The following is a 113,291-nucleotide window of genomic DNA, read 5'->3' as shown; positions in this document are numbered from 1 at the left end:
CCGTAGTAGACGTCGTGGTCGGCCCGAGCGAGCGGGGCGCCCAAAGCGAACCGGGCGGGCAGGTCCGGATTCGCGATGAACAGCCGTCCGAAGGCGACCACATCGGCGAGACCGGTTTCGATCAAGGACTCACCCTCGTCCCGGGAAGTCGGTTCCTCTGACCGAAGGTTCGCGACGAGCGTCCCCGGCCACAGCGGCCGCAGGTGTGACAACGGCACAGCGTCGGGAGTGTCGATGACGTGCAGGTACGCGAGCTCGTACCGGCGTAGTTCCTCTAGCAGTCGTGAGTACACCTCCTTCCAGTCGTCTTCCACGATGTCGTTCTCCGGGTTGCCCGGCGAAATCCGCAGAGCGACCCTGGCCGCGCCGATCCGCTCGGTCACAGCCGCCACCACCTCGAGCGGGAAGCGGAGCCGGGCGGCGACCGAACCGCCGTAGCGGTCCTCCCTGAGATTGGTGTTGCGGGCGAGGAACTCCTGGATGAGGTAGCCGTTGGCACCGTGGAGTTCCACGCCGTCGAATCCTGCCTCGACGGCCCGGAGTGCCGCCGCGGCGAAGTCCTGGACGACCTCGCCTATCTCTTCTTCGCCGAGCGCACGCGGCTCGACCGTGTCCGTCCAGCCGTCGGCCGAGAAGATCCGCCCGGCCTGCCGGACCGCCGACGGCGCCACCGGCGTCCGGCCCATCACGCCGGGATGACTGACCCGGCCCGCGTGCCAAAGCTGCGCGAAAATCCGGCCGCCTTCCCTGTGCACGGCTTCCGTCACCGCACACCAGGCCTCGGCCTGCCGTTTCGTCGCGAGTCCTGGAATGCCCGGACCACTCTTGCCGGTCCGGTCGACCCAGATGCCTTCGCTCACGATCAACCCGGCGCTCGCGCGCTGCGCGTAGTACTCGGCCGTCCGCGGATGCGGCACGCCTGTGACATCGTCGGCGCGCCCCCTGGTCATCGGGGCCATCGCGATGCGGTTCGGCAACTGGATCGCGGTGCCGCGGAATGCTTCGAGCAACCTCATGAACGCGAAGCTAAACCCTGACACCGGCGTCACGGTCAACCTCGATTTCCGCGGCTACTGTGGACTGATGCGGATCGGCGAACTGGCGAAGCGGACCGGGGTGAGCGTCCGCTCGTTGCGGTACTACGAAACGGAAGGCCTGCTGCGTCCCGATCGATGCGGCAACGGCTACCGGACCTTCACCGAAGACGACATCGCCAGGGTGCTGCAGATCCAGCTCTTCTATTCGGCCGGGTTGTGCAGCGGCAAGATCGCGGAACTCCTTCCCTGTGTTTCCGGGGACCACACGCATTTGGTGCCTTCGCCGGGAATGGCCGACGAACTGGAGATCGCCAAGACTCGGATCCAGAACCAGATCTCCTTGCTCACCACCTCTCTATCGGTTCTGGAGCGCGTCCTGGCCGCGGCCAAGGGGACCGGCACCGCCGAGGTACCGGTTCCTTCCCGGCCCGTCCGGCGGCACCGTGGAATCCATGTCTGACCCGGATCAGGCGTTCGGGTCGCGGCCCAGCAGCCCGAGCAGCCTGTCCTGCAAGGGCGCGTCTTCGGGTACCTTCACTTCAGGGCCGAAGACGACGATGCCGGGCCCGAAAGCGCCGGGGACCCTCATCTGTTCGGGCATCGCCTGCGCGCCGGGCCACATCCGGGCGACCTCCTCCGGATCGATCGTGTCGTCCTGACCGGTGGCACGGGCCAGATCCCAGCCGTGGAGCACCATGTCGGCGCTGACGACCTGGTCGATGTGCTGTTCGGCGGTCATCTTCCCCGCCGGTGTCTCGTGCTCGGTGGCCGCGAGCACGGGGTCGGCGAGGATGGCTTCGACATCGGCCCGAGCCGCCCGGAGTGCGCCGAGCGGATCATCCGAGAGTGCGGGCGCAGGCCCGAGATCACGTCCGAAGGGACGCAGCATCGCGGCGTGCATGTCGACGATGTGCCCGACGACATCCCTGGCGCTCCACTCTTCACAGGGCGACCTGTTCTCCCATTGCCCGGCTTCGACGGCAGCGACCTTGCTCTCGAAGGCGTCGGCCCGGGCGCGGTAGCGGTCCGCGATGGCGGTCATCGTGTTCCCGCCCTCTCCGGAGTGGCGACGACCTCGGCCAGCTTGTCGAAGCCCTCACCGACACCCCGCTCCATCCCGGATTCGAGCACTGCGTCCCGGATCCGCTCCGAGGCGTACCGCACGACCTGGGTCAGCGTGGTGACCCCGCCGTGTTCGACCAACGTCAGCGTCGCCAACGCCTGGCCTTCCGAGGCATCGCAATCCTCGTTCGTCTCGAGGGAGACGAGTCTTTCCGGACGGTCGATCTCCTGGTAGACGCCCTGCAGCAGCATCTCCGCCCCGCCGTCTTGGCGCAGCAGGTAACGCCATCCGCCGCCGACCCGCAGGTCGATCTCGCATTCGACGACCTCCCAGTCGCGCGGGCCGAACCAGCGGCGCACCAGGTCCGGTTTGGTCCACGCGTCGAACACCAACGTCCTCGGCGCGTCGAAGGACCTCGTCATGAGGATCTCGAGATCGCCGGATTTCGTCACGCTGAGAGTGCGTCCCATCGTGCTGTTCCTTTCCGCTCGTGCGGTGGTCAATCGGTCTCGTCCCGGCGCTCCGGGTGCTTCATCTCTTCGTCCAGGACGAGGTCCAGCTGAGAGAAGGTCTCGTCCCAGTGGCGGCGGTAGCCGCCGAGCCATTCGTTCGCGTTCTTCAGCGGATCGGCCACCAACCGGCAGGGGCGACGCTGGGCATCGCGCCCCCTTGCCACCAGCCCCGCCCGCTCCAGCACTTTCAGATGTTTGGAGATGGCGGGCTGGCTCATCGCGAACGGCTCGGCCAGCTCCGTCACCGTGGCCTCACCGCGGGCGAGCCGCGCGAGGATCGCGCGGCGGGTGGGGTCGGCGAGTGCCGCGAAGGTGACATCGAGCAGATCTTGTGTCACGGCCGGCCGCCTTCCGTTTCCTGAGTTCGAGCGGTTCTCACGACTTCCCATTCTCACGATCGGCGCTCATCGGCACCGCGACGGTGGATAACCTTGCGGTTTCATAACCATGTGGTAATCTACGGCGGAGCAGATCGAGTTGTCAAGGCCGAGCACCGGCTTGACGAGGGAGAACACGAAAGAGGAAGGAGGTGGGACCGAGCCGGTCTCGCACTAAAGGACATGCGAGCGCGTACGAAAGGGCAACTGGGGTTACCGTCGATACCGGCATGGACGACGAACGAAACGAGCCGATGAACTCCGGGCGACCGAAGACGACGAAGCGATGGACGGCCGTCATCCTGGGAGCCGCCACCGTTCTCCTCACCAGCGTGCAGTGCGGCACGGCGGACGACCAGGCAGGCTCGGCACAGCCGGCGGGGACGGTACCTCCGCCGAGCAGCAGTGTCGCTTCGAGCCCGTCCAGCTCCGGCAAGCCCGCACCCTCGCCGTCACCGAGGGCGGAGCAGGCGCCTGCTCCGGGCTGCGAAACCGTCGTCGCCGGGATGAGCCCCCGGCAGCGACTGGCCCAGCTGGTGGTGGTCGGCGTGAACGCAGGCGACCCGCAGGCAGCGGTGAAACTGGTGCGCGATCAGCAGGTCGGCGGGATCTTCCTCGGCGGCAACGAGACGGCCCTGTTGCAGAACGGTGCGCTGGACGAGGTCCAACGCGCAGCGAAGATCCCGGTATCGGTGGCGATCGACGAGGAAGGCGGTCGTGTTCAACGGATCGACGCCCTCGACGGCAACATGCCCAGCGCCCGGAAGATGGCCTCGACCCTGACGCCGGCGCAGGTGCGGAAGAAGGCCGCCGAGCGAGGACGGCAGATGCGGGCTCGTGGCGTCACCGTCGACTACGCGCCCGACGCCGACATCACCGACCAGCCGGACCGCGACATCGTCGGCGACCGGTCGTTCGGCTCGGATCCGGAGGTCGCGCGCAAGTACGTCCTGGCGTTCGCACAGGGCCTGCGGGACGCCGGGGTGCAGCCGGTGCTGAAGCACTTCCCCGGGCACGGACACGCCACCGGGGACTCCCACAAGGGACTGGTGCGGACGCCGCCGCTGGCCTCGCTGCGCAAGGTCGACCTGGTGCCGTACCGCGACATCGGCGAGTACGGCGAGATCGGCGTCATGGTCGGACATCTGGACGTGCCCGACCTGACCGGCGGGACACCGTCGACCCTGTCGGCGCCGGCGTACCGGCTGCTGCGGAAGGACTACGCGTTCGACGGCCCGGTGATCACGGACGATCTCGGGGCGATGAAGGCGATCACATCGCAGTACCCGTTGCAGACGGCCGTGCTCAAGGCCTTGCAGGCCGGGGCGGATCAGGCGTTGTGGTCTTCCGGCGGCAACGTCGGCACGGTGCTGGCCACGCTGGAACAAGCGCTTGCGTCCGGCGACCTCCCTGCCGCCCGGGTCGACGAGGCAGCGACCCGCGTGCTCGCGGCGAAACACGCCTGCGGCTGACCGGCCACAGCCCGCGAGGTGACCAGGCCGGCGGGTGGCGTGAAAAGCGGTCCGAAAACTCAATGAACACAATGCTGACCAGGCCCGCGTCAGGGGTGACCCTGATCACCGCCCTGCCGCCCGATCAAGGAGGATCGCGTGCCTGGTCCCACGAAGTCCCTGCGCCGTCTCGCTCTGACGGCCGCCGCCGCTGCCGGACTGAGCCTGCTCGCCGCGCCGGTGGCGTCGGCCGCACCGGTGGCGTCGGCCGCACCGGTGACGTCGGCCGCGCCGTCGCCGATCGATCATCCGGTGCGGACCACCGGCTGTCACCGTCCGTCCCCGGTGCCGGCCGGGGCGACGACACTGCGGACCGTGACGTCGGGGGGCTTGGTCCGCGAGTACACGGTGCACGTTCCGGCGCGATACCGGCCTTCGCGGCCGTACCCGCTGGTGTTGTCGTTCCATGGCCACAAACGGACGTCGAAATATCAGGAGGAGCTGTCCGGGTTTTCCGCGTATGACGCGATTTCCGTCTACCCGCAAGGACTTCCGGGTACTGACGGCGAGTCGGCGTGGACCGGCGCGCCGTATTCCGCGGCCGCTGACGACGTGCTCTTCACCAGCGATCTGCTGAACACGCTCCAGCGTGAACTGTGCGTCGACTCCCGCCGGATCTACGCGACGGGCAAGTCGAACGGCGGCGGGTTCGTCGGCGTCCTCGCCTGCCGGATGCCGGGCCGGATCGCGGCGTTCGCCCCGGTCGCCGGCGCGTTCTATCCGCAAGGCGGCGAATGCCACCCGTCGCGTCCCGCTCCGATCCTCGACTTCCACGGAACGGCCGACGCGACGATCCCTTACACCGGAAATCCCGCGAAGGGCCTGCCGACGCTGCCGGACTGGCTCGCCGCGTGGTCCGACCGGAACGGCTGCTTCCCGCGCCCGATCCAGTACTCGCCGCGGGCCGACGTCACCGTCCAGCGCTGGCTCGGTTGCTCGCTCCAGCATTACCGGGTCGAAGGCGCCGGGCATGTCTGGCCGAGCACGGCGCCGAACAACGACTCCGCCACTCCGACCGTCATCGACGCCACGCCGGTCATCTGGAACTTCATGCTCGCCCACCGGCTGCGTTAAGAACTCGTCCATTTCCTTGCCGGATCCCCGCGCCTGGCGCTACCGTCGAACTTGACCGGATGACCAGATAGGCAAATCTAGTCATGAAGTCAGAGACTGGGAGCGCACGTGGCAGAACGTCCGGACCGCACCGCCGGCCGCGCCGATCGAATCCTCGACGCGGCCGGCGTCCTGCTGTCGCGGCTGGGCTATCGCAAGGTGACCATCGAGGACATCGCGAGCCAGGCCGGCATCGGGAAGGGCACGATCTACCTGCATTGGCCCACCAAGGAAACCCTCTTCCACGCGTTGCTCCTGCGTGAATCCCTTCGAGCCGCCGAGACCATTCTCGACCGGCTGGAGGAGGATCCGGCGGAAGTCGTCCCGCATCGGTTCCAGCGGGCCGTTTTCCTGTACACCCAGCGAAACCCGTTGCTCGGCGCACTCATCACCGGCAACACCGAAATGCTGGGCAGGCTGAAGACACATCCCTTGCAGGATCAGGACGCGGTCGTGACCGATCGGTACCTGAAGACGATGACCGACCGGGGCTTGTTGCGCGACGACATCCCGAACCTGCTCTTTTCCCTCCGCGCCTCGGCGCTGGGGTTCTACCTGATGGACAGCTTCACCACCGACGGCACCGGCCTCACCTCCGAAGAGAAGGCCGACGCCCTCGCGCACATCATCCGGACGGCGTTCGAGCCGCCGGAGCCACCGTCCACGGCGGATCTGGCCGCCACCGCGGCCGAAGTGATCCAGGCGTTCCGTGAGCTGATCTCGTCCTATCGCGCCTGGATCTACCGGAAGGACGGTGCCGGGGAGCCCGCTTGATCCGAGCTCCTCCACCACGAGAAGAAGGGGGCAAGCCATGACCACGATCGCCGAAACCTGGGGCGTCCACGAAGGCCAGTTCTGGCTTCGAGGAGAATTCCCGGCCGACCCGGTCCACTTCGACGCCGAGACGGGTATGTGGAACGTCTACGGCCACGCCGAGGCGTTGGAGACCCTGAGTGATCCCAAGGTGTTCTCGTCCGACACCGCCCGGCTGATCCCCCAGGAGATCGCACCGGACAAGGACCTGTTCGTCGAGGGCAACCTGCTCCAGATGGACCCGCCGGACCACAAGAAGCTGCGCACGCTGGTGAGTCACGCCTTCACGCCGAAGGTCGTCGCGGATCTCGAACCGCGGATCGCCGCGTTGACGAACGAACTCCTCGACGCGGTCGACGGCGCGGACTCGATGGAACTGGTGACGCATCTGGCTTATCCGTTGCCGGTGATCGTCATCGCCGAACTGCTCGGCATCCCGGCGAGCGATCGCGACCTGTTCAAGGAATGGGTCGACACGATGCTGCGGAACAGCCAGCAGCGGTCGCTGATCAAGCAGACCGAGGAGGACAAGAAGGCCTCAGAGGAAACCGCGGAACAGCTGAAGAACCTGGTGAACTACCTTGCCGGGCACGTCGAGGACCGACGGCGGAACCCGCGCGAGGACCTGCTGACCAAACTCGTCGAAGCCGAAGTGGACGGCGCGAAACTCACGCAGAACGAGGTCGTCAACTTCGCGAACGTGCTGCTGCTCGCCGGGCACATCACCACCACGATGCTGCTCGGGAACACGGTGCTGTGCCTGGATTCCCATCCGGACGAGTACCGGCGCGTCCGCGAGGACCGGGCACTGCTGCCCGCCACCATCGAGGAATCGCTGCGCTTCCTCAGCCCGTTCGCCCTCGTCGCCCGTGCCACGACGACCGACGTCGAACTGGGCGGGAAGACGGTCCCCGCGGACAGCATGCTCGCCATCTGGGTCGCGGCGGCGAACCGGGATCCGCGTACGTTCAAGGACCCGGGCACCTTCGATCCGGCGAGGTCGCACAATCCGCATCTCGCCTTCGGCCGCGGGATCCATTTCTGCATCGGCGCCCCGCTCGCCAGGCTGGAAGGCAAGACGGCGCTCAACATCCTGCTGGACCGGTTCCCGGCTCTGCGTACCGATCCTGCCGTTCCGCCGTCGTTCATACCCAGCCCGAACATGACCGGGGTGAACAAGCTCCAGCTGCTGCTGAAGCCCTAGCGGTCGGCGAACCGGGAGGCGAGCGGCACCACCACTCGCGGAGTCCGCTTTCCGGCGGTGTACCGCAATTCGGTGATGTTGCCGTTCGGCACCTGGTAGGTGTCGGCGAACGTCCGGAATCCGCGCATGGCCTCGCTGTCCGGGGTGGTGATCCCGGTCAGCAGCGACCACATGACCGCTCGGATGAAGAGCCCGTGCGTGAAGACGGCGATCGGGCCGGGTTCCCGTTCTCCCAATCGCGCCAGGAAGTCCTGGGTCCGGGCGTAGAGGGCCGCGAAGGATTCCGCGCCGTTCACCGCGTGGTGGGGATCGGCCCGATCCCAGTACGCCTCGGTGTACGGCTTACGGGTGGCGGTGGTGGTGACCTGTCCATGGAGTTCGCCGAGAAAGGTGAACTCCTGGACAGGCCACTCCTCGAGCTCCGCGTTGGGGAACCGCTCGATCGTCGGCTCGGCGGTCTGCCGCGCCCGCACGAACGGCGACGTCACGATCAACCGAGGCGGTTCGGCCAGCGAATCCGCGATTTCGACGGCCTGCCGCCTGCCGAGTCCGGTCAGCGCCGAAGCCCCTGGCTCCCCGCCGGGAAGACCCGCGTTGGACTCGCTTTCCCCATGCCTGATCAGCCACACCCTTGCCACGATCGCCTCCTAGACCCCGTGTGCCAACGACGATCGCACCGAGCGGAGTTGATCGCGACTTCGAGGATGCCGTATCGCCACCGAAGTGGCGCGGTTTTCAACGGTCGAACTGTCCCGGCGCCCGTCCCTCGCCCGCGGGGCCGCGGTACGCCTGCGCGATGTCCAGCCAGTGGTCGGCCAGCGCGCCTTCGGCACGGATGTCGAGGTCCTCGCGATGACGACGCCGCGTGACGAGGAGACAGAAGTCCTCCGCGCTCCCGGTGATCCGCTGCCGCGAGTCCTCGGGTCCGAACGTCCACAACCGGCCGGACGGCGAGGTGATCTCGAACCGGAACTCCTGCTCCGGCGGGGTCAGGCCCCGCGCCTCGTAGCCGAAGTCCCGCACCCGGACGGCGAAGCCGACGAGGTACGCGAGCCGGTCCGTCCGCTCCGGCCGAACGCCCAGCGCGTCCGCGACGTCCTGCCCGTGGGCGAACAGTTCCATCATCCCGGCGCAGGCGAGGATCGCCGGCGGCAGCGGGTTGACCAGCCACGGTACGACCTGGTCCGCCGGGACCGCGGCGAGCGCCTTGATGCCGGCGTCGCGTTCGGCGCGCCAGCGGCCGAGCAGGACCTCGTTGGGGTCGCCGAGGTAGTCGTCGAGGGCCGCGTTGACGGCGGCGTCGAACCCGCGCACCATCGAGCTCTTCATGACTTCAGCGAACTTCTGCGGCTCGCCCGCGGACAGTCCGGCGATCTTGAAAATGAAAGAGAGATGGGCGATCTGGTGTTTGACCGACCAGCCCGCCGCGGGGGTCGGCAGCTCCCATCCCGCGTCGTCCAGGCCGGCCACCAGGGCGTCGACCTGTTCGCCCTCCGTGGTGAGGTCCTTGATCACGTTCCGGAAGTCAGTCACCGTGCCGTCCTCTCGCCGTTTCCACCCTTTCGAATGATGCGGGCGCGCGGGGCCGTCGTCTTCTCCTGGTGAGCCCAGTCGAATTTCGTGCTTGATTCTGGAGCCGGGTCCAAGTTCTACCCTCGTGTCATGCGAACCGAAGCGACGACGGCACTGGCGGCGCTGACCATGTCCCAGGTGACCGCCCGTGCCGGGGTGCGGCCGGACACCGTGCGCTACTACGAGCGCATCGGTCTCCTGCCCGTCCCGGCGCGGACGACCGGGGCGCATCGGCGCTACGACGAGAACGTCATCGACAGGTTGCGGTTCATCCGCGGCACTCAGCGGCTCGGGCTGACGCTGACGGAGATCGGTGACCTGCTGAGCGTGCGCGACACCGGGGTCTGCCCGTGCGAACCCGCCGAAACCATGCTGGAACGCCATCTCACCGAGATCGAAGCGGAGATGACGCGGCTCGGCGAACTGCACGCCGAACTCACTTCCATGCTGTCCGGGATGTCCGGCGCCAAATGCGCCGATCCGCTTCCCGGCGCCTGGTGCCCGCCTGACCGCGAACCCGAGGGAGGAGGTGGATGACCATGCGTAACGACGATTGTTGCGACTGCGACTGCAGCGGCACCGGCTGCTGCTGACCCGCTTCGGCGGGACCGGCCGGGCTTGACGTCACCCGGCCGGCCATCCGAGGTCAGTCTTGCGGCAGGAGCACCATCTTGCCGATCCGGTCCTTGCAGACTTCGGCCGAATAGGCCATCAGGCCGCCTGCCTGCGCGTCCCGGAACAGCCGCTGGATCGGCGAAGTGCGCAGGAAGCCCGAACCGCCGCCCGCCTTCAGCGCCAGCTGGGCGACGTCGCGGGCGATCTCGTTCGCAAGCACCTTTGCGGTCATGGTCGCGGGCATGAACTCCGGCGAGTTCTGATCCGCCAGCCACGCCATGTTCCGGGAGTACATACGCGCGGCTTCCAGGCGCGTGTGGACGTCCGCGACTTCGAACTGCAGCCATTGCATTTCGGCGAGCGGCTGCCCGGTCACCGGGATGACACGGCTTCGGGAGTGCGCGATCAGAGCGTCCTCCGCCGCGTCGGCGATCCCCAAGGACAAGAAGGCCAGGCCCGCCGCGATGTGGTTCGGGCGTTGCTCGGCCGAGGGCGGGCACCTGCGGTCTTCTCGCAGGACTGTCCCTTCGAAGGAGACGAGCTGGCTCCTGCTGGCGCGCAGTCCCATCGTGTCCCAGATGGGCACGAAGGTCATCGTTTCGTCCGGCGAGACGCCGAAGAACGTGGGCACGCCGTCGACGAGCGCGTTCACCAGGAAGTGGTCGGCGACCTCGCAACCGGAAACGAACCGCTTGGCGCCGGTGAGCCGGTGCCCACCCTCGACGGGCTCGGCGATCTGTTGCGGCATCAGGAACATGTTGCCGCCGCTCGGTTCCGACAGCGCGTTGGCGAACCGCTTGCCGTCGATGAGTTCCCCGGCGTAGAAGCGGCCCACTTCGGGAGCGGACAGCTGGACCAGCCCGACCGCGGCGCCGATGTGCATCACCCAGACGCACGCTGTCGACGAACAGGCGGCGCTGAGGATCCGGACGATCTCGCCGTAGGACCGATAGCTGAGGTCTTCACCGCCGAATTCGGCGGGCAACGTCGCCCTGTCGAGTCCGGTCGCGTGCAACGCGCGGAGGTTGGCGATGGGCAGCTCGGCCGTTTCGTCGAACTCGGCGGCACTCGCCGCGAAGTCCCTCGCCAGTTCGGTGACGGTTTCGATCCAGTGGCGTTCGTGGGCGGGCGGGGCGAACGGATGGCTCATGACCGCATCATGCCGGAATCGCGAAGGCCTCCCCGCCACCCCGAGAATGGCGAAGGAGGCCTTTCACGGTCCGGCCGTCACACTCCGGTGCAGGCGGCCATCGCGAATTCACCGGAAGCGGTCTTGGTCGAAACCACGGCGCCGTCGACGGTGATCTTGCAGGTGACGGAGCCGCCGGTCTCGCCGGTGGTCACCGTGAGCGTCCCGCCCTTGTAGACGCCCTTGTTCTCGACTTCCTTGTTCCACGGCAGCGCCGGAACCGTTTCGGTGACGGGGTTGAGGACCTCGCCGTAGATGACCTCGACGTTCGTGGCGTCACCGGTGATCTCGTAGGACACCTTCGCGGTGCGGTTGATCTCGTTGTTGACTTCGTTGACCGCCGCGTTGAACACGAAGATCCACACCACGCAGACCACGAGGCCGAGTGCGGACAAGGCGATACCGGTGATGGAGAGCCCCTTGTTGGAGGCCTTCCCGTTCTTGACGCGGATCAGCCCGATGATCGAGAAGATCAGGCCGAGGATCACCAGCGGCCACGCGATGACGCCGACGAACGGGATCGGGGAGAAGACCAGCCCCACCAGGCCGAGGACGAAGCCCGTGACGCCGATGCCGTTGCGGGGCGGCATCGGGCTGGCGGGGGCTTGCGGGGCCGGCGTGTAGGGGGTTTGCTGGGTCACGGAGGTTTTTCCTTTCCAACGGGATGAACGAGGCGGCATACAACCAGTGATCCCGAGGCGGCCGCATCGTCCTCGGCGCGCCGACCCGTTACGACGAAAGTCGTAATCCGCGCGTTTCGAAGGATCGGTTCCGCTGATGCGGGCGGCCCGGCCCGCCTGCGTACGCTCAGCGCATGGCAAGGCGTGTGCTCGGCGTGGTGCTCACCGTGGTGGCGGTCGCGGCGTGCGTGATCAGCAGCATTTTCGTCTTCAGCGCCCAGGGTTATCTTCCGGCGACGAAAGAGTTCGAACCGACTTGGTGGTCCGCGCTCGGCTTCTTCACCGGTATCGGCGCCGCGGTCATGCTCTGCTGGCGGCACAAATGGCCGGAACTCGTCCTCGCCATCGCCTTGGTGCCGCCGCTTTGTTTCCGCTCCGACGCGCTGGCCGCGTTGGTCGCCCTCGCCGCGTTGGCCGCGCGCCGCCGCGACCGTTTCCTTTGGCTCGGGTCCGTGCTCGTCTTCCTCGCCACGGCGTGGGCGTTGTTCGGTGACGCCAACCGTCATCCCGACGTGACCGTCGCGGGGCAAATCGTCGGTAAGCAGTTCTCCGCCGTGCAGGTGATGGGAACGCTGACGGTCGCCGTCGTGCTGACGGCCGTACCGCTCACCGTCGGGGTCGTGCGCGGGATGCAGGGCACCCTCGCGATCCGTGAGGCCAAGGAAGAGGAACTCCGCGCCGAAATGACCCGCCGCGCGGAACGCACCCGGATCGCGCGCGAGATGCACGACGTCCTCGGGCACCGGCTTTCCCTGCTGTCCCTGCAGGCCGGCGCGCTCGAGGTCAGCAAAGGACCCGCGACGACGGAAGCGGCGAAGACCGTCCGCACGACGGCGCGCCAGTCGCTCGAAGATCTGAGGCAGGTCATCGGTGTGCTGCGCGATGGCCAGGGATTCGGCGAAAACGGGGAGAACGGAACCCATCCGGAACCGCCACAGCCGACGCTGGCGGACATCCCCGAACTGGTCGCCAACGCCCGCCGGGCCGGCCTGGGGGTCAACGTGACGATCCTGCTGGACGACGCGGGCGGCGCGCCGGCGTTGCTCGGCACGACCGCGTACCGGATCGTCCAGGAGTCGATGACCAACATCCTGAAACACGCTCCGGGCGCGACGGCCGAGGTTTCGGTTCGCGGAGGACCGGGGAACGGGCTCACCGTCGAGGTCGTCAATCCGCTGCCCGCGACGGCTCCCGCCGGCAAGGCGCCGGGTGCGGGCTCCGGGCTGACCGGGATCGGCGAACGCGTTACGCTGATCGGCGGGACCGTCAGCACCGGGCCCACCGAAGAGCGCACATTCGCCGTCCGGGCTTGGCTACCGTGGGGACACCACTAACCTGTCCGGGTGAACCAGCGCCCACTGCGAGTGCTGCTCGTCGACGACGACCCCCTCGTGCGAACCGGCTTGTCGATGATCCTGTCGAGCGCGGGCGACATCCAGGTCGTCGCGGAAGCAGGCGACGGGGACGAGGCCGTGCCGAAGGTGACCATGCACGCTCCCGACGTCGTGCTGATGGACATCAGGATGCGGCGGATGAACGGCCTCGTCGCGACCGCCGCCGTCACCGCGCTGCCCAACCCGCCGAAGGTCCTCGTCCTGACCACGTATGACCTCGACGAGTACGTCTTCGACGCGCTCGGCGCGGGCGCCAGCGGATTCCTGCTGAAAGAGGGGTCACCGCAGGAGATCATCGACGCGGTGCGCGTGGTCGCGGCCGGCGAGGCGATGCTGTCGCCGCGGACGACGCGGAAACTCATCGGGCATTTCGTCGCGACCAGGACGAGCCCTCGCCGCCATCGTGCGCGAGCGGGACTGAAGACCCTGACCGAGCGCGAGCGGGACATCGTCACGGCCGTCGCGCAGGGCGGGACCAACGCCGAAATCGGCGCGGAACTGCACCTGAGCGAAGCGACCGTGAAGACCCACATCACCCGGATCTTCGCGAAACTCGACGCGACCAACCGGGTCCAGCTGACGATCTTCGCCTACGAAGCCGGGCTCGTCGCTCCCTGACGGTCCGTCGCGAGCAAGGCGGCCAGCACCACGACGACACCCACGATGACCAGCGGCGTCGATCCGGCGGACGACCTTTGGTGAACTGTCCGTCCGTCATCGCTTTCGGGTTTCCTCCTCCCCCGGCGGAACAGGACCCGCGGGACTACGCGAGCCCGGCGAGGACGGCGGCCGCCTCCTTCGGGTGGATGAGGAAACGGACGTGGCTGCTCACGAGCGAGCGCACGTCGGTCGGGTTGTCCGGGGTGAGCGCGTCCGCCTCCTTGATGAAGCGGTCCTGCAGCGCGAGCGGCATCGACCGGTCCTCGGTGAGCCTGAGATAGGTGCGCGGGATCCGGCCCCAGGTGGCCGCGTCGGCGCGTTCGGTCCCGGCGTCGAGGCTCTCGTCCGGCTCAAGAGTGTTGAGGTAGGCGAAGAATTCCTGCTCGGTGCCGTCTTCGAGCATCGCGGTCTTCAAGGCGGCCAGCAGCGCGGGATCGGCGGTGCGCCAGTTCATCCGGAGCGCGCCGAGCACGGCGGGATCGGCGACGACGACACCGCCGACGTCGTTGAGCGCGCTGCTCGCGTACTCGGGTCCCTGCATGTACTCGCCCACCGTCGCGTCGACGCAGCACCACGCGGAGATGTAGACGATCCGGTCGATCAGTTCCGGGACGGCGTTGCCGACCCCGGTGAGCGTGACGCCACCCCGGCTGTGCCCGACCAGGATGACCGGCCCGTACTCGGCGACCTCGCGCACGACGCCCACTACCTGCTCGACGGCCTCGGCCAGCGTCGCACCCGCCTGGTTCGACGGTGCCTTGGCCAACGCTTCGAGGTCTTGCGGCGCCTGGTAGGCGGCGTGGAAACCGGCGGCGAACCCATGTCCGGGAAGGTCGACGGCCAGCGTGCGGTGGCCGAGCAGGGCGAGTTCGCGTTGCAGCGGACCCCAGGTGAACGAGGCGCTGCTGGAACCGTGTACGAAAACGTAGGTCGGAGTCACGCTCGTATCCTGGCATCCCGGCTTTGCCCCGGTGATGATCATGAGGGGCAGATCATGGCCGCAAGCCGGATCGTCACGTTCCGAGGGCCAGGAGATGTAACGCGAGAGCCACCGTCTACGACCTAGGTCCCGCAGCACAGCGAAAGCCACTGGGGAAGGTGCGGCCACCACGCACCGCGGGAACGTTTCACATGGAGGACATCACTATGGAGATCGCAGAGCGCGCACAGGCTCTGGCTCTGAAAATCCGGAAGCACAAGGCCGACATCCAGACGGAAGAAGCCACCAAGAACGCTTTCGTGATGCCCTTCATCAGCACGGTCCTGGGGTACGACGTCTTCAACCCCGCCGAAGTCATCCCCGAATTCACGGCCGACGTCGGCACCAAAAAGGGCGAGAAGATCGACTACGCCATCGTGCACGACGGGCAAGTACAGGTACTGGTCGAAGCCAAGAAGATCAACGACCCGCTTCGCATCGAGCACGCATCCCAGCTTTTCCGGTACTTCGCTGTGACCAATGCGAGGATCGCCATCCTCACGAACGGCGAGACGTACCAGTTCTACACCGATCTGGACGCGCCGAACCGGATGGACGCGAAGCCCTTCCTGGTCTTGGACTTTTCGGATATCGACGAGACCCTCATTCCCGAACTCGCGAAGTTGAGCAAAGAGTCCTTCAACTTGGACTCGGTCATCAACGCCGCCGAGGAACTCAAGTACATCGGCCAGATCAAACGGATCCTCGCGGCCCAGTTCAAGACGCCCGAGGACGAGTGGGTGAAGTTTCTCGCCGGCCGTGTCTACGAAGGGTCCTTCACTCAACGGGTTCGCGACCAGTTCGCTCCGCTTGTCGACAAGGCGGCACGCCAGTTCCTCAACGAGCAGGTCAACGACCGGCTGAAGAGCGCGCTGGGCGGACCGGACTCCTTCGTCAGCATTTCCGCCGGTGCGCCCGAGCTTTCCGGACAAGATGTTCCTGCCGAGAACTCCCCCGCTGGGCACGCGGAAGCAAGGCCACATGACAGCAACGGGGATGTGGTCACGACCGAAGAAGAACTCGAGGGATACCGGATCGTCCGGGCCATCGTCTGCGGAGAGGTCCCTGCCGCGAGGATCGTCGCGCGTGACACGAAGACCTATTTCGGTGTGCTGCTTGACGACAACAACCGCAAGCCCATCGCTCGTCTGTGGTTCAACCGCTCAAAGAAGTACCTCGGTGTCTTCGATGAGAACAAGGTGGAGACACGTATCCCCATCGCGACAGTCGAAGAGATCTACCAGCACGCCGACCAGCTCCGGAAGACCGTGGCTCGATACCACTCTTCTGTCGGCTCCGACGGCAAAGTGGTCGAAGACGCGGAGTCGAACGTCGTGGATCCGTCACTCAGTCCGCGATGAGCACCTGGCCCGCCCCGTCGAACCGGTAGCCGACCCCGCGCACCGTCGTGATCGGCGTCAGCACGGGTTCGAGTTTCCCGCGGATCTTGCGGACGTGGACGTCCACGGTCCGCCCGTTGCCGCCGGACAGCCCCCACACTTGCGCCATCAGCGTGAGGCGGTCGAAGACGCGGTCCGGGTTCCGGCTCAGGAACAGCAGGAGGTCGAATTCCAGTCTGGTGAACTCCAGCACCTCGCCATGCAGCAGCACTCGCCGCGAATCGGGTTCGATGCGCAACGGCGGCGCGGATTCGCCGGTTCGTCGCCGTCGTCCGGCGAGTTCGATGACCTGGCCGGAATCCGCCGGGACGGTGCGTGCCGTCAGGGTCACGCCGACAGTGTCCTCAAAGGACTCAAGCAGGCGCGCGGCGATCGCGGCGGCGTGTTCGGAGTCGGTGTTCACCCGTAACGCCAGCGTCAGTTCGACGGTAGGCTCCTGGCTCAGCGCGAGCGGCTGCGTCATCTCACACCACCCGGACCGGATGCCGGACGACGGCGTCGAACAGGTAGCCCTCGGTGTTGAACGGGGTCACTTCCGGCTGGGTGACGCCGGTGATGTCCGTGGCCCGCGCCCGGAGGGTATGGGCACCGGAAACCGCGGGGCGCCAAGGGAATTCCCAGCGTTGCCAGCCCCGATCCGCCGCCGCGCCCACGAATTTCGCCTGCCGCCAGCCGTCGCCGGTGTCGACTTCCACCCGGCGGATCCGGCCGTTGCCCGACCATGACCGGCCGCGCAGCACCTGCCTGCCGCCTGCCGTGAACTCGGCGTTCCAGGGCAGTTCGAACGCGCTCTTGACCACCTGCCGGGTGACGGCCGTGCCGTCGGCCGGATAGTCCGGCCCGAGCAGCCGGTAGTACTGCGTGCTCCACGGCGACACCAGTGGCGTTTCCGAGACTTCGATACGCCCCAGCCATTTGATGGACGAGATCCCGGCCCAGGACGGCACGACGAGCCGCACCGGATGGCCGTGGTCCGGCGGGAGCGGACGCCCGTTCATCTCGTACGCCAGCAAAACGTCCTGCAACGCTTTCTCGACCGGCAGCGGTCGGCGCACCTTCCCCAGATCGACCCCGCCGGTGACGTAGCCGGCGTCCAGCCCTTCCGGCAGGACGTCCACCGCGTGCCGCGTCAATCCCGCTTTGGCCAGCACGGTGGAAAGCCGGACACCGCGCCAGCGGGCGACCCCGATCGCGCCGAGCTTCCACGCCGTGCCGGACACCGCCTGCCCTTGCTGACCGGTGAAGAAACTCCGCCCGTTGCCCGCGCATTCGATCGCGGAAGTGATCGTCTCAGAAGGTAATCGGAGCAGGTCACGGTAGGTGAATTCGACGGGCCTGTCCGCCGTCGGCGCGCCTCGCAACCCGGTTCCGAACAGCTTCAGCCGCCAGGTGCCCGCGTCGATCGATGGGGTGGCGGTGTGGTTTCGCACGAAGAACCGCTCGACCGGTGTCAGATAGCCCTGCCCGCTCAACGCCTCCCAGCGCGTCTCCGCGTTGGTGCCGTAGACCTCGAAGATCTCCGGCGGCAAGGGCTTCACGATCGGCGAGGCCGCCGACGCCGTTCCCGGCACCGTGCCGAACGCCGTCAGCGCGAGTGACCCACCGGCCGCCAGCCGAAGCAGCCCACGCCGCGATATCCCGTCACCCCGCGCCTCCCCCGCACGCCACTGGGCGAGCCGAACGCGGTCGTAGGTGGCTTCGTCGGTCAAGCCGGTTCCGGTCATGCGGGTCATTGTCGGCAACGACCGTCCGTGCCGACCAGCACGTCCACAGTGCGGACCCGGTTGCGGTCTTCGCAGGCCAAGAGCGCGTTTCCGTCCAGTTCGCGAACCTCGACGAGCCGGGGCCCGAGCACCGCGACGGCCGCGGCGTACCCGGGGCCCGCCGCGAGATCCTTGATCGCGACCTGGCCCCGCAGCCCGTCCCGTCCCTCCGCCGCCAGCAGCCTCACCCCTTCTCCCGGCGGGGAAAGGGTGAGGCTGGACAAGGGCGTTCGCAACCCTTCCCCCGTCGCCTTCACGATGGCTTCCTTCCTGGTCCAGGACGTGTAGAAAGCCGCGAACTCGTCGACACCGGGGGTGGCGGGCCGGGCCGATTCCGCGGGGGACAGCACGTACGCGGCCATCCCCCGGACGTCGACGTCGGCGCGGATCTCTTCGACGTCGACGCCGACAGCGCCGGCACTGGACACCGCGACCGCGATCCGCCTGCCCGAATGCGACACCGAGACCTCGATGTCCCCGTCGAGGACGGCAGGCTTGCCGTGCGGGAGGGCGCAGTCCGGACAGGACCGGGTGATCCGGACCCGTTCCGGCGCCACGCCGGTGTAGCCGCCCGCCGTCAGGCGAAGCAGCGCACAGCCCACGGTGAACCGGTCCCGGTCCGCCTGCCCCGCGATACCGGCGCGGCGCGCCCGTTCGACCGGGTCCAGCAGGGCCAGGTGCCGATCGGACGCCTGCGCGGTACTCGCCCACCACACGTGGCAGGTGCCCGGTGGCAGCGCGCCGGGCAGCGGCGCTGCCACCGGGGAGACGGCACCGGCCGGGGAGGTCGCGGTCACGACGCCGGCGCGCCTTCTTTCTCGGCGACCGCGCCGAGCCTGGACTCGACGAACTTGGCCACATGGTTGACCGTCCGGAAGTTGGCGATGTCGAGGTCGGCGGGGACCACGGCGACGCCGAAGGTCCGCTCGACCCACATCACCAGCTGGACGGCGAACATCGAGCTGACGCTGCTGGTGGCGAAGATGTCGTGATCGTCGGTGAGTTCGGTGTCACGGACGTTCTGCGCGATGAAAGCGCGGATGATCGAAATACGGTCCTCAGTCATTCGGCACCTGCCATAGTCCCGGCGTTGACCGGCTCGTAGGGGTAGAAACCATGGCCGCTCTTGCGACCCAGCCGACCGGCCGCGACCAGTTTGCGGAGCAGTGGAGCCGGCCGGAACTTGGGATCGTTGAAATTGTCGAGCAGCACTTCGAGGGAATAGAGAACGGTGTCCAGCCCGATGAGGTCCGCGGTCTCCAGCGGTCCCATCTGATGCCCGAGGCACTGCCGGAAAAGCCGGTCGATGTCACCCGCCGAGGCGATGTTGTCCTGGAGCAGGAGAATCGCCTCGTTGACCGACAGCATCGCGACACGGTTGGTCACGAAGCCCGAGGAATCCTCGACCACGACGCAATCCTTGCCGATGCGGCGGAAGACCTCACGGGTGAGGTCGATGGTCTCGGGCGAGGTGTGGAAACCGCGGATGACCTCGACCAGCGGTTTGAGCGGTACGGGGTTCATCAGATGGGTTCCGATGACCCGGTCGGGGCGTTCGGTCACCGACGCCACCTTGGTGATGGGGATGGCCGAGGTGTTCACCCCGAAAACGCACCGCGGCGAGCAGATCCGGTCGATCTCGCGGTACAGGGCCTGCTTCACCTCCCAGTTCTCGGTGACGTTCTCCACCACGAAATCGACATCGGCGAGTTCGTCCGCCTCGGTGGTGAAAGTGATGCGCGAGAGCACTTCCGCGGGCGTACTTCCCGCGAGCGCGCGATTGAGCATCCCGTAAAGCCTGGCGTTGTTGGCGATCTCGTCGCGTGCGCGGTCGAGGGCGGCACGGGAAATGTCCACCAGCACCACGGGCAATCCGCCCGCGGCGAACGCGTGCGCGCCGCCGATGCCCATCGTGCCGGCGCCGAGCACGCCGACGCGCCTGACCGTAGTGGTGTCCGTCATCGATCTCCCCTGGTCGCTCGAAGAAGCCTTCCGGCCCGCTGCCGCAGCGGTTCCGGCCAGTCGGCCATGTCCCATCCGTATTGGCACAGCACCGCGTAGGTCAGGCGCTCCAGCCCGAAGCCGACGCAGGCCGAATACACCACCTCGCCGTCCGGGCCCTTGATGCCGAAGGCTTCGCCGAAATGTTGTTCATGGAGGTTGAACGAGCCGACCGCGATGCTCTGCCCCTGCGGACCGACATCCAGATGCAACTCGTGCTTGAGTTCGAGCAGCCGTTGCGAAGACGCTCGTGCCGCTCCTTCGACACTGGCGAAGAACGGGTCGTTGGCGACCTCGCACCGCCCGGCGAGCCCGAGTTCGGCGACCAGTTCGATCGCCCGGTCACGGAACCGGTCCCTGGCGCTCCGGACGAACTCGGCCGAGCCGAGGAAGACCGTCTCCCTGATGGTGAAGTCCGCCAGCCGTTCCAGCGTCCGGTGGTAACGGGCCTCGTGCCGGAACGATCCACCCTTCGCCGTCACCACCATGTTCTCCCTGTCCAATGTGGACCCGGAGAACTGGTCGAAGGTGTGGTAGCACATCGTCGGCGGCAGGCACCGGTCCACCGGACCGCATTTCCCGAGGATGTGTTCACCGATCTGGGCGCGCTCGCCGACTTCCTTCGCGAAGGCGCGATAGGTGTCGACGTCGCCGTCCAGGCGGGCGGCGAACATCATGTGCTGCGGGAACGACGACAGGTAGCCACTGCGATGCAGCGCGGTGACCGGGAGCAGCGTGGGATACCGGTACTCGCGCGCGTCGAATTCGTCGTCGATGATGTGGCGCAGCAATCCGTCCAGCGTGTTCAGCGCGGTGATCGCCGGTTCGCCGAGCGCCACCTGACCCGGGCCGATCTCGTGCACCACGCCATCGGCCAGCATTCCCTCGAAGACGTCGGACAGCGGCACCCGGGTGGAGTCGGAACGCCACACCACCTTCGGCGGTGTCGGCAGCTGGGTCCGCACGTCGTTCTCGACGACGAACTCCAGCTTCCTGGAGAGCTCAGCGGCGTCCGCGGGGTCGTCGGTCGTCACCACCACGGCGACCACCTCGTTGCCGGAGAAGACCAGCTGGAAGTCGACGATGTCCTCCGACACGAAATAGACGCGGCGGCGCAACTCGTCGAGATGAGCGTCGATCAGCGGTTTTTCCAGATCGAGCCGATAGTCGTGCATTCGTCCTCCTCAGACCGACGTGGGAACACCGAGCAGGCCGGCGATGATGGACCGTTGGATTTCCGAGGTACCGCCGTAGATCGTGCCCGCCAGCACATCCCGCAGTTCCCGCTCGATGCCCAGTTCTTCGGTGTAGCCACGGGCACCGTGGATCTGCATCGCGTCCAGCGCGCTGACGCTCAGGCTTTCGCTGACATACAGCTTCAACATCGACGCCTCGTGCAGGGCGAGCCTGCCCCGCGAGCGCAGCCAGCCGACCTTGTAGAGCAACAGCCGTGCCAGCTCCAGCCGGACCCGCATGTCGGCGATCTTGTGCGACACCGCCTGGAAGGCACCGATAGCCCTGCCGAACTGCTGGCGGGTACTCGCGTATTCGACACAGCGGTCGAGCAGTCGCGCCAGCACACCGACCCCGCCGGCGAACATGAACCCGCGTTCCCACTCCATGGTGGAGGTGAACAGCTGATATCCGGCACCTTCGGCGCCGAGCCGCTGATTCTCTCCCAGCACGCAGCCGTCGAAGACGATCTCGCCCATCGGCGTACCCCGCAACCCGGCCTTGGGGATCAGTTTCGCAGAGAGGCCGGGAGTGTCCCGCTCCACCACGAAGGCCGAGATCGACCGTTGCGGTGCTTCCGTTTCACTCGTCCTCGCGAACACGATGAACAGATCGGCGCGCGGACCGTTGCTGATGAATTTCTTGGTGCCGGTCAGGACATAGCCGTCCCCGGACCGGACGGCCTTGGTGGTCAGGGAAAGCATGTCCGACCCGGTCTCCGGTTCGGACAACGCGTGCGCCCCGACCATCGAGCCGTCGCACAGGGACGGCAGCCACCGACGCCGCTGCTCTTCCGTCCCGTGATCGGCGATGTAGACCGCGCAGGCGAACACGTGGTTGTTGATCGCGAACACCAGGCCGTTGTCGGCACATCCGTAGCCGAGACCTTCGTAGGCCATGATCGCGGTGAGCGGATCGTAGCCGGAACCGCCGTACTCGCTCGCGATCGGCCAGCCGAGCACGCCGAAGTCCGCGCACAGCTTCCAGCCGTCCTCGTCGAACGTGCCTTCCCGGTCGTGTTCCGCCGCCCGCGTACCGATGTCGGTCTTGGCGAACCGGATCACCCGGTCACGAAGTTCTTGTTGTTCCGCGGTAGGCGCGAAGTCCATCCTGTTCCCCTCCCCGGTGAATACCGGCCATCCCCAGTCGGTACAAACTTCCTCCCAGCTGAATCCCTTGCGTTGCCATCACTTCGCCAGTGAAGCCTTGTCGTGTGCGGCCTGTGCCGCGTGCTCGGTCGCGCTCGCCCGCAGTTCGTCGCCGAAATCGACGACCTGGGTGCCCGCGCGCGCGTATCGCCGCTTCACCGTGCCGCCGGTGCGACGGAGTACGGTCAGGCTGTTCTGCGCGAGTTTGTGCGGTTCGAGCAGGTTCACGATCTCCATCTCGCCGGGCCGCGAGCGCTGGATTCCCGCCAGATAGCGCAGAATCGCGTCGCCCTCGGGATAGGTCATCAGGTAGTGCAGGAGCACCAGACCGCCGTCCGGGTTGATCAGGTCCCAGAAGTTGTCCACGAAGTACAGGCACTCCCACGCGTCGACCCACGCCAGGTCGATCGGCACGAGCTCCGCGGGCAGGAGGTCCGCGCACGCACGCAGGTCGGCGTTCACGACCGTCACCCGGTCTTCGAGCTCCAGCTCCCGCAGTACCGTCCGCACCCTGCCCGCGGACGATTCCTCGATGGACAGATCATCCACCGCGACGAGGGTGGGCCGATACGGCTCGAGGTAGTAGCCGGGGCGTGCCAGCGGAGGCTCTTCGTTGAGCCAGGTTTCGTCCAGCTCGCCTTCTCCGTCGAGGTGGCGCCGGGACTTGACGGCCAGCGCCTCCGACTCGGCGCGGACCAGCTCCTCGACTTCAGCGAGCGCGCCGGCCAGGAACGGCGTGGTGTAGCCCATTCCCACTTCGAGAACCCGGCGCGGGCGGACCAGGTGAACGAGCGACTTCAGCAGCGGCCCGACGGATTCCGTGCCCATTCCGGGCACCCGCAGCCGCTCGACCGCGGCACGGAACTCGACACTGTCAGTCCTTTGTGGACTCATTGCTGTTTCCCTTTCGGACGGGGTCGGCCGGGTTCGGTGAACTCGCTGTGCAGGAACAGCAACGGCGGGCGGCCGGTCAGCACGTCGAACGCGCGCACCGCGCCGATCAGGACGGCGTGATCACCCACGGGATGGATCCGATCCAGCACACAGTCGAAGTAGCCGACCCCTTCGGGCAGGATCGGGCATCCGGTGTACGGTGCCGCGCACCACGGTATGTCCACAAAGGAGCTCGCACCGGCCGGGCGTTTCGGGTCGGCGAAGGCGCGGGCGACGCCCTCTTGGCCGGCGCTGAGCATGGTCACCGCGAACACCGCCGAGGAGCTGATGTGCCGGTAGGTCCGCGAATCGTGGTTCACCGAGACCAGGACCATCAAGGGGTCGACCGAAACCGAGGTGAAGGCGTTCACGGTCATCCCGTGCGGCTGCCCGTCCACCACGGTGCTCAGGACCGTGACACCGGTCGGGAATCGGCTCGCCGTGCGGCGGAATCGTTCCCCGGTCCGGTCCAGGCCGGGAGACGGCGGGTTCACGAACCCGACGGTGCGGTCGACAGCTCCCGCACCTGGTCGAGGTGTTCGAAACCGGCGAGCACGGTGTCAGTGGGTACCCCGAAGTCGATCAGACAGGCGACTTCGTCGACCCCGGCGTCACGGAATCGCTCCACCATCTTCTGTGCTTTGCCGACCGTGCCGAGGAGCGCGCCGTCGTCGTAGTACCGGTCGAACGAGCGCCCCACCAGGAAGTCCACGTCCTCCTTGTGCAGCTTGGCCGGATCGATCTTGCGCGCGCCGTTGAGCTGGGAACCCATCAGCAGACCGAGCGAGCTGCGCAAGTAGTCGTGCAGCGGCTCACGGACCTGTTCGCGCACTTCGTCCTCGTCGTCGCCGAGGCAGGTGTGCACCATCAGCGCGACCCTCCCCGGCCATCCGTCGGCGTCTTCGCGTTCGGCGACCGCGCGGCGGTATTCGGCGATCTTCTCGGCGAGTTCGTCGAGGTCCTGACCGAGCAGGTGGGTCAGCAGGCCCGCGCCTGCTCGCCCGGCGGCACGGAAGGTCTCGGCGTTGCCCGCGCTGGTGACCCAGACCGGCAGCTCCGGCTGGACCGGCGGCGGGAAGACGCGCACCTGCTGCTCGGTGCCGACACCGTCGATTACGGACATGGCCTCGCCACGCCACAGCCTGCGCACCTGGTCCACGTACTCCACCAGGATCTGCTTGCGGTTCCGGTAGTTCTCCGGGCGCAGCGCGAAATCCACGGCGTGCCAGCCGGACGCGAAGGAAAGACCGACACGTCCGCCGGAGAGATTGTCGACCACCGACCACTCTTCGGCGATCCGCACCGGATGGTGCAGCGGCGCGACCACACTGCCGGCGCGGATTTGCACCCGCTCGGTGATCGCGGCCACCGCCGCGCCGGTCACCGCCGGGTTGGGGTAGAGACCGCCGAAGGAATGGAAATGCCGCTCCGGCGTCCATACGGCCGTGAAGCCGTTGGCGTCCGCGAACCGCGCCCCGTCCAGCAGAAGCTGATAGCGGTTGTGGTCACGTTCGCTGCTGTCGTTGGCGAAGTAGAACAGGCTGAAGTCCATTGTCACGCCCCTGTCACGGATTCGGTCGTGGATGCGGACGGCTGTCGAGTGCGCAGTGCCCACCTGGTCGCCGACGGCGCGGACACGCCCGCGACGATCATCGCCACCCCGAAGATCAGCCAGCCGAGCTGGCCGACGCCGACGATCAATCCGGTCACCAGCACGGGGGTGACCATCGTGCCGAACTGCGTCGACATGCCGAAGAACCCTTGGTACTGGCCCTGCGCGTGTTCGGGTGCGAGCCCGAAGGACAGCGACCACGAACCCGCGCTCCACAGCATCTCGCCGAAGACGTGCGCCAGCGCGCCGGCGACGAGGATGAGCACCGCCAGCCACGTCGGTTGCCCGGCCGCGAGCGCGAACAGCGCGCAGCAGGCCGCCAGCAGGAAACCCGACCGGCGCAGGGCTTTGGCCCCGCCGGGGGGCAGGTCGCTTCCTTTGCTGGTCCGCACCTGGAGAAGTACGACGGTGACCGTGTTGAGCAACAGCAACGCCGAGTACAGCCAGGCGGGCGCCTTCGTCTGCTGGATGATCCACAGCGGCAGCGCGACGGTGAGGATGACCGTGTTCATGGTGAGCACGGCATTGAGCAAGGAAATCGTCGCGTACGGCTTGTCGCGCAACACGACGAGCCGCGCGCCCTCGGACTGCGCTGGTACCGGGGGCACGGTCGGCAGCCTGAAATACGCCAAACCCGCCGAGATGACCAGCAGGCCGCCGCCGGTCAACACCGAGATGTAGGCCGTGCGGGTGTCGAAATGGAGCCCGATGCCGCCGGCCACCGCGCCGAGGGAGACCCCGAGATTGCTGATGGAACGCAGATAGGACCAGGCACGCACCCGTTCTTCCGGCCGCGTGATCCCGGCGATGAGCGCGCCCCGCGCCGCGTCCGTCGCGGATTCCGCGATCAGCACCAGACTGGTCGCCACCAGCAGGGTGACGAACCCGCCGACGAAGGCGTAGCAGCACATCAGCGCGCCTTGCAGGCACATGAACACGATCGTGGTGTTACGCGGGCCGAGGAGGTCGGCCGCCTGACCGGCGGGCACGCTCGCCGCCATCCCGAGGACCCCGCCGATCGTGAGCGCGAGCCCCACCTCACCGGCCGGGATCCCCGCGGTGCGGGTGAAGAACAGGATGCTCACCGCCATGAACACACCGTTGCCCACGGTCTTCGCCAGGTTGCTCAGGCACAGCACGCGGACCGGGCCCGGCGGGGGGATCAGCTCTCGGAGGTAGGACATCAGCGAGCGATTCCTTTCTCTGCACGGTTTCGGATGTCCATCGCTACGCCTTGACCGCGCGGCCGCCGGGCAGCAGGTCGCGCAGCCCGTTCCGGTCGATCTTGCCGTTGGCGTTGAGGGGCAAGGAATCGAAATGCTCGAAACGCCGCGGAACCATGTGGATGGGCACCTGGTCGCACAGCCAGTGCAGGAAACGCAACGGCGCCTGCGGCACGCCCGTATAGCATCCGACGAGTTCGGTTTCTTCCTCGTTCTTGATCGCGAGCACGACCGCGTCCCGGATGTCGGTATGCCGTCGCATGGCCGCCTCGATCTCGCCGAGTTCGATCCGATAGCCGCGGACCTTGACCTGGTTGTCCAACCGTCCTAAATGGACGAGATTGCCGGACTCCCACCGCACCCTGTCTCCCGTGCGGTAGTAATGCGCCTCGGTCAGCGGCCCCGTTCCGTCGTACACCGTCGTCCCGGCGTCGTCGTGGGTGAGGAACCGGCCGATGTCGTCCTGCGGGTCCAGATAGCCGTCGAAGCGCTGGGAGCCGCGGACACAAAGCTCGCCCTCCGCCGCGGGACATCCTGCCTCGTCCAGGATCACGTGGTCGAGGAAGTCGTATACGGGCCCGATCGGCACCGTGTCGTTCGTGGTGGCCGGCCACTGCTCCGGATCGTCCGGCAGCCGGAATTCGGTACAAGCGACGGTCAATTCGGTCGGGCCGTAGACGTTCTCCAGTACCGCGTCCGGCGCGACGGCCCGCCACTCCCGCGCTTGCCGGACCGTGAGCTGTTCGCCGATGAACAGGCTGTAGCGCAGCTCGCGCACCCGTCCCGCCGGGAGGTTGCCGAGGTCCGCGCTGACCGAAACCACCGACGGCACCGAGAACCAGTGCGTGATCCGGTGCTCCACCAGATAGTCCACCGGGGTCAGCAGTTCGGTGCGCCGAGGGACGATCAGCGTCGCGCCGCCACCCCAGGTGACGAAGAGATCGAAAACCGACGGGTCGAAGGTCAGGTCGAAGGCGTGCGACATCCGGCAGCCGGGCTTCACCTGATAACGCTCGATGTTGTGCGCCAGGTAAGGCGACAGATTGCGGTGCCGGATCGGCACGCCTTTGGGACGGCCGGTGGAGCCCGACGTGAACAGGACGTACGCGACGTCGTCACCGCTCGTCCGGCGCGGCCGCGGTTCGCCGGTGGGCCGGGCCGCGAGCACGTCGGCGTCGGCGGGAGTGAGCACGGTGGCGGCGAGATCGTCGTCGTCGAGCTGCGCGGAGCCCGCTTCGTCGGCCAGCACCAGGTCCACCTTCGCCAGTTCGCAGACCATGCGGTTGCGGGCCGCGGGGTACTCCGGATTGAGCGGGGTGAGGACCGAGCCGAGGTACAGGCCCGCGAGATAGCCGGCGTACGCGACCACGCTGCGGGAAGCGAGCAACGCGATCCGCTCCGGCGCACCGCCGTGCTCGGCGACGATCCGGCAGGCGAGCGCCAGCGCGCATTCGTGAAGCCGCGCGTAGGTCAGGCTGACATCCCGCACTTCGACCGCGGTCTCGTCCGGCCACCTGGCCACCGACGCGGTGAACCAGTCGTACAGCGTTTCCGGTGTGCCGTTCAGACTTCCCACAACGTCACCGCCCAGGCGGCCACCGGACTGTTGTTCAGCACCAGCACGAGATCGCCCTCGGCCAGCTCGCCGGTGGCGAGCAACCGGTCGAGGTTGAGCACGACGTCCATCGCGCCGAGGTGCCCGTACTCGGTCAGCTGCGCCAGGCACACGTCGTGGATCGGCAGTTCGAGCAGGGAGGTGTAGAAGCCGAACGCGCTCGCCGCGACGTTCTGCATCAGGGTGGTGGCGACGGCGTCCTTGCCGATCCCGGCTTCGGCGAGGACACGGTCGACGAGGCGGCTGAGCCGGAATTGGCTGTGCGTCGCCAGTTCGAAGCTGTACCTGGCCGGGTCCAGGCATTCCTCGCGCCATTCGTACCAGGGCGTCTGCTTGTAGTCCACGCGGAACAGGTCGTTGAAGGAGCCGTCGGTCTCCTGCCGATGCCCTCGCAGCACAGGACGGCCGCCCCGGACCATCGTCATCGCGTACGCCCCGTCGCCGACCACCGTGACGGGGAACCGGATCCGGTCCGCTCCGGTCGGACGGCTGGTGTGCGTGATCAGCACGCTCTCGCGGCCGGGATCGGCCACGAGCAGGTCACGCGCCAGCGCCCAGGCGGCACTGGAACCGGTGCAGCCCAGCCCGTCCACGCTGAAGGCGAACGCCGAGTCCAGTTTGTTCTCCGCCTGCACGCGGCACACGTCCGAGCCGAGCAGCACGTCCGGTGACCGCGGCCCGACCATCAGCAGGATGTCGGGGTCGACCGGATGCTCGGCCAGCAGTTCCCGGCAGGCCTGCCCGGCGAGGGCCGCCTGCGAGGTCTCGGTGAACACCCCGACGGTCCGCACACCGCATTTCTCGACGAACGCGAGCTCTTCATGGCCGAGCTGGGCGTATTCCGGCAGATCCGTGACCGCCATCCGGTCTTCGGGCAGCAGGCAGTGCATCGCGCCGATGCCGATCGCGCCGGAACCGTTGTCCGTGGTCATGAGCGCGTTCCCCTTGTCCTCACGAGATTCGCCACCAGGTCGCCCGCCGCCGCCTTGTTCTCGGCCAGGTACTCCAGCCCGCCGCGCAGCAGCTCTCCGGTCGGTTCGGAACTCAAGCCAGAGCGGCTCAGCCAGTCCTGCCAGCCCTTGGCTTCCATGTCGTCCTCGCCGAGGTTCTCCTCGCCCTCGAGTTCGTAGAGGGTCATGTTCGACAGCACCTCGTCACCCGTCGCCAGTGCCTTTTCGGCCACCCGACGCTTCCATTCCTCCGGCTCGACGGCCTCGGTCGGCAGGCCCGCTTCGGCCAGCAGCTCGAACATCTGCCGCGGGTTGATCAATTTCTCGTGGACCAGGTGATACGCGCGGCCGACCGAACCCGGGACGAACGAGAGTTCCGCGATGGCCTTGGCCACCACGTCGACGGGTGCCACCGGCCAGGCACGCTCGTCGAGCGGATGCGCGCCCACCGCGAGACCGCTGGCCAGCAGATGCCAGACCAGGTCCTTGTCGTTGCAGGCCCCCGTCGTCCGGGAGGAGACGATGACGCCCGGCCGGAACACCCGGACCCGCATACCGTCGCGCTCGGCCCGTTCCAGCAGCCGTTCGCCGACCCATTTGCTGACGCCGTACCCACCCTGCTCGGGATCCAGCGGTTGTTCCCTGGTCTCCAGGATCTTCCCGCCGGTGCCCATCGCGATCCCGGTCGCCGCGACGGTGGAGACGAAGGAGAAGTCCCGGATTCCGTTGCCCCGCATCCACGACAGCAGGTCGACCATCGGCAGCAGGTTGCTCTCGCGCAGGACCCGGTACGGCTCGGTGAAGACCACCCGGGCCGCGCAGTGCAGCACCCGGCCCACCTGCGTGGCGAGTTCGCCGTCCCGGTACTCGCGGCAGACCTTGGCGATGTCGTGGAGGTCGCCGGGCACCACGTGTACGCGGTCCGAGTCCGTTTCGGGCAGCCCCAACGCCTTCACCGCGTTGCTCAGCCGCTCCCGGCCCTCGGCCTCGTCCGCGGCCCGCACCAGGCAGTAGATCCTGCCCTCGGTCGAGGCCAGCAACTCGTGCAGCAGGAACGCGCCGAGGAAGCCGGTCGCGCCGGTCAGCAGCACATCGGTACCCGGCGCTTCCGTTTCGGACACATCGGCCAACGGCAGTTGCAGGTCGGCGTCCATCAGCTCGCCGTCTCCGTCCGCGACCTGATAGACGGCTTCGTCGCCTTGCGCGCCGAGTTTGCCCCGGACGATCCGGGCGATCCTGCGCACCGTGGTCCGGCTGCCACCCGAGCGGTGCACGTTGATGAGGACCTGGTGGCGCTGCTGGACCTTCAGTGCCATCTGCACGTACAGCAAGGAGGTCCCGCCGAGCAGGCCGAACTCGTCGTCCACGCCGATCGTGGAGACGCCGAACAGCTCACGCCACAGTTCGAGCAACTCCGCCTCGATGGATCCGGGCTCCTCCGTACCGACGTTGTCCACAGTGGACTCGGTCGTCGCGGCGGGGCGGGACCAGCTCGAAGGCGCGGCGATCGGCGGCATCCTGTCGAGAGCCCAATACCTGCGCCGGGAGAACGGATACGTCGGCAGCGTCACCCGGCGGCCTCGGCCACCGGAGATCGTCTCCCATGCCACGTCGACGCCGTGCAGCCAGGCCGCCGTGAGCGCCTCCTCGACCCGGTCCGCGAGCACGCCGGGATCGGTATCCGGTTCGAGCGGTAGGACGTGGCGGGCCGGTCCCGCTTCGCCGGTGCCGACGAGCAGCACGAACTCGTCCGCCGACGGTCGCGTGGGGACCTCCCGCACCACCTCGGGCTTGCCGGGCAACGCGGCGAGCAGCGCGCGCGGCACGTCCAGCCCTTCCGGCGCGACGACGATCGCCCGCCGCGCGGCGGTGGTGCGCACTGTGCGGGCGGCGGGCGGACGGGGCAGGCGCAGCACCGACGCCAGCGCGCCGGGGGCGGCGGTCACCACCCGGCGCTCGGTGAACGACCGCCGTCCGACCCTCAGCGTATGCGCCACGTCCGCGACGGCCTGCCCACCGGCGTCCAGCTCATCGGCGAGCCGTCCGGACAACGCGTCCAGTTCGGCGCGAGTGCGCCCGGACAGCACCAGCCGGACGACTTCGGTCTCCGGTGCCGGGGGCCGCACGGGTGCGGGCGGCGGGGCGAGCACCGCGACGGCGTTCGTGCCGCCGACGCCCATCGAGTTGACCAGCACGTGCCGGTCCCGGTCGAGGTTCGAACTCGCGCTCGCCGGCACGAAGAACGGGCTTTCGGCGAGGATGCCGGGATCCCGCGGCCGGTCGAACATCGGCTGCGGGGGAAGGTTTCCGGTGCGCACGATGTGCACCGCCTTCAGGAAACCGGCGATACCGGCGGTGGCACCGGTGTGCCCGATGTTCGCCTTCACCGAGCCGAGTCCGCAGAATCCGCTGTCGGAGGTGGTGGCCCGCAGGCCGTCGGTGAGCCCCAGCAGCTCGATGTGATCGCCGAGTGCGGTGCCCGACCCGTGCGCCTCGACGTACCTCAGCAGCCGTGCCGGCACGCCGGCCACCCGCAACGCGGCCGCGACCACGTCGGCGACCCCGGACGGGGTCGGCGCGGTGAAACCGGGCCGGTTCGAGCCCTCGTTCCCGATGGCGCTGCCGCGGACCACCGCCAGTACGGGGTCGCCGTCGGCGAGCGCGTCGGAAAGCCTGCGCAGGGCCACCACGCCGATCCCCGAGCTGAACGCGGTTCCGGTCGAAGTCGCGTCGAACGAGCGGCAGTAGCCGTCCTCGGAGGTCAGGCCGCCCGGCTGGTACCGGTATCCGGTGACCGGCTCGGCGATCGTCGTACCGCCGGCCAGCGCGATGTCGCACTCTCCGGAAAGCAAGCTCAAGGTCGCGTAATGCACCGCGTACAGCGAGGACGAACAAGCCGTTTGCACACCGACGGTCGGCCCGCGCAACCCCAGCTTGTAGCCGATCCTCGACGTCATCAGGTCCCCGAGGCCACCCAGCGTCAGCCCGAGGTCGTCGAACGCCTCGATCAGCCCGGACTCCATGGTCTTCGCCGCGAGCAACGCGGCCGAGTACCGGCTCGGCGCGCCTCCCGCGAAGATGCCGGTCACCGGGCCGTCCGCACGCGGCGGATGTCCCGCGGACTCCAGCGCCTCCCAGCAGCTTTCCAGGAGCAGCCGGTGCTGCGGGTCGATCGTCTCGGCCTCGGTTGGTGACACTCCGAAGAACTCGGCGGCGAAGTCCTCCGCTCCCGGCAGGGTCGCGGCCACCCGGACGAAGTCGGGCGCCTTCAGGTCCGCCTCGGACACACCGGACGCCCGGAGCCGGTCCTCGTCCTGTTCCCGCATGGAAACCACGCCGGCGTCGAGGTTCCGCCAGAAGCTTTCCGGGGTCCAGGCGTCGGGGAAACGGCAACCGGCGCCCACGACCGCGATATCGGTCTCGTTCGTCATGGGTCAGTCGCCCGATTCGGTCGGCTGGGTGCGGCGTGCCATGCCGAGCAACCGGCCGCGTTCGCGGCCGCCGAGCTTCGCGGGTCCGGTGGCCTCCTCGCTGCCGAGCAACGCGGCCTGTGCCCGCACCGTGCTGTGCTCGAAGAGGTCGGCCGCTCGGAGATCGCGTTCGGTCATCCCGTTGAGCTGCTCCCAGAGCAGCAGCAACAGCAGCGAGTTGCCACCGGCGTCGAAGAAGTTGACCTCCATCGGCACGGTTTCGACGGCGATGTCGAGCGCGTCCGCCCAAGCGCTTCGCACCTTGCCGACGATGTCGGGCTCCGCGATCACGGTCTCGTTCACTTCAGTTCCCCTTATCCGTTTTCGCATCCGGATCAGCCGTCAGGTTCATCGCCTTCGTCACGAGCGCGGCGAGAAGATCGGTGATGGTGTCTTCGTCGAACAGGTCGCTCAAATAGGAAGCGGACAGCAGCAGGTCGTCGCCGTGTTCGATGACGGTGAGCTCGAACTCGTACTTGACGTGCAGCGGCCGCAGCGGGAGATAACGGGCTTGGACGCCGGGAGACAGCTCGGCGGGCGACGGCACACCGTCGGCCGAAGCGAGGTACACCGGCGTCACCGGCGGCCGGTCGAGGCCGCGGTCGGGATGCACCCCCGACGCGATCGCGTCGAACGGCACATCCGCGTCGCGGTAGCAGGAAACGCTCGCCTCACGGACCCGGCCGAGCAGCTCCCGCCAAGTGGGTTCGCCGCTCGCGTCCACCCGGAGCACCAGGGTGTTGACGAACATGCCCACCGCGTTCGCGGACTCCGGCGCGTCCCGGCCGACCCAGGGGATCGCGAACAGGAAGTCCCGTTGCCCGCTCCGGTCGCCGAGGGTGCTCGCGAGCAGCGCCGCGGTCGCCATGAAGGTGGTACAGCCGAGTTCGCCGCAGATCTCCCGCAACCGGGCCGTCGGTTCTTTCCCGAGATTCACCCGGCGGGACGCGCCGAGGGTCGGCTGGGTGTTCCCCCGCGGCCGGTCGTACGGGAGCAGCACGTCGGTCGGGGCACCGTCCAGTTCGGACACTCTCGCGGCCGCCCGCTCTTCCCTCGACGCGGCGGCCGGAGAGTCTGATCCATCCACTATGGACGGATGGACGGGTGCCGGAAGGGCGGCGGGCCTGCCTTCCCGCTCGGCTCGATAGGCCTCGGCCAGCTGTTCGGACAGGATCTGCTGCGACCATCCGTCGTTGACGATGTGGTGCGCGCTGATCACGACCAGCGTCCGGTCCTTTCGCGTGATGACCTCGGCGCGTGCGAGCGGGCCCGTCGCCAGGTCGAACGCGTCCCAGCTCACCTTCGCCAGCCGGGCCTCGAGCCGGGCGTCGTCCCACCGTTCACCCCCGCTCACCATGATCTCGGGGGTCGGCGCGTCCGTGCGGTAGAAGAGCCTTCGCAGCTTCCGGTCGAGCTCGAATCGGGTGCGCAACGCGGGATGGCGGCCGAGGACCTGCTGAAGCGCCCGGCGGAGCGCGTCCTGATCGATCGCGCCCCGCAGTTCGATCACCATGGGGAGCACGTATGCCGACCGGAGCCCGGCGATCCGGTCGAGGAACCAGAATCGCTGCTGCACCGAGGTCGCCGGGTACCGGTCCGCCGGAGCCGGTGTTCCGCCGGGCCGCTCGGCCGGCGCTTCGGCACCCGCGGCGAGCAACCGGCCCAGCCCGGCGACCGTGGGCTCGGCAAGGAAGCCGGCCGGGGGCACCCAGATACCGTGGCGCCGCCGAGCCTCGGAAAGCATGTGGACCGCGAGCAGGGAATGCCCGCTGAGAGAGAAGAAGTTCGTCTCCGGAGCCAAGTCCGCGACGGTGAGCACCGGAACGGCCTTGGCCACCTTGGGCAACACGTCCACGAAGAGCTCCGCGGCCCACCGTTGCTCCTCGGTGAACCCGCCCCGCCCGACCTCGGCCGGAGGCCGCCCGGGCTCCTCCTCGGCGTCCTCCGGGTCTCGCTCCCAGCCTGCCGTCCGGGCGTCGGCATCGTCGATCCCGGCGAGCAGTTCACGCACGGTGACGCCTGGGTCGGCCACCGCCTTCGCGAGGACGGCCAGGAAATCGTCGCCGACGAACCGGCCCATGCCGCCGGGAAGGCGATCGGTCGCGAACTCGACCATGCCGGTGATCTCGTCCTGTCCCTCCTCCAGCAACAACAGGAGGTCGAACTTGGCCGTACCGGTCGGGAGCTGGACCGGCGAAGTCCACAGCTCCGGAGCGGGCGGCTTCGGCGCGGGCACGTTCTGAAGCGCGAACCCCACATCCACCAGGCCGACGCGGGCACCTTTCACCGCGGCGACCTCGGCGGTCAGCTGGTTGAAAGGGATCCGTTGGTAGGTAAGGGAACGAAAGGCCTCTTGCCGCGTCTGGGCACAGAGTTCGGCGAACGTCCAGTCCGGTTCCGACCGGCATTTCAGCGGCACGGTGTTGACGAAGAACCCGGCCAGCTTCTCCAAGTCCGGATGCGGGCGATTGGCGGCGAGCGTCCCCACCAGGAACTCCGGCCGCCCGGACCACTGCCGCAACACCAGCTGAAACGCGGCGAAGAGCAGAACATACGGCGTCGCGCGCAGAGCCTTCGCCAGCTCTCGCAGGTTCGCGACCACCGGTCCGGGCACCGTGAAGGTGTGCTGAGCACCGGGAAGGGCACCTTCCGGAGAGACCGGTCGCGCCCGCCGCCCGGCGAGGTTCACTCCGCCGGGCAAGGTCAGCAAGTCCGTCGCGCGGTCGGCGATCCGTTGCCGCAGAGCGGGATCGGCGCCCGCCGCCCGGTCCCATACCGCGAAATCGGCGTACTGGATCTCCAGCCCGGGCAACGACGCCGGTCGGCCTTCGATCGCCGCCTGGTACGCCTTGCCGAGATCTTCCAGCAGCACGGCGATCGACCATCCGTCGACGGCGATGTGGTGGATCACCAGCAGGAGCGCGTCACCGGCGGGAGCGCCGCGCCACAACGTACAGCGCAGGATCGGCCCCACGGACAAGTCGAAGGGTTTCGCGGCTCTTTCCCCGGCGTCCGCACGGATCCGTTGCTCCGCGTCCGCGGCGCCGTCGAGTTCGATCACCTCGACCTCGACGGCCTCGGAATCGCCGATCACCTGCATCGGCTGTCCATTTCGGACCTGATAGGTCGTGCGCAGTATCTCGTGTCTCGACACCACGGCGGCCAAAGCGGCGCGCAGCGCCCCGGCGTCCGCCCGCCTGCGCCAGCGCATGAGCAGCGGAACGTTGTAGGTCACCGAACCCGGTGTCGTGGCGTCGATGAACCACAGCCGTTCCTGCGCGAACGACAGCGGCGCGACACGAGCGCCAGATCGGGTCAGCGCGGGCAAGGTCGAATTGGTCAAGAGTTCCCCCGGTGAATCGTTGCTCCGTGAACGAGGGCGGCCGTCGGCTACGAGACCGCCGAGCGGACGTGCACCGCCAGCGCGTCGAAGGATTCGGCGAGCAGTACGTCGGCCGGTTCCAGGGGAACCGCGTACCGTTGCTGGATCCGGGAAGCGACCTGGACGGCGAGGACGGAGTTCCCGCCGATGTCGAGGAAGTTGTCGGCGGCGGAGAAGTTCGACCTGCCCAGCACGTCTCGCAAGATCCCCTTGACCTGGGCGAGAACCGGGTCATCGAAGGATCCGGTTTCGGCGGGGTCTTCGCGGCCCGCTTCGGCGAACAACGCGAGCATCCGCGCGCGGTCCGCTTTCCCGGTCGCGCCGACCGGCAGCTCGGACAACACGTGCCAATGGGCGGGAATCATGTAGCCGGGCAGTTTCCCCGCCAGCCCAGCGGCCAGCGCGCCGGCCACGTCTTCGCCCGTTCCCTTGGCGGGCAACAGGAACGCGACCAGTTCGGCGGACGCCCCCGCGCCCACCTTTTCCACGAACGCGGCGTCGACCAGACCGGTGGAAACCGCGACCCGCTCGATTTCCTCCAGTTCGATCCGGAAGCCGCGCAGCTTGATCTGCCGGTCCTTCCTGCCGAGCATTTCCAACGCACCACCGGCGACCTCGCGCACCAGGTCCCCGGTCCGGTACACCCGCTCACCGGTCGACGGCTCGATCACGAACCGTTCCGCGGTGAGTTCGGGGCGGTTCAGATAACCGGTGGCCACCCCCGGCCCGCCGAGGCACAGCTCACCCGTTTCTCCGGCGGGTACCGGGTTCAGGTCTTCGTCCAGCACGTGGACCGTCGTCTTCTGCAGAGCGTGTCCGATGGGGATCCGTTCGACACCGGCCAGGCTTTCGACGGTGCATTCGAAGAAGGTGGCGAAAGCGGTGGCCTCGGTCGGCCCGTAGCCGTTGACCAGCCGGGTCGGCGGCCGCGCGGCGAGCACCCGCCGGACCGCCGCGAGGTCCAGCTGTTCCCCGCCGACGACCAGGTTCTTCATCGAGCCGAAAGCGTCAGGACGCTCCCAGGCCACCGTATGGAACAGCGACGTGGTGAGGAACATCGTGGTGATTTCCTCGGTGCGCACCAAGTCCGCCCAAGCGTTCATGGTCACGTCGGTGAGCAAGGGAAAGGGCACGACGGTCCCGCCGGAGGTGAGCGTGCTCCAGATCTCGCAAGTGGTCACGTCGAAGGCGGGATTGCACGTGTTCGCGACCCGGTCGCCCGGCTCGATCGTGCAGTAATTCGGCTCCACCACCAACCGGTTCACCGCGCGATGCGGGATCACGACGCCTTTCGGCCGTCCGGTGGAACCCGAGGTATAGGTGACGTAAATCGGGTCTTCACCGGCCGCGGCTTCAGCCGGTGCCGACGGCGAATCCGGCTCACCTCGCTCTTGTGGCACCGAAAGCACTCGCACGCCCGAAGGAAGCCGCGCCCGGCGCCCGGCTTCGGCCGATGGAGCGCAGATCAGCACTCGCGAGCCAGATTCCTCGACGATACCGGCGATGCGTTCCGCGGGAGCGTGGACGTCCAAGGGCAGGTAGGCGGCGCGAGCCCGGACGACGCCGAGGAAGGCCACCACCAGGTCGAGGGAACGGGGAAGATCGACCGCGACGAGATCACCAGGGCGCACCTCTTCGGCCGCGAGGACCTCGGCGAGCCGCCCGGCTTGCAGCCAGAGCTCACGGTAATTCATCGACCTGCCGGTGAGCGGTTCGCGTACCGCGCAGGCTTCCGGCCCGCGCTCGACCCATTCCTCCACGAGGGTCGCTATTCCCTTGCCGGAGGCAGGCGCCGAGAAAGAATTGCCCCGAGCAGGTTTCGTCCTTGTCGCGTGTTCGGCAGACCCCATGGAACAACATCCCCCAGAACATGATTGAACAGATCAAGACCTTGCCAGGCAGTAGAAGCCCGCTTGGATCGACCGCACCCCAGCCCCGATCGCCAAGCTAGGTGATGCGGGCGATGCCATCAATACGCCAATCGAGGCAAGGGTTCGTTCATGTCGCACCCGACGCGGTCACGCAACACGGATCACGGATATCTTTTTCCGCATGACACTTCCCGCGATCTTTCTTCGCGCCTCGGACGAAGGTGAAGTACTCGCTTACGGTGACGGTAATGTCTCTTCGGTGCTGGCTTCGGGAGACGCGACGGGTGGAGCGTTCTCCGTTGTCGAGCACCGTCTTCGGCCCGGCGCGGGCGGCCCGCCCTTGCACCGTCATGAGCGCTTGTGTGATTCCTTCTACGTGCTCGAAGGAACATTGACGCTCCGTATCGGAGAGCACACCGTTTCCGCGGGCGCGGGATCGTACGCGTGTTTTCCGCCAGGAGTCGCGCACTGCTATCGCAACGACACCGACGCCCCGGTGCGCATGCTCAACATCAACTCGCCGGGTGGCTGGGACCGGGTCCTGCGCGCGCTGGTCTTCGCCGGGGGCGACCGGCCGCTCGACCGGACGGAGATCGGGCGCGTCTCCGCCGAGTACGACATGATCGTCTTGGAATAGCGGCGGCCGGTGTTCGACTGCGAATTCTCCCCAGTCGAACACGAACGAGCCCGGATTCCGCTGTCATTTTCTGCGGTAACGTCCAATCAACCGATCAACCGAAGCCGGCCGATCAAACGGAGGATCACCTTGCTGCGTCACCGCCTCGCCCCGAACGCGGATCTCCGCGCGCTCGAACCCTGGCTGGCGGCCGAGTTCGCCGCCTACGTCCACCGGGCACGGGAGCACTTGGCGCCGTGGCTACCGTGGGCCCGGACCATCGTCGACGAGGAGACCGCCCGGCAGTTCCTTCAGCGGTACGCCGATCAGCAGGCCGCCGACGGCGGGCGGATCCAGGGGATCTGGCTGGACGGCGAACTCGTCGGTGGCACACTGTTCCGGATCTTCGATCCCCGGACTTCGACCTGCGAGATCGGCGTCTGGCTCGCCAGGGAAGCGCAAGGACACGGACTGATCCAGCGAACGGCGAGGCTGATGATCGACTGGGCCGTCCACGAGCGAGGAATGAACCGCGTCGAATGGCGCACCTTTCCGGCGAACACCCGGAGCATAGCGGTGGCGCGACGGCTCGGGATGAAGCGTGAAGGCATGCTTCGCGAGGCGTTCCCCATGGACGGCGTCGGCCAGGACATCGAGGTGTGGTCGATACTCGCCGCCGAGTGGCGGGCGGCGGCGGACCCGCCAGCCACGTCCCGCTGAGCGAGGCCGCTCAACTGGACGTGGCAGACGCACCCTCACTCGGCGGCCGCCGGCCTCTCCGTCCGAGGCAACTCCAGCTGGCGGGCGAACTCGCGCCAGGATTCGGCGCAGCTACGGGCGATGTCCGCCACCGCGACACTGCAATGCTCGGGAATACCGTCTACCAGCCTGTCCCAGCCCTCGACGCCGAGTACATGGACATCGAGCAACCGGAGCACGGTGCGCCCCGCTTCGGTGAACCGCAAAGACGGGTCCATGCGCAGTGTCTCCAAGGCCGCGACGGCGTCGTCGGCGAGCGAATCGGCCGTATACCTGTCGCCTGCCTCGGAGGCCGCCGGATCGCGATGCGGCGAAGCCGGGAACTTCTTGGCACGACGCTGCCGCAACGGAACCGGATCCTGACCACGCCGCAACCGTTCGCGCACATCCCGCGCGGTACTCACGGAGACGCCCGCCGACCGCGAGATCTGCCGCAACGGAGCCTTCGGGTCGCTGGCGATCAGGTCGCGTGCGCGGAGACGACCCTGTGCGGCGTTGAGCGGACGGACGCGTCCGTCCAGGCCGACCCGGGTTTCCGGTTGCGGCACGTCGCCTGCCGAACGAGAACGGACAGCGGCCACGGTCTTGTGCGCGAGCCCCGTGGTTTCCGCGATCGCGCGGTCCGACAGGTGCGGATGGGAGCGGATGATCCGTGCCGCCGCCGACGCGCGGTCGATGGGGGACAACGGCAGCCCGTGCGTGGAATTGAGCCTTACCGCCAGCACGAACGCGTCCAGGTCGGAACCGTCGAAATAACGCACCGCGATCAGCTCTTCCCCACGGAGCACGGCAGCCCGCAACCGGTGCATCCCGTCGATCACCCGCATCGTCGCGCGATGCACGACGATCGGCGGCAAACTCGCGTCCAGCTCCGCCAGCTCACGCACATGCTCCCCGTCTTCGCCACCGATCCTCGGCGAATCGGAGGGCAGCAGTGAGGCGATCGGTGCCATGACGGCCGGGCCAAGATCATCAAGATGCCCGTATTCCACAACATCTCCGGTATTCACGTCCAAGACCTGTCCCCCGTCGAATCCCATGTTGGAAACGTCCGATCCGGATACCGCCCCCAAGACGGCGTCCGACCCATGACCAACGTTCACGCACGGAAAAGGGAATCGGTTGCCCCGCTTGAAAAATTCGCGCGACTGCCCCCTTCTCCGCCCCTTTGACCGCCGAAATCGAGCCGCCGCGAACACGAACGGCGTAAGATCGAGCGCTGTGCCTTCAGAGCTACCGGACCCGGTTTTGCTGCGAACGTTCGTTTCGGTCGCCGAACGCGGGTCGTTCACCGCGGCGGCCTCCGCGGGTGGATACACCCAGTCCGCGGTTTCGCGGCAGATGGCTTCGCTCGAAGATGTCTGGGGAGTGGAACTGTTCGCCCGGCGGGCTCGCGGGGTCCGGCTCACCCCGGCCGGAGAACATCTGCTTCCCCACGCGAAGGCACTCCTCGAGCGGTTCTCCGACACCATTCGCGCACTGGACGCCGTCCGGCGGCTCGACGTCGGGCACTTGCGGATCGGCGCCTTTCCCACGGCGAACCTGGCGCTGGTTTCGGGCGCGCTGGAACGTTTCCAGTCCCGGCACGAGGGAATCTCGTTGGCACTACGGGAAGGGACCACCGAGCGCCTACTGGGCCTGCTGGGAGCGGGCGACCTGGACATCGCCGTGGTCAGCACCCACAAGAATCCCGATCTCACCGGCATCCACCTGGATCATCTCGTCGAGGACCGGATACACGTCGCCCTGTCCGAAGAACACCGGCTGGCGTCTCGGGACGAGATCCCCATGGCCGAACTGGCGGACGAGCACTGGATCGTCGCGGACACGGTCGAGGCCGTGTCCGCCCTGCGGGCCACCTGTGCCGCCGCCGGCTTCATCCCGAACACGCCCCTGCGCGCCGGCGAGTGGATGGTCAAACTCGAATTGGTGGCAGGCGGCCTCGGTGTGGCGCTCATCCCCGGCATGATGACTCCCCACATCCCGGCGAAAATCGTCGTGCGGCCGCTCGCCCCCGATCCGCCGAGACGGACCGTGTACGCGGCTGTCCCCCCGCACGCGCACAGATATCCGGCGGTGGCCGCGTTCCTCGCGGATCTCCGTTCCGTGGCCGCCGACCTGGCGAAGATCCCGGACCTCACGCCGGAAGCGAAACGACGAGGTCGACTTCCAAAAGCGCGTCGGGATTGAACAGTCTGCTCACCTCGACGGTGGTACTGGAGGGCGGCGGCCCGGTCAGATGTTGTTTGCGAACGGCCAAGTAGCCCTGCAACTGGTCCATGTCGGTCAAGAAGGTCCGGATGTTGACGACGTCGTCGAAACCGGCACCGTGCGCGGCAAGGATCTTGCCGAGTATGTCGAACACCTGCTCCGATTGCTTGCCGACGTCGCCCTTCCCCACCAGCGCGCCCCGGTCGTCGATGGCGATCTGCCCGGAAACGTACAGCAGGGCGCCGGAGTCTCCGTTCACGCGAACGGCGTGGGAGAAGGCTCCCGGAGGCGGCGCGGGCACGCCGGGCGGGTCACTGTGCACAATACGAGGCATTGCCGGGCTCGTTTCGATCGACGCGGGCTCGCGGGCGGGAATCCTTCATGGCCACCAGGAAGCCGTCGGCCGCTACGCGTTCCGGCCGAGGAGTCCAGGTCATCGCACGACCACCTTATGGTCGTCGGCAGCACGCGACCAACGAGCGTTTCTCATGGCAATCATGCGAGATCGGCATGGCTCATCGGAGAATCGGTTCGGGTGGATCTTCACCGGACCGGCGACGCACGCCGGGCGACACTTGCCGTTTGTGCCCCGGACGGGGATCGAACCCGCACTGGGTCGATTTTAAGTCGACTGCCTCTGCCAGTTGGGCTACCGGGGCACAGGCAAGCCTAGGCGATGCCCCGAGCCGGTGGTCACCGAGGCCGCGGCCTAGTTCGCCTTGTCCGCTTGGCGGTACTTCAGCCAGCTGTTGCCGACGAGGTCCCAGATCGCCTGGTACTCGTCGAACTTCTCGCGCAGGACGGTCCGGTCCAGCTCGTCCGGCGGCGTCGAGGCGATGTAGTAGGTCAGGTCGTCGCGCAGCCGGTAGAACTTGTACTGGCCTTCCTCCATCAGCACCCAAAGCGAGCGCCAGGCGAAGAAGGGCTCCAGCACGTTCACCACCGTGACGACGGCGACCAGCGCGAACGCCGTCCCCGTCCAGGGGTTCAGGTTTTGCAGGCCGAGGATGATCGTGGAGGCCGCGGACAGCAGCAACGCCAGGATCCGCAGGACGACGGACCTGGTGCGGAACCGGCGTTTGCGGATCCGCGCATACTTCGTCCCCTGCTCGATCCGGCCCACGAGGTCGTGGGCGAGTTCGAGCGGGGTCGATCCCGGCTTGGGGAGGGCGGACTGGACGGGCGGCTTCAGCTTCCGGAATGCCTGCACCGGCACACCCTAAACGCCGTGAAGGCCTCCTTCCCTACCTTGAGCGTAGGGAAGGAGGCCTTCACGGACCTCCGGACTCAGGACTTCGACAGCCGGTCGAATTCCTCGCGCGGGTTGTTGATCTGGCCGAGCGAGATGACCTCGCGCCGGAACAGGCCACCGAGCATCCAGTCGAACAGGATGCGGATCTTGCGGTTCCACGTCGGCATCGCCTTGAGGTGGTACGCGCGGTGGAAGAGCCAGGCCGGGAAGCCCTTGATCTTCAGGTTCAGCGCGTCGGCGACACCCTTGTGCAGGCCGAGGCTGGCCACCGCACCAAGGTTCTTGTGGTAGTAGTCCTTCGGCTTGCCGCCGCGGATCACCTTGATGATGTTCTTCGCCAGCAGACGGGCCTGGCGGACGGCGTGCTGCGCGTTCGGCGGGCAGGTCGCGGTCGGGTCCTGCTCGGTACGCGACAGGTCCGGCACGGCGGCGTTGTCACCGGCGGTCCAGACGTCGGGGTGCCCGACGACCTGCATCGCGGCGGTGGCCTCGACGCGGCCGCGCTTGTCCAGCGGCAGGTCCGAGCTGGCGAGCACCGGGTTCGCCTTCACGCCGGCGGTCCAGATGATCGTGTCGGTGTCGAACTCGGTGCCGTCCGAAAGCACGACGTGGCCGTTTTCGAACGACTTCGCCGCTGTCGACAAATAGACTTCGATACCGCGCTTTTCGAGCTGCTCGACGGTGTACACACCGAGCGTCTCGCGCACCTCGGGGAGGATCCGCCCGGCCGCCTCGACGAGCACCCAGCGGATGTCCTCGACCTTGAGGTTCGGGTAGTAGTTCTCCACCGCGAAGCGGGTCATGTCCTCGAGCTCGGCGAGCGCCTCGATACCGGCGAACCCGCCGCCGACGACGGTGAACGTCAGCAGGCGTTTGCGCTGCTCGGGATCGAGCGTGCTGGCGGCCTCGTCCAGCTTCGTCATGACGTGGTTGCGCAGGTAGATCGCCTCACCGATGGTCTTGAAGGCGATACCTTCCTCGACAAGGCCCGGGATCGGCAGGATGCGCGCCACGGCGCCGAGCGCGACCACGAGGACGTCGTAGTTCAGCTGCTCGACGTGCCCGTCGGCGGCCTCGACCGTCACGGCTTTGCGCTCGTGCTCGATCTTCGTCACGCGCGCGGTGAGCACGTGGCAGCGTTTGAGCACGCGCCTCAGCGGCACGACAACGTGCCGCGGTTCGATCGCACCGGCCGCCGCCTCGGGCAGGAAGGGGGCATAGGTCATGTGCGGCTGCGGGTCAACGACCGTCACGGACGCTTCGTTGGCCCGGAGCATCTTCTGGAGCCCGTACGCCGTGTAGAGCCCGACGTATCCACCACCAAGGACGAGGATCCGTGTCGGTTCCGACTTAACACCAGCCATATTCCTATAGTCGCACCCATCTGCTGAGATCGCTCGGAGACCCCATCCGGCTGTGACCAGCGTCGCCACGGCTTCCGCACCGATTCAGTTCAGGCCGGCCACCGAGGTCGCGGAGGCCAGGACGTCGCACACCATGTCAAGGGTCAGGCGGCCGGTCTGGACATTGCGCTGCGACACGTGATAACAGCCGAAAAGGCGCAGGTCGCCGAGGTCCGCTTCGACTCCGTGGCCGAACTTCGGGCGTGGCGCGGGCACCGGCCAGCCCGCCTCCGCGAGCACCGGAAGCAGCGCCTGCCAGCCGAACGCGCCGAGCACCACGACGGCTTTCAGGGTCGGCCGCAGTAACTCCAGCTCCGCCGCGAGCCACGATCGGCAGGTTTCCCGTTCCTCAGGTGTGGGCTTGTTCGCGGGTGGCGCGCATCTCACCGGGGACACCATCCGGGTCCCTCGGAGCTCGAGACCGTCACCTATCTGGGTCGACGTCGGCTGCGACGCGACCCCGACCCGGTGAAGTGCCTTGAAGAGAACGTCACCGGACGGGTCACCCGTGAACAGGCGGCCGGTCCGGTTCGCACCGTGTGCCGAAGGAGCGAGGCCGACGATCGCCAGCGACGCGTCCGGCGGGCCGAAGCCGGGCACCGGCCGGGCCCAATAGGTCTCGCCGGCGAAGGCCGCGCGTTTGACCACGGCGATCTCCTCGCGCCACGCGACCAGCCGCGGGCAGGCACGGCAGCCGATGACCTCGGCGTCGAGTTCGGCGAGGGAATGGAACCTCATAACGCCTCCTTCAACGCGTCGCGGGCGAGACGGTCGGCGTGCCGGGTCGTCTCCGGCTGACGGAACGAGGGGCACAGCCGCAGCACCTGGCGGCACGCGTTGTCCAGCGAGATCTTGTGGCCGACGGAGACATAAACGGGTTTCACGCCGTCCTGGGTGCGCAAGACCGAGCCGACCACCTCGCCGTCGTCCAGCAAGGGTGCCCGCGAGCCGCGTTCCGCGCCGGGTTCGCCGTGTTCGCCGACGAACCGGGTCTTGCCGACCCCGATGGACGGCAAGCCGGTCACGACACCGACATGGCACGCGAGTCCGAACCGGCGCGGATGCGCCAGGCCGTGCCCGTCGCAGACCAGGAGGTCCGGGACGTGATCGAGCGCGCGGAGGGCGTCGAGCAGCGGCGGCAGCTCGCGGAAGGCGAAAAGTCCGGGTTCGTACGGGAACGAGACCCGCGAAACGACGGTGCGCTTTCCACGACGCGGAACCCGGGCGTTTCGAGGGTGACCGCGGCGGCGGCGATGAGGTCGCTGCCCTCGTCGTAGGCGACGTCGAGTCCGGTGACCGTGACGATCTCTTGTGGACAACGATCCTCGGGATCGACCAGGCCACGCAGGGTTTCCTGGATCTCGATCGCCTGTTCAGCGGTGCTCGGGCGATCATGCGCCGTGACGATGTCCACACCTACAGACTGCCAGTAAGTTGGAGGCATGCCGGACACCAATCCCGATTCGAACACCGCCGACGAGAAGGACGCCCCGTCGGTGGAAACCAAGGTCGAGCCGACCGACGACCTGGTCACCACGAAGCACACGCTGACGCTCAAGCGCAAGAAGCTCGCCTACACGGCCCAGACCGGGCGGATCGTGCTGCGGAAGGAGGTCATCACCGAAGGCAAGTCCGAGGGCTACAAGGCCAAGGCCGAAGTGTTCGTGACCTCCTACACGCTCGACGACGCGGAGCCCGGCTCGCGCCCTGTCACGTTCGCGTTCAACGGCGGGCCAGGCTCGGCGAGCGTCTGGCTGCACATGGGCCTGCTCGGCCCGCGCCGCGTACTCTCCGGCGACGTCGACGACCCGGTCACGCCGCCCTACGGGTTGACCGACAACCAGGAAACCCTGCTGGCGCACAGCGACCTGGTGTTCATCGACCCGGTGTCGACCGGCTACTCGCGCGCCGTGGACGGCGAGGCGGCCAAGGAATACCATGGCTACACCGCCGACATCGAGTCCATCGGCGAGGTCATCCGGCTGTGGGTCTCGCGTAAACAGCGCTGGCTGTCGCCGAAGTTCCTGGCGGGCGAGTCGTACGGCACGCTGCGCGCGGCCGGACTGGCGGCTCATCTGCAGGAACGCCACGGGATGTACCTCAACGGGCTCCTGCTGATCTCGTCCGTGCTGGATCTGGGCACCCTGCGGTTCACCGAGGGCAACGACCTGCCGTACTCGCTCTACGTGCCGACGTACGCGGCGATCGCGCACTACCACGGCCTCCACGGCGACCGCCCGCTCGACGACGTCCTCGCCGACGCCGAGGACTTCGCGGCCAAGGAACTCCCCTGGGCCCTCGCACGCGGCGCGCGTCTGTCCACACAGGACCGCGCGGAGGCCGTGGCGACGCTCGCTTCACTGACCGGGCTCAGCGAGTCCTATGTGGACCGGGTCAACCTGCGGATCGAGCACGTCCGGTACTTCACCGAGCTGTTGCGGGACAAGGGCCTCGTCGTCGGCAGGATGGACGGCCGGTTCACCACCTGGGAACCCGACGGCGGCCGCGAGCACATGAGCGACGACCCGTCGATCTCGCGGATCATCGGCGCCTACACGGGCGGGCTCAACCACTACGTGCGCGCCGAACTCGGCTACGAGAACGACCTGCCGTACGAGGTCCTGTCGACGGACGTCTTCAAGGCCTGGTCGTACTCCGACTTCGAGGGCCGCTCAGTGTCCTCTGTGGACTCGCTGGCCTCGGCCATGCGGGCGAACCCGCATCTGCGGGTGCATGTCGCCTTCGGTCACTACGATGGCGCTACGCCCTACTTCGCTTCGGAGCACGTGCTGGCGCGCCTTCAGATCCCGGAGGAACTGCGCGAGAACATCGACACGGCGTACTACCCTGCCGGGCACATGATGTACGTGCACGAGGAGTCGCGGGTGCGGCAGGCGAAGGACCTGGCGAAGTTCATCAAGACCGCCTCGGGCAAGTAGCCCCCTCGGCCTCCTTCGAGACGCCCTCAAACGCTATGAACGGTCCGTTCCTTGCAAATTTTGCAAGGAACGGACCGTTCATAGCGTTCTGAGGACGAGTTCTGTCGGTTCTCCGGTTCACCATGTCGGCATGTACCTATCAAGAGCTCCGCTCACGGACTCATACCTACGTCAACACAGTCGGCACGGCGTCATCCGCGTGGCGACCCTGGAGAAACTAGGAGTCACGCAAAGCACGTCGTATCGAAGATGCCAGCCTGGTGGAAGGTGGACTCACCTCCTACCAGGCATCGTCCTTCTCTCGAAGGAACAACCGACCGCACGGCAACGAGTAGAAGCGGCGTTGATGCTCACCGATGCTCGTGGGGTCGTCACCGGCTTCGAGGCAGCGCGACGATACGGACTACGACAGTCGGGTCCGCACGGGACAGTCCATGTGCTCATCCCCGAACAGCGCAAAGTACGAAGCGTCAAGTTCGCGATCATCGAAAGAACGATCGCTATGCCGGAACGTCGCGTGCTCGAAGGGGTACCGCTGGCAGCGCCGGCTCGAGCGGTCCTGGATGGCGTAAGGCGCATCCGCGAACTCGAGCCGGTTCGTGCCTTGCTCATCGAAGCCGTCGAGGCGGGCCTTTGTACCGTGGACGAATTGAGTGCCGAACTCGAGTCCTGCAGCAGACGAGGAACGGCGCTTCCTCGTGCCGTACTCAGAGAACTCGCAGCCGACGTCAAGTCGGTCCCCGAAGCAGAGGCGCTGGCGATCTGGAAGAAGGCGGGTCTGCCGCCTGCCGAGCGGAACGTCAAGGTCTACGACGCCTTCGGCAACTACATCGGCAAGCCCGACTCATGGTGTGATGAGCTCGCCATGGCATGGGAAATCGATTCGTATGCCTACCATTTCGGCAGGGACGCGTACCGGAAAACCCTCCACCGCAACAATCGGTATGCGGCCGCTGGGATCGTCGTCGTGCAGACCTTGCCGTCCCGGATTCGCGACGAACCGGACAAGGTCATCGCCGAACTCCGTGGTGCGGCCGACGCAGCAACACAGCGTCCGAGACCGGCCATCACCGTGGTCCGCACCGATCGAGCCGCCTGACAGTCCGCCCCGCGATGCTATGAACGGTCCGTTCCTTGCAAATTTTGCAAGGAACGGACCGTTCATAGCACTAAAGAACCAAAGATCAGCCCCGCAGGTACTGCGAACCCCGCGTAACGGCCGACCAGGCGTCCACGGCTCCGTGACCGTAGAAGCCGTTGAACGAAGCGTCACCGGTGCAGGTCGCGGTGAACGACGCGTCCCGGCCTTCGTCCAGGTAGTCGACGGTGCGCGGCACCGGGCAGGCGACGTCCGAAGCCGTGCCCTCGAGTACCCGCTGCACGGCGTCCGGGTTCATGCCGAAGTCGCGCGAACCCTTGCCGTACTGCGAAACGATCAGCGCCGCGACACCCGCGGCGTGCGGGGACGCCATCGACGTGCCCTGCAGCCACTGGTAGTAGCCGACGCTGCCGTCGGCGGCGGTCGCCTTCTTGATGCCGGCGGTGACACCGGCGGGGGTGATGTTCCCGGCGGCGTCGATGGTGCCTTCCGCGACGCCGACGTTGCGCGGGTACGTCGAGAGGATCTGGTTCTCGAGCGTGCGGAACCACGGGGTGCCGAAGCCGTCACGGAAGTAGCCGCCGGGTGCGGAGACCGAGATCTGCTCGACGCCGTAGTTCGAGTAGTCCGCCTTCGCCTGCGAAGGACCGAAGGACGAGACACCGATCGTGTGCGGGCCTTCGATGGGCAGCGTGAGGCAGCTCGCGTTGTCGATCTGCCGCGGGTGCGTGCTGTTCGACGGGTAGCCGGGGCTCGACGCGTCCGGCTGCGGGGCGGCGAGGTCGCTGTGCTGGTTGCCCAGCGAGACGACCTGGGTGACGCCCTTGCGGTGCGCGTAGTTCAGCGCGCGGGTCGTCGCCTCGATGATGGTGCGCTGCTCCGCCTGCTGCGCGGGCGTGTCCGCGGGGTTCGCGGCGCAGTTGTACAACCACGGGTCCGTGAAGAAGCTCATGTTGACGACGTCCACACCGGCGTCGCCCGCGTAGGTGATCGCGTCCACGGTCGACTGCAGGAAGAAGAAGCCCGAGTCCTGCCCGGCGCGGATGTTCACCAGCGTCACGTTCGGCGCGACACCCGAGACACCGAAACCGTTCGCGGCGGCGCCGATGGTGCCGGCGACGTGCGTGCCGTGCCCGTTGTCGTCGTGGTCGGCCGGGTCGACACAGCTGCGGAATTCACACGGTCCGTCGACCACGGCGCCGTTGACGTCGGCGACGATGTCCTTCGTGAAGTTCCGCGACGCCGCGCGGTCGAAGTTCGGCGCGATGTCCGGGTGGTTCCCGTCGACACCGGTGTCGATGACGCCGACCTTGACGCGCTTGTCACCCGGCTGCTTGGTCCGCGAAAGATCCGACCGGACCGACTTGAGTCCCCAGAGCTGATCGTCGAGCGGGTCCATGCCGACGGCCTGCGCTTGCGCCGGCTTCTTGGCGGACGGGGCCGCGGCGCCGCGGCCCTCCTTCTCGACGACGCTCGGCTTGACCTTCGCCTTGCCGTTCTTCGGCGCGGTGCCGATCGGCTTCGCTTTGGCCGCACCGAAGACCGAGCGGTCCGCGGCGACGCGTTCGGCGAAACCGTTGGCGGGCGCGGTCGCGGTGATCAGGCCGACCGCGGCGTTGCTCGCCACGACGGTGCCCCCGGCGGCGCGGATCGCCTTCTCCACCGAAGCCACACTTTGGCCTTCACGGGCCAGAACGGAGAATTCGGTGGCGGCGCCGGAAAGCTGTGGTTGCGCGGACGCCATCGGCGCGGCGACGATTGCACCGAACAGCGGTACCGCCAGCGCGATGACGAGAGATCTGGGCTTTTTCACTTCCTGCCTCCTGAAGAAAACTATTCGTGCAAGCTACGTGAGTGATCTCTTCTTATCAACGAAGTCCCTACGAAAGTCAGGGGACGACCGTTTTCTCCTCCGCGAAATGGCAGGCCGACAAATGCCCGCCGGACCGCGTGATCAATTCGGGTACCTGATCGGCGCAAATGTCCTGCGCCTTCCAGCACCGCGTGCGGAACCGGCAGCCAGACGGCGGATCCAGCGGGCTCGGCACGTCGCCTTCCAGTCGGATCACCTGTCGCTGCCCGCGCAACGCCGGATCCGCGACCGGCACCGCGGACAGCAACGCCTGCGTGTAGGGATGCGACGGGTGCTCGTAGATCTCCTCTTCGGTCCCCATTTCCACGATCTTGCCGAGATACATCACCGCGACCCGCGTGGAAAGGTGACGGACAACGGACAGGTCGTGTGCGATGAACACATAGGAAAGGCCGAATTCCTTCTGCAGTTCACCGAGCAGGTTCATCACCTGCGCCTGGATCGAAACATCCAGCGCGGAAACCGGCTCGTCGCAGATGATCACTTTCGGCCGCAGCGCCAGTGCCCGCGCGATCCCGATGCGCTGACGCTGCCCGCCGGAGAACTGGTGCGGATACCGGTTGATGTGCTCGGGGTTCAGCCCGACGACGTCGAGCAGTTCCCGCACCTTCGCCGCCCGCGATCCCTTCGGCGCCACCTCGGTGTGGATCTCGAAGGGTTCGCCGATGATGTCGCCGACCGTCATCCTCGGATTCAGCGACGTGTACGGATCCTGCAGCACGATCTGGATCTCACGCCGCAACTTCCGGAGTTCGGCTCCCCGCAACGCGAAGATGTCGCGGCCCTCGAAGGTCGCGAGGCCGCCCGTGGGTTCCTCCAGCCGCATCAGCACCTGGGCCAGCGTGGACTTGCCGCAACCGGATTCGCCGACGACGCCCAGCGTTTCCCCTGGCATGAGGTCGAAGGAGACCCCGTCGACGGCCTTCACCTGCCCGATGGTGCGTTTGAAGAGGATCCCGGCTCGCACCGGGAAGTACTTCACCAGGTTCTCGACCCGCAGAATGGGTTCAGACACGGCCGCTCACCACCTCGTCGGCGAAGTGGCAGGCGCTGACCCGGCCGAAGCCGAGGTTGTGCAGAGCCGGCCGTTCGGTCTCGCACCGGCTCTCCGCCCGCGGGCACCGCGGATGGAACGGGCAGCCGGGCGGCACGTTCAGCAGGCTCGGCGGCAGGCCCTTGATGGTCTCCAGCGTCTGTCCTTTGAGGTCGAGCCGCGGCAGCGAGGCCATCAGCGCCTCGGTGTAGGGATGCCCCGGCGAGCGGAACAATTCGGCGACGTCGGCCTGTTCGACGATCCGGCCCGCGTACATCACGGCGATCCGGTCGGCGACCTCGGCGACCACGGCGAGGTCGTGCGTGATGAGGATCAGCCCCATCCGCCGTTCGGCCTGGATCTCCGCCAGCAGGTCCATGATCTGGGCCTGCACGGTGACGTCGAGCGCGGTCGTCGGCTCGTCCGCGATCAGCAGATCGGGGTCGAGCGCGAGCGACATGGCGATCATCGCGCGTTGCCGCATCCCGCCCGAGAACTGGTGCGGGTACTCGCGGATCCGGCGGGCGGCGGCGGGGATGCGCACGGTGTCGAGCAGTTCGATCGCCCGTTTGCGTGCGTCCTTTTTGGACATCCCTAGCCGGACCCGCAGCTGTTCCTCGATCTGGAATCCCACGGTGAAGACGGGGTTCAGCGCCGAAAGCGCGTCCTGGAAGATCATCGCGATCTCCCCGCCCCGGACTTCACGCCGCCGCTCTTCCGTGGCCGTGAGCAGGTCCTCGCCGCGGTAGCGGACGGCGCCACCGGTGACGACGGCGGGCGGGCTGTCGAGGATGCCCATCACCGTCTGCGCGGTCACGCTCTTGCCGGAACCCGATTCTCCCAGCACGGCAAGGGTTTCCCCGGCGTGCACGGAGTAGTCCACGCCGTTGAGCACGGTCGCGACACCGTCGGACGTGCGGAACTCGACGTGGAGGTCTTCCACCTCTAGCAGCAATTCGTCGGTCACAGCCGCTCACCGGGCCTTCGGGTCGAGCGCGTCGCGGATCCCGTCACCGAGCATGACGAACGCGAGCACGGTGATGGTGACGAATCCGGCGGGGAACAACAGCATGTGCGGGTTCACCCGGAAGTAGTCCCGCGCGTCGCTGATCATCACGCCCCACGAGATGACCGGCGGCCGCACGCCGACACCGAGGTACGCCAGCGTCGCTTCCGCGCCGATGAACGCGCCGAGCGCGATGGTCCCGTAGACGAGCACCGGCGCGACCGTGTTGGGCAGCAGATGCCGGAACACGATGCGCGGCGTGCTCGCGCCGAGTCCCCGCGCGGCCTTGACGTAGTCGAGTTGCTTGGCCACCAGCGTCGCCGACCGCATGATGCGCATCGCCACCGGCCAGCTCAGCGCGGCGATCGAGACCACCACCTGCACGATGATGGTGACCGCGCCGGGATTCGAGCCGGGTGCGTTGAAGGTGGTCAGGATGACGATCGCGCCGAGCACGAACGGCAGTGCCGCGAAGATGTCGCCCACCCGCGAGAACAGGCTGTCGACGAGGCGGCCGTAGTACCCGGCGACGATCCCGACCACCGAGCCGATCAGGATGGTCAGCACCGTGGCGAACACGCCGACCAGCAGCGACGCCCGCGCGCCGTGGATTGTCCGCGCGTAGACGTCGTAACCCTGGTTGTCGTAACCGAACCAGGCGTCCGCCGACGGTCCTTCGTTGGCGTGGAGCAGATCGCTGAAGCCGGCGGGCCGGGAACTGAACAGGTCGGGCGCGATCGCGATGAGCACGACGAGCACGATGATGACGGCGGAGATGATGAACGACGGCCGTTTGCGCAGCATCCGCCAGGCGTCGCCGCCGAGGCTGCGCGGTTTGTGCGCCACCGCGGAATCGTCGGCGACTCCGGCGCCGGCGATGTCCACAGAGGACACGCCGCCCGCCACATTGGGGTCAGTCATAACGGATCCTCGGGTCGAGAACGGCGTAGAGCAGGTCGACGGTGAGACTCACCAGCAGGTACACCATCACCAGCAGGACGACGACGCCGGTGACGGTGGCGCCCTCCCGGTTCTGGATACCGCGGAAGATGAGCCCGCCGATGCCGTTGATGTTGAACACGCCTTCGGTGACGATGGCCCCGCCCATGAGCGCGCCGATGTCGGTGCCGATGAAGGTCAGCACCGGGATCACCGAGTTCCTGAGCAGGTGCACGCCGACGACGCGGCTGCGCGGCTGTCCTTTCGCGATGGCCGTACGGACGTAGTCGGCATGCCGGTTTTCGGCGATGCTCGCTCTGGTCAACCGGGCGATGTAGGCCATGGAAAGGCTGCCGAGCGCTATTCCCGGCACGATCAGTTCGCCGATCGTGGCGTCCTCGGAGACGCTCGCGTCGATGATGCCCAATTCCGAACCGAGGACGATCTGGAGCACGATCGCGGTGACGAACACCGGGATCGAGATCAGGAACGTGGTGGACATCAGCACGAGGTTGTCGAGGAAACCCTTGCCGCGCAGGCCGGTCAGGATACCGGCGGACAGGCCGATGATCGCTTCGATGGCCACCGCGATGAGGGCGAGCCGGACGGTCACCGGATAGGCGTTCCCGATCAGTTCGCCCACCGAGACGCCGTTGAAGGTCTCGCCCCAGTCGCCGGTGAACAGGTTGCCGAGGTATTTGAAGTACTGGACGAAGATCGAATCGTCGAGATTGAACTTCGCGGTCATCATCTCGATGTAGGCGGGCGGGCAGGCGACCTGACCGCATTTGCCGGCGAACGGGTCGCCGGGCACCGCCCACACCAGGGCGTAGATGAGGAACGTCGTGCCGAAGAAGACCGGGATGAGTTGGAGTAGGCGTCGGAGGATGTACTGGGACATGGGCGTGCCGTCCTGGGGATCGCGTGGTGGGAGCTGTCGGTCCGGCGGGTCGTGAGTGGCGATTCGGGTAAGAACCCGAATCGCCACTCACGACCGCACGACCACGCGATTACTTCGCCGCGACCTCGATGGACGCGTAGTCCGCGAGACGACCGAAGTCGAGCTTCGCGGTCTTGAGGCGGTTCGACTTGCCGCCGACACCCTTCTCTTCCCATACGGGGATCTGCGGGAGATCCTTCGCGATCAGGTCCTCGGCCTGCTGGTACAGCTTGATCGCGGCCGCCTTGTCGGCGGTCTGGTCAGCCTGGGTCAGCAGCGCGTCGACGGCCGGGTTGTTGTAGGTGGAGTCGTTCGACGAACCGGTGCTCTTGTAGCGCGGGTTCAGGTAGTTCTCGATCGACGGGTAGTCGGCGGACCAGTCGGAGCGGCCCATACCGGTCAGCTGGCGGTTGTTGACGATGCTGCGCCACTGCCCGAAGTCGGTCGCCGGCACGAAGTCGCATTCGACGCCGAGCGCGTTCTTGATGCTGTTGCACGCCGCGACCAGCGGTTCCTTACGGCCACCGTCGGCGTTCGACGCGATGGTCAGCTTGCCGGTGTAGCCGGACTTCGCGAAGAACTCCTTGGCCTTCACCGGATCGAACTTGCAGAACTCGCCGCAGACACCGGGCCGGTAGCCCTCGATACCGCGCGACACGTAGCCGTCGGCGGGCGCGTAGGTGTCGTTCATGACGGTCTTGACGATCTGCTCGCGGTCGATGGCCAGCGAGATCGCCTTGCGCAGGTCGAGGTTGTTGTAGCCGGGCACGTAGTACGGGAGCGCGAGCGCGCTGACGCCGAGCAGCTTCCCTTCGACAAGACGCTCACCGAGGTCGGTCTTGTACTTGCCACCGGCCTTCGCAGCGGGTGGGAGCGCCTCCATGAAGTCGAGGCGGTTGCTCAGCAGATCCTGGTACGCGGTCTCCTGGCTGGTGTAGATGCGGACTTCCAGGTCCTTGAACTTGACCTTGTCGTCGCCCTGGTACTCGTCGAACCGCGTGAGCTTCATGTTCTGGTTGGGCGTGCGCGAAACGAACTTCAGCGGCCCGTTGCCGATCGGAGCCTTGGCGAACGCCTCCGGGTCGGCGAAGAACTTGTCCGGCAACGGTGCGAAGGCGAGATAGCCGATCTTGGTGGCGAACACCGAGAACGGGCCCTTGAGGGTGGCCTGGAACTCGTAGTCGTTCACGACCTTGAGCCCGGACATCTCCTTGACGGCGGGCTCTTTGGCGCTGATCTCGTCGTAGCCCTGGATCTGCTCGAAGAACGACGCGTTCTGCATGCCGTTCTTGCCGTTCGCGCTGTAATTCCAGGCGTCGACGAAGTTCTTGGCCTTGACCTCGGTCCCGTCGTGGAACTTCCAGCCCTTTTTGATCTTGATGTCGAAAACCTTCGAATCGGTCGTGGTGATCGATTCGGCCATCAGGTTGTACGGCTCGGCGGTGTCGGATTTGTAGCCGACCAGCGCCGAGAAGACCGGCTTGAGGGCCTTGGACCCACCGAGCTCGTTGGTGTTGGCGGGAATCAGCGAGTTCTCCGGCTCGGTGCCGTAGACCGAAACCGCCGCGTTGGCGTCAGCGGCACCGGATCCCTTGTTCTCACCGGACCCACCACCCCCACAGGCCGTCAGCAGCATGGCCGCCGTGGCCACCACCGCCGTCGCTCCCCAGAACCCGCGTGAAGCCCGCATGTCCCCTCCAACTCTCGTCGTCGGATTGTCGGCGGGCGCTGGTCGCGCCCTACCGCCCAGAAGGTGAGACGACGCTATGGGACAGGTGAAGCCGATCACAGTGCGTTGGTGTTGCAAATGTGTGACGGTCTTCCGGACCACCCGGTCAGAGCACAACGTTGGTAGGAACAACGCTGCGCCGAATGGTCTAATCCGGACTGGAGGTCACCGCTTGATCACCTAAAGAAATGGCTTCACGTAAGAGAAAACCCGGCCCTCAGGCCAACGAGAGCGCGATCCCGTCGAGGATGTCGTGCTCGGAGATCACCAATTCGTCAGGACCACTGCGCGTGGCGAACTGCTCGGCCAGCACCTGCACGATCACCGAACCGCCGCCGATCACATCGACCCGGCCCGGGTGGATCACCGGGTTCGCCGCGCGGGTCGCGTGGTCGGCCGTGAGAAGCGACCGCGCGACACGGTCGATGTCCGCGTGGGAAAGCTTCGAGAGGTGGGTGCGCTCGGAGTCGTACTCCGACAGGCCCTGCGCCACGGCCGTCAAGGTCGTGACCGTCCCGGCGACACCGATCCAGGTCTTGGCGGTGGACACGTCCACGACGTCGAAGGCCTCGGTGAGGACCTTGGCGGCCAGTTCGCGGGCTTCGGCGATTTCGGCCGCTGTCGGCGGGTCGGACTTCAGCGCGCGTTCGGTGATCCGCACACAGCCGATGTCGACTGACTTGGCCGCGATGACCTCGGCCTGGCGGCCGTCCCAGGTCCCGACCACGAGTTCGGTCGAGCCGCCGCCCACGTCGACCACCACGAACGGGCCGTCGTCGGGATCCTGCTCGCCGACGGCGCCGGTGAAGGACAGCCGCGCCTCTTCGTCCCCGCTGATGACTTCGGCCTCGGTGCCGAGCACCTCGCGCGTCATCGCGAAGAACTCGTCGCGGTTGCTCGCGTCACGAGTCGCCGACGTCGCGACCATGCGGACCTTTTCGACGCCCTTGCGGCGCGCGGCGACCGTGTAGTCGGCCAGCGCCTTGCGGGTGCGCTCGAGCGCCTCGGGGGCCAGCCTGCCGGTGGCGTCCACCCCCTGGCCGAGGCGGACGATCCGCATCTCGCGGTGCAGGTCGCGCAGGTCGACCGTCCCGTCGTGGCGGGGGGTCAGCTCGGCGACGAGCAGACGGATGGAGTTGGTCCCACAGTCGATCGCGGCAACACGAGGCATGCCGCCAGAGTAGTCAATGCGATCAGGGGGACTTGGTACCGCTGGTGTCCGTCGGCGTCACCGTCGTGGTCGTTGTGGTCGTCGTCGGCGAAGTACAAGTCGACGGCGGCGGCGTGGTCGAACTCGTGGTCGTCGGGCTGGTGCTCGTGGTCGGTACCGTCTCCGTCACGGTGACCGTCGGGCATTGCGGTGGCTTCGAGCTTGGCGACGATTTCGACGGCGAAGAACTCGAATTCGTCGGCGACAGCGAGCTCGACGGCGGCGGCGTCACCGAACCGGGTGGCGTCGACGGCACCGGAGGCGGCGGCACCGACGCGGGCGGCGGAGCGGCACCGGCGTTCGGTGCGCCGATGGGCACCCTGCTGTCCGGCGTCGGCAGCACACCCGTGCGGTAGGCCTCGGCCCAGATCAGCACGGTGTTCACGTAGGTGTCGGAGTTGTTGTAGCGGAAGACGGCCGCGCGCAACTGGTCCGGTTTGGACAGATCGAGCCCGCCGGAGCACAGGTACCGCCCGGTGCCCAGCGCCGCGTCGAAGATGTTGTTCGGGTTGGACTCGCCGTCGCCGTTGCCGTCGGAGGCGTAGCCCTTCCACGTCGACGGGATGAACTGCGTCGGGCCGACGGCGCGGTCCCAGACCGTGTCACCGTCGAATTTGCCGCCGTCGGTGTCCGGGATGGCCGCGAACGGTCCGGCGCCGTTGAGCTGCGGGCCCAGGATCGGTTCGAGGGTGTTGCCCTTCGCGTCGACGTAGCCGCCGCGCGCGTGGTTGGACTCGATGCGGCCGACACTCGCGATCAAAGCCCAGTCGATGTGACAGGTGGGCTGTTCGGCGATGAGGATGTCGGCGGCGTTGCGGTACGCGGCGAGCGCGGTGACCGGGATGCCGAGCGGTCCGTTGGGGAGTTCGTCCGCGGGCAGCGGGAGCGGGGTCGGGGCGTTCGGCAGGCTGCCGTCGACACCGATCTGCTGGACGAGCGGGTTCTTCGGGTCATAGCCGCCGACGAGGGCGACGTTGTCGGAATGGACCGTGCTCGCCGTCGCGGCCCAGCTGCCGGCGGCGATGACCCCGGCACAGGCCGGGACGATGGCGAGGACGCCTCCGGTCACCGCGGCGATCGTGCGGTGCCGGAGACAGAGTCTCCGGACGGCTCGGGGTACGCGTCTCAGGCGAGAGCCCATGGATACAACACCGGTCACCGCGCCTGGCACGTGCCTCACGCGCATACCTCAGAACCCTCCCGGCGGATCGCGATCCGGCGATCCGGTACTTGCCAACCCCGTCAACCCCGACCGTGCCCAGCCTGCCGCATACGGTGACCGGTTTCACCCCATAGGGGAGGACCAGTTGGTCGACATCGGGTGAATTAACCCACCTGGAGGAACTATCTGTGCACCAGGGGTCGGTGTTACCCCTGGCAGTCGCCCGACGGCCACCCGTTGGCTTTGAGCAGCGCGAGGGTTTCGTCGCCGAACGGGTTCACCCCGGGGCCGACGGCGAGCGTGTGTGCCAAGTGGACGTGCAGGCATTTGACGCGTCCGGGCATCCCGCCCGCGCTGACCTCGTGGCCGAGCGGGTCGATGGCGTCGCGTTCGGCGAGGTAGCTCTCGTGGGTCCGCTGGTAGGCGGCCGCCAGCTCGGGGTCCTCCGCGAGCCGGTCGGTCATCTCCTTCATCAGCCCGGACGCCTCGAGCGTGCCCACCATCGAAGTCAGCTTCGGACAGGTCAAGTAGTAGAGCGTCGGGAACGGGGTGCCGTCGTCGAGGCGGGGACTGGTCTGCACGACCGACGGGTGGCCGCTCGGGCAGCGCGCGGCGACGGCACGCAGCGCACGGGGTGCCCGGCCGAGCTGGTCCGCGATGATCTCGCGGTCGGCGTCGGTCACAGGCTCGAAGGAAGACTTTTCCGTGCTGTTCACGCCCATAAGGCTAAACGCCCGGCTGAAGGACGCTTTCCCCGCATAGGACGTGGTGAAAGCTCCCTTCACCGCATCTCATGCGGTGAAGGTCCCCTTCAGCCGCCCGCGACCTGATCCCACAGCTTCTCGTACCAGGAGCCCGCGGGCACCGGCTGCTGACCTTGCGGCTGTCCCGGTGCGGGCGCCTTGTCCTCGGGGAGCTGCACGATGTACGGCGTCTCGCCGGGCTTCACGAAACCGAACCGCTTCCGCGCCTCCGCCTCGATCTGCGCGGGATCGCTCAGCTCGGCCTTGCGGCCTTCCAGCTGGGTGACGCTTCTCTGCAGTTCGGACTGCAACTGCTGCTGCTCGTTCACCTCGGACTTCTGGCTGAGGTACGTGCGCAGCGGGACGGCGATGGTGAACGCGAGCGCGCACACCACGATCGCCACCACCGCGGCCCGGCGGGTGGTGGACATGCCGAGCACCTTCGCGGCACCCGATGCCCGTTTCGCCGCCAGGCTGCGGCGCAGCCGGGTTCGGGCGCGGACCTCCGTCGTCGTCGTGCGACGGGCACGCTCCGGACGGCGGCCCCTGCTGGAGCCACCGCCGCCCGCGCGCCCGCTGCTACGACGGGTCGTCCGCGCCCTCCCCCGGTCCGCCATCATCTTTATCGCGCCTTCACTGGCCGACTCGTCGCGACTTCAAAAGATCAAAAAACACTCCCGCCTCACCCCTCCGGGCTGAACCGCGGGAACGCGAGGTCGCCGGCGTAGCGCGCCGCGTCGGCGAGGGTCTCCTCGATGCGGAGCAGCTGGTTGTACTTGGCGATCCGCTCGCCGCGCGCCGGGGCGCCGGTCTTGATCTGGCCGACCCCGGTCGCGACGGCCAGGTCGGCGATGAAGGTGTCCTCGGTCTCGCCGGACCGGTGGCTCATCATCGACTTGTAGCCGTACGAGGTGGCCAGCGAGATCGCGTCGAGGGTCTCCGACAGCGTGCCGATCTGGTTGACCTTCACCAGCAGCGCGTTGGCGGCGCGGCGGGTGATGCCCTCTTCGAGGCGGTCCGGGTTGGTGACGAACAGGTCGTCGCCGACCAGCTGGACCTTCTCGCCGATCTCGGTGGTCAGCTGGACCCAGCCGTCCCAGTCGTCCTCGCTCAGCGGGTCCTCGATGGACACGAGCGGGTAGTCGCGGACGAGCTCGCCGTAGTAGGCGGACATCTGCTCGGCGCTCTTCTTCGCGCCTTCGAAGGTGTACGCGCCGTCGGAGAAGAACTCCGTCGCGGCGACATCGAGCGCGAGCGCGACGTCGCGGCCCGGGGCGTACCCGGCCTTCTCGATCGCCTGAAGGATCAGGTCGAGCGCCTCGCGGTTGTTCTTCAGGCTGGGCGCGAAGCCGCCTTCGTCGCCGAGGCCGGTGGCCAGGCCGCGACCCTTCAGAACCGACTTCAGCGAGTGGTAGACCTCGGTGCCCCAGCGCAGGGCCTCGCGGAACGACTCGGCGCCGATCGGCGCGATCATGAATTCCTGGATGTCGACATCGGTGTCGGCGTGCGCGCCACCGTTGAGGATGTTCAGCATCGGCACCGGCAGCACGTGCGCGTTCGGCCCGCCGAGGTAGCGGAACAGCTCCAGCTCGGCCGACTCGGCGGCGGCCTTCGCGACGGCGAGCGAAACGCCGAGGATGGCGTTCGCGCCGAGGCGGGACTTCGCCGGCGTGCCGTCGAGGTCGACCAGCTTCTGGTCGACGATGCGCTGGTCCACGGCGTCGGTGCCGACCAGGTCCGGGCCGATCTCGTCCAGGACGGCCGCGACCGCGCGCTCGACACCCTTGCCGTTGTACCGGCCGGGGTCGCCGTCACGCAGCTCGACGGCTTCGTGTTCGCCGGTGGACGCACCCGAGGGGACCGCGGCCCGCGCCAGCGTGCCGTCGTCGAGAGCCACCTCCACTTCGACCGTCGGGTTGCCTCGCGAGTCCAGAATCTCGCGAGCGCCTACCTGCTCGATGAGCGCCACGCCATGCTCCTCATGTGGGTTGTGCCTGCGGTGACCGCGCCCAGCCTAGCCGTCGGCGCCGTTCACCCGTTGGAGGCACGCGCCACAATGCGCCCCGACCAGACCTACGAGTCGGTTGGTTCACCTGCGCGAACTTCCCGCCAACCGGACGGAAGCTCGACGGTGTCGGAGAACTGCTGCCAGAAGGTCCAGCTGTTCCCCCCGATGTCGGAGACGGTGAACACGCGGGCGCCGTAGGGCTGATCCTGGGGCGCGTCGATGTCGGCGTCGTCGCCCAGCGCGGCGCGGACGCGCTCGTACTGCGCGTCGGCGTCGGGGACGTACACGATGTTCAGCTGCCCGACCGGGCCGTCGACACCCTTCGCCTGCCAGTACTCGGGGCCGACCCCGGCCAGCTGGATCTTCGCCGGACCGGCGCACAGCGTCGCCTGGAACACCTCTCCGGAGGCGTCGGCGAAGCGCACTTCCTCGGTGAACCCGAACACTCTGACCAGCCATGCGACCGCCTCGGTCGCGTCTGCGTAGTAAAGGTACGGCGCGAGACCGAGGTAGCCGGGCTCGGTTTCGGGCCTATCCGCTTCGGCACTGCTCATGGCAGGACAGTTCACCATGACCGTTTCAGCGCCTCGTGAACGGCCCTGCCCCCGCGTATCATGGAGCGGACCATGATGGATGCCGAACCCGCCCCAGAACCCGGTCAGGACCCGTCCGGCGAGTCGCGGTTCCGTGCCTTCCGACAGGCGGAGGCACTGGTCGAAAGCCGCAGGCCGCTCGACGCCCTCAAAGCCCTCGAACCCCTGCTCGAAGAGGAAACCGACAAACCGAGTGTCCAGTTGCTGGCAGCCCGCGCGTACTTCCACTCCGCACAGTTGCGCCGGGCCGAACGCGCCTTCACCCGGGTGCTGGAACTGGACCCCACCGATCATTACGCCCGGTTCGTGCTCGGGCGGACCCTCCAGCGCCTCGGCCGGTTGACCGAGGCGCTCGCGCAGATGCGGATCGCGTCGGCGATGCATCCGATCCCGGAGTACCTGGAAGCGATCAGCGAGGTCAGCGCGCGGATCGCGTTGCGCGACTGACCAGCTCGCCGTCGCGGGAGCAAGGGACCTTTGCTCTCAATCCTGATCGCCGTCACCCCTGGAGCAAGGGACCTTTGCTCTCATTTGGACTTGGCCCGCAGGTGGGCGCGCTCGCCCTGCTTGCCGAACAGCACCAGCAGTTCCACCGGCCCCGGCCCCGCGCTCCCGAACCAGTGCGGCACCCGGGTGTCGAACTCCGCGGCCTCGCCGGGCCCCATCGTGAAGTCACGGTCGCCGAGCACCGCCCGCAACCGTCCGCTGAGGACGTACATCCATTCGTAGCCCTCGTGTGTCCGCTGCACCGGTTCGATGTCCTCGACCGGGATCAGCAGTTTGAACGCCTGCGGCTGGCCCGGCTGCGCGGGCAGTGACCAGGCGGTGAACCTGCCGAACTTCTGCGCTTTCATCCGGACGCGGGGATCCGCCGGTTCGGGTTCGCCGACCAGTTCGTCGAGCGGGACCTGATGCGCCGCCGACAGCGTGAGCAGCAGCTCCAGCGTGGCCTTCCGGCTGCCCGATTCGAGCCGCGAGAGCGTGCTGGCGGAGATCCCCGTCGCCTCCGAAAGCGCGGAAAGGGTGGTGCCGCGTTCCTTGCGAAGCTGCTTGAGCTTCGGGCCGACCTCGGCGAGCCGTCGTTCGATGTCCTCCATGTCCCCAGTTTGCCAAATCGGCAATGAACTTTGCCAACTTTCGAAGAAATCCGGATGCTCGGGAGCATGAACAACGACTACGACGTGGTGATCATCGGTGGTGGCGTCGCCGGCCTCAGCGCGGCGCTGGTCCTGGGCAGGGCGCGGCGCAAGGTCGTCGTGATCGACGGCGGCACCCCGCGCAACGCGCCCGCCGCGCACGCGCACGGCTTCCTGACCAGGGACGGCATTCCACCCAAAGAACTGCTGGAGATAGGCCGTGACGAGGTCCGCGGCTACGGCGTCGAGATCGTCGAGGACGTCGTCCACCGGTTGCGGCACGACAAGGCGGTGGAACTGGCGAGCGGCCGGGTCGTCAGCGGTCGCCGCATCGTGGTGACCACCGGGCTGGCCGACGAACTGCCGGATGTCCCCGGCGTCGCGGAGCGTTTCGGCGCCGACGTGCTGCACTGCCCGTACTGCCACGGCTGGGAAGTGCGCGATCAGCGCTTCGGCGTGCTCGCGACCTCCGAGAAATCGGTCCACCAGGCGCTGATCGTCTGGCAGTGGAGCAAGGACTTGACCTTCTTCACGCATACACAGCAGATCTCGGCCGAAGACCGGACGAAGCTGACCGGGCTGGGCATCCGGATCGTCGACGGGAAGGTGTCCGAGCTGGCCGTCGAGAACGACCGGCTGACCGGGGTCCGGCTCGTCGACGGCGAGTTCGTCGAACGCGATGTCGTGTTCGTCGGCCCGAAGTTCGTCCCGCACGACCGGCTTCTCGCCCAGATCGGCTGCGCGCGCACCGAAAGCGGCTCGATCGCGGTGGACGCGCAGGGCCGCACGAACGTGGACGGTGTCTGGGCGGCGGGGAACGTCGTCGATCCGATGGCACAGCTGGTCGTCGCGGCGGGCGACGCCTACCGGATGGCGTCGGCGCTCAACTTCGACCTGGTGCTCGAGGATCAGGGCGCGACGCTGGCGTCCGCGTAGGCGTCGGCCGCGCTGAAGACCTCCTGGGCGTAGGGCACGGCCGGGTTGAACGTCCGCATCGCCTTCCACCAGCCGACCGGGGTGGCGACGTCGTCGCCGTCCGCGCACAGATAGCGGGAGGTGGCGAAGGCGGCGTCGTCGAGGTCCTTCGGATCCGGCTGCTTGCCGTCACTCCTGGCCCGGGCGGCGTGCTTGGCCCACACGTCGGGCGGGAGCGTGATCGGACCGGGCCTGCCCTGCGCCGCCTCGACATGGGAGATGCCCGCGAGGGTCGCCCACGAAAGGTGACAACCCGGCTTCTGCCGCCGAAGCCACATCTCGGCGCGGCCGTAAGCGGACAATTCGGTTTCGGACAGCCGGGTCTTCGCCGCCACCCGTTTCGCCCAGGTCTCAAGCTCGGCCGCGTCGGAAACGGTGGGCCGGTCGGGCGGCGCGGCGCGCCCGGCGCGCGGCGTCGCCACCCCCGGCTGAGGTTTCTGGTCGGGGACCGCGAGCGCGGGCTGGGGCTGCGCCGGCGGGGGCGGTTCCTCCCCGCCCGGCCGGTTCACGCCGACGGTCATGATCAGCACCACGCCCGTGAGCACGAGCCCGCCCGCGAACGCGAGCCTGGGGACGTACGGCGGCAGAGGGCGCGCGGGGTGCTCCGGGGCGTCGGTGCTCGACTGGGTGGTTTCGGCCACCCGGTCAGGTTACTTCGCCACACTGCCGGGCGATGACCCATTCGGCTTACGAAGCCGACTGACGGTGAAGCGGATCGGCGATTCCGGCTGTCGCGAAACTACCGGCACCGCACGCTTGACCTCAAGTTAAGTGGAGATCGCAGACTGGATCCATGTTCAGTGAAGCGGAACTCGACTACCTCGCCACCCAGGGACTCGGACGGCTCGCGACGGCGCAGCCGGACGGCACGCTGCAGGTCAGCCCGGTCGGTTACACCTACAACACCGAGACCCGCACGATCGACATCACCGGCTACGAACTGGCGAAGAGCAAGAAGTTCCGGAACGTGGCCGCCAACGGGCAGGCCGCGTTCGTGGTGGACGACATGCCGTCGCAGGATCCGCCGAGGATCCGCTGCCTCGAGATCCGCGGCCGGGCCGAGGCGCTGACCGGCGCCAACACCCCCGACGGCCATCTCGACGGCGCGGTGATCCGGCTACACCCCTCGCGGATCATCAGCCTCGGCGTCGACGACCCGGACCACGACCCGCTCGATCTCGTCCCGCACAACCGAAACGTCTGACCGGGGATGTCATGAAAGGGTCGTTCCTGACGAATTTCGTCAGGAACGACCCTTTCAGGACACTTCGGCGAAGTCAGCGACGGGCGCCGTAGACCGCGTAGGCACCGAAGCCCACGACGGCGAACACCACGGCGGTCCACAGGGCTGCCGCCACATCGGCAGGTTGGAACAACCAGGTCGCTACCAGGTTCACGGTGTCCGTACCCGACGACGCCATCATGACCACGAAGGCGACCACGAGCGCGAGCAGCGGCAACGTCCACCCGAAGGCCCCGCCGAACAGCACCGCGGCGAGCCCGGCGAGACCGAGCAGTCCGGCCACGTTCCGCACGATGATCTCCATCGGCACCCGCTCCGCCTCCCACAGCCGCGGCAGGAGCACGGCTCCGACGCCGAGGCCGCCGATCAGCAGCAGATGCAGACCGCGACGGGGAAGCCACCGGATCGCGGCGGTCCGATCGAGATCGACGTCTTGCCCGCTCAGCCCGGTGGCCAGTACCGCGACCGCCACCGCGAGCGCGAGGGAAACCGGGATCTCCGACCAGCGGTCCCGAGCCAGGAACCACAGCACGGCCATGCTCACCACCAGCGCCGCGAACGACGCGGGCATGGCACGCGAGCGCGCGTACAGCACCGCCCACCTCATCGGGCGCCGCCGAGGAGGATGTCGAGCTGGTTACCCTGGCAGGTCAGGCCCGCCTGCCGCTGCGCGATGATCCGCGTGCGCCGCACGTCGGGCGGCAGGGCACGGAAGGTCTCCCAGTTCCGGAGGACCTCGTTCTTCTTCCCCTCGCTCAGCCACGAACCCTCGAGCATCTTCCACTCACCGAGGAACCAGCTCGACGTGATCGACCGCGCGGTGAGTTCGTCCACAAAGGACCTGTCGGCGCCGTGGAGGGTGTAACAGGTCGGCGCCACCGCCCCGGCGACCAGTGCCCGCGTCATGTCGTCCGGATTCTTGATCGAGCGGAAGGACCAATCCAGCAGGTCGACCAGGACGGTGTCGGCGGCACGCGGCGGCACCTCGTCGGAAGCCACCCGCCGGTTCAAGGCCGTGATCCTGGCCGGCGCGTCCGGCAGGGTTCCCAAGAGCCGCAACGCTTCTTTGCCAGGCCCGGCGATACGGGCGAGGTCGGGTTCGAGCATGCGAGGAACACAGACCGGGCCGTCGCAGACCATCACCGTCGCGCGAGGGTCGACGGTCTTGGCCTCGCTGTAGGTCGCGGGCAGGATGGGCATCGCGATCGCGACCGCCCCCAGCACGGGAACGACGGAGAGTGCCTTCGACCGCTTGGAGCGGGCCGCCAGCAAGAGGAATCCGGTCGCGGCCAGCCCGGCGAGCCAGACCCCCTGTCCGAGATCCATCCGGCTCGCGGTGGTGATGAACGGATCGTTGGTGACGTCCATCGCGGGAGAGAGCGAGTAGGCCCAGGCCGGAACAGCGCCTACGAGCACGCTGCCCTCCGACCCCGCGATCTGGAACACGAGCACCGTCACGAGAGCGGCGACGGCCACCGCGGGCGCGGTCAGCGGATGCGGCAGCAACCGGCCGATCCCCAGCCCGATCCAGGCCCCAGCGAGCATCGCGAGCACACCGACCACGACGAGCGGCAGCCAGCCGAAGGTGAAGAACGCGCCACTGAAGATCACTTGGACGGCACCGACGGCGAAGATCAGCAGATAGCCCAGCACCAGCAGGCCGCCCAGCGCACCGGCGAGTTTCGCGGCGCGGTGCCAGCCTGGTCGCGGCATCGTGGTGAGGAGTTCGGCCATCCCGGACCGGCTGTCCCGCATACCTTGGATGACCCCGGCGCCGATCGCGATCGGCCACAGGAAGACCAGCAGGAACCGGCTCCACTCCGCGGCGGGCACCCAGTTCTCGTCCCAGGCGAGCGGTGCCTTCGACCACGGACCGCTGAACGAATACAGGAACCCGAACGCGACGACGAGAACGGCGAGCGTCGCCCACGGGGCGATGGAACGGCGGAGTTCGGTCCGCAGGATACGAGTGTTCACCAGTTCCCCCTCCCCGGCTCGTGCCCCAGCAGCGCCGAGTAACCGCGCTCGATCGGGCTGTCTCCGACGTACTCCTCGCTCCCGGCCGCGGCCAGTTCGTCCGGCGTCCCCTGGAAGACGAGTTTCCCGTTTTCGAACAGGACGACGTCGGTGCAGGCCGTCGCGACGTCCTCGACGAGATGCGTCGAGACCACCACGCAGGCCTCACGGCCGATTTCCTGAAGGAGGTCCCGGAACCGCACGCGCTGCGCGGGGTCGAGTCCGGCGGTCGGCTCGTCCAGCAGGAGGAGGTCCGGATCGTTCACGATCGCCTGCGCGATCCCGACCCGCCGCACCATGCCGCCGGACAGCGTCTTCATCCGGTCGTCTGCGCGATCGGCGAGACCGACCCGTTCGATCGACCGCTGCACCGCTCCCGGGATGTCTTCCTTCGCCATTTCCTTCAGCCACGCGATGTACTCGACGAATTCGCGGACGGTGAAGCGTTTGTAGAACCCGAAATTCTGCGGCAGATAGCCGATACGGCGGCGTAGGCGGCGCTGATCGGTGAGTCCCCCGACGGATTCACCGAGCAGCGCCAGCCCTCCCTCCGCCGGCCGGAGCACCGTCGCCAGTGCCCGGATCAGCGTGGTCTTCCCCGCCCCGTTCGGGCCGAGCAGACCGTGCACCCCCGTGCCGAGTTCCAGGTCGAGCCCGTCCACGGCGAACTTGCGTTTGCCGACCCGGACCTTCAGTCCTTCCGCCTTGATCTGCCACGCGTAGGTCGTCGGTGCGACCTCCGCGGCCCCGACAGCACGCATCATGTCCTCCCCTTCGTTCATCGTTCGGATCCGGTGAGCAGGCCGAAGACGCTCCGCCGGAGCACCACCACGACCGCGGTCAGCGCGAAGATCGCGCCCCACACCGGGAGCAGCCGGGGTTCGAGCGCGGTGGCACGCCCCTGTGAAGCCACCGCGGGTGCCAAGATCACCGCCGCCCAGATCCCGGCCAGGACGTAAGCCGCCCGCACCACCCCGATCACTCCGCCGAGCGCGAGCGTCCCGGTGGTGAAGGCCAGGCTCGGCAGGAGACCGAGCCCGAATCCGTCGCCGCCGAGCCAGCCCGAGAGGGCCTGTATCGGCAAAACGACGGCAAGGACCGCCGTCGTCCGGCGCAGCAGCAGGTACAGCCCGGCCCGCGGCGTGGAGGTGACGAGTTCGTAGGCGGGGTCGAGCCCCCTGGACCACGACACCGCGACCCCGAGCACCGGCAGCAGCGGCGAGAAGAGCTGGACGAACGAATACCCCTCGGTCCCGGTGAATCCGACCCAGTCCAGCAGGAAGCCCAATGCCGGGATCAGGACGATCATCACCAGCCACGGCAGCATCACCGGCGTCACCCAGGTGTGCAGCCGTCCGGCCCACCGATTTCGCATGGGCCCGGGCCCCGCTTCGGCGAGTTTCGAATCCAAACCGGCCCAGACGTCGTCCACCAGCGCCGACACCGCCGGCATGCTGACCGCGGACAGCCTTCCCCGGCATTCCGCACAGGATTCGAGATGGGCTTCGACCGCCCAGACCTCGTCACCGGCCAAGCCGTCGTCCCCGCGGACGTAACCGGCGAGGAGCTGTCCGGACACGTGTTCCTTGTTCACGACAGCGCCTCCCGCATCGCGATCCGAGCCCGCCTGGCGCGGGTTTTGACGGTTCCTTCCGGCAGGCCGAGCAGGACCGCGGTCTCGCGGACGGTCAGTCCGTCGAGCACCATGGCCTGCAGGACCTGGCGTAGTTCGGGAGCGAGCCGGCGCAGCGCGTCGCCGACGGCCTCGCCGACCGCACCGGCCAGCGCCTCGTCCTCGGCGGCGGGCGCGACGGCCGCTTCGGCGACCGGCAGCGGCTGCGCGTATTTCGCCCGGCGGCGGAAGGCGTCGACCAGCCGCCGCGCGGCGATCGTCCACAGCCAGCCGACGGCGCTCCCGCCGACCGCGGAACCGGCGAACGCCCCCGCCGCGCGCCAGACCGCGAGGTAGGTCTCCTGCATCACCTCGGCGACGATCTGCTCGTCGGCGCAGCGACGGCGCAGGCGCACGGCCAGCCACGGCGACGTGCGGCGGTAGAGCTCCTCGAACGCCGCCCGGTCACCTTTGGCCGCGCGGCGGACGAGCTGCTCTTCGTCCGGTTCCGTTCCCTTCACACCCGGCAAGACGCGGGGACCGCCGAAACGGTTCTCACTCGATTGTGTTCCGCGTCACAAGGGCCGATTGCTCACGTGAAGGTGTGAACCGGCCGTCAGGAAGCCGGCCAGAACTTGCGCCAGCCGTCGGCCTCCAGCGTCGCCGGTTCCAGACCGGCGTCGCGCGCGGCCTGTTCGGCGTCGCGGATGTCGCGCGCGAACCGCTTCGCCACGGCACGGAGCTCGCCTTCGGGATCGATTCCCGCCCGGCGCGCGGTCGCGGCCACCCGGAACAACTGGGCCGCCGCTTCGGAACCTTCGGGGAACAGGTCGAGCGGGATCCCGGCACGGCCGCTGCGCTGCCCGAGCTTCCCGGCGAGCGCCACGGCGGGCTGACCGAGCGCGACACCGTCCACAATGGACTGACGGCTTTTCTCGGCCTGTTTCAGTTCTTCCCACTTGAGATTCTGGTCGCTGACGGTCTCGACCCGGGGAGCATCGGCGAAGACATGCGGATGACGGCCGACGAGTTTCGCGACCAGTTCGGAAGCGACGTCGTCGATCCCGAACGGATCTTCCGTGTCTTCGAACGCGACGCGCGCGTGGAAGAGCACCTGGAGCAGGACGTCACCGAGTTCCTCGCGCAAGGCGGCCCGGTCGCCCTCCTCGATCGCGTCGAGCAGCTCGTAGGTTTCCTCGACCAGGTACTGCCGCAGCGACTCGTGCGTCTGGACGGCGTCCCACGGGCATCCGCCCGGCGAGCGGAGGCGGTCCATCACGTCGGCGGCCTCGACCAGCGGCGGAACGGGCGCTTCGACCACCCGCGCACCGGCCCCGATCAGCGCCGCGGCCTTGGGTTCCCTTCGCGAACCGGCGATGAGCACGAGGTCGCGCACCTGCGTGTCACCGAGCGCCGGTACCCCGAAGACCTCGGGATCGACATCGGAAGCCGCGTACACGGCACTGCTGTTCCGCAGGATCGGAAGTGCCGCGGCGGGCAGCGTCGCCCCGCGGGCGATCACGACGACGGCAGCGGTCACGGGTTTTGCTGGGCGGCACCGTGCACAGGCAGCACGATGCCCTTCTTCGAAGCTTCGTTGGGCGCGAGGTCCATGCCGACAACATCCCACACGCCGTAGCGTGGGTTCACCTTGAGGTCGACCTGGTCGAGGTAGGACTGGAGGAGCCGGACACCGACCTTCGCCAGCTGCTGAGCGCTGGGCTGCGCGGCCTGATCCGAAGCGACGGGCTTGTCGGCGGTCCGCTCACGCACCACGACGACGACCCACAGCGGCTGCTGCGGTGTCGGCTTGAACGCGGCGACGGTGTTGGGTTCGAGACCGAAGAGGACGGTGGCCGCGGTCGCGGGCGACTGCATCGCCGGCAGTTTCTGCCCGGTGCCCGCCTGCATACCGGGCGTCTGCTCGTCCTGCGCGATCAGCTCGGCCGCCGCGGTCGGAGAGGCGGCGAAGCGCCGGGCCTTCTCGATCGCCTGCTCGCGCAGCTGGTCCGCGTCGGCACCGGTGGCGTCGGTCGAGGAGACCGAGCTGAAGTCGAACGAGACGCTGAGCTTGTCCAGGTACTTCATCGCGAGCTGGGTCTGGATAGCCGCGTCGACCAGGGATTCACGGTGGTCCCGCACCCTCGCCACGAGCTGCTGGACGCTGAGCTCGGGGTCGTCCTGCGGGTTGGCCTCCATCGGCTTCGCCAGCGGGTCGTTCTGCAACGCGTTCGTCACGAGGGACTCGTCGACCCCGATGCCTTCCCGCTGACCGGCGCGCACGGTGAGGTCGTGCAGGATCTCCTGGCGGACGATCTCGCGGCCGACGAGGTCGAGCTTGTGCTCCTTGGCGAGCTGCTGCCCGTACGGGTGCTCACGAACCGCCTTGTCGATCAGCTCCTGCACGCGATCCACCGAAACGGTCTTGCCGCCGACGATCACCGCCGTACCGACCTGCCCGGGTCCGGCGTTGCATCCGGCGAGAAGGAGAGAACCGGCAAGAACCCCGACCAGCGCGCGACGGCGCCCCATGATCCGCATCACAGCGCCTACCCTCTCACACCGCTCCTGGCGTGGAAACCAGTCGTGAGTGGCGATTCGGGTTCTAGCCCGAATCGCCACTCACGACCCGCACCTTCCCGCACCCTGGTCGCTCGAAGTACGTGAAGGACCCCTTCCTTGCGCCTAGCGCAGTGAAGGGGTCCTTCATGTACTTGGGGAAGGCCTTCACGGACCGTAGGTACCGGCTCCGGTCCCGCACGACGGCCGTGTCACGCGACGGGCGCCGGCGACTTCATCAGATTCGTCAGCAGCTTCGCGCACCAGTCCAGCAGCTCCTCGTCCCGCAGTGTCGGGGCGCCGATCCGGCCGCCCGCCGGGCCCTCGGTCGGCCTCGGCACGGAAACCGTGTTCGTCACCGTCTTGTAGAGAGCCTTGGGGTACAAGCGCTTCAGCCGCACCAGCTGCGAATCCGCCAGCGGCAGCGGGGCGAACCGGATCGACGTGCTCTGCACGGCGACCTCGGTGACGCCCGCCGCGCGGCAGGTGTGCCGGAACGCGGCGACGGCGAGCAGCCTCCGCACCGCCGCGGGCGGCTGGCCATAGCGGTCGACGAGTTCTTCGCGCACCGCGTCGAGCCCGGCCTGGTCGGGCGCGGCCGCGATCTTGCGGTACGCCTCCAGCCGCAGCCGTTCGCCAGGGACGTAGTCGTGCGGGATGTGCGCGTCCACCGGGAGGTCGACCCGGACGTCGGCGAGTTCTTCCTCCTCCGCCGTGTCCGCGCCCGCGTGACGGCGGAACGCGTCGACCGCTTCGCCGACGAGCCGCACGTACAGATCGAAACCGACGCCCGCGATATGCCCGGACTGCTCGGCGCCGAGGATGTTGCCCGCGCCGCGGATCTCGAGGTCCTTCATCGCGACGGCCATACCCGCGCCCAGTTCGGTGTTCTGCGCGATGGTCGCCAACCGGTCGTGCGCGGTCTCGGTGAGCGGCGCCTCCGGCGGGTACAGGAAGTACGCGTACCCGCGCTCTCGCCCGCGCCCGACCCGGCCGCGCAGCTGGTGCAGCTGCGCGAGCCCCAGCAGGTCGCCTCGTTCCACGAGCAGCGTGTTCGCGTTCGAGATGTCCAGCCCGGTCTCGACGATCGTGGTGCAGACGAGCACGTCGTACTCGTTCTCCCAGAAGCCCTGGATGATCTTTTCGAGTTTGTCCTCGTTCATCTGCCCGTGCGCGGTGACGACACGCGCCTCCGGCACCAGCTCGCGAATGCGCTTCGCGGCCTTTTCGATCGAGGAAACCCTGTTGTGCACGTAGAAGACCTGGCCGTCGCGCAGCAGTTCGCGCCGGATCGCGGCGCCGACCTGTTTGTCGTCGTACGTGCCGACGTAGGTCAGGATCGGGTGCCGGTCCTCGGGCGGGGTCAGGATCGTGGACATCTCGCGGATCCCGGCGAGCGACATCTCCAGCGTCCGCGGGATCGGCGTTGCCGACATGGTCAGCACGTCGACGTGCGTCCGCAGTGCCTTGATGTGCTCCTTGTGCTCGACGCCGAACCGCTGTTCCTCGTCGACGATCACCAGGCCGAGGTCCTTGTACCGGACCCCGGTCTGCAGCAGGCGATGCGTGCCGATCACGATGTCGACGTCGCCGGAGGACAACTGTTCGAGAACCGCGTCGGATTCGATCTTGTTCGTGAACCGCGAGAGCCCCCTGATCTTCACCGGGAACGAACTCATCCGTTCGGTGAAGGTGTTCAGGTGCTGCTGCGCGAGCAGCGTCGTGGGCACGAGCACCGCGACCTGCTTGCCGTCCTGCACCGCCTTGAACGCCGCGCGCACCGCGATCTCGGTCTTGCCGTAGCCGACGTCACCGCAGATGACGCGGTCCATCGGGACGCCGCTTTCCATATCCGCCTTGACCTCGTCGATCGCGGCGAGCTGATCGTTGGTCTCGGTGAACGGGAACGCGTCTTCCAGTTCGTTCTGCCACGGCGTGTCCTGCCCGAACGCGTGCCCTGGCGCGGACTGCCGCGCGGCGTAGAGCTGCACCAGTTCGGCGGCGATCTCCTTGACCGCCTTCTTCGCCTTGGCCTTGGTGTTCTTCCAGTCGGACCCGCCGAGTTTGTTCAGCGTCGGCAGCTCGCCGCCGACGTAGCGGGAGACCTCGTCGAGCTGGTCGGTCGGCACGAACAGCCGGTCCCCCGGATGCCCGCGTTTGGAGGAGGCGTACTCCAGCAGCAGGTACTCGCGGGTGGCGCCGGCGACGGTGCGCTGCACCATCTCGATGAACCGCCCGATGCCGTGCTGGTCGTGCACGACGTAATCGCCCGTTTTGAGGGCGAGTGGGTCGACGGCGTTGCGGCGCCGCGACGGCATCTTGGTACTGAAGTCCTTTGTGGACGTTCCGGCGCCGGAGCCTCGGCCGGTCAGATCCGATTCGGACAGCACGACCAGGGCTTGCTCCGGCGAGACGAAGCCGTCCGAAAGACCGCCACATGTCACCGTCACGACGCCGGGCGTCAGCGGACCGGTGATGCCTTCCGCGAGCGAGGCGGGCACCTCTCCGGCCGAAAGCTGCTCGACGGCGCGGGCCGCGGTGCCGTGCCCGGCGACGACGAGGACCGCCGTCCCGCCCGCGGCCGTATGCGCGCGCAGATCGGTCGTCGCCCGCTCGACCTCGCCGCGGTAGTTCGGCGCGGCCTCGATCGAGACGCGGTAGACGTCGGGATCGTCACTGGCCAGCTGCGTCAGCGTCCACCAGGGGCGCTTCGTCTCCTGAGCGTGCTTCGCGATCTCCGCGAGGTCCTGGTACGCCGACGCGCCGAGGTCGATCGGCGCCTGCCCGCCCGCGGCGGCCGTGGTCCAGGACGCTTCGAGGAACTCCTGCCCGGTGCGCACCAGATCGGCCGCACGGGCACGGATTTTCTCCGGATCGGCCAGCAGCACGTGCGTGCCCTGGGGCATCGCGTCGGTCAGGAGGTCCAGCTCGCCCTCGCACAGCACCGGGATGAGCGCTTCCATGCCCTCGACGGGGACCCCGCCGGAAAGCTTGGTGAGCATCTCGGTGAGCTGGGCGTCCGCTTCGTACGTCGTCGCCAGCTCGGCGGCCTTCGCGCGCACCTGCTCGGTGAGCAGCAGCTCACGGCACGGCGGCGCGCTGACGTGCCGGATCTCCCCCGGCAACGACCGCTGGTCGGACACCGCGAACGCGCGGATCTCGCTGACCTCGTCGCCCCAGAACTCGACGCGCACCGGATGCTGCGCCGTCGGCCCGAACAGGTCGAGGATGCCGCCGCGCACGGCGAACTCGCCGCGCTTCTCGACCATGTCCACCCGCGTGTAGGCGAGCTCGACCAGCCGTTCCAGCAGCCCTTCGAAACTCTGCTCCTCGCCGACCACCAGGTCGATCGGCGCGAGCGAGCCGAGCCCGGGCGCCATGGGCTGGATGAGGCTGCGGACGGTCGCGACGACGACGCGCAGGTCGTCGGCCCCCGTCTTCAGGCGATGGAGCACCTCCAGCCGCCGCCCGACGGTGTCCGCCCGCGGGGACAGCCGCTCGTGCGGCAGCGTCTCCCAGGACGGGAAGTCGGCGACGGCGCCTTCGCCGAGGAACGACTTCAGCGAAGCGGTCAGCTCGTCGGCCTCGCGGCCGGTGGCGGTCACCGCGAGCACGGGGCGGCCGGCGCCCTCGTCCGCGGCGAGGGCGCCCGCGACCAGCTGGCGGGTGGCGATCGCGCCCTGGAGTTCGAGCACCGGGGCACCGGCCCGCTCCACGACCCCGCGAAGGGCCGGATCGGGAAGGATGGAATGAAGGAGTCCGGACAATGGAGCGTTTGTCACCGTCCCAGCCTACGTGGGGGCACCGACAGTCCGCCGCGCGATTACCTCGGCAGTGCGCCGGCCACCTTCGGGAGCTGCTCGTCGAACTCGGCCGGTTCCTGCGTCGCGACGCGAATCAGGACGTGTTCGGCGCCCGCGTCCTGGTATTCGCGCAACCTGTCGGCGACTTGCTCGGCGCTCCCGGCGATCTGCACTTGGATCTTCTCGACGAAGTCCAGCGGAACGCCGTAATTCCGCTGTGCGTAGTCCTCCAGCCGCTCGCGTGCCCTGATCGGGTCGTTCTCGATGAGCACTGTCGCGAACAACGCGGGCGTCACGGGGCGGACGGCCGTTTCGCGGATCTTCGCGAGGCCGTCGACGTAGTCCGCGACGTCGGGCGGATACGGCAACCAGCCGTCGTAGAGCCGTCCCGCGCGGTCCAGCGCGCCCGGCGTGAACGCGGCCAGCCAGACGGGCGGGCCACCGGGGCGGTGTGGCTTCGGATACTCCGGAAGCGTGTCGTAGTGCAGGACCTCGCCGTGGAACGGGCCGCTCTTCCCGCTCCAGACGTGCCGCCACAACGCGACGATGTCGTCGAGCCGGGCGCGGCGGCGTTCCCACGGAACGCGGGTGAACGCGAATTCGGGTTCGCTGCGGCCCGCGAACCCGGCGCCGACGCCGAGCGTGATCCGGCCCTGGCTGAGCAGGTCGAGCGAGAGGATCGCGTTCGCGGAAAGGACCGGATCCCGCAACGCCGGGAGCAGCGCGGCGGTGCCGAGGGTGACCCGTTCCGTTCTGGCGGCGAACGCGCCGAGCAACGTCAACGGATCGATGGGTGCCTTCGCGAGGGTGTCGCCGACCCAGACCGAATCGAAACCGAGGCGTTCGGCTTCGACCGCGACGGCGACCATTTCCGGCGCGGTGCGCCCGGCGTCGAGGATGGACCGATAGGTGGGGACGACCAGACCGAATTTCATGCCGGAAGCATCGCCGCGGCGGGGAATCGTCTCAATTCCTTCGAGGGAATGGCCGAGCCGCGCACGACTCGGCCAAGATGACGACCATGGTTTCCGGATTCGGCCCCGCGCTCCGGGGCTGGCGCGAGCGGCGGCGGTTGTCCCAGCTGGAACTGGCGCTACGGGCCGGAACCACTCAGCGGCACGTGAGTTTCCTGGAGGGCGGCCGGTCGATCCCCGGCCGAGGGCTGGTGCTGCGCGTCGCCGAATCGCTCGAACTCCCGCTCCGGGAACGCAACGGCCTGCTGCTCGCGGCCGGCTTCGCGGCCGGTTTCCCCGAAACGGAACTGGACGATCCCAGGTTGAAGCCGGTCCTCGACGGTATGCGGCGGCTACTCGACGGGCACCGGCCGTACCCGGCCATCGTCGTCGACCGCTACGGCGTGCTCGTCGCCCGCAACGACGCGCTCGACCTGCTCTTCGAGGACGTGGCGCCGGAGCTGCTGGAGGAACCGGTCAACACCCTGCGGCTCGCGCTCCATCCGAAGGGGATGGCGCCGCGGGTGCTGAACCTCGCGGATTGGGCGCGGCACATCCTGGAACGGTTGACGCAGGAGATCGCGCACGCGCCCGACGAGCGGCTCACCGCGTTGCTGGCCGAACTCGAAAGTTACGTTCCGGAGCCGGGACCACCCGGCCCGGACCATCTCGGGTTCGCCGTGCCGATGCGCCTGTCCACATCGGCGGGTGAACTGCGGCTGATCACGGCCATCACGACGTTCGCGACCGCGGCCGACGTCACGGTGTCGGAATTGAAACTGGAGACGTTCCTTCCCGCCGACGCCGAGACGGCCGCGATCCTGACGCGCTGACCGGCAGCGCCGCGCGGTGCACGAACGCGGGCGGCAGGTTCGGCCAGACGACCGGCGAGCGCCCGGTCACCGCGAACCGGTCACGCAGCGCGGCGGCGAATCGCCTGCCCGGCGGTGCCCACGCCGCGTGCGCGTAGGCGAAGGTCGTGAACCGCCCGTTCGGGACCAATATCCCGGTCACCTGGTCGAGGATCCGTTCCTGGCGTTCCGCCGTCATGACCGTCCACGGCAGACCGGAAACCACGACGTCGGCGGCGTCGCGCACGTATTCGCCCAAGTTCTCGGCGGTCCCCTGGACGATCTCGGCCTCCGGATACCGCTCCCGCAGGTTCCCGGCGAGCCGGGGATTGATCTCGACGGCGACCAGCCGGGCGCCCGGCGGCAGCCGGCTGAGGACCGCCCCGGTGAACACGCCCGTCCCAGGACCCAGTTCGACGACGAGCCGGGCGTTTTCCAGCCCGAGGCCCGTCGTCATGGCTTCGGCCAGTTTCGGGGAGCTGGCCGCGACGGCCCCGGTGAGCATCGGATGGCGGAGGAATTCCCTGGTGATCGACATGATCCCGACGCTAGGAACGGGTTCCGTGGCCCCGCGTCGGCCGCGACGTCCGGCCCCGTCCTCCCGCGGGAGGACGCCGGGGGTACCCCAGGACGACGCGCTCGGCCACCCGCCGCGGTTACGTTCGGGAAGTGCTCAGGCTGTCCGAGCGGATCCGCGCCCACCCATGGGTGACCGACCTGCCGCTCTTCGCATGGTTCGTCTTCCTCGTGCCGACGGGTTCGTCGCCGGTCCCCAAGGCGATCCTGCTCGTGCCGTATCTCTTCCTCGTGCCGCTTCTCTGGCGGCGGCGCCATCCCGAGATCGCCGCGGTGCTGATCGTCACGGGCGTGACCGCGCAGTACCTCGTGGAGTTCTGGGCCTACGACCGCGGCCGCGGCGAACTGGCGATGGCCGTCGCGCTGTACACGCTGGTCCGCACGGGGAACCGCCGGTTCGCCGCGGCGATCGCCGTCGTCATCGTCTCCCTCGACGTCGGCTGGGGCCTCACTTGGGGAGCCACCACCGAACAGGGACCGGAGATCGCGATCTTCGCGACGATCCCGCTGCACGTCGCGGCCTGGGCCCTCGGTGAATTCTTCCGCGCGCGCCAACGTCTTTCGGACGAGGAGGCGGTGAAGGCGGAGCTGGCCGCCTCCGAGCAGGACGCCCGCGCGCGGGCCGCGGTCGCCGAAGAGCGCACCCGCATCGCACGGGAACTGCACGACGTCCTCGCGCACAGCGTGAGTGTCATCGTGATCAACGCCGAAGGCGCGAAACTCATGCGCCACAAGGATCCCGAAGCGGTCGACCGCACGCTCGACACGATCGGCAAAGCGGGTCGCGACGCGCTGGCCGAATTGCGCCGGCTCCTGGAGGTCCTCCATGCGGGCGAAACCGCTCGAAGTCCTCAACCCGCCGTCGCTGAACTTCGCGAACTGGTCGAGCAGGTGAGCGCGACGGGCCGCGAAGTCGGCCTGCGGGTTACCGGTGACGCCGGCGGGCTGCCGCCCAGCGCCGCGCTCCAGGCGTATCGAATAGTCCAGGAAGCACTGACGAACATGATCAAACACGCGCCCGGCGACGCGAGCGGAACCGTCGAAATCGATTTCAGCGGGGAAGGCCCGCGCCGGGACGTCCGGATCCAGGTGACGAACACCGGGGGGTCCGATCCGCCCGCGCCGCGGCTGCCGTCTTCGGGGCGGGGCCTGGCGGGGATGGCGCAGCGGGTCGAGATGTTCCACGGGACGCTCGACACCGGGCCGACCCGTGACGGCGGTTACCGGGTGGCCGCGAGTCTGGTGGTGGAGGCGGGATGACATCCGCGGTGAAGGTGCTGATCTGCGACGACCAGGAACTGGTCCGCGTCGGGATGGGCATGATCGTCACGAGCCAGGATGACCTGACCGTCGCGGGCGAGGCGGCCAACGGGGCCGAGGCGGTGGAAACCGCCCTGAAACTGCGGCCCGACCTGGTCCTGATGGACGTCCGGATGCCGGTGCTCGACGGCGTCGCGGCGACGGAGCGGATCTGCGCGGCTCTGCCCGGGACGAGGGTCCTGATGATCACCACCTTCGACCTCGACGAATACGCGTACGCGGCGTTGCGTGCCGGTGCCAGCGGGTTCCTGGTCAAGGATGCTCCGGCCGAAGAAATCCTCGTCGCGATCCGAGGTGTGCTTCGCGGGGATTCGATGATCTCGCCTTCGGTCACGAAACGCCTGCTGGACCGCTATCTGGACGCTGCCCTCGACGGCGGCGAAAGCAAGCGGCTGGAGAAGCTGACCGAACGTGAGAAGGACGTCCTCGCGCTCATCGCGCGCGGGCTGGCGAACAGCGAAATCGCGTCGAAGCTCTATATCGGCGAGACGACGGTGAAAACCCACGTCGGCCGGATTCTCGCGAAACTCTCCCTGCGCGACCGGGTGCACGCGGTCGTGTTCGCCTACGAAAGCGGTTTGGTGCGCGCGGGCGGTTGAGCACGGTGGCATGCTGATGTCATGCGCACAACCGCCGTCGTCGCGTTCGCGTCCCTGTCCTTGCTGGTCACAGCCTGTTCCGGGGCATCGAGCGAACCGGTGCAGAGCGCCCCGCCGGTCACCTCGAAGCCCGCCGTGACGTCGCTGAAGGTCGAGCAGGTGACGGCCGGCCTCGAACACGGCTGGGACGTCGGCTTCCTGCCGGACGGGAAGATCCTCGTCACCCAGCGCCCCGGGAAGCTGGCACTGGTCGACGGCGGCACGAAGCGCGACGTCGCCGCCGACTTCTCCGACGTCCACGTACGCGGCGAAGGCGGTCTGATGGGGATGGTGATCAGCAAGGATTTCGCGACTTCGCGCGAATTCATCACCTGCCAGACCCATAAGGAGGGTGACAAGGCCGTCGACATCCGGCTGGTCACCTGGCGGCTTTCCGACGACGGCGCGAGCGCCACGAAGGTGAAGGACCTGCTGACCGGGCTGCCGGTGAACTCCAGCGGCAGGCATTCGGGCTGCCGTCCCGCGTTCGGAGCGGACGGCGCGCTGCTCGTCGGCACCGGCGACACGGCCCGCCCGCAGCACCCGCAGGACCGGACGAGTCTCGGCGGCAAGGTGCTGCGAATCGACGCGAAGACCGGGAACGCGTTGCCGGACAACCCGTTCATCTCGTCGGCGAATCCGAACGAGCAGCGCGTGTTCACCTTCGGGCACCGCAACGTCCAGGGCGTCACGGTGCGGCCGGGCTCCGGGCAGGTGTTCACCGCCGAGCACGGGCCGACCATCGACGACGAGGTCAACCTGGAACGCGCGGGCGCGAATTACGGCTGGGACCCGTCGAAGGGCGGCACCGAGACCAGCTACGACGAGAGCGTGCCGATGACCGACAAGCAACGCTTCCCGGACGCCGTCAGTCCTTTGTGGACGACGGGCGAGATCACCGAAGCCATCTGCGGCGCGGAATTCCTCACCGGATCGCAGTGGGGCCCGCTCGAAGGCTCGCTCGCCGTGACCGCGTTGAAGGGGCAGAAGCTCCTGCTGTTCCGCCTTGACGACACCGGCAAGGTCACCGAAGTGACGCTGCCGCCGGAGTTCGACGACAAGTTCGGCAGGCTCCGCGCCGTTCGCAGCGGCCCGGACGGCGCGCTCTACATCACCACTTCGGAAGGTGAGGACGACAAGCTGCTCCGCGTCACCCCTGGCGCCTAGGCCGTGTCCTGCAAGTCATGTCCGCGGTCTTCGCGCCCAGGCGGTCCCTGACGGCACGGGCGATCCAGCCGACGACCGCGCTGTGGACTGGGGCCGGGTGGGCCGGCCCGGAGGCGATAGCAAAGGTCCTTTGCTCTCCCCCTCCTGGTGACGGTGTGGTTTCGGGTCATCCAACGCACCAAAATCCACACAGTCAGGTATGGACCTGACAGCGAGTGCGTGTTGCCGATCAGCCATGCCCGGCGCTCGCCGGAGAGCTTGCCCTGGAAGAACTCGGTGTCGCCGGCCAGTCCCGGCGCGACGATGTCCGCGGTGATCCCCCGCGGCCCGAATTCCCTTGCCACGTCGACGTTCGACGCTTCCAGCGCGGCCTTGGCGGCACCGTAGGAACCGGCTCCGGCCGTGCCGTTCCGCCGCCGGTGACCACGACTTCCCTGTGCTTCCTCATATCTCCAGCAGAGGGACACTAGGCTTCCTCGCATGACGAAGATCGACCCGGCGACGACCGCGCTCGTCCTGATCGACCTCCAGACGCGGATCGTCGCACTCGAGACTGTCCCGATCGAAGGCACCGAAGTCGTGTCGAACGCCGTCCTGCTGCGTGACGCCTTCAGCGCGGCCGGTTCCCCGATCGTCCACGTGCGGGCGCACCGGCCGGGCGTCGACGAGCAGCCGCCCGGCAGTGAACTGGTCGCCGAGCTGACGCCTCGCGAAGGCGAGCACCTGATCACCAAGCACACGATCGGCGCGTTCTACCGCACCGGACTCGACGAACTCCTGCGCGGACTCGGCGTGAAGACGCTGGTGCTCGCCGGGATCGCCACGGAGTACGGCGTCGAATCGACGCTGCGCGCCGCGATCGACCATGTCTACGAGACCATCGCCGTTTCGGACGCGATGGCGGGCATCGCCGCGATCTCCCACGAATCCGCGCTCACGAAAGTGTTCCCGCGGCTGGGCGAAGTGCTCACGACCGCCGAAACCGCCGCGGCACTGGGCTGAACATGATCGACAAGATCGCTTGGCTGTACCTGCGAGACGGCCGGATCCTGACCGCCCGCTCGCGCGGCAAGTCCGTGTTCTACCTGCCCGGCGGGAAACGCGAACCCGGCGAAAGCGACGCCGAGACGCTGATCCGGGAAATCCGGGAGGAACTGACCGTCGAGATCGACCCGGCGAGCATCGCACCCGCGGGAGTCTTCGAGGCACAGGCCGATGGCCACGCGTCCGGCCTCGTGGTCCGGACGACCTGCTACACGGCCGAATTCAGCGGAACTGTCGCGGCCAGCAGCGAAATCGAGGAACTCGCGTGGCTGGACTACGAAGACAGGGACCGGCTCTCCGCGGTGGGCAAGATCATCTTCGACCACCTGCGGGAGACCGGCCTCCTGCGCTGACGACCGCTACTTGAGCTTGTCCAGGCACAGCACGCGCTCCTGCGAAAGCCCAGGCCCGACCCTGCGCCAGGTGAGCTTCGCGTCGGTGGACGGCACCTGCGCACAAGTGTCGTCCCCGTAAGCGACCGCGGACTTCTTCTCGACTGCGAGCACCTTGTAACCGGCCACAGCACAGTCGACCTTCGCGAGCTTCTTCGCCTCGACCGCGTCGCCGGGAAGGCAGTCACCGACGACCGGCGCCCGCTGACCAGGGTTCTTGAGGTCTTCCAAGCACAGCAGCACACCTTCGGTGGACGCCTGCTTCCCCTGGAAGAGATAAGCATCGACGTCGGAGTATTCGTCGCAATACATGCCACCCGTGACGCGAACCTCGATTTCCGACCTGCCGTCCTGTTTGCCGACGACTTCGAAGTTCGCTTCCGGTGTTCCGCATTCGGCGTTCTTGACGCCGACCGCGTTGTTGATGTCACCTTTGAGGCAGGTACCGACTTCGACACTCGGCGCGGTGACCGGCTCCGCGCGGGGACCCCGGGCGAGGACAAAGGCCAGGACGATGAGGCCGATGGCGCCGAGGATGACGACGGGGATGATCCACGTCTTCTTCTGCGGCACCATCTGTTCCACGGCGGGAGCGGGATAGTTTTCCATGGTGGCCCCCCAGCTGAATGATCTTTATGGGGGACCTAGCGCTCACCGGCCGGTAAACGTTACTGCCAGGATCTCAGTACAGCCGCAGCTTCGGTTTGTGTTCCAAATTGGACAGACCGTTCCAGGCGAGGTTGACCAGATGCGCGGCGACCTCGTCCCGCTTCGGCTTCCGGGCGTCGAGCCACCATTGCCCGGTCAACGCGACCATGCCGACGAGCGCCTGCGCGTACAGCGCGGCCAGCTTCTCGTCGTAACCCCGCGCGGCGAACTGCTGCGCGAGGATGTGCTCGACCTGGCTGGCGATGTCGTTCAGCACCGTGGAAAACGTGCCCGTCGAACTCGCGACCGGCGAATCCCGGACGAGGATGCGGAAGCCGTCGTGCGAATCTTCGACATAGGAGAGCAACGCGATCGCCGCCTGCTCCAGCATCACCCTCGGGTGCCCGCCGTGGAGCGTGGAGATCATCCGGTCGAGCAGCAGCTGGGTCTCGCGGTCGACGACGACGGCGTAGATGCCTTCCTTGCCGCCGAAATGCTCGTACACCACCGGTTTGGAGACGTTCGCGCGGTGCGCGATCTCCTCGATGGATGTGCCTTCGAAACCCTTCTCCGCGAAAAGGGCCCTGGCGACGTTGAGCAGCTGCTGCCTGCGCTCGGTCCCCGTCATCCGCACCCGGGCCACCGGGGCGACAGGACGCGCCCCGGTGACCGCTTCACGTTTGGTCCGCCTTCTCCCCGCCATCGCAGAAGACTAACGCGACCTCGCTATTTGCTTTCAGTGGCGATGCGCGCGAGGCGCTGCGGGGTCGGCCAGCGCACGTCATAGGCCCAGCCGAACTTCTCGAAGATCCAAATGAGCCGCGCGGAAATGTCGATCTGGCCGCGCTGCACACCGTGCCGTGCCGAGGTCGGGTCGGCGTGGTGCAGGTTGTGCCACGACTCGCCGAAGGAGAAGATCGCCAGCGGCCAGAAGTTGGCCGACTTGTCACGGGCGGCGAACGGGCGCTCGCCGATCATGTGGCAGACCGAGTTCACCGACCAGGTCACGTGGTGCAGCACGCAGACGCGCACCAGACCGGCCCAGAAGAACGCGGTCACCGCGCCCCAGAACGACCAGGTGATCAGTCCACCGAGGATCGCGGGCAGCACCAGGGTGAGCAGGCTCCACAGCCAGAACAGGTCGTCGACCTTCTTGATGGCCGGGTCCTTCACCAGGTCCGGCGCGAAGCGCTCCGCGTTGGTCTGGTCGCGCTCGAACAGCCAGCCCATGTGCGCGTGCCAGAAACCCTTGGCGATGGCGACCGGTGTCGTCCCGAACAGCCACGGCGAATGCGGGTCGCCGTCGCGGTCGGAGAAGGCGTGGTGGCGCCGGTGGTCGGCGACCCAGGTGATCACGGGGCCCTGGACGGCCATGCTGCCGGCGATCGCCATCGCGACGCGCAGCCACGGCTTGGCCTTGAACGAGCCGTGCGTGAAGTAGCGGTGATACGAAACGGTGATACCGAGTCCGCTGATCGCGTAGAAGACCACGAAGAGGCCGACGTCGACCCAGGTCAGTCCCCAGCCCCAGGCGAACGGGACGGCCGCGAGCAGTGCGGCGAGCGGGAAGATGACCCCGAGGTAGACCGAGAGCTGAACGCCGCTCGATCGATGTCCTTCGATTACCGGCTTGGGGCCCTTCGCGGGCTTCTGGGAACGGTCCAGGGTAGCCGTCATGCAGTCACTTCTTTTCTATGCGCAACCCTCGAGGTTTTCCCTAAGGGTGACCTTACCTACGATGCCGTAAGTTACGGTACAGGAGGTTTCGTCCCCTGTGGAGTGCCCGCGAAGGTGAGGCAACCCCCGGGCGCACGCGGGCGTCTCCGGCATGGCTATCCTGACCAGGATCGATCCGCCGTAGTGTAATCGGCAGCACTTCAGATTTTGGTTCTGACAGTTCAGGTTCGAATCCTGGCGGCGGAGCAGACGAACAGATGACCAGCGGCGTTTTCAACGGTGGGGGTGTGTGCGGCTGACCGAGGACGCGACGACCAGCAGCAGGCGGCCGGCGCTTGCGGAGATGTCCGACGCCTGGCTTCATGGTCGCGCGCGCGAACTCGGTGCGGCCATCCAGCGCGTCAGCTTCACCGAACAGCTGGACATCATCACCAGCCTCGACGAACTCCTCGACGAGACACAGCGCCGCGGCGAACCTCTCCTGGTCGCCCAGCTACTGCGCTACTCGGCGGCCGCCAGGCTGGTCACCCGTGGTCTCGCCGCCGAAGCCGAACCCAGGCTCGACGAGATGCTCGCGCACACCAGACGGCACGGTCTCGCGCTGATGCGCGCCGACGCGCACGCGATGCGCGGCCGCCGCCTGGTGATCGCCAAACAGGAGGACGCCGCCCTCACCGAGATCGCCAGGGCGCTGGCCATCCTCGACGACTCCGCCGTCCCAGACCGCCAGATCGGCAGGCGCAACTGGGACCGGATGCTGTCCACGACCCTCGTCGACTGCTGGCTGGTGCTGAACCAGCTGGGCGTCTACGAAGCGGCCGAGGAGGCCATCGCCCGCGCCGCGCAGGCGATCCGCGACAGCGCGAGCCCGCACGAGATCGCGCTCCAGCTGATCAACCGGGTCAAGATGCTGCTGGGCTGGGGCCTGCGGCTCGAACGCATCGAGCGCTACGACGAGGGAGCGGACAAGTTCCGCACCGCGGCGTCGATGGCGCAGGCAGCCGAAGGCCCGTTCACCGAGTCACTGTTCCCCCGCAAGGCCGGGGTGCCCGCGATCGACCAGGTCGGCGTACTCGCCGCGGCGGCCGCGCTGGCGTCGCCCGATTCGTCCCATATCGACCGGTTGAGCTCGCTGCTGCATCCGGAACTGGTGTTCCCGCACGAACGCGAGATCATCGCCATCGCGCTGGCCCGCTGCCTGGACAACGAGGGCCGCCGCGAAGACGCGCTGCAGGTACTCAAAGACGTTCGCGAGGACAACGAGGACGGCTCGCTGCCGTCGATGCGGTTGAACCTCGCCCGCGAGCTCGCCAGGCTCGACACCACCCCGGACTACGCGTCCGGGGCGAGCCAGTCGCTGATCGACTACGCGACCATCCTCGAAACGGAGATGTGGTCGCTGCGGGAATCGCAGATCGCCACGCTCAACGCGCGCCGGGAGCACGAACGCCTGTCCGCCGAGCACGGCGCGATCACCCAGCAGGCGTTGCAGGACCCGCTCACCGGGCTGCCGAACCGGCGCGCGCTCGACGAAAAGCTGCGTTCGCTGGCGTCGTCCGCCGACGCCCAGCCGCTCGCGGTCGCGCTGGTCGACCTCGACGGCTTCAAGGACGTCAACGACAAGCAGTCGCACGCCGAGGGCGACAACGTGCTCCGTGTCATCGCGAGCACGCTGCGCGACGCCCTCCGCGGCGACGATGTGGTCGCCCGCTACGGAGGAGACGAGTTCATCGTGCTTCTACCTGGGGCTCCGGCGTCGGCGGCGAAGCAGGCGCTCGGTCGTTCTGTGAATGCCGTCGCATCTCTGCCGCACCATCTTTCGCACGGTGTCACCCTCTCCGTCGGGCTGGTTTCCCTTCGGCCGCAGGAGCGGGCCGAACAGGTCCTCGCACGTGCCGACGCGGCCATGTACCAGGCGAAACGCGGCGGCGGGAACCAGGTTTCGTCGGTGAACTCGATGGCCATCGATCCGGCGACCGGATGGCCCGGTGAGGATGCTCCGACCGACCCCGCGTGGGACGCCGAGCAGCCCACGTAGGATCAATGCCCGACAACCACCGTTGGTGAAATGTTGGGAGTGCCGTGACCGGCCCGCTGAGCACGTTGATCCTCGCCGCGGGTGAGGGCACCCGCATGCGCTCGTCCACCCCGAAGGTGCTGCACCCGATCGCCGGCCGTCCCTTGGTCGAGCACGCGGTCCGGGCCGCCGCGGGACTGAGCCCGGACCATCTGGTCGTGGTCATCGGCCACGGTCGCGACTCGGTCGGCGCGCGGCTGGCGAAGGTCGGCGAGGCCCGCGGCCGCGAGGTCGTCACGGCCGTCCAGGAGGAACAAAAGGGCACCGGGCACGCCGTCTCGTGCGCGCTCTCCGCACTGCCCGCCGGACTGACCGGCACCGTCGTCGTCAGCTACGGCGACGTCCCGCTGCTCGACACCGAAACGCTGTCTTCCCTGGTCGCCGAGCACACCTCCACCGGAAACGCGGTCACCGTGCTGACCGCGGTCGTCGAGAACCCGACCGGCTACGGCCGGATCGTCCGCGACGAGAACGGCGTCGTCACCTCGATCGTCGAGCAGAAGGACGCCACCCCCGAACAGCACGAAATCGCCGAAATCAATTCCGGCGTCTACGCCTTCGACGCCTCGATCCTGGTCGACGGGCTTTCGAGGCTCTCGACGGACAACGCGCAGGGCGAGCTCTACCTCACCGACGTCCTCGGCATCGCCCGCGGCGACGGCAAGGGCGTCGGCGGGCTGGTCATCGACGACCCGTGGGTGACCGAAGGCGTCAACGACCGCGTGCAGCTCTCCGTCCTCGGCGCCGAACTGAACCGCCGGATCGTCCGCGGCTGGCAGCGGGCGGGCGTCACCGTCGTCGACCCGGCGAGCACTTGGATCGACGCGGGCGTGACCCTGTCGCGCGACGTCGTCATCGAGCCCGGCGTGCAGCTGAAGGGCTCGACGTCGGTCGGCGAGGGCGCGCAGATCGGCCCGGACAGCACCCTGGAGAACGTATCCGTCGGCGCGGGGGCGTCGGTCGTGCGGACGCACGGTTCCGATTCGGAATTGGGCGACGGCGTGAAGGTCGGCCCGTTCACCTACCTGCGACCCGGTTCCAAACTGGGGACCAAGGGCAAACTCGGCGCGTTCGTCGAAACGAAGAACGCCGACATCGGCGCCGGCACGAAGGTTCCGCACCTGACCTACGTCGGCGACGCGACCATCGGCGAGAACAGCAACATCGGGTGTTCCAGTGTCTTCGTCAACTACGACGGCGTGAACAAGCACCACACCACGATCGGCTCCCATGTGCGGCTCGGCGCGGACAACACGTTCGTCGCCCCGGTGACCATCGGCGACGGCGCCTACAGTGGGGCAGGCACCGTGATCAGGCAAGATGTGCCCCCGGGCGCGCTCGCCGTGTCCACCGGGCCGCAGCGCAACATCGAAGACTGGGTGTCCCGGCGCAGGCCGGGCACACCCGCGGCGGAAGCAGCTTCCGCCGCGAAGCAGGACACCACCGCCGTGTCCGATTCGAATAAGGGAAACGACGGGGAGTCGCCAGCATGAGCTCGAAGTCCGGTACACCGAAGAAGAACCTGATGCTCTTCTCCGGGCGCGCACACCCGGGACTCGCGGAGGAGGTCGCCAAGCACCTCAACGTGTCGGTCGTTCCGCAGACCGCGCACAACTTCGCCAACGGGGAGATCTTCGTCCGGTTCAACGAATCGGTGCGCGGGACCGACGCGTTCGTGATCCAGAGCCACCCGGCGCCCATCAACGAGTGGGTGATGGAGCAGCTGATCATGGTGGACGCCCTCAAGCGCGCGAGCGCCAAGCGGATCACCGTGATCATGCCGTTCTACCCGTACGCGCGGCAGGACAAGAAGCACAAGGGCCGCGAGCCGATCTCCGCGCGCCTGATCGCGGACCTGTTCAAGACCGCGGGTGCCGACCGGATCATGACGGTCGACCTGCACACCGCGCAGATCCAGGGTTTCTTCGACGGCCCCGTCGACCACCTGCTCGCGCAAAACGTGCTGGCCGCGCACATCAACAAGACCTACCAGGACGAGAACATCACCGTCGTCTCGCCGGACTCGGGCCGGGTGCGGCTCGCCGAGAAGTGGGCGGCCCAGCTGGGTGACCGGCCGATCGCCTTCATCCACAAGACCCGCGACCCGGACAAGCCGAACCAGGCCGTCGCCAACCGCGTCGTCGGCAAGGTCCGCGGTCAGCTGTGCGTGCTGATCGACGACATGATCGACACCGGCGGCACGATCGTGAAGGCCACCGAGGCCCTGCTCGACGAAGGCGCGGCCGACGTCGTCATCGCCTCGACCCACGGCATCCTGTCCGACCCCGCCACCGAGCGGCTGTCGAACTGCAAGGCGCGCGAGGTGATCGTCACCAACACGCTGCCGATCCCGGAGGAGAAGCGGTTCCCGGGCCTGACCGTGCTGTCCATCGCGCCGCTGCTGGCGCAGGCCATCCAGCAGGTCTTCGAAGACGGGTCGGTCACGTCCCTCTTCGACGGCAACGCCTGACCCATCGCAGCAAGGGACCTTTGCTATCGCTCTCTCCCGGAGAGTGACAGCAAAGGTCCCTTGCTTCGTTTTCGGCTTCTCGCGAAACGGGGCGCGCCCGGGCACCCGGCGTGACTAGGTTGCCGTTCATGGGGAAATTCAAATTCGGCGTGAACCTGTGGGGCGCCGAGAACCGCGAAGACTGGGTCGCGAAGTGCCGTCGCGTCGAGGCCCTCGGACTCGATGTCATCTCCGTGCCCGATCATCTCGGGCCGGGACGGAACGCGCCTTTCCCGGCGTTGACCATGGCCGCCGCCGTGACCCAACGACCACGCGTCGGCACTCTCGTCACCAATATGGCCTTCTACAATGCCGCGCTCTTCGCACGCGAAGTCGTCACGACGGTGAAGATGACGGGCGGCAGGCTGGATCTCGGCCTCGGCTCCGGCCACATGAAATCGGAATTCGACAGTGCCGGCCTGCCGTGGATCCCGGCCAAGGAACGGATCGAGCACCTCGCCGAAAGCCTGGATCACCTGCGCGAACACTTCACCGGCGAAGGAGTCAAGCCCCCGCCGCTGCTCCTCGCGGGCAACAGCGACGGCGTGCTCTCCCTCGCCGCCCGCGAAGCCGACATCGCCGGCTTCGCGGGCCTTCGTCAAGCGCCGGGAAAGCCGCCGGGCACCTTCCGTCTCGACGACGCCGATCGCATGGACGAACGCGTCGCCTTTTTCCGCTCGCACACGAACGGCCGGACTCCCGAACTGAACATGCTCGTCCAGCGGGTCGTGATCACGGACGACCGGCGCGCGGCCGCCGAGGCCTGGCGTGAAGAGGTCAAAGACCAGGACGACCTCGACGTCGACACTCTCCTCGAAACGCCTCAGTTGCTTTTCGGCACCGTCGCCGAGATCGTCCGGCAGCTCCAGGAGCGTCGCGAGCGGTACGGCTTCTCCTACATCACGGTGTTCGAGCCGATGCTGGAAACGTTCGCGCCGGTCGTGAAGGAACTGTCCGGTCAGTAAGCGACGCAGAAACGCTGACGGCGGTGTTCCGGCTTGTCGATCTCGTCGACGAACGCGATCGCGTAGTCGGCACCGCCGATCTTCGAACCGCCGTTCTCGTCGGTGAGGAGCACGTCGCCGCCGAGCCGGAACTCGCCGGTCCGCTCACCCTCGGCCCACGCGCCGAACTCCGCGGCCGGGCTGACGTAGAACCAGTCGACATCCTCGGGAAGCTTCCGGAACGCTTCCAGCACCTCGGCGTGCGCTCCGGCTTCACCCTTGTACTCGTCCGGGAACTCGGGGGTGTCGATCAGTCGCGGCCCACCCTCGGCCACGTGCAGGCTGCCCGCTCCGCCGACCACGCCGATGCGCGCGCCGTTGTCCTTCGCGACCTGGGCGATCGAGGGCACCGCGTCGAGCAGGCCGCTCTGCCCATGCACCGCGATGACCAGGACGTCGGCGCCCTTGGCGACATCGGCGAGGAAGGCCTCGTCGTACAGCGACCCGGCCCGGGTCCCCTCACCTTCGGCGTTCCTCGACACCGCCAGGACCTCGTGACCGCGGCTGCGAGCCTCCTCCGCGATCTTCCCGCCCGCGTATCCGGTTCCTCCGAAAACAACCAACTTCGCCATTCGCGTTTCTCCCTTTTCATCGGCGACCACGCCGATGTTAAGAACGCGAGCTCGGCTACTTCAACGTATGCAACGCACCCCGAGGTGAGTGTGCAGGTCAGCCACCCAGCGTGGCGAACTCGGACTTGAGCTTTTCGCGAACGCCGTTGACGTCGACCGGTACCCGGACTTCGCCGCGGGCCGACGGCTTCGCCTGGACCTGGTAGCTGGCGTTCCGATTCGGCAGCTTGAACTTGACCTCGCAGGTCATGCTCGTCGTGGTGTCCGGTGCCGCGTCGGCGGCCGCCGTGCAGGACTGCGCGCCGAGGGACTGCGCGGTGAAGTCGACGGTCAGCGTCAGGTGCACGGGCGTCCCGCTCACGCCGCCGATGACGGTGTTGGCGACGTCGATGGTCGCCCGGCAGCTTCCGACGAAGTCCGTGCAGTCCAGCTTGTCGTTGACGACGCTGACGTTGACCTGGCTGAGCGCGTCGAACGGCTGCCCGATCCCGCCGACCGCGGCGTCCAGATCGGTCTGGAGTTTTTTGAGCGCGTCCCCCGCGAGCGGCTCGACCCGCATCTCGGCACCGAGCGTCTTGCCGCCCGCCGCCGCGACGAGGGAAGGCGCGAAACTGACGACGCGGTGCGGCGCCGCGGCGGTCACCCGCAGTGCCCCGAGCCCGCTACCGACGTCGTAGACCTCGGTCCCGTCCGGCAACTTCGACCGGACCGGATCGGTCAGCGGGTTCATCCCGGCCACCGCGGTCCGGAGTGTCGACGCGGCCTTGCGCGGGTTGAGCACCTCGACGGCGTTCACCGGCAGGTCCGAGCTGTCCGTGCGCACCCAGCCGGTGCCGTACACGTCGCTGTTGCCGAGCCCGTGCGCCTTCCAGTACTCCGGGGTCGCCGAGACGTACAGCTGCTTGTCCGCCGAGATGACCTGAATGGCCTTGCCGTCGACCGGAAGCGCACCGTGCGCGCTTCCGTTACGAGTGATCCGGAACTGCAGTTCGGAAGGTTGACCCGAAGCGTCCTTGATTGTCGACTTGTAGACAACGGCCGGTGCCTGTTCGAGTGCCTTCAGCGCGCTCTCGACAGCGCCGCGCTGCTCGGCACGCCGGTCCACCCGCTGTTGCTCGGCCGGCGAGATCCCCGCCGCGCCGTCGATCGCGACGTCGCAACCGGCCACGAGGCAGCACAGGGCGACGATCGCGCCGATCCTCGACCGTCGTGCCGGCATACCGCCCCCTTTGTTCTCGAGTGCGAGGAGATCACACCTTAGAAAAGGGGTCACGCACCACCGCATCCGCGGGTTCCCGAAGCAGCTGTCACCGAGTTGTCACCTGAACGAGCCACCCGGCGGGACCCCCACACGACCGGTTGGTCTACACTTTCCCGGTCTCGGCGAGGCGGGTTCCGTGAGCACCTGGTGCCCGACGTGATCGACGCGGCGGCTTGAGTGGCCACACGCGGTCGAGCACGCCTGTGGAATTCGCCGCCGAACACCAGAACCGCCCCGAACCATCCCCACCTCAGCATGATTTCGCTGAACATGTTGGTGAATTGAAGGAGTGCTACACCGTGTCCGAGGTACGCCTGTCCGTCGAGCCCCGCACCGAATTCGGCAAGGGTGCCGCGCGCCGTACGCGTCGCGCCGGCAAGATCCCCGCGGTGCTGTACGGGCACGGCTCGGAACCGCGCCACTACGCCCTGCCCGCCATCGAGTTCGCCCGCGTCGTGCGTGAGAACGGCAGCAACGCCGTCATCACCCTCGACCTCGAGGGCAAGAGCGAGCTGGCGCTGACGAAGACCATCGTCGTCCACCCGCTGAAGAACTACATCGAGCACGTCGACCTGCTGGTCGTCATCCGCGGCGAGAAGGTCACGGTCGACATCCCCGTCGTCGTCACCGGCACCCCCGGCCCTGGCACCCTGGTCACCACCGACCTCGACGCCATCCAGATCGAGGTCGAGGCGCTGCACATCCCCGAGCAGGTCGAGGTCTCGGTCGAGGGCGTCGTCGCCGGCACCCAGATCAACGCCTCGGACGTCGTCCTGCCGAAGGGCGCCTCGCTGGTCACCGACCCCGATGCGCTGGTCGTCGCCGTGAACGAGTCGCCGTCCGAGTCCGCGCTCGAGGGCGACGAGGGCGCCGGCGAGGCGGCCGAGACCTCCTCCGAGGACGCCGAATAAAGTCACTGGTGTGACCGAAGCAGTACTTCCCGGGGCCGGCGAGCAGATCCTGCTCGCCGGCCTTGGCAATCCCGGCCCCCAATACGCGGGCAACAGGCACAACGTCGGCTTCATGGTGCTCGACGAGCTCGCCCACCGCGTCGGCGGCAAGTTCAAGGCCCACAAGAGCGGCGCCGAAGTCCTCGAAGGCAGGCTCGCCGGGCAGCGAGTGGTCCTGGCCAAGCCGCGCTCGTACATGAACCTCTCGGGCGGCCCTGTCGTGGGCGCGGCCCGGTTCTACAAGATCCCCCCGCCCGGTGTCGTGGTCGTTCACGACGAGCTGGACGTCGACTTCGGTGCGCTCAAGATGAAACTGGGCGGCGGCGACAACGGTCACAACGGTCTCCGCTCGATCACCAAATCTCTCGGCACGAAGGACTACTACCGTGTCCGTTTCGGTGTCGGCCGCCCTCCGGGACGGCAGGATCCGGCGGATTTCGTGCTGAAAGACTTCTCGACGGTCGAACGCAAAGAGCTCGCTTTCGAGATCGATCGTTGCGCCGACGCCGTTGAAGCGCTTATCAGCACCGGTCTCGCCGCGGCCCAGAACACCTTCCACGCTGGGTGAAACCGCTCACATGGCGGTGCGTTACAACTCGTCACTCGAAGGCGTTTCACCACGCCCCTGATCGAGTCGTGGAATAGCGCGAGCCCTTCCGGGGAACTCTCAAACCCGTTAGGACGGAATGCGGAGATCGCATTCCCCACCGAAACCGGAGAGAGTTTCATGTCGTTTACGGCCGAAGACATCACCGGCGCCACTTTCCCGAACGCCCCGATCGGGCGGCGCGGATACGCCAAACACGAGGTCGACGCGTTCCTGGAGCGGATCGCCGACACGATCTCGGACCGGGACGACCTGACGGCCGCCGAGGTCCACCACGTCATGTTCTCGCGCCCGTTGATCGGCAAGCGCGGCTACGACGAACGCGAAGTCGACGATTTCCTCGACAAGGTCGAAGAGCAGCTCGCCCATCGGACCGGCCAGCACGTACTCGGCGTGCCCGGCGCGCGTGGAGAGGACCAGGCGACCGCCGAACGTGCCGTTCCGGACCGCGGTCCCGTCGAGTTCCTGCGGGAACGCTAGTGCCCGTAACCGCGTTCGAGGCCAGAACCCGGCAGTTCGACCGGGCACCGATCGGCGCCCGGGGCTATCACGAACCGGCGGTCGACGCGTTCCTCGAGCGGGTCGCGGCGACTCTCGACGGCGAGGACGACTTGTCGGTTTCGGATGTCCACAACGTGGCGTTCGCCAAAGCACCGCTTTCGAAACGAGGCTACGACCCGACGGCCGTCGATGCGTTCCTCCGGGACGTCGAGGGAACGCTGGCCGGACTGTCCCAGTCGGCCGGCTACTACATCGCGCCCGCCTTGGAGCACACCCACACCCGCAAGCCGCCCTGGCGACGCCGCTGACCACCGGGAGGTGCTGCGAAAGGGCCGGGCCCGCGATATACGCGGACCCGGCCCTTTCGTGTCAGCTGGTCGCCGCGTTCTTGGCGATCTTGTCCGCGAACTGGGTGGCGGTCGCGGCCCGCTTCACCTTGCCCGAGGGCGTCTTGGGCAGGCTTCCCGCCGGAAGCACCACGACCGCGTAGGGCCGCATGTCGACGGCGCCGCGCACCTTGGCCGCGACCTCCTTCGCCAGCGCCTTCTCCGTTTCCGGGTCTCCGGCGAGTTTCGATTCGACGACGACGGCGAACCGCTCCCGGCGGCTGCCGGCGTCGATCCGCACGGCCACGGCGTTCCCCGCCCGGACCCCCTCGACCGAGGTCGCCGCCCGTTCGATGTCGGTCGGGTACAGGTTCCGGCCGCCCATGATGATGACGTCCTTGCGACGGCCGCAGATCACGATCATGCCGTCGACCAGGTAACCGAGGTCGCCGGTGAGCAGCCAGCCGTTCTCGTCCTGTGTCGCGAGCGGGCCCTCCATGGTCAGATAGCCCGGCGTCACGGCCTCGCCGCGCAGGCGGATCTCCCCGACCTCGCGCTCGCCGAGCACGGTGCCCTTGTCGTCGACGATCTCGGCTTCGAGCCCGTCGAGCGGCGGCCCGAGCACCGCGAAGGACCGGACCTCATCGGTCCCGCGCCGCGGGTCGCCTTCGGGGACCGGCACCGCGCGGTTGTCCGCCTCGAGCGCATCGGCTTCGATGACGTCCAGTGTCAAACCGGTGAACAACGGCGCGAACGAAACCGCGAGAGTCGCCTCCGCCATGCCGTACGCCGGGAAAACGCACTCGGCGGGCATCTTGAACCTGGACCCCGCCTCGACGAACGTCTGCACGGCCGTCTCGTCGATCGGCTCGGCGCCGTTCAGCGCGATCCGCAGCTTCGAGAGGTCGTAAGCGTTGTCGTCCTCGACACGGGCCATGCGCCTGCCCACGATCGCGTAGGCGAAGTTCGGCGCGGCCGTGGTCGTGCCGTTGTACTTGCTGATCAGCTGCGGCCAGATCAACGGTCCCGACAGGAACTCGAGCGGCGTGATCTTGACGAGTTCGACACCGAACGTCATCGGGACCGTCAGGAAGCCGACCATCCCCATGTCGTGGAACGTGGGCAGCCACGAGACCATCACGTCGACGTCGAAATCGAACTCTGCGCGTTCGACCATCGCCTTGACGTTCGAATACAGGTTTCCGTAGGTGATCCGAACGGCCTTCGGGTCGGCCGTCGACCCACTGGTCAGCTGCAACAGCGCAGTGTCCGATTCGGCCGTCGGCACGGGCTCCGCCAGCGGTTCGGCCTCGAGCAGCTCGGTGATGACCTGGAAGGCGATGCCGTGCTCGGTGAGTATCGGCGCCAGCTGGTCGAACGGCTCACCGAGCAGAACCAGGCCGGATCCGATCATCCGCAGCACACGAACGGTGTCCTCGGCCCATTCGGCGAGGTCGGTGCGCTGCGTGGGCTGGTGCAGCATCGTCACGCTGCCACCGGCGAGCCATACCGCCTGAACCGTCGGCGCGATCAGCGACGGCGCCGCCGCCAGGACCGCCACCGCTTTGCCGGGCTCGAGCCCGGCCGTCACCAGACCGCCGGCGACCCGCTTGGCTTGCTCGTGAATCTCGGCCCACGTACGCCGAACCGGCTCTTTGGGCTCCCCGGTGACCATTCCCCGCTGCTGACCTCGCCCCGCCGCGGTGGCGACGAGCGTGTCCACGAACCGACTCATGCGCGTCACACTACTGTCCGCGCCGAAAGACGCGCTCGCCGTCGAGTGAACTCACTCCGCGGCTTCGGAGGTCTCCAGCCACTGGGCTTCGACCTCCTCCTTCTCCGTTTCGACGGCTTTCAGTTCGGTGTTCAGCTCGATGAGCTTCGACGGGTCGGTGGCCGCGCCGAGGAGTGCCGCATGCAGCTTTTCTTCCTTCGCGTGCAGCTGGTCGAGCTTGCGCTCGAGGCGGGACAGCTCCTTCTGCGCCGCCCGCTGTTCCGCGGCGCTCCTCTTGGGCCCGGAAGCCTGCCCGCTGCCCTGCTTCCGGTCGGCACCGGCCTTCTCGAGGCTCTTGGCGCGCCGGTTCAGGTACTCCTCGATCCCGCCAGGCAGATGCGTCACCTGCCCGTCCCCGAACAGGGCGACGATCGTGTCGCAGACGCGTTCCACCAGATACCGGTCGTGCGAAACGACGACGAGGCTGCCCGGCCACGAATCGAGCAGATCTTCCAGCTGTTGCAAAGTGTCGATATCGAGATCGTTCGTCGGTTCGTCGAGCAGCAGCACGTTGGGCTCGGCCATCAGCAGCCGGCACAGCTGGAGGCGTCGCCGTTCACCACCGGAAAGGTCTTCGACCGGCGTCCATTGCCTCGACGCGGGGAACCCCAGCTTTTCGGCCAGCTGTGAAGCGGTGAGCTCCTGCTTGCCGAACACGACCCGCCCCGAGATCTCTTCGATCGCCTGCAGCACGCGCAGATCACCCGGCAGATCGTCGAGCTCCTGCCGCAGATGCGCGAGGCTGACCGTCTTGCCTTGGATGCGCCGCCCTGTTTCGGGCTCGGTGTCACCGCCGAGCAGCTTGAGCAGTGTCGTCTTGCCGGACCCGTTGACGCCGACCAGACCGATCCGATCGCCGGGCCCGATCCGCCACGTGACGTGATCGAGCAAGGTGCGGTCGCCGCCGACGGTCAACGTGGCGTCCTCGATCTCCAGCACGGTCTTCCCCAGCCGGCGCCGGGCGAACGTCTGAAGTTCGACCGAATCCCGCGGCTCCGGCACGTCGGAGATCAAGGCTTCCGCCGCCTCGACGCGGTAGCGCGGCTTCGACGTCCTGGCCTGCGGGCCGCGACGCAGCCATGCGAGCTCTTTACGTGCCAGGTTCTGCCGCTTTTCCTCGGCCGTCGCCGCCAGCCTCGCCCGCTCGGCCCGCGCGAAGATCCAGTCCGCGTATCCGCCTTCGTACTGCTCGACGCGACCGTTGGCGACCTCCCAGGTCACACTCGCGACCGTGTCGAGGAACCACCGGTCGTGGGTGACGACCACGACCGCGATCCTGCGGTTGAGCAGGTGATCCGCGAGCCAGCGCACACCTTCGACGTCGAGATGGTTGGTGGGCTCGTCGAGCACGACGAGGTCCAGTTCACCGGTGAGGGCCGCTGCCAACGCGACGCGGCGCCGTTCGCCACCGGACAGGTTCGCCGTCGCCTTCTCGATTCCGAGAGCGGTGATTCCCAGACCATCCATAATGGACCTGACTCGCGCGTCAGCGGCCCACTCGTGCTCCGCGCCGTAGCGCTCCAGCACGACATCTCCGACCGTGCTGCCGTCGGGAAGTTCGGTCCGCTGGGTGACTACGGCCATCCGCAAGCCCCGGACTTGACTGACGCGCCCCGTATCCGGCTCGGCGATCCCCGCGAGGACCTCCAGCAGCGTCGTCTTCCCGCCCCCGTTGAGACCGACGACGCCGATACGCTGCCCCTCCGCCACACCGAGCGAAACACCGTCGAGCAGCGGGCGCACCCCGAAGGACTTGCTCACCGACTCCAGGTTGACCAAGTTGGCCATGCCTCAGCCGATCCTTTCCAAAAAGCTTGCAACACAACGAATTAGTCGGTGTCCATTTCGGACACCCTCATGCGTGCACCCGAGGCGGCGACGGGCGCGGCGCGTCATCTCCGCCGACCAGCCGGGCTCCGGGGACCGGCCCGTGTGCGACACGCACCGTGCGACAGACCCCCGCACCGGACAGCTCCGCGGCGACCTCGACAGCCGACTGCGCGTCCGCGCACAGAAAGGCACAGGTCGGCCCGGATCCGGACACGGTGCCGGCGAGCGCACCCGCGTTGACCCCGGCCCGCAACGTGCGCCGCAGTCCCGGACGCAACGAGACGGCGGCCGCCTGCAGGTCATTGCCGAGAAGCAACGCCAGCTGCCGCGGATCACCGGACGCCAGCGCCTCGACCACCGGAGTGTGCGAACCGATCCGAGGCGGGCTGCCCTCTTCACGCAACCTGTCCAGCTCGCCGAACACCCGCGGAGTCGAAAGACCACGCTGGTCGAACGCCAGAACCCAGTGGAACGTATGCCTCGACAAGACCGGCACCAGCTGCTCGCCTCGGCCGGTACCCAACGCCGTTCCACCGTAGAGCGCGAAAGGAACATCGCTGCCGAGCTTCGCGGCGATACCCGCCAGCTCGTCTCGGGAGATGTCGAGCTTCCAAAGCGACGCGAGGCCCACCAGGGTCGCGGCCGCGTCGGCGCTGCCACCGGCCATCCCGCCCGCTACCGGGATGCCTTTGCGCAGCACCACTCGGACCTTGGACTCGCCGTCCGCCTTGCCGACGTGGGCCGCCAGTGCCTGCGCCGCCTTCCAGGCGAGGTTGTTGGCCCCAGTCGGCACGGCACCTTCACCTTCGCCGTAAACCTCGACGCCTGGGTCTTCAGTGACCGCGACGGTCACCTCGTCGGTCAGGGAAAGCGCCTGGAACACGGTCACCAGCTCGTGGTAGCCATCCGGGCGTACGTCACCGACCGACAGGTGCAGGTTGACCTTGGCGGGGACCCTGACGGTCACTGGGGGCGGTACGACGGCGAGCACCAGTCAAGACTACGTGGCCGCTCCACTTGTGCTGTCACCAGGAGAAAAGAGAACGGGACGTGTCAGACACGAACGGGCCGCCCGGACAGCTTTCGTCCTGGACGGCCCATTCGCGGCGGAATCAGGCGGCGACGCCCTGCGGTCCGCGGACCGGGTGGGTCACGTGGCCGCCGCGTTCGGCGATCCAGGCGAGCGCGGCGTCCGCGCGCTCACCGCGCACACCGAGGCGGAACCGGCCGACCGGCGTGTCACCGATCCGGGTCAGGCCGCCGCCGATGGTGGCGAGTTCGACGTCGAAGCGACCGGCGGCTTCCGGCAGCAGCGCACCGACCGAAGCGAAGCCGACGAGCACGACATCCACCGCGCGGTCGTACTTCGAGGCCTGCGCCCGCCCGGTCTCGATCGCGGGAAGCAGCGCCTGCGCGGTCCGGCTGTTCGGGTCGGAGACCAGGTCGAGCACGGTTCCCCGTTCGATGATCGCCCCGGCCTCCAGTACCGCGACGTCATCGCAGACACGGCGGACCACGCCGGCGTCGGGAGTGGTGAGCAGCACGGTGACTCCGAGCTCGGCACGCGCCCGGTCGAGCACGGTCAGGACCGCGCCGGACTCCTCGGGCTGCACACCCGCGGTCGGGTCGTCGGCCAAGAGCACGGACGGCCCGGCGGCGAGAGCCTTGGCGATGGCCACCCGGCGCAACTGCCCCTCGGTCAGGTCGCCCGGCCGCTGCCCCGCCCGGGGAGTGAGCCCGACCAGGTCGAGCAGGTTGCCGACCCGGTTGCGGCGCTGCGGACCGTCGAGGCCGAGCTGTTCGAGCGGCGAAGCGATGTTGCCGGCGATGGTGCGCTCGGCGAGCAATTCCGGCTTGGTGCTCACGACACCGACCTGGCGGCGGATCTCGCGAAGACGACGTCCGTCAAGGGTCCCGGTGTTGAGGCCGTCGAGCCGGACGACGCCGCGGTCGGGGCGCTCCTGCAGGCCGATGCAACGAGCGAGGGTCGACTTGCCGGAGCCGGCCGGACCCACGACTCCGAACAGCGAGCCCGCTTGGATGTCCACGCTCACATCGCGCAGGGCGACGACGGGATTTCCGTTGAGGGGAAAGGATTTGGACAGGTTTTCGACAGTGATCACGAAGGGCTCCATGCGCATGGGGCGCTGCATCTTTCGAGCGCGCCGACCGTCACCGAGTAACCGTCCGGAACGGACGGATTCAGAGATAAGGGAAAGAACTCAGGCAGTAACGGTGGAGCGTCGACACGCACTTACCGTGCGGCGACCTTCATCGACAACGCGTCGCCTGGTCAGCAGGAGCGGGTGGGTGACCCTGTTCATTAGGCACAGCCTCCATCGGTCCTGGCTGTAGCACCTGCCCTGTGGAGGGTGGTTGCTGCGACTTCGGCGAGCCAGGTCTCTCAGTCGCTCGGGATGGTTCACTGAGTAAAACCGATCCCACTGGATGAAAGCAAGCGCGTAGGCGCAGATCACACGTCTGGTCGCGTCCATCATACAGGATCCGCTGTCCATATTCTGAGACAGCGATAAGCGCCCTTGGACTTCGGCAGGGGCGCTGCCTGCTAAGACGCGTCGGGCTCAGGCAGATCGAGAAGAAGACTTACGCACTCGTGCTGACCTTGACCAACTCGCGTCGGCGCGGTGCCGGTCACATCTGCCGCGGTCGGTCAGACGGCCGCGGCGGCGATCCGAGCGAACTCGTGCACGTCCAACTGCTCTCCGCGGGTCTTGGGGTCGATCCCCGCCTTTACGAGCAGCTCCCCCGCGCGCTCGGCGGAACCGGCCCAGGACGCCAATGCGGCGCGCAAAGTCTTCCGCCGTTGAGAGAAGGCGGCGTCCACCACTGCGAACAGCCGCTCCCGGTCGACGGACGACACCACTTCGCCCCGCTCGAAAGCGACCAGTGCGGAATCCACATTCGGAACCGGCCAGAACACCGCACGGGGCACCGCGGCGACCTTGCGCGTCTTCCCGTACCAAGCGAGCTTGACGCTGGGCACGCCGTAAGTCCGGCTCCCCGGACCGGCCGCCATCCGATCCGCGACCTCGGTCTGGACCATCACGAGGCCGCTGGTCAGCGACGGCAGCTCGGCGAGCAGGTGGAGCACGACGGGAACCGCGACGTTGTACGGCAGATTCGCGACGAGCGCGGTCGGCTGCGTGGGCAGGTCGTCCGCCGTGATCCGCAAAGCATCCGCACCGACGACCTTCAGCCTTTCGGCCCCGCCTCGTTCGGCCACGGTGTCCGGCAGTCGCTTCGCCAGCACGGGATCGATCTCGACCGCGACGACTTCGGCACCGGTCGCGAGCAGTCCGAGGGTCAGCGAGCCGAGACCCGGCCCGACTTCCAGCACGACGTCACCTTCGCCGATCCCGGAAAGATCGACGATGCGGCGCACGGTGTTGGGATCGTGCACGAAGTTCTGGCCGAGCTTCTTGGTCGGACGTACGTCCAGCTCGGCCGCAAGCGCCCTGATCTCCGCAGGGCCGAGCAGTTCAGTCACCCGACGATCGTAGTCAGCCGTGGCAAGCCACGATTGGCCGGTGGACGACGTCGTACTCGAAGGTGAGAAAGTCCGGCTGCGCGACTGGCGGCCATCCGATCTCCCCTCACTCGAAGACCTGCTCGATCCCGCGCGGCCTTGGCACAAGACCAACGGACCCTACTTCGGCACCCCGACCGCGGCGGCTGTCGCATCCACGGCCATCGAACTCACGACCACCAAGGCCGAACGGCCCGATCCCCGCACCAGCCTCGCCGTGTGCGACCTGGGCGACGACAGGTTGATCGGCCGGGTCAGCTGGTACTGGGAAAGCCGGCAAACCGACTGGCGGCGGATGGGACTGGTCATCTACGACGAGCGGTACTGGGGCGGCGGATTCGGCACCGAAGCCTTGCGCCTGTGGACGACTTACCTGTTCTCCCGCACCGACACGCTGCGCCTGGACTTCGCGACGTTCTCGGGGAACCCGGGAATGATCGCCGTCGGACGACGGCTGGGTTTCGTCGAAGAAGGCCGGTTCCGGCGCGCTCGACGCTGGTCCGGCGGCGTGCACGACGCCGTCGTCTACGGGGTGCTCCGCGAGGAGTGGGAACAGCTCGACCCCTCAGGCAGGGGTCCGACGTGATCCGCCCCCATCATCCTTGTGGCGTTTCGAACTGACACCTATCCCACTCCAGAGTGATACGCGCAGGTCGGCGCCCCCGGAGGGTAATGATCATCCACCCGATCGATACCGTGCATTCGTTCGAATTTGCCTCGACAATCGAGGGATGACCAGCACAAACATTCCCAAGGCCTTCCCGCTCAACCTGCCGGAAGGTGACGCCGACCTGCTTCTCGACGAGTTGCAGACACGGCTACGCGAAGGGCGACGTCTGATCGCCGAAGTCGGCCAGATCCTGGCCGAGATCGAGTCCCGTGGTGTCCGTGAGCTCTACGGATACAACTCGATCGCCGCCTTTTACGAGCATGTGGCCCGGGTGCCTCGAGCGGAGGCCCAGAAGGTGACCGCTCGAGCGGTCGCGCTCAATTCGAGACGGGTGCGCGACGGCACGTCGATCGACCCCGTCGCGCCTTTGACCGGTACCGCGGCCGCCACCGGCGCGCTGGCCGAGGCCGGCATCGACCGGATCGTCACCGTCATGAAGCGGCTGCCCGACCACCTCACCGCGAGCACGCGGCACGAGGCCGAGAAGGGCCTGGTCGAGCTCGCCTCCGTCGCCAGACCACGCGACGTCACGGTGGCGGGGACGGAGTTGCTCGCCCAACTCGACCCGGACGGGAAACCCAAAGAGGACCCCAGTCCGAAACTTCAGCGAAGCGAATTCTGGTTGCGTCAGAAGCGCACCGGTCGCTGGGACCTGCGTGGCAACCTCGACCCCGAAACTGGCGCCCGCCTGAACGCGCTTCTGGTGCCGCGGGCGTATCCGGCTCCGAACGGAGAAGCCGACGACCGCACGCCGGCGGAGAGACGCGGTGACGCACTCTCGGAGATCGTCGATCTCGCGGAAAGCAGCCCGGACATCCCGTTGCCCCGACAGGCGTCGGAACGGGTCACCGAGCAGCCTCCACCCGCGGAGCCGACCGAGACCCCGGTAAGCCGCCCCAGACCGCCCCAGGCACGGTCTCAGGGCGACCAAGGCCCACACCGTGGTGACGGAGGCGTACGCGAGGGCAACGAGGCACAGCGATCCCGGAATGTGGCCCACCTACGGCCGCCTCGCTGGTGGGCACGACTGTCGAGACCGAGATCCGGAGGTGCTACGCCGCCGCAGGAGCCCTTAACGGCCTGAAGGCCACCTTGCGGGGACGGAACCCACACGATGGCCTTCAGGAAAGGAGAACTATTCGGCGGTCAGGCCTTCTTGCCACAGTGCGGCCAAGCGCCGTAGCCACCGCGGTCCTCACGGACCTTCTCGGCGACAGCGATCTGCTGGGCCTTGCTGGCCTGGTGCGGGTACGCGGCGTACTGATCGCCACCGTAGGCATCCCAGGTGCTCTTGTTGAACTGCAGGCCACCGTAGTAACCGTTGCCGGTGTTGGCGGACCAGTTGCCGGTCGACTCGCACTGCGCGATGCGATCCCAGGCACCGGCGTCCCCGATGACCGGATCGGCGGGCTTCTTCGTACCGACCTTGACGATCTTGGGCTTGGCCTCGGTGACGACCTCTTCCGAGACCTTCTCGCGGCCGACCTCTTTGCCGTTGCGGTTGGTGACCTTGTAGGTCACGGTCTTCTGGCCCGGGGTGCCCGGGTCTTCGACCTTGGTCTTGCCCTTTTCGAGCTCCGGGTCGTCGACCTTCTGCTCGGGCGGAGCGATTTCCTCGTTCTGTTTGACCATGGTGACGCCGGTCCGGCTGATGTGGACCTCGGCGCCGTCGACCAGCTTGACGTCGAGGCCGCCGACGGCCTCGTCGTCCGGGCCGAGGGTCATCCGGAGCTCACCGAGGAATTCCTTGGTGGTGACCGAGTTGGTCTGAACCTTGCGCGGGTCGTTCGCGCCGTCGTAGATCATGACGTTCTTGAGCGTCTTGACCTCGACGGTGGCGCCCTCGAGCGGCAGCTCACCGTTCTGCGGGAGCGACGTCCAGGTGCCGGCCTTGGCGAGGTCGGCGCGACCGAGCTGGTTCAGCGCTTCGCCGAGGTTGGTCGCGCGGACCCAGGACTCCTGCTGCGGGGCGCCGTCGACGATCAGGTTGAGCTTGCGGCCGCGCTCCAGCTTGATGACGCCGCCGTCGCCTACCTCGGCCTGCGGCGAGGGCGAGAGCGAGTCGTGCGCGCCGACCGAAAGACCGGCGTCTTCGAGAACCTCGCCGACCGTGTCGCCGAAGCTGTGGACGGTCTGCTGCTTGCCGTCGATGTCGAGCGTGACGCTCTTGTTCATCGCCATCGCGGCCGCGCCGCCACCGCCAAGGGTGAGCAACACCGCCATGACGGTTCCCTTGAGGAACCGCTTCTTCCAGACGCGGGTCGCGCTCGAAATGACCTCGTCCTTGGTCGCGGCCTTCATCGGCGCGCCCGCGGTGCGGTCTTCGGCCAGCTCGTCCGGAATGACGATCGGCGGAAGCATGGTGGTCTCGGCGCTGATCAGCCGGATCAGCTCGTCGACGTCGACGTTGATCTCGGCCATCAGGGTGTCGGCGTCGGGGCCGAGTGCGGCCAGGACGTCCTGATGCGTGATGCGCGGATCGTCGGAGTAGTCCAGCTGACCGTACTGAGTGTCGCGGTCGAGCACGGCAACCGAACCGGAGGAAGCGAAGGTGTTCGTCTCTGCGCCGAGGCGCGAGCCATCCTGCCTACTGCTACCAGTCACTGGGTCGTTCCCTTTCCCAAGACGTCGAGGAGCTCTACAACCACTCCACTACGTCCTTCGTCTCGATGCGCACTTCGGCACACCTCTAGAAGTCCGACACCCGCAGTCAGCGCCATCGTCACGGTTCCAGGCCGTACCTCTCCTGGTCCCGCTTCCCCGACGTGCACTGACGTGACTGTGGGCGTAACAGCCGGAAACCGCATGAGCGGTACCGACCGGCACGATCACGGGACAGTAACGAACCTCGCCGGGTTGCGCAAACACCGCCCGGAGTGTCGTGACGTTGGTCACTCATCAGAGTGGACCATTGCTGATCACTAATGTCGCAATCCGTTCAACCGGTGGTGACTGTCGGCAAACCGAAGACCCGCTCAGCGGTCACTCGCACCGATTCGGCCACCTCGTGCACCGCCTCGCCCCTGAGCGAGGCGAGGTGGCGAACCGTGTAGGCGGCGCAGTAGGGCTCGTTCGGTCGCCCACGGAACGGATGCGGCGTCAGGAACGGCGCGTCCGTTTCGACGAGGTACTGGTCCGCCGGCACGATCCGTGCCGCCTCGTGGAGTCCGCGGGCGTTGCGGAAACTGACCGTTCCCGCGAAGGAGAGGACATATCCCGCGTCGACGCACCGGCGTGCGATGTGCTCGTCCCCCGAGAAGCAGTGGAAGACGACGCGGTCGGGCGCCCCCTCTTCCTCGAGGATCCGGAGGACGTCGTCGTGAGCGTCTCGATCATGGATCATCAGCGGCTTGCCGATCCGCTTGGCGAGATCGATGTGCCACCGGAAGGCGTCCTGTTGCGCGTCGTGAGGCGAGTAGTCCCAGTAGTAGTCGAGGCCGGTCTCGCCGACCGCGACCACTCGGGACTCCTTCGCGAGACTCTCCACTTCGGATTTCTCGGCTTCGCCGAACTCCTTGGTACGCGTGGGATGCATCGCGACGGCGGCCCAAACCCGGGTGTCCCAAGTGGACGCTTGCGCGGCCCAGCGAGCAGCCGCGAGATCGTCCGCGACGGTGATCACCCGCGAAACACCGGCGCGTTCGGCGCGGTCGACCATGGCCGTCACATCGGCCGCGGTGACCGCGCCGCACGCGTCGAGGTGGGTATGCGCGTCCACCACCGAAACCGGCAACCTGTCCGGGATCGGCGGCGGCTCCTTCTTCTCCGCACCCATCAGCTGATCATTTCGAGATCGGCGCCCATTCGGGACCGGTCTCGCCGAGTTCCGGGTCCAGCTTGGCGAACAACGGGGTCGGCTTCTCCAGCGGCTTGCCGACCTCGATCGGCACGGACTTCCAGCGCGCCTGCTCGGTCTTGTAGTCCCCGGTGATGATGGGGTTGATCCGGCCGGGGATGTCGAGGTCCTCGACTTCCTGCAGTTCGGGCTGGGCCGCCCAGACACCGGTGCCGCCGAGTGCCTCGTGCACCTTCTGCGCCGAGTGGGGCAGGAAGGGGGTCAGCAAGGTGTTGGCGTCCGAGACGACCTGCAGCGCGGTGTGCAGGACACTGTCGCGGCGAGCGGGGTCGTCCTTGAGCTTCCAGGGTTCCTGATCCGAGAGGTACCGGTTCGCGGCGGTGACGACGCGCATGGCCTCGCCGGCCGCGGCTTTGAACCGGGACCGCTGGAGGTGGGCGCCAGCGGTGTCGAACGCCTTGCGGGAGAGCTCCTTGAGCTCCTCGTCGGCGGCCGTGGGAGCGTCGGGACGCGGAATGGCTCCGACGTTCTTGTGGGCCATGGAGATGGACCGGTTGACGAGGTTGCCCCACTCGTTGGCCAGCTCGAAGTTGGTCCGGCGGACGAATTCGTCCCAGGTGAAGTCGGTGTCCTGGGTCTCGGGCCCCGCGACCGAGATGAAGTACCGGAGCGTGTCCGGGCCGAACTCGCGCAGGAAGTCGTGGACGTAGATGACCGTGCCGCGCGAGGTCGAGAACTTCGAGCCGCTCATCGTGAGGAACTCGCTGGAAACGATCTCGTCGGGCAGGTGCAGCTTGCCGTACTTGCCCGCCACGCCGCCGCGATCGCCCTCGCCGTTGTGGCCGAAGAGCAGCGCGGGCCAGATCTGGGCGTGGAAGGTGATGTTGTCCTTGCCCATGAAGTAGTAGGAGCGGGCGTCCGGGTTGTTCCACCACTCCTGCCAGGCGTCCGGGTTGCCGGACCGGCGCGCCCACTCGACGCTCGCCGAGAAGTAGCCGATGACCGCGTCGAACCAGACGTAGAAGCGCTTGAGCGGCTGGTCGCGCCAGCCGTCCAGCGGGATCTTCACGCCCCAGTCGAGATCGCGGGTGATCGGCCGCGGCCGCATGTCGTCGATCAGGTTCTTCGTGAAGTTGAGGACGTTCGGGCGCCAGTCGGTCTTGCTGGACAGCCACTTGCCCAAGGTTTCGACGAACGCCGTCAGGTCGAGGAAGTAGTGCTCGGTCTCGACGAATTTCGGCGTTTCACCGTTGATCCGCGACTTCGGGTTGATCAGCTCCGCGGCGTCGAGCTGGTTGCCGCAGTTGTCGCACTGGTCGCCGCGCGCGCCGTCGTAACCGCAGATCGGGCACGTGCCCTCGATGTACCGGTCGGGCAGAGTGCGGCCGGTCGACGGGCTGATCGCGCCCCGGGTCGTCTTGGGGACGACGTAGCCGTTGCGGTGCAGCGCGAGGAAGATCTGCTGCGTGACGTCGGCGTGGTTACCCGTGGTGGTGCGGGTGAACAGGTCGTAGGTGAGACCGAGTCCCTGCAGGTCCTGGCCGATTTGACGGGTGTACTTGTCGGCCGTCTGCTGGGAGGTCATGCCTTCTTTGTCGGCCTGGACGGTGATCGGGGTGCCGTGTTCGTCGGTACCGGACACCATGAGCACCCGGTTGCCGGCCATTCGCTGGTAGCGGGAGAAGACGTCGGACGGGACGCCGAATCCGGACACGTGGCCGATGTGGCGGGGGCCGTTGGCGTAGGGCCAGGCCACCGCAGTCAACACTGGGGTGCTCATGCTTGTTTAGCCTACGGACGTCGTCTAAGGCATTGTTGTCCGGGAGAGGATCGGAGGCTCGGTGTCCGCCACGCGTCTGCTGGTGCTGGGTGTCGTGCGCATGTACGGGAAGGCACACGGCTACCAGGTCCGGCGCGAACTTCTCTCGTGGGCGGCCGACAAATGGGGCAATGTCCAGCCGGGTTCGATCTATCACGCGTTGAAGAAGATGACCACCGAAGGTCTGCTGGAACAGGTCGAGGACGTCGAGGCGGGCGGCGGGCCCGATCGGACCGCGTACAGGCTGACCGAAGACGGCGAGACCGAGTTCGTCGTGCAGCTGGGCAGGGCGTTGTCGAGCGACGACGCGACCGGGTACTCGCTGTCGGCGGCGGTCACGTTCATGCCGACTTTGCCCCGCGCTCAGGTCCTGGCCCTGCTGAAACAGCAGTTGGCGAATATGGAAGCGCACGCCCAGTCGACTCATTACGCCCGCGAACACGCCGTCGACCTGGGGAAACCGCCTCACGTGAGTGAGCTGTACCGCCTGTGGAGCGCGCACGCGGAAGCGAACGTGACGTGGATGCGGGATCTGATCGGCCGTCTCGAAGCCGGTGAGTACGTGATGGCGGGTGAGGGCGACGACGAACCGGTGTTCGGCGCACCGCCCAAGTAATCAAATTTGACTACGGAACGACACCTGGGGCACAGTGCGCCCAGTCGGCTAGTCAAACTTGACTAGTCGGGCATCGGAAAGGGGTAGACATGATCAAGGCACGCGGCCTTGAGCGGCGTTTCCGCCGCAAGGGCCGCAATGGGGGCGAGGTCCACGCCGTCAAAGGCGTCGATCTCGACGTGTCGGCCGGAGAACTGGTCGGCTTCCTCGGCCCGAACGGCGCCGGCAAGACCACGACCCTGCGCATGCTGACGACGCTCCTCAAGCCCACCGCGGGCGAAGCGACGGTCGGCGGATGTGACCTGCTCACCGACCCGCTGGGGGTGCGCCGTCGAATCGGCTACGTCGCCCAAGGCGGCGGCACCGCGCCGGCGAGCAAGGTCGTCGAGGAGATCGAGTTCCAGGGCAGGCTGTACCGGATGAGCAAGGCGGACGCGCTCGCGCGCGGGGCCGTCCTCGCCGAACAGCTGGACCTGGCCGGCCTCGACCAGCGCACGACCGCGACCCTGTCGGGCGGGCAGCGCCGTCGGCTCGACATCGCGCTCGGGCTCATCCACTCACCCGGTCTCGTCTTCCTCGATGAACCGTCGACGGGGCTCGACCCGCAGAGCCGGGCGAACCTTTGGGACCACATCCGCAGGCTGCGCGACGAGCAGGGAGTCACGGTCTTCTTGACGACGCACTATCTGGACGAGGCCGACGCGCTCTCGGACCGGCTGATCGTCATCGACGACGGGAAGATCGTCGCCGAGGGAACACCGGACTCGTTGAAGGCGAGGGTTTCCGGCGACAGTGTCGTGATCGGGGTCTCACCGGAATCGGCGGCGGAGACCGCGGAGATCGCGGGCCGCCTCGAAGGAGCGCACGAGATGACCGTCACCGACGGCACCGTGCGTTTCCGGGTGCCGCGCGGCGACACCGCGATGCCCGAATTGCTGCGGGCGCTGGACTCGCGCGGCATCGCGATGACGTCCATGCAGGTGCACCGGCCGACGCTCGACGACGTCTTCCTGACTCTCACAGGACGGAGCCTGCGCGACGCCGAAGAGGGCGCGCCGGTCGACGACGCCGCCGAAAAGGAGGCCACCCATGTTGCATGACACCTGGTTGATCTTCCGCCGTGACATGCTCGCGGCGTTGCGCAACCCGACGTGGCTCGCCATCGGCATCATGCAGCCGCTCCTCTATTTGTTCTTCTTCGGGCCGCTTCTGGTGAAGGCGCTCAACGCGCAGGGCGTGTCCGATGTGGACGGCTGGATGATCTTCACCCCGGCGATCATCGCGCAGCTCGCGCTGTTCGGCAGTTCGTTCGTCGGGTTCGGGCTTCTCGCGGAATTCCGTTCGGGCGTGGTCGAGCGGATGCGGGTCACGCCGGTGAGCCGGGTGGCGTTGTTGCTGGGCAAGGTGCTCGCCAACGCGCTGCAGACCGTTGTCCAGGCGTTGCTCATCATCGCGCTGGCGTATCTGGTCTTCGACCTGAACGCGCCGTTCGGCGGCGTCGTGCTCAGCCTGGCGATCGTCTTCCTTCTGTCGGTCACGTTGGCGTCGTGCTCATACGCGCTGGCGCTGACCCTCAAGAGCGAAGACGCCTTCCCTGCTTTGCTCAACGCGGTCCTCATGCCGTTGCTGCTGCTTTCCGGGATCCTGATCCCGATCACCGCGGGCTCGGCGCCGGAGTGGCTGTACACGATTTCCCGGATCAATCCGTTCCGGCATGTGGTGGATGTCGAGCGGAACAGTTTCCGCGGCGACTTCTCGATGGACGCGTTGTTCACCGGGAGCGTCGTGGTGCTGGTCATGGCCGTTCTGGCCATCTGGTGGGGCGCGAGGACGTTCCAACGCGAAAACGCCTGAGACACGCTGTACCGAAAGGTCACCTCACGGCCGGTCCGCCGACGTAAGGTGACCTTTCGGTCGTACTGGGGCGAAATTCGAGGCAGGTGAGTTTGATCGATCCGGAAGGTGAGCACGGCGTCACCCTGTCCCACCGCGAGACGGTGACGGACTGGGCGGCGGTGCGCGGCGCCGACATCCGGTTCGCGTCGGTCACCGTCACCGAGAACACCAACTGGCGGGACGTCGCGGCGGAGCGCAATCTTGCGGGCGCGCAGCACGCCGGAATCCACACCGGCGCACGGCACTACGCACGACCCGGCGCCGTCCACGACCAGGCCGACCATTTCGTGCGGACGGCGAGCGCGCTCGGCGCCTTCGCACCCGGTTCGCTCGCGCCTGCGCTCGAGGTGGAGGCACCGAGCGTCGACGACCGGTTCATCAAGGCGTGGATCAAACACGTCAGGCATGCCGCGCGCGTCGAACGCGTTCTCGTTTACGCCGGGCTCGACTGCTGGACGAACCGCTTGCGGCCGGACAAGTGGGCGGACAGCGAAGTGGTGTTGTGGCTGGTCAGACACAACGAGATCCCGGGAAGGCCGGGCTGGTTCCACTCGCGGCTGGGATTGCACCAGCACGGTTTCGGCACCGGGCTGCCCGGTGTGGACGGACCGATCGCGCAGGACGCCGTGGTCTACCCCTTCAAACTCACGGATGTGCTGCTGTAGTGCCCGCTCCGTGACGACGGATATGCGTGTTGTCACCGCATGGTCGCGGATCTCACTTTCCGGCGGAGGCGGGTTGCGTTTCCGGCCACTCGAACGGTGACAATGGCGCGTGCGGTTGATGTGCCGGAGGCTGCGGACGGACGTCGGGCCCGAACGGGCACTGACGGTTCTCGGCGTACGCGCCAGGAACCTCGGGCTCAAGCCGCCTGCCGCGCTTTGCGGAGACTGGTTCTCTTCGCGCGCGGTCATCGCGCTGAGTGCTTCCCTGACTCCCGTCCGGGATGCGGCCGAAGCCTTCGCGATCCCCGCTCGGATGCCTTTCGTTCGTGACGCGGTACCCGGCGCCGTCGGAGGCGGCTGGTTCGGTTACCTGGGTTATGACCTGATCGATCCGTCGGGCCGTTCCGGCGCGCTTCCTCCGGCGGCCTGGGGTTGGGTCGACAGGGTGCTGCGGCTGGACGCGGACGGTTCGTGGTGGTTCGAAGCCCTGGTTCCCGACGGCGACCCGGATCCGGTCGACGAAGTGGTCACCGTGGAATCCGCGCTCGCCGAGGTTCCCGAAGCGCTGACTTGGAGTTCCGGCCCGTTGTCGCGTCCGCTTCCGTCGGAGCACTACGACGCCGTCAAGGCGTGTGTGCACGCGATCGAAGCCGGCGAGCTGTTCCAGGCGAACATCTGCGCACGCTTCAGCGGGGAGTTCACCGGCGATCCGATCGCTTTGTTCGCCGAAGGCACCCGTCGCCTCGGAGCCCGCCGGGCGGCGTTCCTCGGCGGCGACTGGGGCTCGGTCGTCTCGTTCTCTCCTGAACTTTTCCTTGCCAGACAAGGACAACGCGTCCGGTCGACGCCGATCAAGGGCACGCTGCCGCGGAGGGACGCCTCGGACGGACACCTCGCGCAGCGCCTGCGGGAATCCACCAAGGACGTCGCCGAGAACGTGATGATCACCGATCTCGTCCGCAACGACCTCGGCCGGGTTTGCGCCACCGGCACGGTGCGTGTCCCCGAACTGCTCGCGGTCCGGCCCGCGCCGGGCGTCTGGCATCTGGAGTCCACTGTGGAGGGATCGCTCGCCGAAGGGATCGACGACGCGGCCTTGCTCGCGGCCACCTTCCCACCGGGTTCGGTGACGGGCGCGCCGAAGATCCGGGCGCTGGATCTGATAGCCGAGCTGGAACCGGCCGCGCGCGGCGTCTACACGGGCGCGATCGGACTCGCGTCGCCGATCGCCGGGCTGGAACTGAACGTCGCGATCAGAACCTTCGAAATCCACGGAGGCACGATCGAACTGGGAGTCGGCGGCGGGATCACCGCCGACTCCGACAGCGAAGCGGAATGGCAGGAATGCCTGCACAAGTCCGCTCCGCTGGAGCGTCTGCTCGGCTGAGCTACTTGGCAGGGTCCAGCAGGAGCTTGCCCATCGTGCCGCGCGAGCGCAGGGCCTCGTGGGCGGCGCGTGCGTCGGACAGCGCGTACTCGCCGCCGGCGATGGCACGGACCCGGCCCGCGAGGGCCAGTTCGAAAAGCTCGTCGAGCGCGCGACCGAAAACGTTTCCGGGGAGCTTGAAGGCGTGCGGCAGCCACATGCCGGACACGGTGGTGCTGTGCCCGAGGAGATTGCGGGCCTCGATCGGCTTCGGCTGCTCGCGGCTGGCCATGCCGTAGAACGCGAGGCGGCCGAACGGCGCGAGGGCGGCGATGCTCTGGTCCGTGACGGTGCCGCCGGTCATGTCGAGCACGATGTCGACACGCTTGCCACCGTTCGCCTCGCGAAGGGCGTCGGTCATGTTCTCGGCACGGGAATCGATGGCGACGTCGGCGCCGAGTTCGAGAGCGAGGGCACGTTTCTCGTCGCTGCTGGCGGTCGCGATGACCCGGCTCGCTCCCCAGGCTTTCGCGAGCTGCACGGCGATGGAGCCGACCCCGCCCGCGGCCGCGTGCACGACGACGGATTCGCCGGGTTCGAGGTGGGCGGTCTTGCGCAGCAGGAGCGAGGCGGTGGTGCCCTGGACGATGAAGGACAGCGCGGTCAGGTCATCGACGCCGTCGGGCACCTCGAAGCTGGTGACCTCGTCGGCCACCGCGCGCTCGGCGTAGCCGCCGCCCCCGTTGAGCAGCGCGACCACACGCTTGCCGTCGGCGGTCCGGCCGACGACCTCGCCACCGGGCACGAGCGGGAGCTTGCTCGGCGCGAGGTAGGAGTTCTCGGCCTGGTGCGTGTCGGCGTAGTTGACGCCGATCCGGTCGACCTCCACCAGCAGCTGCCCCGGGCCGGGGACGGGATCGGGCAGATCGACGAGGTTGAGCACCTCGGGTCCGCCGAATTCGGTCACCTGTACTGCGCGCATCCGCATCCTCCTCGTCGAGATGAGACATTCTTGCATATGTCTCATCTCTGAGACATGGCGTGATATGTTTCACTCATCGAGACCGCACTAGAACGCCAGCTGACTTCGCCGCGCCCAGACGCTCTGCGCGCGTTCACGATCGCGCGCGCCCGGTTCCTGGAAGGGCGCCGGGTGGACATGGGCGACCTCGCTGGCGAGCTGGGGATCAGCCGCGCCACCCTGCACCGGTGGGTCGGCGGCCGGGATCAGCTGCTCGGCGAGATCCTGTGGTCCATGACCGTGGAGGTCTTCGAAGCGCGTGCTTCGGGCAAACTCGGACGCGGCGCGGCAGGGATCGCGGAGCTCGTCGGCACCTTCGTCCGGACCGTGAACGGCTCGAAACCGTTCCGGGAGTTCCTGCGCAACGAGCCCGAGCGGGCGCTGCGGATCCTGACGACGAAGGCCAGCGTGGTGCAGAGTCGCGCGATCGCGAAAATGCGCGAGTTCCTGGACGAAGAGGTCGAGGCCGGACGGCTCACCCCGCCCTTGCCGGTCGAGGATCTCGCGTACCTGCTGGTGCGGATCGGCGAGTCGTTCATCTACACCGACGTCATCACCGGCGCGGAGCCCGATGCCGCGAAGGCGTATGCGGCCGTGACGGCCTTGCTGTCCTAGCTCTTACGGGAGGCGAGCACGGCGTCGTAAAGCTCCTTCTTCGACACGCCTGTCGCTTCGGCGACTTCGGCGGCGGCGGACTTGAGGCGTTCACCGGCCGCGACCCGCGACGAGACTTCCGAGACCAGGTCCTCGACGCTCACCGAACGCGGCGGCGCACCCGAGAGAACGACGGTGATCTCGCCCTTGACCCCGTCGGCGGCCCAGGCGGCCAACTCCGGCAGATTGCCGCGTTTGACCTCTTCGTAGGTTTTGGTCAGTTCGCGGCACACGGCGGCTCGACGGTCGGAACCCAGGACTGCGACGACGGCGGCGAGCGTGCTCGCGAGGCGATGCGGAGACTCGAAGAACACTGCCGTGCGGGGCTCGTCCTTCAGCGAACCGAGCCATTTCGCACGTTCACCGGGTTTACGCGGGGCGAAAC

The 113,291-nt window shown here is 67.8% G+C and carries 109 protein-coding genes, 2 tRNA genes, 2 pseudogenes and 1 riboswitch (2 of these 114 cut by a window edge); of the genes and pseudogenes, 40 read left to right on the top strand and 73 right to left on the bottom strand.

Annotated features, from left to right (window positions below; genetic code table 11):
• Positions 1-1,016: the 5' portion of an alkene reductase gene (locus DMH03_RS10615; RefSeq protein WP_125791848.1), read on the bottom strand. 79 nt of this gene lie to the left of the window's left edge; only the first 1,016 of its 1,095 coding nucleotides appear in the window; the start codon lies at positions 1,014-1,016; its stop codon lies off the left edge, out of view.
• Here DMH03_RS10615 and DMH03_RS10610 point away from each other — a divergent pair.
• Positions 1,015-1,497 (top strand): MerR family transcriptional regulator, encoded by a 483-nt coding sequence (locus DMH03_RS10610; protein ID WP_125791847.1) that lies wholly within the window; start codon positions 1,015-1,017, stop codon positions 1,495-1,497. The genes DMH03_RS10615 and DMH03_RS10610 overlap by 2 nt on opposite strands.
• A 6-nt stretch (positions 1,498-1,503) precedes the next feature.
• On the opposite strand, the gene DMH03_RS10605 is transcribed toward DMH03_RS10610, so the two are convergent.
• From DMH03_RS10605 to DMH03_RS10595, 3 genes are read right to left on the bottom strand one after another with little or no spacing between them, the layout of a single operon-like run.
• Positions 1,504-2,079 carry a TIGR03086 family metal-binding protein gene (locus DMH03_RS10605; protein ID WP_125791846.1) on the bottom strand — a complete coding sequence of 192 codons (576 nt, stop codon included), beginning with the start codon at positions 2,077-2,079 and terminating at the stop codon, positions 1,504-1,506.
• Entirely contained in the window at positions 2,076-2,570 is a 495-nt protein-coding gene (locus DMH03_RS10600; RefSeq protein WP_125791845.1) for an SRPBCC family protein, read from the bottom strand. The genes DMH03_RS10605 and DMH03_RS10600 overlap by 4 nt, the downstream gene beginning before the upstream one ends.
• Positions 2,571-2,599: 29 nt before the next feature.
• Positions 2,600-2,950, bottom strand: coding sequence for a helix-turn-helix transcriptional regulator (locus tag DMH03_RS10595; protein ID WP_125791844.1), 351 nt, complete (start codon positions 2,948-2,950; stop codon positions 2,600-2,602).
• Between the two features lie 269 nt (positions 2,951-3,219).
• Here DMH03_RS10595 and DMH03_RS10590 point away from each other — a divergent pair, with 269 nt between their 5' ends.
• The 4 genes from DMH03_RS10590 to DMH03_RS10575 all read left to right on the top strand — a co-directional run bounded on the left by DMH03_RS10590 (position 3,220) and on the right by DMH03_RS10575 (position 7,630).
• Complete coding sequence (locus tag DMH03_RS10590; protein ID WP_125791843.1) at positions 3,220-4,461, top strand: glycoside hydrolase family 3 N-terminal domain-containing protein; 1,242 nt, start codon at positions 3,220-3,222, stop codon at positions 4,459-4,461.
• A gap of 138 nt (positions 4,462-4,599) precedes the next feature.
• Entirely contained in the window at positions 4,600-5,574 is a 975-nt protein-coding gene (locus DMH03_RS10585; RefSeq protein WP_125791842.1) for a PHB depolymerase family esterase, read from the top strand.
• Between the two features lie 108 nt (positions 5,575-5,682).
• Complete coding sequence (locus DMH03_RS10580; RefSeq protein WP_125791841.1) at positions 5,683-6,387, top strand: TetR/AcrR family transcriptional regulator; 705 nt, start codon at positions 5,683-5,685, stop codon at positions 6,385-6,387.
• Between the two features lie 37 nt (positions 6,388-6,424).
• A complete protein-coding gene (locus DMH03_RS10575; protein WP_125791840.1) occupies positions 6,425-7,630 on the top strand; it encodes a cytochrome P450 in 1,206 nt (401 codons plus the stop codon).
• Here DMH03_RS10575 and DMH03_RS10570 read toward each other — a convergent pair.
• Positions 7,627-8,268 carry a histidine phosphatase family protein gene (locus tag DMH03_RS10570; protein ID WP_125791839.1) on the bottom strand — a complete coding sequence of 214 codons (642 nt, stop codon included), beginning with the start codon at positions 8,266-8,268 and terminating at the stop codon, positions 7,627-7,629. The two genes, DMH03_RS10575 and DMH03_RS10570, sit on opposite strands and share 4 nt — an antisense overlap.
• Before the next feature lie 97 nt (positions 8,269-8,365).
• Positions 8,366-9,163 carry a TIGR03084 family metal-binding protein gene (locus tag DMH03_RS10565; RefSeq protein ID WP_125791838.1) on the bottom strand — a complete coding sequence of 266 codons (798 nt, stop codon included), beginning with the start codon at positions 9,161-9,163 and terminating at the stop codon, positions 8,366-8,368.
• Positions 9,164-9,292: 129 nt separating this feature from the next.
• Here DMH03_RS10565 and DMH03_RS10560 point away from each other — a divergent pair, with 129 nt between their 5' ends.
• Positions 9,293-9,739 (top strand): MerR family transcriptional regulator, encoded by a 447-nt coding sequence (locus tag DMH03_RS10560; protein WP_125791837.1) that lies wholly within the window; start codon positions 9,293-9,295, stop codon positions 9,737-9,739.
• Between the two features lie 109 nt (positions 9,740-9,848).
• Here the strand turns inward: DMH03_RS10560 and DMH03_RS10555 are convergent, their stop codons facing one another.
• Together DMH03_RS10555 and DMH03_RS10550 are read right to left on the bottom strand one after the other, a co-directional pair.
• Positions 9,849-10,967, bottom strand: a complete 1,119-nt coding sequence (locus DMH03_RS10555; RefSeq protein WP_125791836.1) for an acyl-CoA dehydrogenase family protein — start codon at positions 10,965-10,967, stop codon at positions 9,849-9,851.
• A gap of 77 nt (positions 10,968-11,044) precedes the next feature.
• Entirely contained in the window at positions 11,045-11,596 is a 552-nt protein-coding gene (locus tag DMH03_RS10550; RefSeq protein WP_125792868.1) for a DUF4190 domain-containing protein, read from the bottom strand.
• A gap of 224 nt (positions 11,597-11,820) precedes the next feature.
• On the opposite strand from DMH03_RS10550, the gene DMH03_RS10545 reads away from it, so the two are divergent.
• Together DMH03_RS10545 and DMH03_RS10540 are read left to right on the top strand one after the other, a co-directional pair.
• Positions 11,821-13,020, top strand: coding sequence for a sensor histidine kinase (locus DMH03_RS10545; protein WP_199748819.1), 1,200 nt, complete (start codon positions 11,821-11,823; stop codon positions 13,018-13,020).
• 30 nt (positions 13,021-13,050) lie between these two features.
• Positions 13,051-13,698, top strand: a complete 648-nt coding sequence (locus tag DMH03_RS10540) for a response regulator transcription factor (protein ID WP_125792866.1) — start codon at positions 13,051-13,053, stop codon at positions 13,696-13,698.
• A 145-nt stretch (positions 13,699-13,843) separates the two neighbouring features.
• Here the strand turns inward: DMH03_RS10540 and DMH03_RS10535 are convergent, their stop codons facing one another.
• Positions 13,844-14,680: an alpha/beta fold hydrolase gene (locus DMH03_RS10535; protein ID WP_125791835.1), complete on the bottom strand. Its 837-nt coding sequence runs from the start codon at positions 14,678-14,680 to the stop codon at positions 13,844-13,846.
• A gap of 206 nt (positions 14,681-14,886) precedes the next feature.
• Here DMH03_RS10535 and DMH03_RS10530 point away from each other — a divergent pair, with 206 nt between their 5' ends.
• Complete coding sequence (locus DMH03_RS10530; RefSeq protein WP_125791834.1) at positions 14,887-16,080, top strand: type I restriction endonuclease; 1,194 nt, start codon at positions 14,887-14,889, stop codon at positions 16,078-16,080.
• On the opposite strand, the gene DMH03_RS10525 is transcribed toward DMH03_RS10530, so the two are convergent.
• The 17 genes from DMH03_RS10525 to DMH03_RS10445 form a co-directional block, all read right to left on the bottom strand.
• Positions 16,067-16,582 carry a winged helix-turn-helix domain-containing protein gene (locus tag DMH03_RS10525; protein ID WP_125791833.1) on the bottom strand — a complete coding sequence of 172 codons (516 nt, stop codon included), beginning with the start codon at positions 16,580-16,582 and terminating at the stop codon, positions 16,067-16,069. The genes DMH03_RS10530 and DMH03_RS10525 overlap by 14 nt on opposite strands.
• A 1-nt stretch (position 16,583) precedes the next feature.
• The gene (locus DMH03_RS10520) at positions 16,584-17,843 is read right to left on the bottom strand and encodes a sulfite oxidase (protein WP_125791832.1); all 1,260 of its coding nucleotides are present in this window, start codon (positions 17,841-17,843) and stop codon (positions 16,584-16,586) included.
• 5 nt (positions 17,844-17,848) lie between these two features.
• Positions 17,849-18,679 (bottom strand): 4'-phosphopantetheinyl transferase superfamily protein, encoded by an 831-nt coding sequence (locus tag DMH03_RS10515; protein WP_199748818.1) that lies wholly within the window; start codon positions 18,677-18,679, stop codon positions 17,849-17,851.
• Positions 18,676-18,948: an acyl carrier protein gene (locus DMH03_RS10510; RefSeq protein WP_125791831.1), complete on the bottom strand. Its 273-nt coding sequence runs from the start codon at positions 18,946-18,948 to the stop codon at positions 18,676-18,678. Before DMH03_RS10510 ends, DMH03_RS10515 begins: the two co-directional genes overlap by 4 nt.
• Positions 18,945-19,844: a 3-hydroxyacyl-CoA dehydrogenase family protein gene (locus DMH03_RS10505; protein WP_125791830.1), complete on the bottom strand. Its 900-nt coding sequence runs from the start codon at positions 19,842-19,844 to the stop codon at positions 18,945-18,947. The genes DMH03_RS10510 and DMH03_RS10505 overlap by 4 nt, the downstream gene beginning before the upstream one ends.
• Entirely contained in the window at positions 19,841-21,058 is a 1,218-nt protein-coding gene (locus tag DMH03_RS10500) for a hypothetical protein (protein ID WP_125791829.1), read from the bottom strand. Before DMH03_RS10500 ends, DMH03_RS10505 begins: the two co-directional genes overlap by 4 nt.
• 9 nt (positions 21,059-21,067) lie before the next feature.
• Positions 21,068-22,225, bottom strand: a complete 1,158-nt coding sequence (locus DMH03_RS10495) for an acyl-CoA dehydrogenase family protein (RefSeq protein ID WP_125791828.1) — start codon at positions 22,223-22,225, stop codon at positions 21,068-21,070.
• Positions 22,226-22,303: 78 nt separating this feature from the next.
• Positions 22,304-23,158: a class I SAM-dependent methyltransferase gene (locus tag DMH03_RS10490; protein WP_125791827.1), complete on the bottom strand. Its 855-nt coding sequence runs from the start codon at positions 23,156-23,158 to the stop codon at positions 22,304-22,306.
• A complete protein-coding gene (locus tag DMH03_RS10485) occupies positions 23,155-23,691 on the bottom strand; it encodes a flavin reductase family protein (protein WP_125791826.1) in 537 nt (178 codons plus the stop codon). Before DMH03_RS10485 ends, DMH03_RS10490 begins: the two co-directional genes overlap by 4 nt.
• Positions 23,688-24,749, bottom strand: a complete 1,062-nt coding sequence (locus DMH03_RS10480) for an LLM class flavin-dependent oxidoreductase (protein ID WP_125791825.1) — start codon at positions 24,747-24,749, stop codon at positions 23,688-23,690. Before DMH03_RS10480 ends, DMH03_RS10485 begins: the two co-directional genes overlap by 4 nt.
• A 2-nt stretch (positions 24,750-24,751) precedes the next feature.
• Complete coding sequence (locus DMH03_RS10475; RefSeq protein ID WP_125791824.1) at positions 24,752-25,993, bottom strand: MFS transporter; 1,242 nt, start codon at positions 25,991-25,993, stop codon at positions 24,752-24,754.
• A 43-nt stretch (positions 25,994-26,036) separates the two neighbouring features.
• On the bottom strand, positions 26,037-27,608 hold the full coding sequence (locus DMH03_RS10470) for an amino acid adenylation domain-containing protein (protein WP_125791823.1): 1,572 nt from the start codon (positions 27,606-27,608) through the stop codon (positions 26,037-26,039).
• Positions 27,596-28,579, bottom strand: a complete 984-nt coding sequence (locus DMH03_RS10465) for a 3-oxoacyl-[acyl-carrier-protein] synthase III C-terminal domain-containing protein (RefSeq protein WP_125791822.1) — start codon at positions 28,577-28,579, stop codon at positions 27,596-27,598. The genes DMH03_RS10470 and DMH03_RS10465 overlap by 13 nt, the downstream gene beginning before the upstream one ends.
• A complete protein-coding gene (locus tag DMH03_RS42965; protein WP_125791821.1) occupies positions 28,576-32,028 on the bottom strand; it encodes a thioester reductase domain-containing protein in 3,453 nt (1,150 codons plus the stop codon). The genes DMH03_RS10465 and DMH03_RS42965 overlap by 4 nt, the downstream gene beginning before the upstream one ends.
• 3 nt (positions 32,029-32,031) lie before the next feature.
• Complete coding sequence (locus tag DMH03_RS10455) at positions 32,032-32,370, bottom strand: acyl carrier protein (RefSeq protein ID WP_233611410.1); 339 nt, start codon at positions 32,368-32,370, stop codon at positions 32,032-32,034.
• A 1-nt stretch (position 32,371) separates the two neighbouring features.
• Positions 32,372-35,410 (bottom strand): condensation domain-containing protein, encoded by a 3,039-nt coding sequence (locus DMH03_RS10450; RefSeq protein WP_125791819.1) that lies wholly within the window; start codon positions 35,408-35,410, stop codon positions 32,372-32,374.
• 47 nt (positions 35,411-35,457) lie between these two features.
• Positions 35,458-37,209, bottom strand: coding sequence for a non-ribosomal peptide synthetase (locus tag DMH03_RS10445; RefSeq protein WP_233611408.1), 1,752 nt, complete (start codon positions 37,207-37,209; stop codon positions 35,458-35,460).
• A 292-nt stretch (positions 37,210-37,501) separates the two neighbouring features.
• On the opposite strand from DMH03_RS10445, the gene DMH03_RS10440 reads away from it, so the two are divergent.
• Positions 37,502-37,957 carry a cupin domain-containing protein gene (locus tag DMH03_RS10440; RefSeq protein ID WP_125791817.1) on the top strand — a complete coding sequence of 152 codons (456 nt, stop codon included), beginning with the start codon at positions 37,502-37,504 and terminating at the stop codon, positions 37,955-37,957.
• 129 nt (positions 37,958-38,086) lie between these two features.
• Entirely contained in the window at positions 38,087-38,656 is a 570-nt protein-coding gene (locus DMH03_RS10435) for a GNAT family N-acetyltransferase (RefSeq protein ID WP_125791816.1), read from the top strand.
• A gap of 35 nt (positions 38,657-38,691) precedes the next feature.
• Here DMH03_RS10435 and DMH03_RS10430 read toward each other — a convergent pair whose 3' ends face one another.
• Entirely contained in the window at positions 38,692-39,648 is a 957-nt protein-coding gene (locus DMH03_RS10430; protein ID WP_125791815.1) for a ParB N-terminal domain-containing protein, read from the bottom strand.
• A 268-nt stretch (positions 39,649-39,916) separates the two neighbouring features.
• On the opposite strand from DMH03_RS10430, the gene DMH03_RS10425 reads away from it, so the two are divergent.
• Positions 39,917-40,885 carry a LysR family transcriptional regulator gene (locus DMH03_RS10425; RefSeq protein ID WP_158633073.1) on the top strand — a complete coding sequence of 323 codons (969 nt, stop codon included), beginning with the start codon at positions 39,917-39,919 and terminating at the stop codon, positions 40,883-40,885.
• Here DMH03_RS10425 and DMH03_RS10420 read toward each other — a convergent pair.
• The 6 genes and pseudogenes from DMH03_RS10420 to nfi form a co-directional block, all read right to left on the bottom strand.
• Positions 40,833-41,240 carry a RidA family protein gene (locus tag DMH03_RS10420; RefSeq protein ID WP_125791813.1) on the bottom strand — a complete coding sequence of 136 codons (408 nt, stop codon included), beginning with the start codon at positions 41,238-41,240 and terminating at the stop codon, positions 40,833-40,835. The genes DMH03_RS10425 and DMH03_RS10420 overlap by 53 nt on opposite strands.
• A gap of 251 nt (positions 41,241-41,491) precedes the next feature.
• A tRNA-Leu gene (locus DMH03_RS10415) sits at positions 41,492-41,565 on the bottom strand.
• 50 nt (positions 41,566-41,615) lie between these two features.
• Positions 41,616-42,116: a DUF4231 domain-containing protein gene (locus tag DMH03_RS10410; protein ID WP_233611406.1), complete on the bottom strand. Its 501-nt coding sequence runs from the start codon at positions 42,114-42,116 to the stop codon at positions 41,616-41,618.
• Between the two features lie 77 nt (positions 42,117-42,193).
• Complete coding sequence (locus DMH03_RS10405; RefSeq protein WP_007028829.1) at positions 42,194-43,522, bottom strand: NAD(P)/FAD-dependent oxidoreductase; 1,329 nt, start codon at positions 43,520-43,522, stop codon at positions 42,194-42,196.
• 84 nt (positions 43,523-43,606) lie between these two features.
• Positions 43,607-44,299 carry a uracil-DNA glycosylase gene (locus DMH03_RS10400; RefSeq protein WP_125791811.1) on the bottom strand — a complete coding sequence of 231 codons (693 nt, stop codon included), beginning with the start codon at positions 44,297-44,299 and terminating at the stop codon, positions 43,607-43,609.
• Positions 44,296-44,975, bottom strand: a pseudogene (gene nfi, locus DMH03_RS10395) (deoxyribonuclease V). Before nfi ends, DMH03_RS10400 begins: the two are co-directional and overlap by 4 nt.
• A gap of 28 nt (positions 44,976-45,003) precedes the next feature.
• Here nfi and DMH03_RS10390 point away from each other — a divergent pair.
• On the top strand, positions 45,004-46,500 hold the full coding sequence (locus tag DMH03_RS10390) for a S10 family peptidase (RefSeq protein WP_125791810.1): 1,497 nt from the start codon (positions 45,004-45,006) through the stop codon (positions 46,498-46,500).
• A 436-nt stretch (positions 46,501-46,936) separates the two neighbouring features.
• A complete protein-coding gene (locus DMH03_RS10385; protein ID WP_233611404.1) occupies positions 46,937-47,599 on the top strand; it encodes a hypothetical protein in 663 nt (220 codons plus the stop codon).
• An 85-nt stretch (positions 47,600-47,684) separates the two neighbouring features.
• Here DMH03_RS10385 and DMH03_RS10380 read toward each other — a convergent pair whose 3' ends face one another.
• From DMH03_RS10380 to DMH03_RS10325, 12 genes are all read right to left on the bottom strand, one after another.
• A complete protein-coding gene (locus DMH03_RS10380) occupies positions 47,685-49,343 on the bottom strand; it encodes a S8 family serine peptidase (RefSeq protein ID WP_199748889.1) in 1,659 nt (552 codons plus the stop codon).
• A gap of 145 nt (positions 49,344-49,488) precedes the next feature.
• Positions 49,489-50,487, bottom strand: a complete 999-nt coding sequence (locus DMH03_RS10375) for an ABC transporter ATP-binding protein (RefSeq protein ID WP_125782568.1) — start codon at positions 50,485-50,487, stop codon at positions 49,489-49,491.
• Complete coding sequence (locus DMH03_RS10370; RefSeq protein WP_125791807.1) at positions 50,480-51,472, bottom strand: ABC transporter ATP-binding protein; 993 nt, start codon at positions 51,470-51,472, stop codon at positions 50,480-50,482. The genes DMH03_RS10375 and DMH03_RS10370 overlap by 8 nt, the downstream gene beginning before the upstream one ends.
• Positions 51,473-51,478: 6 nt before the next feature.
• Complete coding sequence (locus DMH03_RS10365) at positions 51,479-52,432, bottom strand: ABC transporter permease (protein ID WP_125791806.1); 954 nt, start codon at positions 52,430-52,432, stop codon at positions 51,479-51,481.
• Positions 52,425-53,351 carry an ABC transporter permease gene (locus DMH03_RS10360; protein ID WP_125791805.1) on the bottom strand — a complete coding sequence of 309 codons (927 nt, stop codon included), beginning with the start codon at positions 53,349-53,351 and terminating at the stop codon, positions 52,425-52,427. The genes DMH03_RS10365 and DMH03_RS10360 overlap by 8 nt, the downstream gene beginning before the upstream one ends.
• A 109-nt stretch (positions 53,352-53,460) precedes the next feature.
• Complete coding sequence (locus DMH03_RS10355) at positions 53,461-55,080, bottom strand: ABC transporter substrate-binding protein (protein ID WP_125791804.1); 1,620 nt, start codon at positions 55,078-55,080, stop codon at positions 53,461-53,463.
• Positions 55,081-55,336: 256 nt separating this feature from the next.
• A complete protein-coding gene (locus DMH03_RS10350) occupies positions 55,337-56,290 on the bottom strand; it encodes a Ppx/GppA phosphatase family protein (RefSeq protein ID WP_125782558.1) in 954 nt (317 codons plus the stop codon).
• A 22-nt stretch (positions 56,291-56,312) separates the two neighbouring features.
• Positions 56,313-57,515 (bottom strand): lytic transglycosylase domain-containing protein, encoded by a 1,203-nt coding sequence (locus tag DMH03_RS10345; RefSeq protein WP_125791803.1) that lies wholly within the window; start codon positions 57,513-57,515, stop codon positions 56,313-56,315.
• Positions 57,516-57,697: 182 nt separating this feature from the next.
• Positions 57,698-58,213 (bottom strand): DUF501 domain-containing protein, encoded by a 516-nt coding sequence (locus DMH03_RS10340; RefSeq protein WP_370310801.1) that lies wholly within the window; start codon positions 58,211-58,213, stop codon positions 57,698-57,700.
• An 89-nt stretch (positions 58,214-58,302) separates the two neighbouring features.
• Complete coding sequence (locus DMH03_RS10335) at positions 58,303-58,665, bottom strand: septum formation initiator family protein (RefSeq protein WP_125792864.1); 363 nt, start codon at positions 58,663-58,665, stop codon at positions 58,303-58,305.
• 251 nt (positions 58,666-58,916) lie between these two features.
• On the bottom strand, positions 58,917-60,203 hold the full coding sequence (gene eno / locus DMH03_RS10330) for a phosphopyruvate hydratase (protein WP_125791801.1): 1,287 nt from the start codon (positions 60,201-60,203) through the stop codon (positions 58,917-58,919).
• A 104-nt stretch (positions 60,204-60,307) separates the two neighbouring features.
• Complete coding sequence (locus tag DMH03_RS10325; protein WP_125791800.1) at positions 60,308-60,796, bottom strand: glyoxalase/bleomycin resistance/extradiol dioxygenase family protein; 489 nt, start codon at positions 60,794-60,796, stop codon at positions 60,308-60,310.
• A gap of 72 nt (positions 60,797-60,868) precedes the next feature.
• On the opposite strand from DMH03_RS10325, the gene DMH03_RS10320 reads away from it, so the two are divergent.
• Positions 60,869-61,282 (top strand): tetratricopeptide repeat protein, encoded by a 414-nt coding sequence (locus tag DMH03_RS10320; RefSeq protein ID WP_125791799.1) that lies wholly within the window; start codon positions 60,869-60,871, stop codon positions 61,280-61,282.
• Between the two features lie 80 nt (positions 61,283-61,362).
• On the opposite strand, the gene DMH03_RS10315 is transcribed toward DMH03_RS10320, so the two are convergent.
• The gene (locus tag DMH03_RS10315) at positions 61,363-61,932 is read right to left on the bottom strand and encodes a helix-turn-helix domain-containing protein (protein WP_125791798.1); all 570 of its coding nucleotides are present in this window, start codon (positions 61,930-61,932) and stop codon (positions 61,363-61,365) included.
• A gap of 54 nt (positions 61,933-61,986) precedes the next feature.
• Between DMH03_RS10315 and DMH03_RS10310 the strand changes: the two genes are divergently transcribed.
• On the top strand, positions 61,987-62,907 hold the full coding sequence (locus DMH03_RS10310; protein ID WP_125791797.1) for an NAD(P)/FAD-dependent oxidoreductase: 921 nt from the start codon (positions 61,987-61,989) through the stop codon (positions 62,905-62,907).
• Here the strand turns inward: DMH03_RS10310 and DMH03_RS10305 are convergent.
• Positions 62,880-63,587: a murein transglycosylase gene (locus tag DMH03_RS10305; RefSeq protein WP_125791796.1), complete on the bottom strand. Its 708-nt coding sequence runs from the start codon at positions 63,585-63,587 to the stop codon at positions 62,880-62,882. The two genes, DMH03_RS10310 and DMH03_RS10305, sit on opposite strands and share 28 nt — an antisense overlap.
• A gap of 152 nt (positions 63,588-63,739) precedes the next feature.
• Between DMH03_RS10305 and DMH03_RS10300 the strand changes: the two genes are divergently transcribed.
• The gene (locus DMH03_RS10300) at positions 63,740-64,150 is read left to right on the top strand and encodes a PPOX class F420-dependent oxidoreductase (protein ID WP_125782545.1); all 411 of its coding nucleotides are present in this window, start codon (positions 63,740-63,742) and stop codon (positions 64,148-64,150) included.
• Between the two features lie 73 nt (positions 64,151-64,223).
• Here the strand turns inward: DMH03_RS10300 and DMH03_RS10295 are convergent, their stop codons facing one another.
• The 9 genes from DMH03_RS10295 to DMH03_RS10255 all read right to left on the bottom strand — a co-directional run bounded on the left by DMH03_RS10295 (position 64,224) and on the right by DMH03_RS10255 (position 75,114).
• Positions 64,224-64,784, bottom strand: coding sequence for a hypothetical protein (locus DMH03_RS10295; RefSeq protein ID WP_125791795.1), 561 nt, complete (start codon positions 64,782-64,784; stop codon positions 64,224-64,226).
• 8 nt (positions 64,785-64,792) lie between these two features.
• Positions 64,793-66,166: a hypothetical protein gene (locus DMH03_RS10290; protein ID WP_125791794.1), complete on the bottom strand. Its 1,374-nt coding sequence runs from the start codon at positions 66,164-66,166 to the stop codon at positions 64,793-64,795.
• Positions 66,163-66,966 carry an ABC transporter ATP-binding protein gene (locus tag DMH03_RS10285; protein ID WP_125792863.1) on the bottom strand — a complete coding sequence of 268 codons (804 nt, stop codon included), beginning with the start codon at positions 66,964-66,966 and terminating at the stop codon, positions 66,163-66,165. Before DMH03_RS10285 ends, DMH03_RS10290 begins: the two co-directional genes overlap by 4 nt.
• Before the next feature lie 17 nt (positions 66,967-66,983).
• Positions 66,984-67,799: a zf-HC2 domain-containing protein gene (locus DMH03_RS10280; RefSeq protein WP_125791793.1), complete on the bottom strand. Its 816-nt coding sequence runs from the start codon at positions 67,797-67,799 to the stop codon at positions 66,984-66,986.
• Entirely contained in the window at positions 67,796-68,338 is a 543-nt protein-coding gene (locus DMH03_RS10275) for an RNA polymerase sigma factor (RefSeq protein WP_125791792.1), read from the bottom strand. The genes DMH03_RS10280 and DMH03_RS10275 overlap by 4 nt, the downstream gene beginning before the upstream one ends.
• Positions 68,339-68,433: 95 nt before the next feature.
• The gene (locus tag DMH03_RS10270) at positions 68,434-69,357 is read right to left on the bottom strand and encodes a MazG family protein (RefSeq protein ID WP_125791791.1); all 924 of its coding nucleotides are present in this window, start codon (positions 69,355-69,357) and stop codon (positions 68,434-68,436) included.
• Positions 69,354-70,358 (bottom strand): hypothetical protein, encoded by a 1,005-nt coding sequence (locus DMH03_RS10265; protein WP_125791790.1) that lies wholly within the window; start codon positions 70,356-70,358, stop codon positions 69,354-69,356. Before DMH03_RS10265 ends, DMH03_RS10270 begins: the two co-directional genes overlap by 4 nt.
• Before the next feature lie 230 nt (positions 70,359-70,588).
• Positions 70,589-74,143, bottom strand: a complete 3,555-nt coding sequence (gene mfd / locus DMH03_RS10260; protein WP_125792862.1) for a transcription-repair coupling factor — start codon at positions 74,141-74,143, stop codon at positions 70,589-70,591.
• Between the two features lie 56 nt (positions 74,144-74,199).
• On the bottom strand, positions 74,200-75,114 hold the full coding sequence (locus DMH03_RS10255) for an LLM class flavin-dependent oxidoreductase (RefSeq protein ID WP_125791789.1): 915 nt from the start codon (positions 75,112-75,114) through the stop codon (positions 74,200-74,202).
• 86 nt (positions 75,115-75,200) lie between these two features.
• On the opposite strand from DMH03_RS10255, the gene DMH03_RS10250 reads away from it, so the two are divergent.
• Positions 75,201-75,965 carry a helix-turn-helix transcriptional regulator gene (locus tag DMH03_RS10250; protein WP_125791788.1) on the top strand — a complete coding sequence of 255 codons (765 nt, stop codon included), beginning with the start codon at positions 75,201-75,203 and terminating at the stop codon, positions 75,963-75,965.
• On the opposite strand, the gene DMH03_RS10245 is transcribed toward DMH03_RS10250, so the two are convergent.
• Positions 75,892-76,521, bottom strand: coding sequence for a class I SAM-dependent methyltransferase (locus DMH03_RS10245; RefSeq protein WP_125791787.1), 630 nt, complete (start codon positions 76,519-76,521; stop codon positions 75,892-75,894). The genes DMH03_RS10250 and DMH03_RS10245 overlap by 74 nt on opposite strands.
• A 131-nt stretch (positions 76,522-76,652) precedes the next feature.
• Here DMH03_RS10245 and DMH03_RS10240 point away from each other — a divergent pair, with 131 nt between their 5' ends.
• Genes DMH03_RS10240 through DMH03_RS10230 form a run of 3 tightly spaced genes read left to right on the top strand, consistent with a single transcriptional unit; the run spans position 76,653 to position 79,684 of the window.
• Positions 76,653-77,819, top strand: coding sequence for a sensor histidine kinase (locus DMH03_RS10240; RefSeq protein ID WP_125791786.1), 1,167 nt, complete (start codon positions 76,653-76,655; stop codon positions 77,817-77,819).
• Positions 77,816-78,478, top strand: a complete 663-nt coding sequence (locus DMH03_RS10235) for a response regulator transcription factor (RefSeq protein WP_125791785.1) — start codon at positions 77,816-77,818, stop codon at positions 78,476-78,478. Before DMH03_RS10240 ends, DMH03_RS10235 begins: the two co-directional genes overlap by 4 nt.
• Before the next feature lie 21 nt (positions 78,479-78,499).
• Complete coding sequence (locus tag DMH03_RS10230; protein ID WP_125791784.1) at positions 78,500-79,684, top strand: sorbosone dehydrogenase family protein; 1,185 nt, start codon at positions 78,500-78,502, stop codon at positions 79,682-79,684.
• 218 nt (positions 79,685-79,902) lie between these two features.
• Here the strand turns inward: DMH03_RS10230 and DMH03_RS42515 are convergent.
• Positions 79,903-80,082, bottom strand: a pseudogene (locus DMH03_RS42515) (3-oxoacyl-ACP reductase); the annotation flags it as partial.
• An 82-nt stretch (positions 80,083-80,164) separates the two neighbouring features.
• Here DMH03_RS42515 and DMH03_RS10220 point away from each other — a divergent pair.
• Together DMH03_RS10220 and DMH03_RS10215 are read left to right on the top strand one after the other, a co-directional pair.
• Complete coding sequence (locus DMH03_RS10220; protein ID WP_125791783.1) at positions 80,165-80,686, top strand: isochorismatase family protein; 522 nt, start codon at positions 80,165-80,167, stop codon at positions 80,684-80,686.
• 2 nt (positions 80,687-80,688) lie between these two features.
• Positions 80,689-81,081: an NUDIX domain-containing protein gene (locus tag DMH03_RS10215; protein WP_125791782.1), complete on the top strand. Its 393-nt coding sequence runs from the start codon at positions 80,689-80,691 to the stop codon at positions 81,079-81,081.
• Between the two features lie 6 nt (positions 81,082-81,087).
• Here DMH03_RS10215 and DMH03_RS10210 read toward each other — a convergent pair whose 3' ends face one another.
• From DMH03_RS10210 to DMH03_RS10200, 3 genes are all read right to left on the bottom strand, one after another.
• The gene (locus tag DMH03_RS10210) at positions 81,088-81,729 is read right to left on the bottom strand and encodes a hypothetical protein (protein ID WP_125791781.1); all 642 of its coding nucleotides are present in this window, start codon (positions 81,727-81,729) and stop codon (positions 81,088-81,090) included.
• Between the two features lie 73 nt (positions 81,730-81,802).
• Entirely contained in the window at positions 81,803-82,396 is a 594-nt protein-coding gene (locus DMH03_RS10205) for a TetR/AcrR family transcriptional regulator (protein ID WP_125792861.1), read from the bottom strand.
• A 98-nt stretch (positions 82,397-82,494) separates the two neighbouring features.
• The gene (locus DMH03_RS10200; RefSeq protein WP_125791780.1) at positions 82,495-83,445 is read right to left on the bottom strand and encodes a fatty acid desaturase; all 951 of its coding nucleotides are present in this window, start codon (positions 83,443-83,445) and stop codon (positions 82,495-82,497) included.
• Positions 83,446-83,619: 174 nt separating this feature from the next.
• On the opposite strand from DMH03_RS10200, the gene DMH03_RS10195 reads away from it, so the two are divergent.
• From DMH03_RS10195 to DMH03_RS10175, 5 genes are all read left to right on the top strand, one after another.
• Positions 83,620-83,691, top strand: a tRNA-Gln gene (locus DMH03_RS10195).
• A 43-nt stretch (positions 83,692-83,734) separates the two neighbouring features.
• The gene (locus tag DMH03_RS10190; protein WP_125791779.1) at positions 83,735-85,483 is read left to right on the top strand and encodes a diguanylate cyclase; all 1,749 of its coding nucleotides are present in this window, start codon (positions 83,735-83,737) and stop codon (positions 85,481-85,483) included.
• 44 nt (positions 85,484-85,527) lie between these two features.
• Positions 85,528-87,015, top strand: a complete 1,488-nt coding sequence (gene glmU / locus DMH03_RS10185; protein WP_125791778.1) for a bifunctional UDP-N-acetylglucosamine diphosphorylase/glucosamine-1-phosphate N-acetyltransferase GlmU — start codon at positions 85,528-85,530, stop codon at positions 87,013-87,015.
• Entirely contained in the window at positions 87,012-87,992 is a 981-nt protein-coding gene (locus tag DMH03_RS10180) for a ribose-phosphate diphosphokinase (RefSeq protein ID WP_125782513.1), read from the top strand. Before glmU ends, DMH03_RS10180 begins: the two co-directional genes overlap by 4 nt.
• A 128-nt stretch (positions 87,993-88,120) precedes the next feature.
• Positions 88,121-88,996: a TIGR03621 family F420-dependent LLM class oxidoreductase gene (locus DMH03_RS10175; RefSeq protein WP_125791777.1), complete on the top strand. Its 876-nt coding sequence runs from the start codon at positions 88,121-88,123 to the stop codon at positions 88,994-88,996.
• Here DMH03_RS10175 and DMH03_RS10170 read toward each other — a convergent pair.
• Both DMH03_RS10170 and DMH03_RS10165 read right to left on the bottom strand, forming a co-directional pair.
• Entirely contained in the window at positions 88,990-89,607 is a 618-nt protein-coding gene (locus DMH03_RS10170) for an NAD(P)-dependent oxidoreductase (protein WP_125791776.1), read from the bottom strand. The two genes, DMH03_RS10175 and DMH03_RS10170, sit on opposite strands and share 7 nt — an antisense overlap.
• Positions 89,608-89,704: 97 nt before the next feature.
• Positions 89,705-90,826, bottom strand: coding sequence for a hypothetical protein (locus DMH03_RS10165; RefSeq protein ID WP_125791775.1), 1,122 nt, complete (start codon positions 90,824-90,826; stop codon positions 89,705-89,707).
• A gap of 341 nt (positions 90,827-91,167) precedes the next feature.
• Between DMH03_RS10165 and DMH03_RS10160 the strand changes: the two genes are divergently transcribed.
• The 4 genes from DMH03_RS10160 to DMH03_RS10145 all read left to right on the top strand — a co-directional run bounded on the left by DMH03_RS10160 (position 91,168) and on the right by DMH03_RS10145 (position 93,234).
• Positions 91,168-91,779, top strand: a complete 612-nt coding sequence (locus DMH03_RS10160) for a 50S ribosomal protein L25/general stress protein Ctc (protein WP_125791774.1) — start codon at positions 91,168-91,170, stop codon at positions 91,777-91,779.
• Between the two features lie 10 nt (positions 91,780-91,789).
• Positions 91,790-92,386, top strand: coding sequence for an aminoacyl-tRNA hydrolase (gene pth / locus DMH03_RS10155; RefSeq protein ID WP_125791773.1), 597 nt, complete (start codon positions 91,790-91,792; stop codon positions 92,384-92,386).
• A 159-nt stretch (positions 92,387-92,545) separates the two neighbouring features.
• Positions 92,546-92,905 carry a DivIVA domain-containing protein gene (locus tag DMH03_RS10150; protein ID WP_125791772.1) on the top strand — a complete coding sequence of 120 codons (360 nt, stop codon included), beginning with the start codon at positions 92,546-92,548 and terminating at the stop codon, positions 92,903-92,905.
• Positions 92,905-93,234 carry a DivIVA domain-containing protein gene (locus DMH03_RS10145; RefSeq protein WP_125791771.1) on the top strand — a complete coding sequence of 110 codons (330 nt, stop codon included), beginning with the start codon at positions 92,905-92,907 and terminating at the stop codon, positions 93,232-93,234. Before DMH03_RS10150 ends, DMH03_RS10145 begins: the two co-directional genes overlap by 1 nt.
• Positions 93,235-93,295: 61 nt before the next feature.
• Here the strand turns inward: DMH03_RS10145 and DMH03_RS10140 are convergent, their stop codons facing one another.
• The 5 genes from DMH03_RS10140 to rsmA all read right to left on the bottom strand — a co-directional run bounded on the left by DMH03_RS10140 (position 93,296) and on the right by rsmA (position 100,364).
• Positions 93,296-94,987 (bottom strand): fatty acyl-AMP ligase, encoded by a 1,692-nt coding sequence (locus DMH03_RS10140; protein WP_125791770.1) that lies wholly within the window; start codon positions 94,985-94,987, stop codon positions 93,296-93,298.
• A 51-nt stretch (positions 94,988-95,038) separates the two neighbouring features.
• On the bottom strand, positions 95,039-96,814 hold the full coding sequence (locus DMH03_RS10135) for an ABC-F family ATP-binding cassette domain-containing protein (RefSeq protein WP_125791769.1): 1,776 nt from the start codon (positions 96,812-96,814) through the stop codon (positions 95,039-95,041).
• Positions 96,815-96,881: 67 nt separating this feature from the next.
• Complete coding sequence (locus tag DMH03_RS10130) at positions 96,882-97,847, bottom strand: 4-(cytidine 5'-diphospho)-2-C-methyl-D-erythritol kinase (protein ID WP_125791768.1); 966 nt, start codon at positions 97,845-97,847, stop codon at positions 96,882-96,884.
• 121 nt (positions 97,848-97,968) lie between these two features.
• On the bottom strand, positions 97,969-98,979 hold the full coding sequence (locus DMH03_RS10125) for a methionine ABC transporter ATP-binding protein (RefSeq protein WP_125782491.1): 1,011 nt from the start codon (positions 98,977-98,979) through the stop codon (positions 97,969-97,971).
• Between the two features lie 210 nt (positions 98,980-99,189).
• Positions 99,190-99,280, bottom strand: a riboswitch (SAM riboswitch).
• Between the two features lie 247 nt (positions 99,281-99,527).
• Positions 99,528-100,364: a 16S rRNA (adenine(1518)-N(6)/adenine(1519)-N(6))-dimethyltransferase RsmA gene (gene rsmA, locus DMH03_RS10120; protein ID WP_125791767.1), complete on the bottom strand. Its 837-nt coding sequence runs from the start codon at positions 100,362-100,364 to the stop codon at positions 99,528-99,530.
• A 40-nt stretch (positions 100,365-100,404) separates the two neighbouring features.
• On the opposite strand from rsmA, the gene DMH03_RS10115 reads away from it, so the two are divergent.
• Both DMH03_RS10115 and DMH03_RS10110 read left to right on the top strand, forming a co-directional pair.
• A complete protein-coding gene (locus tag DMH03_RS10115) occupies positions 100,405-100,989 on the top strand; it encodes a GNAT family N-acetyltransferase (RefSeq protein ID WP_158633072.1) in 585 nt (194 codons plus the stop codon).
• Positions 100,990-101,134: 145 nt separating this feature from the next.
• A complete protein-coding gene (locus DMH03_RS10110; protein WP_125791765.1) occupies positions 101,135-102,157 on the top strand; it encodes a DUF222 domain-containing protein in 1,023 nt (340 codons plus the stop codon).
• A 62-nt stretch (positions 102,158-102,219) separates the two neighbouring features.
• On the opposite strand, the gene DMH03_RS10105 is transcribed toward DMH03_RS10110, so the two are convergent.
• From DMH03_RS10105 to metG, 3 genes are all read right to left on the bottom strand, one after another.
• Positions 102,220-103,599, bottom strand: coding sequence for a resuscitation-promoting factor (locus DMH03_RS10105; RefSeq protein ID WP_125791764.1), 1,380 nt, complete (start codon positions 103,597-103,599; stop codon positions 102,220-102,222).
• Positions 103,600-104,011: 412 nt separating this feature from the next.
• On the bottom strand, positions 104,012-104,848 hold the full coding sequence (locus DMH03_RS10100; RefSeq protein ID WP_125791763.1) for a TatD family hydrolase: 837 nt from the start codon (positions 104,846-104,848) through the stop codon (positions 104,012-104,014).
• Between the two features lie 7 nt (positions 104,849-104,855).
• Positions 104,856-106,649, bottom strand: coding sequence for a methionine--tRNA ligase (gene metG, locus DMH03_RS10095; protein WP_199748817.1), 1,794 nt, complete (start codon positions 106,647-106,649; stop codon positions 104,856-104,858).
• A gap of 61 nt (positions 106,650-106,710) precedes the next feature.
• Between metG and DMH03_RS10090 the strand changes: the two genes are divergently transcribed.
• The 5 genes from DMH03_RS10090 to DMH03_RS10070 all read left to right on the top strand — a co-directional run bounded on the left by DMH03_RS10090 (position 106,711) and on the right by DMH03_RS10070 (position 111,252).
• Positions 106,711-107,304 (top strand): PadR family transcriptional regulator, encoded by a 594-nt coding sequence (locus tag DMH03_RS10090; RefSeq protein ID WP_125791762.1) that lies wholly within the window; start codon positions 106,711-106,713, stop codon positions 107,302-107,304.
• Positions 107,305-107,393: 89 nt separating this feature from the next.
• Positions 107,394-108,404 (top strand): ATP-binding cassette domain-containing protein, encoded by a 1,011-nt coding sequence (locus DMH03_RS10085; RefSeq protein ID WP_125791761.1) that lies wholly within the window; start codon positions 107,394-107,396, stop codon positions 108,402-108,404.
• The gene (locus tag DMH03_RS10080; RefSeq protein WP_125791760.1) at positions 108,394-109,158 is read left to right on the top strand and encodes an ABC transporter permease; all 765 of its coding nucleotides are present in this window, start codon (positions 108,394-108,396) and stop codon (positions 109,156-109,158) included. The genes DMH03_RS10085 and DMH03_RS10080 overlap by 11 nt, the downstream gene beginning before the upstream one ends.
• A gap of 92 nt (positions 109,159-109,250) precedes the next feature.
• Positions 109,251-109,865, top strand: a complete 615-nt coding sequence (locus DMH03_RS10075; protein WP_125782683.1) for a glycoside hydrolase family 25 protein — start codon at positions 109,251-109,253, stop codon at positions 109,863-109,865.
• Between the two features lie 109 nt (positions 109,866-109,974).
• The gene (locus tag DMH03_RS10070; RefSeq protein WP_125791759.1) at positions 109,975-111,252 is read left to right on the top strand and encodes an aminodeoxychorismate synthase component I; all 1,278 of its coding nucleotides are present in this window, start codon (positions 109,975-109,977) and stop codon (positions 111,250-111,252) included.
• A gap of 1 nt (position 111,253) precedes the next feature.
• On the opposite strand, the gene DMH03_RS10065 is transcribed toward DMH03_RS10070, so the two are convergent.
• On the bottom strand, positions 111,254-112,213 hold the full coding sequence (locus DMH03_RS10065) for an NADPH:quinone oxidoreductase family protein (protein WP_125791758.1): 960 nt from the start codon (positions 112,211-112,213) through the stop codon (positions 111,254-111,256).
• Between the two features lie 177 nt (positions 112,214-112,390).
• Here DMH03_RS10065 and DMH03_RS10060 point away from each other — a divergent pair, with 177 nt between their 5' ends.
• On the top strand, positions 112,391-112,867 hold the full coding sequence (locus DMH03_RS10060) for a QsdR family transcriptional regulator (protein WP_233611398.1): 477 nt from the start codon (positions 112,391-112,393) through the stop codon (positions 112,865-112,867).
• Here the strand turns inward: DMH03_RS10060 and rsmI are convergent.
• Positions 112,864-113,291 carry the 3' portion of a 16S rRNA (cytidine(1402)-2'-O)-methyltransferase gene (gene rsmI / locus DMH03_RS10055; RefSeq protein WP_125791756.1) on the bottom strand. 409 nt of this gene lie beyond the right edge of the window, so the window shows 428 of its 837 coding nt (coding positions 410-837); its start codon lies off the right edge, out of view; its stop codon occupies positions 112,864-112,866. The two genes, DMH03_RS10060 and rsmI, sit on opposite strands and share 4 nt — an antisense overlap.

This window comes from Amycolatopsis sp. WAC 01376 (assembly GCF_003947415.1).
Classification (GTDB): domain Bacteria; phylum Actinomycetota; class Actinomycetes; order Mycobacteriales; family Pseudonocardiaceae; genus Amycolatopsis.
The sequence above is the reverse complement of the archived record's forward strand: the minus strand, read 5'-3'. Positions and strand labels throughout refer to the sequence as shown.

Bases quoted from the DNA above. Each gene is read 5' to 3' on its own strand.
- DMH03_RS10610 (WP_125791847.1), top strand. From the start codon at position 1,015: ATGAACGCGAAGCTAAACCCTGACACCGGCGTCACGGTCAACCTCGAT.
- DMH03_RS10605 (WP_125791846.1), bottom strand. From the start codon at position 2,079: ATGACCGCCATCGCGGACCGCTACCGCGCCCGGGCCGACGCCTTCGAG.
- DMH03_RS10600 (WP_125791845.1), bottom strand. From the start codon at position 2,570: ATGGGACGCACTCTCAGCGTGACGAAATCCGGCGATCTCGAGATCCTC.
- DMH03_RS10590 (WP_125791843.1), top strand. From the start codon at position 3,220: ATGGACGACGAACGAAACGAGCCGATGAACTCCGGGCGACCGAAGACG.
- DMH03_RS10575 (WP_125791840.1), top strand. From the start codon at position 6,425: ATGACCACGATCGCCGAAACCTGGGGCGTCCACGAAGGCCAGTTCTGG.
- DMH03_RS10560 (WP_125791837.1), top strand. From the start codon at position 9,293: ATGCGAACCGAAGCGACGACGGCACTGGCGGCGCTGACCATGTCCCAG.
- DMH03_RS10555 (WP_125791836.1), bottom strand. From the start codon at position 10,967: ATGAGCCATCCGTTCGCCCCGCCCGCCCACGAACGCCACTGGATCGAA.
- DMH03_RS10550 (WP_125792868.1), bottom strand. From the start codon at position 11,596: ATGCCGCCCCGCAACGGCATCGGCGTCACGGGCTTCGTCCTCGGCCTG.
- DMH03_RS10545 (WP_199748819.1), top strand. From the start codon at position 11,821: ATGGCAAGGCGTGTGCTCGGCGTGGTGCTCACCGTGGTGGCGGTCGCG.
- DMH03_RS10530 (WP_125791834.1), top strand. From the start codon at position 14,887: ATGGAGATCGCAGAGCGCGCACAGGCTCTGGCTCTGAAAATCCGGAAG.
- DMH03_RS10525 (WP_125791833.1), bottom strand. From the start codon at position 16,582: ATGACGCAGCCGCTCGCGCTGAGCCAGGAGCCTACCGTCGAACTGACG.
- DMH03_RS10520 (WP_125791832.1), bottom strand. From the start codon at position 17,843: ATGACCGGAACCGGCTTGACCGACGAAGCCACCTACGACCGCGTTCGG.
- DMH03_RS10510 (WP_125791831.1), bottom strand. From the start codon at position 18,948: ATGACTGAGGACCGTATTTCGATCATCCGCGCTTTCATCGCGCAGAAC.
- DMH03_RS10505 (WP_125791830.1), bottom strand. From the start codon at position 19,844: ATGACGGACACCACTACGGTCAGGCGCGTCGGCGTGCTCGGCGCCGGC.
- DMH03_RS10500 (WP_125791829.1), bottom strand. From the start codon at position 21,058: ATGCACGACTATCGGCTCGATCTGGAAAAACCGCTGATCGACGCTCAT.
- DMH03_RS10495 (WP_125791828.1), bottom strand. From the start codon at position 22,225: ATGGACTTCGCGCCTACCGCGGAACAACAAGAACTTCGTGACCGGGTG.
- DMH03_RS10490 (WP_125791827.1), bottom strand. From the start codon at position 23,158: ATGAGTCCACAAAGGACTGACAGTGTCGAGTTCCGTGCCGCGGTCGAG.
- DMH03_RS10480 (WP_125791825.1), bottom strand. From the start codon at position 24,749: ATGGACTTCAGCCTGTTCTACTTCGCCAACGACAGCAGCGAACGTGAC.
- DMH03_RS10475 (WP_125791824.1), bottom strand. From the start codon at position 25,993: ATGTCCTACCTCCGAGAGCTGATCCCCCCGCCGGGCCCGGTCCGCGTG.
- DMH03_RS10465 (WP_125791822.1), bottom strand. From the start codon at position 28,579: ATGACCACGGACAACGGTTCCGGCGCGATCGGCATCGGCGCGATGCAC.
- DMH03_RS42965 (WP_125791821.1), bottom strand. From the start codon at position 32,028: ATGACGAACGAGACCGATATCGCGGTCGTGGGCGCCGGTTGCCGTTTC.
- DMH03_RS10440 (WP_125791817.1), top strand. From the start codon at position 37,502: ATGACACTTCCCGCGATCTTTCTTCGCGCCTCGGACGAAGGTGAAGTA.
- DMH03_RS10430 (WP_125791815.1), bottom strand. From the start codon at position 39,648: ATGGCACCGATCGCCTCACTGCTGCCCTCCGATTCGCCGAGGATCGGT.
- DMH03_RS10420 (WP_125791813.1), bottom strand. From the start codon at position 41,240: ATGCCTCGTATTGTGCACAGTGACCCGCCCGGCGTGCCCGCGCCGCCT.
- DMH03_RS10405 (WP_007028829.1), bottom strand. From the start codon at position 43,522: ATGGCTGGTGTTAAGTCGGAACCGACACGGATCCTCGTCCTTGGTGGT.
- DMH03_RS10400 (WP_125791811.1), bottom strand. From the start codon at position 44,299: ATGAGGTTCCATTCCCTCGCCGAACTCGACGCCGAGGTCATCGGCTGC.
- DMH03_RS10390 (WP_125791810.1), top strand. From the start codon at position 45,004: ATGCCGGACACCAATCCCGATTCGAACACCGCCGACGAGAAGGACGCC.
- DMH03_RS10380 (WP_199748889.1), bottom strand. From the start codon at position 49,343: ATGGCGTCCGCGCAACCACAGCTTTCCGGCGCCGCCACCGAATTCTCC.
- DMH03_RS10365 (WP_125791806.1), bottom strand. From the start codon at position 52,432: ATGACTGACCCCAATGTGGCGGGCGGCGTGTCCTCTGTGGACATCGCC.
- DMH03_RS10360 (WP_125791805.1), bottom strand. From the start codon at position 53,351: ATGTCCCAGTACATCCTCCGACGCCTACTCCAACTCATCCCGGTCTTC.
- DMH03_RS10355 (WP_125791804.1), bottom strand. From the start codon at position 55,080: ATGCGGGCTTCACGCGGGTTCTGGGGAGCGACGGCGGTGGTGGCCACG.
- DMH03_RS10350 (WP_125782558.1), bottom strand. From the start codon at position 56,290: ATGCCTCGTGTTGCCGCGATCGACTGTGGGACCAACTCCATCCGTCTG.
- DMH03_RS10345 (WP_125791803.1), bottom strand. From the start codon at position 57,515: ATGCGCGTGAGGCACGTGCCAGGCGCGGTGACCGGTGTTGTATCCATG.
- DMH03_RS10340 (WP_370310801.1), bottom strand. From the start codon at position 58,213: ATGGGCGTGAACAGCACGGAAAAGTCTTCCTTCGAGCCTGTGACCGAC.
- DMH03_RS10335 (WP_125792864.1), bottom strand. From the start codon at position 58,665: ATGTCCACCACCCGCCGGGCCGCGGTGGTGGCGATCGTGGTGTGCGCG.
- DMH03_RS10325 (WP_125791800.1), bottom strand. From the start codon at position 60,796: ATGAGCAGTGCCGAAGCGGATAGGCCCGAAACCGAGCCCGGCTACCTC.
- DMH03_RS10320 (WP_125791799.1), top strand. From the start codon at position 60,869: ATGATGGATGCCGAACCCGCCCCAGAACCCGGTCAGGACCCGTCCGGC.
- DMH03_RS10315 (WP_125791798.1), bottom strand. From the start codon at position 61,932: ATGGAGGACATCGAACGACGGCTCGCCGAGGTCGGCCCGAAGCTCAAG.
- DMH03_RS10310 (WP_125791797.1), top strand. From the start codon at position 61,987: ATGCTCGGGAGCATGAACAACGACTACGACGTGGTGATCATCGGTGGT.
- DMH03_RS10300 (WP_125782545.1), top strand. From the start codon at position 63,740: ATGTTCAGTGAAGCGGAACTCGACTACCTCGCCACCCAGGGACTCGGA.
- DMH03_RS10285 (WP_125792863.1), bottom strand. From the start codon at position 66,966: ATGCGTGCTGTCGGGGCCGCGGAGGTCGCACCGACGACCTACGCGTGG.
- DMH03_RS10265 (WP_125791790.1), bottom strand. From the start codon at position 70,358: ATGCGGATCATGGGGCGCCGTCGCGCGCTGGTCGGGGTTCTTGCCGGT.
- DMH03_RS10255 (WP_125791789.1), bottom strand. From the start codon at position 75,114: ATGAAATTCGGTCTGGTCGTCCCCACCTATCGGTCCATCCTCGACGCC.
- DMH03_RS10250 (WP_125791788.1), top strand. From the start codon at position 75,201: ATGGTTTCCGGATTCGGCCCCGCGCTCCGGGGCTGGCGCGAGCGGCGG.
- DMH03_RS10245 (WP_125791787.1), bottom strand. From the start codon at position 76,521: ATGTCGATCACCAGGGAATTCCTCCGCCATCCGATGCTCACCGGGGCC.
- DMH03_RS10235 (WP_125791785.1), top strand. From the start codon at position 77,816: ATGACATCCGCGGTGAAGGTGCTGATCTGCGACGACCAGGAACTGGTC.
- DMH03_RS10230 (WP_125791784.1), top strand. From the start codon at position 78,500: ATGCGCACAACCGCCGTCGTCGCGTTCGCGTCCCTGTCCTTGCTGGTC.
- DMH03_RS10220 (WP_125791783.1), top strand. From the start codon at position 80,165: ATGACGAAGATCGACCCGGCGACGACCGCGCTCGTCCTGATCGACCTC.
- DMH03_RS10215 (WP_125791782.1), top strand. From the start codon at position 80,689: ATGATCGACAAGATCGCTTGGCTGTACCTGCGAGACGGCCGGATCCTG.
- DMH03_RS10210 (WP_125791781.1), bottom strand. From the start codon at position 81,729: ATGGAAAACTATCCCGCTCCCGCCGTGGAACAGATGGTGCCGCAGAAG.
- DMH03_RS10205 (WP_125792861.1), bottom strand. From the start codon at position 82,396: ATGACGGGGACCGAGCGCAGGCAGCAGCTGCTCAACGTCGCCAGGGCC.
- DMH03_RS10200 (WP_125791780.1), bottom strand. From the start codon at position 83,445: ATGACGGCTACCCTGGACCGTTCCCAGAAGCCCGCGAAGGGCCCCAAG.
- DMH03_RS10180 (WP_125782513.1), top strand. From the start codon at position 87,012: ATGAGCTCGAAGTCCGGTACACCGAAGAAGAACCTGATGCTCTTCTCC.
- DMH03_RS10175 (WP_125791777.1), top strand. From the start codon at position 88,121: ATGGGGAAATTCAAATTCGGCGTGAACCTGTGGGGCGCCGAGAACCGC.
- DMH03_RS10170 (WP_125791776.1), bottom strand. From the start codon at position 89,607: ATGGCGAAGTTGGTTGTTTTCGGAGGAACCGGATACGCGGGCGGGAAG.
- DMH03_RS10165 (WP_125791775.1), bottom strand. From the start codon at position 90,826: ATGCCGGCACGACGGTCGAGGATCGGCGCGATCGTCGCCCTGTGCTGC.
- DMH03_RS10150 (WP_125791772.1), top strand. From the start codon at position 92,546: ATGTCGTTTACGGCCGAAGACATCACCGGCGCCACTTTCCCGAACGCC.
- DMH03_RS10140 (WP_125791770.1), bottom strand. From the start codon at position 94,987: ATGAGTCGGTTCGTGGACACGCTCGTCGCCACCGCGGCGGGGCGAGGT.
- DMH03_RS10135 (WP_125791769.1), bottom strand. From the start codon at position 96,814: ATGGCCAACTTGGTCAACCTGGAGTCGGTGAGCAAGTCCTTCGGGGTG.
- DMH03_RS10110 (WP_125791765.1), top strand. From the start codon at position 101,135: ATGACCAGCACAAACATTCCCAAGGCCTTCCCGCTCAACCTGCCGGAA.
- DMH03_RS10100 (WP_125791763.1), bottom strand. From the start codon at position 104,848: ATGGGTGCGGAGAAGAAGGAGCCGCCGCCGATCCCGGACAGGTTGCCG.
- metG (WP_199748817.1), bottom strand. From the start codon at position 106,649: ATGAGCACCCCAGTGTTGACTGCGGTGGCCTGGCCCTACGCCAACGGC.
- DMH03_RS10085 (WP_125791761.1), top strand. From the start codon at position 107,394: ATGATCAAGGCACGCGGCCTTGAGCGGCGTTTCCGCCGCAAGGGCCGC.
- DMH03_RS10080 (WP_125791760.1), top strand. From the start codon at position 108,394: ATGTTGCATGACACCTGGTTGATCTTCCGCCGTGACATGCTCGCGGCG.
- DMH03_RS10065 (WP_125791758.1), bottom strand. From the start codon at position 112,213: ATGCGCGCAGTACAGGTGACCGAATTCGGCGGACCCGAGGTGCTCAAC.
- DMH03_RS10060 (WP_233611398.1), top strand. From the start codon at position 112,391: ATGGGCGACCTCGCTGGCGAGCTGGGGATCAGCCGCGCCACCCTGCAC.